Source organism: Pseudomonas atagonensis (genome assembly GCF_011369485.1).
GTDB classification, from domain to species: domain Bacteria; phylum Pseudomonadota; class Gammaproteobacteria; order Pseudomonadales; family Pseudomonadaceae; genus Aquipseudomonas; species Aquipseudomonas atagonensis.
This window is the reverse complement of sequence record NZ_VXCA01000025.1, coordinates 56,628-167,854: the sequence shown is the minus strand read 5'-3', so window position 1 is coordinate 167,854 and position 111,227 is coordinate 56,628. Positions and strand designations below refer to the sequence as shown.

Here is a 111,227-nt window from a genome sequence, read left to right as displayed (position 1 = left end):
CCTCGAAGCGATGCATGACGCCATCGGCGAGCTGCGTGGCTTGCGCCTGTTGTGGCAGCGCGAATTCAACAATCCGCAATTCAGCGTGCCGCAACCGACGATGAACTTCGGCTGCATCCATGGCGGCGACAACCCCAACCGCATCTGCGGCCAGTGTTCGCTGGAGTTCGACTTGCGGCCGTTGCCGGGCATGGACCCGAAAGTCCTGCGTGCGGAAATTCTGCGCAAGCTCAACCCGGTTGCCGAGCGGCATCAGGTGAAGATTGACTACAAACCGTTGTTCCCGGAAGTGCCGCCGTTCGAGCAGGCCGAAGACGCCGAACTGGTGCGTATTGCCGAAAAGCTCACCGGACATGTGGCCGAAGCAGTAGCGTTCGGCACCGAAGCGCCTTATCTTCAGCGCCTTGGCTGCGAAACCATCGTGCTCGGCCCAGGCGACATTGCCTGTGCGCATCAACCCGGCGAATACCTTGAAATGTCACGTTTGCAGCCTACCGTGCATCTATTACGGCAACTGATTGAACATTACTGCCTGAGCCCGGACAAACCTTCCGAGGCTGGACGCTGACCCCATGTGGGAGGGGGCTTGCTCGCGAAGACGTCGTGTCAGTCGGCTTCAATGTTTCTGGCACACCGTATTCGCGAGCAAGCCCGCTCCCACAGGGGTATGTGTTTTGTTCGATCAAACGCTGTAAATTGCCTGCATCCCAACCCGTATTCATGAGGAGAGCGCGCGTGTCGCCAAGCCTGTTCCGACGATAACCATCAGCCCGCTGTGCGTTTTCCGTTTCGCCCTTTTTTCCGGCTGCTATTTATTACAGGCCCAGGTTCATGCCCGAATACGTCAATTGGCTTCGCCACGCGTCTCCTTATATCAATGCCCACCGCGACTGCACCTTCGTCGTCATGCTGCCCGGCGACGGCGTGGAGCATCCGAACTTCGGCAACATCGTCCACGACATCGTCTTGCTGCACAGCCTTGGCGTGCGCCTGGTGCTGGTGCACGGTTCCCGCCCACAGATTGAAACCCGCCTCGCCGCTCGCGGCCTGACGCCGCATTACCACCACGGCATGCGCATCACTGATGCCGCGACGCTTGAGTGCGTGATCGACGCCGTTGGCCAGTTGCGCATTGCCATCGAGGCACGGCTGTCGATGGACATGGCTTCTTCGCCGATGCAGGGCTCGCGTCTGCGGGTGGCCAGCGGCAACCTCGTCACTGCGCGGCCGATCGGTGTGCTCGAAGGCGTCGATTATCACCACACCGGCGAAGTGCGTCGGGTCGACCGCAAAGGCATCAACCGTCTGCTCGACGAGCGCTCCATCGTGCTGCTGTCGCCGCTGGGCTACTCGCCGACCGGTGAAATCTTCAACCTCGCTTGCGAAGACGTCGCCACCCGAGCCGCCATTGATCTGGGCGCCGACAAGCTGCTGCTGTTCGGTGCCGACCTCGGCCTGATCGATGAAAACGGCAGACTGGTGCGCGAACTGCGTCCGCAACAAGTGCCGGCGCACCTGCAGCGTCTGGGCAGCAACTATCAGGCGGAGCTGCTGGATGCCGCTGCCGAGGCTTGCCGTGGTGGCGTGGCGCGTAGCCACATCGTCAGTTATGCCGAGGATGGCGCGTTGCTGACCGAGCTGTTCACCCGTGACGGTGGCGGTACGCTGGTGGCCCAGGAGCAATTCGAGTTGGTGCGTGAGGCGGCGATTGAAGACGTCGGCGGCTTGCTCGACCTGATCAGTCCGCTGGAAGAGCAGGGGATTCTGGTGCGCCGTTCGCGCGAAGTGCTGGAGCGTGAGATCGAGCAGTTCAGCGTGGTCGAACGTGAAGGCATGATCATCGCCTGTGCGGCGCTGTATCAGATTGCCGATTCGGATGCCGGAGAATTGGCTTGCCTGGCGGTGAACCCGGAGTATCGCCACGGCGGTCGCGGTGATGAACTGCTGGAGCGTATCGAGACTCGTGCCCGGGCTCAGGGTTTGAAAACTCTGTTCGTACTCACCACCCGCACCGCGCACTGGTTCCGCGAGCGCGGTTTCGAGCCGAGCAGCGTCGAGCGTCTGCCAGCGGCACGGGCGTCGCTGTACAACTATCAGCGCAACTCGAAGATCTTCGAAAAGACCCTCTGAAGACAGGTGAGGTGCTTTTGTGGCAAGGGGATAAATCCCCTCGCCACAGGTTTTCATTCCGCCAGTGATGAATTTCGCAGTTATTCGGTGATGAATTTCGCGCTGACGTACGGCGAATAATCCGGCAGCACCGTTTCAACCTTGCCCTGTTCCTTCAAAAACTTCGCCGTCTCACCAATCGCCTTCGCCGTGCCGCCATCCAGCAGCGCGGTGGTTTGTTGTGCTTTGGCATCCGGGAATGCCGAACCGGCCAGTAATTCCGGTACATCGGCTGCATTGGCACCGGTCAGTTTGGCGATTTTTTGTACGGGCGCCGAGTCCGCGGTCCAGCTGTCTTTATGGCTGGCGTAATCGGCGAACGCGTCCAGCGTGACCTTGGCAAATTTGGCCACGACGTCAGGATGCTTCTCGGCAAAGTCCTTGCGGGCGACCCAGACTTCAAAGGTCGGCGCGCCCCATTGGCCGACCTGTGCGGCGTCGGTCAGGGTCTTGCCAGTCTTGCGGATTTCGCCCAGGGCCGGCGACCAGACAAACGCCCCGTCAATGTCGCCACGCTTCCACGCCGCCGCGATTTCCGCCGGTTGCAGGTTCACCACTTTGACATTCGAGGTGTCCAGGCCCCAGTGCTTGAGGGCGCCGAGCAGACTGTAGTGGGAGGTGGAGACGAACGGCGTGGCGATGGTTTTGCCGATCAGGTCTTCGGGCTTGTTGATACCGCTGCCGTTGCGCACGACCAGCGCTTCGGCGGCATTGATCTGCGCCGAGACGATGAAGGCAACAATCGGCAGATTGCGCGAGGCGGCAGCCGCCAACGGGCTGGAGCCTAGGTTACCGATCTGTACGTCGCCGGAAGCGATGGCTGTCACAACTTCCGGGCCGCTGTTGAAACGGCGCCAGTCGATTTTCTCGCCGATGGTTTTCTCGTAGAGACCCTCGGCCTGCGGGACTTTGCTGGGGTCGATGCCCGTCTGATAGCCCACTGTGAGGTTGGCGGCGTGGGCGGAAAAAGAAATCAGCGCTGATACACAAACTGTAACAAATTGACTAGATAGTGCGCGTTTGGCCATCATGGCGTCGCCTTTTCGATAGGGTTTGACGATTTGGGGTAGCGCCAAAGCTAATCGATCTAAAAAAAGGCTAACAAATACCATTTAGGAATGAGCTTAGTCGCCGATACGCTGTATCGCGGTGCAGATGGCCACTTAATGGCCATATTCCCGAATGGTATGAAAAAGAATGAATAAATTCTTTTTGGGTTTATCAGGAAATCTTTACTCTGCACGGACCAAATCACTGCGATTAGACCTTGGTCGTAGACACACAAAGTTACGATTGACTTGTCAGTCACGAACTGGCGCTAATCGCGCATCTTAGGATCCAGGCATTCGACCCGGACCAGGAATACAAGAATTAGAAACGAGAGGAGCTTTACATGAACAAGTCCACCTTGGCCCTGGCTGTGGCCGTAGGGGTTATGGCGCAGCAGGCAGGCGCCGCCGGTTTCATCGAAGACAGCAAGGCTACTTTGGGGCTGCGTAACTTCTACATCAACACTGATAACCGTAGCGGCACTGCCGAACCGAGCCGCAACGAAGAATGGGGCCAAGGCTTCGATCTGCGCTTCATTTCCGGGTACACCCAAGGCACCGTCGGTTTTGGTATCGACGCTATCGGCCTGCTGGGCGTACGTCTGGACTCGGGCGGTGGCACCAACGGTAACGTTGCGGCTAACGGCAGCCCTGGTACCGGTTACGGCGGCACTGTTTTTCCAAGCGAATCCAATGGCCAAGCGGTCGATAACTTCTCCAGCCTGGGTCTGACTGCCAAAGCCAAGATCTCCCAGACTGAACTGAAGCTGGGTACCCTGCAGCCGAAAAACCCGGTTATCGTGACCAACGACGGCCGTCTGCTGCCACAAACCTGGCAAGGTGGCCAGATCACTTCCGGCGAGATCAAGGACCTGACTCTGGTCGGTGGTCAGATCGAAGCTGTGAAAGGTCGTAACTCCAGCAACAACGAGAACCTGTCTATTAACGGCGCGGCCCCGCGTAGCGCTAATAGCAACAAGTTCATCTACGCCGGTGGTGACTACAAGATCACCAAAGACCTGACTGCCCAGTATTACTACGGCAACCTGGAAGATTTCTACAAGCAACACTTCCTGGGTCTGGTTCACAACTGGGCAATCGGCCCGGGCGTGCTGAAGTCCGACTTCCGCTACTTCAACAGCTCGGACGATGGCGCCAACTCCAACACGCCGGCTTATTACAGCACTGGTAACTACACCGGCATGCCAAGTGGTAAAGGCAAAGTCGACAACAATCTGTACAGCGGTCTGTTCCTGTACACCGTTGAAGGTCATACCTTCGGTGGCGGCTACCAGGTTTCCAACGGCAGCAGCGACTTCCCTTGGCTCAACCAAGGCGACGGTTCGTCGAACTACACCATCACCGACATGCAAATCCAGAAGTTCGGTCGTGCTGGCGAAAAAACCTGGCAGGCACGCTACTCGTATGACTTCGCCAAGGTCGGCGTACCTGGCCTGACCGCTGGCTTGGTTTACCTGCACGGTGATGACATCGATACCGTCAACGCCCGTGGTGTGCAGACCGTTAACAACGCTTCCGAGTGGGAGCGCGACCTGACCGTAGGTTATGTCGTACCGGAAGGCCCGTTGAAGAACGTCGGCTTCATGTGGAAAAACGCCACCTGGCGTACCAACATTCCGGGCGTTCGCGACCAGGATGAAAACCGTCTGATCCTCAGCTACTCGATCCCGCTGCTGTAATAGCGCTCAAGTATCTGATGTAAAAAAAGCCCCGTCCGGCATCGCGCCGGACGGGGCTTTTGCGTTTTCGAGTCAGACTCACCCCCGTAAGTCCTCCCCGAATTTCCCTCTTTGCAGCAACTCAAGGCCTTCTCGAACCTTGCGACCGATGTTCGTCGCGATGGCGCCGAGCGTCCAGTGAACAGATGTTTAATATTCTTTATAGATCTAAATATCTATTTATTTATTCTTTTTCATGATGGCAAAACCCGAGCTACAGTTGAGGTCTCCAACAACTCATCAGGAGCAGCACCATGAGCCTCAGACTCGGCGACATCGCCCCCGATTTCGAACAGGATTCCAGCGCCGGCAAGATTCGTTTCCACGAGTGGCTGGGCGATAGCTGGGGCGTGCTGTTCTCCCACCCGGCGGACTTCACCCCGGTGTGCACCACCGAGCTGGGCTTCACCGCCAAGCTCAAGGATGAGTTCAGCAAGCGCGGCGTCAAGGCCATCGCGCTGTCGGTCGACCCGGTGGATTCGCACCACAAGTGGATCGAAGACATCAACGAAACCCAGAGCACAATCGTCAACTTCCCGATCCTGGCCGATGCTGATCGTAAAGTCTCGGATTTGTACGACCTGATCCACCCGAACGCCAACGACACACTGACCGTGCGTTCTTTGTTCGTGATCGATCCGAACAAAAAAATCCGCCTGACCATCACCTACCCGGCGAGCACCGGGCGCAATTTCCACGAGATTCTGCGGGTGATCGATTCGCTGCAGCTCACCGACAACTACAAAGTGGCCACCCCGGCCAACTGGCAGGACGGTGACGAGGTGGTGATCGTGCCGTCGCTCAAGGACGAAGACGAAATCAAGCAACGCTTTCCGAAGGGCTACCGCGCAGTGAAGCCTTATCTGCGCCTCACCCCACAGCCGAACAAGTGAATCCGTAAATTTTGCGGTGTAGTCACCACCGCTTTCGCGAGCAAGCCCGCTCCCACATTCTGGAATGCGTTCCCCTGTGGGAGCGGGCTTGCTCGCGAAGGCGTCGGCTTGAGCGACACAGAATTCAGAACCACTAAGCAGGGGATTTCAGGCCGTTTCGACGGCCTTTTTTTCGTCCGGGAAAACGCGGCTCGCATATCTCTTAATCGTATAACCAAATGAATAAATATGATTTATGGATATATAAATCAGCTGGTAAGGTCACTCCCATCGAAGCGAGATCGCAACCCGCGAATCGCCTGTAACGCTTAAGGAATTGTCTGAATGTTGGTCGTCTCACTCGGTGGCAGTCCCAGCCTGCGCTCCCGTTCCGGGGTGCTGCTGGAGCGCTCGCAACGCTGGTTGCAGGCGCAAGGAGTGGAAGTGGTGAGTTATCAGGTGCGGGACTTCCCGGCCGAGGATCTACTCCACGCCCGCTTCGACAGCCCGAAAGTGCTCGACCTGCTGCAACAGATCGAAAACGCCGACGGCCTGCTGATCGCCACGCCGGTTTACAAAGCGTCGTTCTCCGGCGCCCTGAAGACCTTGCTGGATCTGCTGCCCGAGCGCGCCCTGAACCACAAGATTGTCTTGCCGATGGCTACTGGTGGAAGCATCGCCCACATGCTGGTAGTCGATTACGCGCTCAAGCCAGTGTTGTCGGCGTTGAAGGCTCAGGAAATGCTCCAGGGGATTTTTGCCGAGGACAGCCAGATCGCTTACGGCGAAGGCAGTGCCGCCGCGCAACTGGCGCCGGCACTGGAGCAGCGTCTGCACGAAGCGCTGGATCAGTTTGTCGGCGCGATGGCCCGTCGGCCGAAACCGCTGGAACCGGGCTTGTTGAATGAACGTTTGTTGAGTGCTCGCTGGAGCATTTAAGTCTCACCGAAACTTGAAGTACTGGCCTTACTCGCCCGCCAACGGGCAAGCAGGTGCAGCCAAAACCCAACAGCAAAAAGGAGAGCGCTATGCGCACTGTATTTTTGCGTCGTGGTCTGGTCGCTCTGTTTGCTGCGGCTGTCACCTTCGGCGCCATCACTCAAGCTCAAGCCGAGACATTGCGGATCGGTTATCAGAAATACGGCACGCTGGTGCTGCTCAAAGCCAAAGGGACGTTGGAAAAACGTCTGGCCGCCCAAGGCGTGGACGTGCAATGGACTGAATTCCCCGGCGGCCCGCAACTGCTGGAAGGCCTGAACGTCGGCTCGATCGACTTCGGCGTTACCGGCGAAACCCCACCAGTCTTCGCTCAGGCGGCCGGTGCCGATCTGCTCTACGTGGCCTACGAGCCGCCAGCGCCGAACAGCGAAGCGATCCTCGTGCCGAAAGATTCGCCGATCAAATCGGTGGCGGATCTCAAGGGCAAGAAAGTCGCGCTGAACAAGGGCTCCAACGTCCACTACCTGCTGGTGCGTGCGCTGGAAGACGCCGGCCTCAAGTACTCCGACATTCAAACCGTATTCCTGCCGCCGGCCGATGCCCGCGCCGCGTTCGAACGTGGCAGCGTCGATGCCTGGGTCATCTGGGATCCGTACCAGGCGGCCGCCGAGCAACAACTGCAAGCGCACACCCTGCGTGACGGCAAAGGCATCGTCGACAACCACCAGTTCTATCTCGCGACCAAGCCTTACGCACAGAAAAATCCCGAGGTCATCAAGACCCTTGTCGAGGAAGTGCGCGCGGTGGGTGAGTGGTCGAAAGCCAATCCTGAAGATGTGACTCAACAAGTTGCGCCACTGCTCGGCCTGCCGGCGGACATCACGCTGACCTCGGTGAAACGCCAGGGTTACGGCGCGCTGTTCCTGACGCCGGAAGTAGTCGCCGCACAACAGAAAATCGCTGACACGTTCTTCCAGCTCAAGCTGATTCCCAAGCCGCTGAGCATCAAGGATGTGATCTGGACACCACCGGCCGCTGTGGCTAAAGCGCAGTAATTCGAATCCCCAAGGAGACCACTCCATGAGCCTCAATATCTTCTGGTTCCTGCCTACCCACGGCGACGGCCATTACCTTGGCACCGCCGAAGGCGCCCGCGCCGTTGACCACGGTTATCTGCAACAGGTCGCGCAAGCGGCGGATCGTCTGGGTTTCGGTGGTGTGCTGATTCCTACCGGCCGCTCCTGCGAAGACTCGTGGCTGGTCGCGGCATCACTGATCCCGGTGACCCAGCGGCTGAAATTCCTTGTCGCCCTACGCCCCGGGATCATTTCCCCGACGGTGGCGGCGCGACAGGCAGCCACGCTGGATCGTCTGTCTGGCGGTCGTGCACTGTTCAATCTGGTGACCGGTGGTGATCCTGAAGAATTGGCCGGTGACGGTCTGTTCCTCAGCCACGAAGAACGCTATCAGGCCTCGGTGGAATTCACCCGCATCTGGCGTCGTGTGCTGGAAGGCGAAACCGTTGATTACGACGGTCAGCACATCAGCGTGAAGGGCGCCAAATTGCTCTATCCGCCGATCCAGCAACCGCGTCCGCCGCTGTACTTCGGTGGCTCATCGGAAGCGGCGCAGGATCTGGCGGCCGAACAAGTGGAAATGGTCCTGACCTGGGGCGAGCCGCCAGCGGCGGTGGCGGAGAAGATCGAACAGGTGCGCGCCAAAGCCGCCAAGCTCGGTCGCACCGTGCGCTTCGGCATCCGTCTGCATGTGATCGTCCGTGAAACCAACGCCGAAGCCTGGCAAGCGGCGGATCGCCTGATCTCGCATCTGGATGACGACACCATCAAGCGTGCGCAAGCCTCGCTGGCGCGTTTCGATTCGGTCGGCCAGCAACGCATGGCCGCACTGCACGGTGGCAGCCGCGACAACCTCGAAGTCAGCCCGAACCTCTGGGCCGGCGTTGGTCTGGTGCGCGGCGGTGCCGGGACGGCGCTGGTCGGCGATGGCCCGACCGTGGCGGCGCGCGTCAAGGAATACGCCGATCTGGGCATCGACACCTTCATCTTTTCCGGTTATCCACACCTCGAAGAGTCGTATCGCGTCGCTGAACTGCTGTTCCCGCACCTCGATATCGAACGCCCGGAACTGCCGAAAAGCGCCGGTTATGTCAGCCCGTTCGGCGAGATGGTCGCCAACGACATTCTTCCCAAAGCCGCGTCGCAGAGCTGAGGCGCGCCATGAAGAAGATTATCCACAGCCTCGCGCCCTGGGCGTTGCCGGTGTTGTTGCTGGCGGTGTGGCAGTTGTCGGTGTCGGCGGGTTGGTTGTCGACGCGGATTCTGCCGGCGCCGGTGGCGGTGATCGAGGCCGGCGTAAGCCTGGTGCGCAGCGGTGAAATCTGGACGCACCTGGCGATCAGCGGCTGGCGCGCGGCGCTGGGCTTCACCATCGGTGGCAGCATTGGTCTGGCGCTGGGTTTCATCACTGGCCTGTCGAAGTGGGGCGAGCGCCTGCTCGACAGCTCGGTGCAGATGATCCGCAACGTGCCGCATCTGGCGCTGATCCCGCTGGTGATTCTGTGGTTCGGCATCGACGAGTCGGCGAAGATTTTTCTGGTGGCGCTGGGGACGTTGTTCCCGATCTACCTCAACACTTATCACGGCATTCGCAACGTCGACCCGGCGCTGGTGGAGATGGCGCGCAGTTATGGTTTGAGCGGTTTCAGCCTGTTCTGGCAGGTGATTCTGCCGGGTGCGCTGCCTTCGATTCTGGTCGGCGTGCGCTTCGCACTGGGCTTTATGTGGCTGACGCTGATCGTCGCGGAAACCATCTCGGCCAGTTCCGGCATCGGCTACCTGGCGATGAACGCCCGGGAGTTTTTGCAGACCGACGTGGTGGTGCTGGCGATCCTGCTTTATGCGGTGTTGGGCAAGCTCGCTGACCTCGCGGCTCGCGGACTTGAACGCGTGTGGTTGCGCTGGCATCCGGCCTATCAGGTTGCCAAAGGAGGTGCGGCATGACCGCTCAACAACCTCCACGTCTGCTACGCGGGATTCCGCTGGCGGTGCGCAATCTGCAGAAAACCTTCGGCGCGCGGCAAGTGCTGCGCGATATCGATCTGCACATTCCGGCGGGGCAGTTCGTCGCCGTGGTCGGGCGCAGTGGCTGCGGCAAAAGTACATTGCTGCGCTTGCTTGCCGGCCTCGACCAGCCGACTGGCGGCGACTTGCTGGCCGGCGCCGCGCCGCTCAGCGATGCGCGGGAAGACACCCGATTGATGTTCCAGGAAGCGCGGCTGCTGCCGTGGAAAAGGATCATCGACAACGTCGGTCTCGGCCTCAAGGGCAACTGGCGTCCGCAAGCACTGGACGCATTGGAAGCGGTCGGTCTGGCCGACCGCGCCAATGAATGGCCGGCGGCGTTGTCCGGCGGTCAAAAGCAGCGTGTCGCGCTGGCCCGGGCGTTGATCCATCAGCCGCGTCTGCTGTTGCTCGACGAACCGCTCGGCGCACTGGATGCGCTGACCCGCATTGAAATGCAGCAACTGATCGAACGTCTTTGGCAGCAACACGGTTTCACCGTGCTGCTGGTGACCCACGACGTCAGCGAAGCGGTGGCGATTGCCGACCGGGTGATTCTGATCGAGGACGGCGAAGTCGGTCTCGATCTGCCTGTGGAGCTGCCACGCCCGCGAGTACGCGGATCGCACCGGCTGGCGGCGCTGGAAACCGAAGTGCTCAACCGTGTTTTGTCCCTGCCTGGCGAACCGCCGGAGCCGGAACCTGTTTCACCCCTGCCTACGCAACTGCGTTGGGCGCAATAACTCAAGTTCTATCAACGACAGGAATCAATGCCATGACTATCAAAGCCATCAACGTGCGCAACCAGTTCAAAGGCTCGATCAAGGAAATCGTCCTCGGCGACGTGCTGTCGGAAATCGACGTGCAGACCGCTTCGGGCATCGTCACTTCGGTGATCACCACCCGTTCGGTCAAGGAGCTGGAACTGGTGGTCGGCAGCGAAGTGATCGCCTTTGTGAAATCCACCGAGGTATCGATCGCCAAGTTGTAATCGATGCGGTACACAGGGCCCCGGACGGCTTTAACCCTCCGGGGTTTTTTCATGCGTGCTTTTCAATGGATATTCAGGCGCACGGTTGTTGGTTTGGAGGCGCCGGGCAGATCTGCTATGTTCCGGCTTTTGTCAGGGCGCCTACAGGAAGATTATGACGACTAAGCAGAATGCCGCAGGGCATTCGCCCGCTCACCGCGAGTACCGGGAATTCACTCGCGAGCAATGGTCTGCCTTCCGGGACGATGCGGCGCAGAGCCTTTCGTCTGCGCAAATGAATGCGCTGATCAGTCCGACACAGCCCATCACGCGAGAGGAAGTAGAAACCATTCTGCTGCCTCTGGCGCGCCTGTTGAATCTGCACGCAGCCGCGGCGCGGTCGCTGGGTCAGGTGCACAGTGAATTTCTGGGCGAGCCTGCGCACAAACCACCCTTTGTCATTGGCATCTCCGGCAGTGTCGCGGTAGGTAAAAGCAGTTTTGCCCGGGTCTTGTCGGCGCTTTTGTCGTCGTGGCCGGGCTCGCCGGATGTGCAGTTGGTGACCACCGACTCGTTCCTGTTTCCGCTGGCGACCCTCGAAAAGAACAACCTATTGCATCGCAAAGGCTTTCCCGAGTCCTACGACCGGGCGCTTCTTCTCGACTTTTTGCACGCCGTGCGCAACGAAGGCAACCCGGTGCAGATTCCGGTCTACTCGCACGTTCAGTACGACATTCTTGCCGATGAGACGCAGACCATTCAGTCGCCCGATATCATCGTTCTGGAAGGTTTGAATGTGCTGCAAGAGGACAAGCGCGACAGTTTGAACGTCCTCGATTTCGTCGACTTTTCGATCTACGTCGATGCCGCGCAAGAAGACATCAAGAAGTGGTACCTCGAACGCTTTGTGTACTTGAAGAACACCGCATTTCAGTCCGACGAGTCTTACTTCAACAAGTACAAGAGCCTGTCGAATGACGAGGCGCTGTCAGTGGCGTCCGGTACTTGGGATCGGGTCAACTTGAAAAACCTCGTTGAGAACATCCTGCCGACCCGCGACAAGGCCAGTCTGATACTCAACAAGTCGGCCGATCATTCCATCGACAGGATTCTGCTGCGGGCAATCTGAACAGACGGCCTTGTAAGGCGCGGCTGCCGGTCAGACGGCAGTCGTTCGCTTGGGCAGGTAAAGCGGCAGGTACAAACCCAGGTAAGCATCGAATACGCGCATGCCTTCCTCCGCCATGCGCGGCGTGATTTGCCCGTGCTGCTGGACTGATCGGGCGTAGACGCGGTCGCCCAATTCCATCGCCAGCGCAAACACGTCGACATCGCTCGGCAGTCTCGGCAGTTCGAAGTGATGGTCGAACAACTTGTGCATCAGGTCGCCCAATTCAATGTCGTGCTGACGGTCAGCCTGCGTCACTTCGGTGAGTCCGTGCTGGGCGAGGATCAACTGGCGGGCGGCGGCGTCTTCGTCGTAGATTTCCAGCATCCGCCGTTCAACCAGACGCGAAAGATCACGCCAGTCGCACAGAGCCTCGTGATCAATCGGCGCTTGCAGGCAAGCGCGAAACGCGGCGTGCACGTCAGCGGTGAGTGCTTCGAGCAACGCCGGGACGCTGGCGAAGAAGTGGTAAACGGAGGAGGGCGGAATCTGCGCGCGCTCGGCCACGCTGTAGATCGACAGACTGGCCACACCCTCGGCGGCCAGCAGCGTGCGCGCGGCGTCGAGTATCGAATCGATCCGCGCCTGACTGCGGGCACGGGGTTTGCGAACGGGGGCGGGTCGCGTCATGAAAGTCTCCTGCGGGGCAGCGGGCATTGTACGAGCCGGGTTCGATGTTGTCTTGTCGGCCGTCTTCGGGAGCAAGCCCCCTCCCACAGTTGATTTTCTGTGTACTCAAAATGCCTGCTCACGGGATATCCCCTGTGGGAGGGGGCTTGCTCCCGAACCGCCGAAGGCGGCCATTCCCCTTCTATTGTGTCGGCCATAAAAAAACGCCGCAGGCTGAATCAGCCCACGGCGTTTTTTGCAGCTGCAATCCGCTTAAACGGTATGCAGATACCAGTTGTACTCAAGGTCGGAGATGGAGTGTTCGAACTCCTCCAGCTCGCTTTCCTTACAGGCCACAAAGATATCGATGTATTTCGGATCGATGTACTTGGCCATGACCTCGCTGTCGTCCAGCTCACGCAATGCATCGCGCAGGTTGTTCGGCAGGCTTTGCTCGTTCTGCTCGTAGCTGTTGCCTTCGACAGGCGCGCCCGGTTCGATCTTGTTGGTCAGACCGTGGTGCACACCAGCCAGTACCGAAGCCATCAGCAGGTACGGGTTGGCATCGGCGCCGGCCACGCGGTGTTCGATACGTACGGCATCGGATGAGCCGGTCGGTACGCGAATCGCCACGGTACGGTTGTCCAGACCCCAGCACGGCGAGTTCGGCACATAGAACTGTGCGCCGAAACGACGGTACGAGTTGACGTTCGGGCAGAGGAAAGCCATCTGCGCCGGCAGGGTCTCGAGCACACCGCCGATCGCGTGACGCAGTGCGGCGTTCTGCTCGGGATCCTCGCTGGCAAAAATGTTTTTGCCATCTTTGTCGAGTACCGAAATGTGGACGTGCAGACCATTGCCAGCCTGACCCGGGTAAGGCTTGGCCATGAAGGTGGTGTCCATTTCATGGTCGTAGGCGATGTTCTTGATAAGGCGCTTGAGCAGTACCGCGTAGTCGCACGCCTTGATCGGGTCGGCGACGTGGTGCAGGTTCACTTCGAACTGCGCCGGGGCACTTTCCTTGACGATGGCGTCGGCCGGGATGCCTTGCTCTTTGGCACCTTCCAGAATGTCCTGGAGGCAGTCGACGTATTCGTCGAGGTCGTCGATCAGGTAAACCTGAGTCGAGTGCGGGCGTTTGCCGGAGATCGGCGAGCGTGGTGGCTGTGGACGGCCGTTCACGTTTTCCTGGTCGATCAGGTAGAACTCGAGTTCGAATGCGGCGCAGATGGTCAAGCCAAGCTCGTCAAACTTTGCAACAACTTGACGGAGCACTTCGCGCGGATCGGCGAAGAAAGGATCGCCTTCGAGTTCGTGCATGGTCATCAACAGTTGCGCGGTTGGGCGCTTCTGCCATGGCTCATTGCACAGGGTGTCGGGGATTGGATAGCAGATACGGTCGGCGTCGCCGATGTCCAGGCCCAGGCCGGTGCTTTCCACCGTTGAACCATTGATATCCAGAGCAAATAGAGAGGCCGGCAGGTTGATGCCTTTCTCGTAAACCTTGTGGAGGCTGGTGCGTTCAATGCGCTTGCCGCGCACCACACCATTCATATCCGCAATCAGAAGGTCAACGTACAGAACCTCAGGATGTTCCTTAAGGAACGCGTTCGCTTCGTTAAGCTGAACGGCACGCGGGGGTACCGACATGATGCAACACCTTTGTTGTTAAAAATATCAATCATTGATCTTTTCTGGTTTCAGTCAACCCGAACGGCCTGCCGAAGTCAAGCGAGGCCTTTTTTGCCCTAAAAAAGCGCTGTGAGGGCATTTATGGGGCACTTTTGGGCGGTTTTTAGTCCTTGAAGCGCTTGGCACCCGCGGGCTTGAGCAGGCCGTGTTGTATTTTTTACGGGGGTGTTGTGTAAAAAAATGAACAAGGCTAAGCTCGGATCAAACCCATAACAGCAATAATACCGGGGTGCTTCATGTCTCGCCTGCCGATAATCGGCGTCACCGACTGCTCGCAACAGTCCGGTCTGCATGCTCATCACATCAGTGGCGACAAATCCGTCCGTAGCGCTGCCAGTCAGGCTTGTGGCTTGCCGACGAAGGTCTCGTGCGCAATAGCCGAAACGGCAACGTCCGATATTCTGGACGCACGGGCAAGCATCCGGTTTATGGCGTCTCCTTTCAATATAGATCTCTTTCTCTTCCAAAGCCTGTGCGGCTCCTCAAGCCGTGCTCGTGATTCTGCACGCGTTGCTCGCCTCGAGTGTGCACAGGAAATGCAACGCCAGCGTAAAGGGCAGGTAAGCTCCTCTTTCATTGTCGATGCGCGGTGCCGGGCGTAAGCCGGCACTGCGCGCAAGCAAGCCCCCTTTAACGCGACGCCAAGGCGTCAAACTTGCCTGACAGACTGTCAGGAGACTCAGCCCAGAGGCATTTATGAGTAACAACCTCGACCAGCTCACCGATTGGTTGAAAGACCACAAGATCACAGAAGTCGAATGCATGATCGGCGACTTGACCGGTATCACCCGGGGCAAGATCTCGCCGACCAACAAGTTCATCGCCGAAAAAGGCATGCGCCTGCCAGAGAGCGTTCTGTTGCAGACCGTGACCGGCGACTACGTCGAAGACGACATTTATTACGAACTGCTCGACCCGGCCGACATCGACATGATCTGCCGCCCCGACCAGAACGCCGTGTACCTGGTGCCATGGGCCATCGAGCCAACGGCTCAGGTGATCCACGACACCTACGACAAGCAAGGCAACCCGATCGAGCTGTCGCCGCGCAACGTGCTCAAGAAAGTCCTCAAGCTCTACGCCGATAAAGGCTGGCAGCCAATCGTGGCGCCGGAGATGGAGTTCTACCTGACCAAGCGCAGTGACGACCCTGACTATCCGTTGCAGCCGCCGATCGGTCGCTCGGGGCGTCCGGAAATCGGCCGTCAGTCGTTCTCCATTGAAGCAGCGAACGAATTCGACCCGTTGTTTGAAGACGTCTACGACTGGTGCGAGCTGCAGGAACTGGATCTCGACACGCTGATCCACGAAGACGGCACGGCGCAGATGGAAATCAACTTCCGTCACGGCGACGCGCTGTCGCTGGCCGATCAGATTCTGGTGTTCAAACGCACCATGCGCGAAGCCGCGCTCAAGCATGACGTGGCTGCGACCTTCATGGCCAAGCCGATGACCGGCGAGCCGGGCAGTGCGATGCACTTGCACCAGAGCATCATCGACATCGAAACCGGCAAGAACGTCTTCTCCAATGAAGACGGAACCATGAGCCAGTTGTTCCTGCACCACATCGGTGGCTTGCAGAAACTGATTCCGGAATTGCTGCCGCTGTTCGCGCCGAACGTCAACTCGTTCCGCCGCTTCCTGCCGGACACTTCGGCACCGGTGAACGTGGAGTGGGGCGAAGAGAACCGTACCGTGGGTCTGCGCGTGCCGGATGCCGGCCCGCAGAATCGTCGGGTGGAAAACCGTCTGCCGGGCGCCGACGCCAACCCGTACCTGGCGATTGCCGCGAGCCTGCTCTGCGGTTACATCGGCATGGTTGAAGGTCTGAACCCAAGCGCACCGGTCGTCGGTCGTGGTTACGAGCGACGCAACCTGCGCCTGCCGCTGACCATCGAAGATGCACTGGAACGCATGGAAAACAGCGCGACCATCGAGAAATACCTGGGCAAAACTTTCATCACTGGCTACGTCGCGGTCAAGCGGGCCGAGCATGAAAACTTCAAGCGCGTGATCAGTTCGTGGGAGCGTGAGTACCTGCTCTTCGCCGTCTGATACGCCGGGCGCGGTGCTCAGGTGCCGCGCCTTCACCGATAACAAGGAGAATTGGCATGACCAGCAACAACCCGCAAACCCGCGAGTGGCAAGCACTCAGCAATGATCACCACCTGGCCCCGTTCAGCGACTTCAAGCAGCTGAAAGAGAAAGGCCCGCGGATCATCACCAACGCCAAGGGCGTTTACCTGTGGGACAGCGAAGGCAACAAGATCCTCGACGGCATGGCCGGTCTGTGGTGCGTGGCCATCGGTTACGGTCGTGATGAATTGGCCGACGCTGCCGCCAAACAGATGCGCGAATTGCCTTACTACAACCTGTTCTTCCAGACCGCCCACCCGCCGGCGCTGGAACTGGCCAAGGCTATCGCTGACGTCGCACCGCAAGGCATGAACCACGTGTTTTTCACCGGTTCCGGCTCCGAAGGCAACGACACCATGTTGCGCATGGTTCGCCACTACTGGGCGATCAAGGGCCAGCCGAACAAGAAAGTCATTATCAGCCGCAAGAACGGTTATCACGGTTCGACCGTGGCCGGCGCCAGCCTCGGTGGCATGACCTATATGCACGAGCAGGGCGACTTGCCGATCCCGGGCATCGTCCACATCGCCCAGCCGTACTGGTTCGCTGAAGGCGGCGACATGTCGCCGGAAGAGTTCGGCATCTGGGCGGCCAATCAGCTGGAAGAAAAGATTCTCGAAGTCGGCGTCGACAACGTCGGTGCCTTTATTGCCGAGCCGATCCAGGGCGCCGGCGGCGTGATCATCCCGCCAGACACCTACTGGCCGCGCATCAAGGAAATCCTCGCCAAGTACGACATCCTCTTCGTCGCCGACGAAGTGATCTGCGGTTTCGGCCGTACCGGCCAGTGGTTCGGCAGCGATTTCTACGACCTCAAACCCGACATGATGACCATCGCCAAAGGCCTGACCTCTGGTTACATCCCGATGGGTGGCCTGATCGTGCGCGACGAAGTGGTGAAGGTGCTCAACGAAGGCGGCGACTTCAACCACGGCTTCACCTACTCCGGTCACCCGGTGGCAGCAGCGGTGGGCCTGGAAAATATCCGCATTCTGCGCGACGAGAAAATTATCGAGAACGCGCACAACGAAACGGCACCGTATTTGCAGAAACGTCTGCGCGAGCTGAACGATCACCCGTTGGTGGGGGAAGTGCGCGGAGTCGGTCTGCTGGGGGCCATCGAGCTGGTGCAGGACAAGGCCACTCGCAAGCGTTACGAAGGCAAGGGCGTCGGCATGATCTGCCGCCAGTTCTGCTTCGACAACGGGCTGATCATGCGCGCCGTGGGCGACACCATGATCATCGCGCCGCCGCTGGTCATCAGCAAAGCGGAGATCGATGAACTGGTGACAAAGGCACGCAAGTGTCTGGACCTGACCCTCAGTGCGTTGCAGGGCTAAGTGCTAGGCTTTGGGCGGGGGAGCTGCGGCGCACTCGCTCAAAGCTGTCAGAAAGGCTGGTCTTTTCTTGAAAGACCGCCTCGGATCTTGCCAGACTAGCCGCGGTTCCAGTTGTCCGGGTTCGGCCGCTGAACAATGTGGTTCAAAAAAGAAAAATTTGGAGCATGACGCATGAAGGCATTAGGTAAAAAGCTTGCTGGCAAGACTCTGCTCGCCCTGTCCGTCGCGGGCATGATGGCGGGTGCGGTTCACGCGGACGACAAGGTGTTGCACGTCTACAACTGGTCTGACTACATCGCTCCGGACACCATCGCCAACTTCGAGAAAGAGTCGGGGATCAAGGTGGTCTACGACGTATTCGACAGCAACGAAACCCTGGAAGCCAAACTGCTGGCAGGCAAGTCCGGCTACGACGTGGTCGTGCCGTCCAACAACTTCCTGGCCAAGCAGATCAAGGCTGGCGTTTATCAGGAACTGGATCAGTCCAAACTGCCTAACTGGAAGAACCTGAACCAGGACCTGCTCAAGGCCGTCTCGGTCAGCGACCCGGGCAACAAGCACGCCTTCCCGTACATGTGGGGTTCGATCGGCATCGGTTACAACCCGGAGAAGGTCAAGGCTGCACTGGGCGTCGACACCATCGACTCGTGGGACGTGCTGCTCAAGCCGGAGAACATCGCCAAGCTCAAGGGCTGCGGTGTGAGCTTCCTCGATTCGCCGACCGAAATGCTCCCGGTCGCGCTGCACTACTTGGGCCTGCCAACCGACAGCCAGAAGAAAGAAGACATCAAGAAAGCCGAGGAACTGTTCCTCAAGATTCGTCCTTCGATCACCTACTTCCACTCCTCCAAGTACATCTCGGACCTGGCCAACGGCAACATCTGCGTAGCGGTCGGCTACTCGGGTGACGTGCAGCAGGCCAAGTCCCGTGCTGCCGAGGCCGGTGACAAGGTGAAAGTCAGCTACGCCATTCCGAAGGAAGGCGCTGGCAGCTTCTTCGACATGGTCGCCATCCCTAAAGATGCCGAAAACGTTGAAGGCGCCTACAAGTTCATGACCTTCCTGCAGAAGCCTGAAGTCATGGCCGGCATCACCAACGCCGTACGCTTCCCGAACGGTAACGCCGCTGCAACCCCTCTGGTAGAGAAAGACATCACCAGCGATCCAGGCATCTACCCGCCAGCCGACGTGCAGGCCAAGTTGTATGCGATCGCCGATCTGCCAGCGGCCACCCAGCGTGAAATGACGCGCAGCTGGACCAAAATCAAATCCGGTAAATAAACCGGTTTGACGCAGCAACCGCTGGCCGTCGCCTTCGCCGGGGCGGCCAGCGGTGTAATTAAATGACAGAAAGTTTTGCTGGAACGGTTTTTCGAGGGTAAGTTGCGCGCCGGTTTTGTTGCCGGGCAGTCATGGCTGTCATGCAGCGCGGGGCAACTTGGGCCCAACTAATTTAGAGGACCTCCACTTGCCTATTTTTTCTTCTTTGCGCAAAGCCCTGCTGGCCACTGCCGGCCTGACGATTGCTGTCGGAGCCCAGGCCGCCGGTACGGTGCATATTTATAACTGGTCGGATTACATCGGCGAGACCACCCTGGCGGACTTCCAGAAAGCCACCGGGATCAAACCGGTCTATGACGTGTTCGATTCCAACGAAACCCTGGAAGGCAAACTGCTCGCCGGGCGTACCGGTTACGACGTGGTCGTGCCGTCGAACCACTTCCTCGGCAAGCAGATCAAGGCGGGCGCGTTCCAGAAGCTCGACAAGTCGCAGCTTCCGAACTATTCCAACCTTGACCCGGTGTTGCTCAAGCGTCTGGAACAGAACGATCCGGGCAACCTTTACGCCGTTCCGTACCTGTGGGGCACCAACGGCATCGGTTACAACGTCGACAAGGTCAAGGCTGTGCTCGGTATCGACAAGATCGATTCCTGGAGCGTGCTGTTCGAGCCTGAGAACATCAAGAAGCTGCACAGCTGCGGCGTAGCGTTCCTCGATTCGGCCGATGAAATGATGCCGACCGTGCTCAACTACATGGGCCTGAACGCCAACAGTACCGATCCCAAGGATTACGCCAAGGCCACCGACAAGTTGCTCGCGGTGCGTCCTTACGTGACCTACTTCCACTCGTCCAAATACATCGGCGATCTGGCCAATGGCGACATCTGCGTGGCCATCGGTTTCTCCGGCGACATCTTCCAGGCCAAGCACCGCGCCGAGGAAGCCAAGAAGGGCGTGAACATCGCCTACTCGATCCCGAAAGAAGGCGGCGCGCTGTGGTTCGACATGCTGGCGATTCCGAAGGACTCGTCCAACGTCAAGGAAGCCCACGCCTTCATCAACTATTTGCTGAAACCTGAGGTCATCGCCCAGGTCAGTGATTACGTCGGTTACGCCAACCCCAACCCGGGTTCGGACAAGCTGATGGAGCAATCCATTCGCACCGACGAAGCGGTTTATCCACCGCAAGCAGTCCTCGACAAGACTTACGTGTCGGTCGAGTTGCCACCCAATATTCAGCGTTTGATGACCCGTAGCTGGACCAAGGTCAAGTCGGGCAAATAACGCTAAAACTATCCTGGGTTCGTCTTGCGTGGGCGAACTGCAATTTTGTTGGGAGTTTCGTAAATGGCAGTTGCCTCCGGCGCCTATAAGAAAGCCCTCGAGGGCGACCAGACACCTAAACAGGTGTTGGTCAAAATCGACCGGGTCACGAAGAAGTTCGACGAGACGATTGCCGTGGACGATGTGTCCCTGGAAATCAAGAAAGGCGAGATTTTCGCCCTGCTCGGCGGTTCGGGATCGGGCAAGTCCACTCTGCTGCGGATGCTGGCAGGGTTCGAACGGCCCACGGAGGGGCGCATTTTCCTCGACGGCGTCGACATCACCGACATGCCGCCGTACGAGCGACCGATCAACATGATGTTCCAGTCGTACGCCTTGTTCCCGCACATGACCGTGGCGCAGAACATCGCGTTCGGCCTGCAACAGGACAAGATTCCCAAAGCCGAGGTCGACGCTCGCGTGGCCGAGATGCTCAAGCTTGTGCAGATGAGCCAGTACGCCAAGCGCAAGCCGCATCAACTGTCCGGCGGTCAGCGTCAGCGTGTGGCGCTGGCCCGTTCGCTGGCCAAACGACCGAAACTGCTGCTGCTCGACGAACCGATGGGCGCACTGGACAAGAAACTGCGCTCGCAGATGCAGCTGGAACTGGTGGAAATCATCGAGCGCGTGGGTGTGACCTGCGTGATGGTGACGCACGACCAGGAAGAGGCCATGACCATGGCCGAGCGCATCGCGATCATGCACCTGGGCTGGATCGCCCAGATCGGCAGCCCGATCGACATCTACGAAACCCCGACCAGCCGCCTGGTCTGTGAATTCATCGGTAACGTGAACATCTTCGAAGGTGAAGTGATCGACGACGCCGAAGGCCACGCGACCATCACCTGCAAGGACCTCGACCGGCAGATCTACGTCGGCCACGGCATCAGCACCTCGGTGCAAGACAAGTCCGTGACCTACGCGATCCGTCCGGAGAAGCTGCTGGTCACCGCCGACCAGCCGACTTGCGAATACAACTGGTCGAGCGGCAAGGTGCACGATATTGCCTACCTCGGTGGTCACTCGGTGTTCTACGTCGAATTGCCGAGTGGCAAACTGGTGCAGTCGTTCGTGGCCAACGCCGAGCGTCGTGGCGCGCGTCCGACCTGGGGTGATCAGGTCTACGTCTGGTGGGAAGACGACAGTGGCGTGGTACTTCGCTCATGAACATGCGCAAATTCAAACGCCGCATCAACCGAATAATCCCCAATGGCCGGCAGTTGGTCATCGGGGTCCCGTTCATCTGGCTGTTCCTGTTCTTCATGTTGCCGTTCTTCATCGTCCTGAAGATCAGCTTCGCCGAAGCCGACGTGGCCATCCCGCCGTACACCGAGATTTACACGTACGCCGAGCAGAAGCTGCAATTGCTGCTGAACCTGGGCAACTACGCGATGCTCGCGGGCGACGAGTTGTACATCGCCGCTTACCTGGGCTCGCTGAAAATGGCGTTTTTCAGCACGCTGTTGTGCCTGCTGATCGGCTACCCGATGGCCTACGCCATCGCCACCGCCCGTAAAGAGCTGCAAACGGTGCTGGTGCTGCTGATCATGATGCCGACCTGGACCGCGATCCTGATCCGCGTTTACGCGTGGATGGGCATCCTCAGCAACAACGGTCTGCTCAACGGTTTCCTGATGAGCATGGGCTTCATCGACGAGCCGCTGCAGATCCTCAACACCAACCTTGCGGTGTACATCGGCGTCGTTTACTCGTACCTGCCGTTCATGATCCTGCCGCTGTACGCCAACCTGGTGAAGCACGATCACAGTCTGCTGGAAGCCGCCTCCGACCTCGGTTCGAGCACCTTCAACAGCTTCTGGAAAATCACCATTCCGCTGTCCAAGAACGGGATCATTGCCGGCTGCATGCTGGTGTTCATTCCGGTGGTGGGCGAGTTCGTGATCCCGGAACTGCTCGGCGGCCCGGAAACCCTGATGATCGGTAAAGTGCTCTGGCAAGAGTTCTTCAACAACCGTGACTGGCCGGTGGCGTCCGCCCTGGCGGTGGTGATGCTGGCGATCCTGATTGTGCCGATCATCCTGTTCAACCGCAGTCAGGCCAAGGAAATGGAGGGTAAAGAATGAAGCGCTTCCGTTTCTCCAGCCTGATGCTGGTTCTGGGTTTGTTGTTCATCTACTTGCCGATGCTGATCCTGGTGATCTACTCGTTCAACGCCTCGAAACTGGTGACGGTGTGGGGCGGCTGGTCGATCAAGTGGTACGTCGGCCTGCTCGACAACACGCAACTGATGGGCTCGGTGCTGCGTTCGCTGGAAATCGCCTGCTACACCGCGGTTGCGGCGGTGGCGCTGGGTACGCTGGCAGCGTTTGTACTGACGCGCATCACCCGTTTCAAGGGCCGCACGCTGTTCGGTGGCCTGGTGACGGCGCCGCTGGTGATGCCGGAAGTGATCACCGGTCTGTCGCTGTTGCTGCTGTTCGTGGCCATGGCGCAGATGATCGGCTGGCCGCAGGAGCGTGGCATTGTCACCATCTGGATCGCCCACACGACGTTCTGTGCGGCGTACGTGGCGGTGGTGGTGTCGGCGCGTCTGCGTGAGCTCGATCTGTCGATCGAAGAAGCGGCGATGGATCTCGGTGCACGGCCGTGGAAGGTGTTCTTTCTGATCACCATTCCGATGATCGCGCCGTCGCTGGCGGCGGGCGGCATGATGTCGTTTGCGCTGTCGCTGGACGACCTGGTACTGGCGAGCTTCGTCTCCGGCCCCGGTTCGACGACCCTGCCGATGGAAGTGTTCTCGGCGGTGCGTCTGGGCGTGAAGCCTGAGATCAACGCGGTGGCGAGTCTGATTCTGCTGGCCGTGTCGATTGTGACGTTCATGGTCTGGTTCTTCAGCCGCCGCGCTGAAGAAGCACGCAAGAAAGCAATTCAGCAGGCCATCGAAGAAAGCGCTGCCGATTCGTGGAAGCAGCCGGACGTGCGTCGCGCACCGGCACCGGAAGCAGCGTAAGCCAATAGGGTTGGCCTCAACTTTAAGGTCAACCCCAATCCGATTCTGGAATGGGCTTTTGTGGCGAAGGGATAAATCCCCTCGCCACAGGGTTCGCGGCAGTTTTGGTTTCAGGCAATCCAGGGAGATTTGCGGATGACTTCGACGAAGTTCATCGGCTTGAATCCCGGCACCTGATCCTTCAGCACATCGGTCTTCACATTGCCGAACGTCGTCTGCGGACGATGGCGCAGGCCGTCGGCGAACGCGCAGATGATGCACTCCTTGAAACCCTCCCCGCGCGGGTGCGCATGCACCACCGCTTCGCGCTGCACGGTGCTGAACGCGGCGTAATCCATGCCCAACACGTCCATTTCGACACCGGCGGTCACCAGCGCCACGGTCGGACGCAGATGCTTGGGTACGCCCGGCGTGGTGTGCAGGGCAATCGACAGCCACACTTGTTCGATGTCGTCATCGCTCAAGCCATAGGGTTTGAGAAAGTCGGCGGCGGCGTTGGCACCGTCCACTTCAAAACGCTCGTCGTCACTGCGATGACCTTCGACCAGACCGAGGTCATGGAACATCGCGCCGACGTACAACAACTCCGGGTTATAGGCGAGTTGTTGACGCTCGCCGCTCAGTGCACCGAACAGAAACACCCGGCGCGAGTGGTGATAAAGCAGGTCGGATTCGATGTCGCGGATGTATTCGGTGGTAGCCCGGGCGAGGGCGCTGTCGGGGATTTTGATACCGGCGATGGTCGTGGTCATGTTGAGCTTCCTCGTGGAAAACGCCGTCGCGGCGCTGATGGGGAAAGTCTGTTCCCGACGCTGATACCGAACAATCAACGCATGGCTGCGATCCTTGCCAATCCACCTGCAAATCGTGCCAACTGCCCTTCACAAGTTGGAATGCCATCCATTGTGGCGAGGGGATTTATCCCCGTTCGGCTTCGCAGCAGTCGTAAATCCAGCCATGAAGACTGCCTGGCACAACGAGGTGTATGGTCTTGGGGCTGCTTCGCAACCCAACGGGGATAAATCCCCTCGCCACAGGGTTACAGGGGGCTTCAAAAAACATGAACAAAACCGTCGCCATCGTGGTATTTGCTGGCGTGCAGTCGCTCGACGTCACCGGTCCCATGGATGTGTTTGCCGAGGCCAATCGTTTTCTCGCGCCCGAGGATCACTATCGGCTGGAGGTGGTCGGCGTCGAACATGGAGCGATGGCCTGTTCCAACGGCTTGATCCTCAATGCCCATCGTCATTTCAGCGAATCCATCGAAGCCTATGACCTGCTGCTGGTCGCCGGTGGCCCGCAGTTGCCGTTCATGGATTTCGGCGTGACGTTCGACGGTTGGCTGCGTGAAGCCTGCGCCCGCGCAAACCGTTTCGGTTCGATCTGCAACGGCGCTTTCATGCTGGCGCGCGCGGGGCTGCTGGAGGGCCGCACGGTCACGACTCACTGGAACGATGCCGAGGTCTTGGCACAGTTGTGCCCGACGACGAAGGTCGAAGCCGATCGCTTGTACGTCGAGGACGGTGCGCTCTACACCTCGGCCGGGGTGACGGCAGGGATCGATCTGTCGCTGTATTTGTTGGCGCGCGATCAGGGTGCCGAGGTGGCATTGAGCGTGGCCAAGCGTCTGGTGGTGTTCACTCAGCGCTCGGGCGGGCAATCGCAGTTCAGCCCGTTCCTGACGCCGCACGCGGAACCGACTTCGGCGGTGGCGCTGGTGCAACTGTATGTGCTGGCCAATCTCACCGGGGATCTGACCATCGCCGATCTGGCCAATGCGGCGAACATGAGTGCGCGCAATTTCTCCCGGGTGTTTGCCCGGGAAGCCAAGGTCACGCCGGCGGAGTTCGTCGAGCGGGCGCGGGTAGATGCGGCGCGGGTGATGCTGGAAAGCACCACGGCACCGCTTAAGACCGTGGCGTATCAGTGCGGGTTTCGCGATGCGCAACACATGCGCAGTGTGTTCAACCGCAGGCTGGGCGTGACGCCGCAGCAGTTTCGGCTGAATTTTGCGGTAATGGTTTGAGCGTAGGTTGGCTTGAGTTCGCGATCCCCTCACCCCAGCCCTCTCCCGGAGGGAGAGGGAGCCGACCGAGGTGTCTTGCGTCATACATCGACCTGCACGATCCAGTCGACTATGGATTCGGCAAAGCTCTTTCAGGTCTGCGAAATTATCGAGCAATCCCCAATTGGCTCCCTCTCCCTCCGGGAGAGGGCTGGGGTGAGGGGCGCTTCTACTGCGCCCGTGCAGGAAGCAGCTTCAACGTACTCCGCGTATTCGCCGTTACCTCTTCCTCACTGAAATGCGCCTGCACATACATCCCGTCGACATACGCCTCAGCCTGATCGTCGTAATGGCTGTCGAACGGCACACCGCTTTGGCCGACCGGATTGATCGTCAGACTGTGCGCCGGGTCGGCGAAGTCCACCAGACGCCGGGTCGACGGCCCGTAAGTCACTGGCCATGGTGCCGGGCCGATTTTCGCCGAGAGGTTGTTCGGCACTTCATGGCTACCCGGTGCCGCGAACGGCCCGACGTTGAAAATGCGATCCAGCGGCTTCTGCTGCCCGAGCGGATGCCCGTGAGTCAGCGTGTGTACCGTGCCCCATTGCCAGCCTGCGACATCGTCGCCAAGGGTCAGTTTCAGGTGCTTGATGCTCGCCTGCCACGCTGTGCGGACGATATCGGCGCGGGTCTCCCTGGCCGGCGTGTTGCGGTTGTCCCACCATGCTGAATCGGCATTTGCCGCCAAGCGGGGCAGTGCTGAATCAATCACCCTTGTCGACAGCAGCGTGTCGAAAAAGTCATTGCCCAACTCATCGCGCATCGCCGCATCGGCCAGGTCGTAGAGGAACTGGTTGAACAGCGTCGCACTGACCGAATCCAGCGGATAGTCGCCTGGCCACTGCGCGAGTTGCTCGACCAGTTTCAGTTGCGCCGGGTCACTGACCGCTTCACGCAATACCGGCAGCAACGGCGCCAACAGGCGTGGGCCGTAGCCAGTAGCGGTGCCCAGTTGCAGCTTTTGGTTGGCTTCGTTGGTCCACTTCACGCTCTTGTCGCTGAGCTGTCGATTGAGCTGCTGACCGCGATCCGCGAGGTTGTAGTAACCGGGAATCTCCATGCCGGTCGGCGAAACCGGCTGAAAGTTGGCCGAGACGATGTAACCACGCGCCGGGTTTTCTTCCTGCGGGTTGGCGCTGAACGGGTAATAACCGTCCTTGTCCGCCTGATCGGTGCTGCCGTCGAGAATGAAGCCCGGCTTCACTCCGGCCGGGCGCTTGGGCAACAGCGCCGAAGCCCACCAGGCGATATCGCCCTTGGCGTTGGCGTAAACCAGGTTCAGCCCCGGCGCCTGCACTTTGGCCGCAGCGGCGCGGGCCTTGGCCAGTGTGTCGGCGCGGTTGAGCTGATAGAAACCTTCGAGGATCGGGTTCGGTGTTTCGAGAAACGCCCACCACATCGCAATCGGCGTCTTGCCGGCGGCGCTGCCGAGGGCATCGTTGACGATCGGCCCGTGCGGCGACTGGCGCAGGGTGATCGTCACCGGCGCCTGGCCCTTCACGTTGATTTGCTGTTCGGTGCTGACCATGTCGGTCCACTGGCCGCGATACCAGACCTGATTCGGGTTGTCCGGGTTGACCTTTTCGGCGATCAGATCCAGATCGTCGTTCTGGAACATGGTCAGGCTCCAGCCGAAATCCAGGTTGTGCCCCAGAAACGCGAACGGCACCAGCGCCTGATGATGGCCGTAGAGTTCAAACCCCGGCGCCGACAGCTGCGCCTCGTACCACACCGAAGGCACCGAAAAACGAATGTGCGGATCACCGGCCAGCAGCGGTTTGCCACTCTGGCTGCGACTGCCCGCAATGACCCAGGCGTTGCTGCCTTCGAACTGCGGCAGGCCGTTGTCGATCAACGCCTGTTCGCTGAGGCGGGCGAGGGCATTGAGGTCTTTCCAGTCGCCAGCGGCAAGCGGCGGAGTCGGGTTTGCTCGCCCCTTGGCCAGCACACCTTTGGGCTGCCAGTCGAGGTCGAAGACGTTGAGGTAATCGGCGCCGAGTTGATCGCGCACGTACGTCAGCAACGGCTCGGTGCGAAACGCGGCGGCAAAGCTGTAAGCCATGTAACCGGCAACGCTGATGCTGTCCTCGGCGGTGAACGGCCGCTTGGGGATGCCCAGCACATCGAACTCGATGGGCGCCGCGTGAGTGGCCTGATATTGGTTGATGCCATCCAGATAGGCTTGCAGACCCCTCCACGCCGGTGATTGCTTGTCGAGGCTGGCGACATAACTGGCGGCGCGCTCACGGATGCGCAGGCTGCGGAACAGTTTGTCGGTGTCGAGCAGTTTCGGCCCGAGCACTTCGGCCAGTTCGCCACGGGCGAGGCGGCGCATGGCTTCCATCTGGAACAGCCGATCCTGGGCATGCACGTAGCCGAGGGCACGGTAGAGATCGGTTTCGTTTTCGGCGCGGATGTGCGGCACGCCGCGTTCGTCGTAGCGCACGGTCACCGAACCCTGCAGGTTGCGCAGTTCGACCTGGCCCTGACGCGTCGGCTGCTTGCTGTACACATACCCGCCGATAGCGGCGAGCAGGACAACGATGAGCAAGGCAAGAACGGTGAACACGCGCTTCATGGTGACTCCTTGTGCATGCGGGATTGCCGCCCGTCGGGCTGCAAACAATTAGCACAGACCTTCTGTGCCGTGCATCGCTGTCCTTGAAAAGTCCGGAATGCCTTACGGCGTCTCCACCGGCCACGGGCAGTAACAGCCGACCGCCAGAGTGTGCGTGGCATTGACCGGGCGATCTTCGGTCAGTGCGTTGAGGATCGGTTCAATGAAGCTGTTGCTGGAGTTGCAGGTCAGGCCTTCGCTGTAAGGGCCAAAATACGCAAGCCTGCCGCTGCGATCCCAGATCGCCACGGCCGGGCTGGCGGGAATCTGTTCGGAACCGGGCAATACGGTGATGGTTTTCAGAGCGCTGAGCGTGGCGGGCAACTGGCCGTGGCTGCCGGCTCTCTGTACGGCGAAAAACTCCACGCCTTTGGAGCTGAAGTGCTCGACCATTTCGGTCAGGTGCTGTTGATTACCGACGTTGCACGGGCAGGCCGGGTCCCAGAAGTGGACGAGACGGATATTGCCGGGGCCGGCGAGGTTGTCCGGCAGGCGCAGCGGATCGCCGGAAAACACCGCGGTGTGCTCGCTGAAGGCCCGCAGGTAGCGCCCCTGAAACCAGTCGTACGCGGCCCACAGCACACCGGCACACACAAGCGCGAGCAGGCTGGCAAACAGTGCGGTGCGGTAGGGCGAACGCATGGTTTTCGATCCTCGAAAGGTCGGCTAGCTTGCCATGTCTGCCACTACAGATGAATATCGCAGGCCGATAAAGTCTGTTCACCGTTCTGGAATTGCCTCATGCCTGCCACTTTCGACCCCGATCAATTACGCGCCGGCCTCAAGCCTCTGGCCGAGTGGCAGCCGTTGTCGGACGAGGCCAAGGCCTATCAGCAGTTTTACAAAACCGATTTCCCCGAGCGCGATGTCTGGCGGGGCATGGGCCGTTTTGCAGTCGATGGCTATCAATTGGTCAGTCATTGCTGGTGGCCGGAGAAGGTCAAGGGCACGTTGTTTCTGCTGCACGGTTTCTACGACCACACCGGGCTCTATCGGCATGTGATCGAGTGGGCGCTGGATCAGGATTTTGCCGTGATCGCCTGCGACTTGCCGGGCCACGGTCTGTCGAGCGGGCCGCGCGCGAGCATTCGCGATTTCTCCGAATATCAGGACGCGTTGCAAGCCTTGTTCGCCGAAGCGAATTCGATTGCCCTGCCACAGCCGTGGCACTTGTGCGGGCAAAGTACCGGCGGGGCGATCGTGGTCGATCACGTGCTCAATCATGGCGAGAACAGTCCTGCTCAGGGCCAGTTGATTCTGCTTTCTCCGCTGGTGCGGCCACGGGCGTGGGGTTGGTCGCAGCTGAGTTACTACCTGCTCAGGCCGTTCGTGCGGGGCATCGCCCGACGCTTCAGCGAGAACTCCAACGATCCGGATTTCCTGCCGTTTCTGCTGGCCGATCCGTTGCAGCCCAAACGCTTGCCGACGGCGTGGGTCGGGGCGTTGTCACGCTGGATCAACCGCGTGGAATACGCGAAAAAAAGTCCGCGACGGCCGCTGATCATTCAGGGGCAAGCGGACATGACCGTCGACTGGCAGCACAATTTGCAGGTGTTGAAGTGGAAGTTCGACCGGCCGCAGATCCTGCTGTTGCCGCAGGCGCGGCATCATCTGGCCAATGAAACGGCGGAGATGCGCGAAGAGTATTTCGAGTTTCTGAGCAAGCGGATCAGGGGCAGAAATCTCTAGCGTCTGTGAGGGCCTCTTCGCGAGCAAACCCGCTCCCTCATGGAAATGCATTCCAATGCGGGCTTGCTCGCGAAGGCGGCCGGCCAGGCGATAAAAATTACTGGCTGAGGTTGGAAGTGCTTTGGCCGACTGCCAAACCGGCACGGATCGCCGCCAGCGCCGCCTGGTAATAAGCTTTACCCTCGGTCGATTCGGCAAACGTCGCGAACTCTTCCAGCTCTTCATCCGACAGATCGCGATAAACGTAGAGCAGCGTGTTGTTCATGTCAGCGCCGATCTGATCCATCAAGCGCTGACGCTGACCGTTCAACATGCCCTGTGCCTGACCGCCGCCGAGCAGGCCGGGGATCATCGAACTCAAACTGTCCGCCGCCACGCCGGCAATCGCCAGACTGACTTCAGCGCCGGCCTCGCGGGCAGGCAAGGCCTGGGCGAGGTGGCCGATGATCAGCAGGCGGCTGTCGCTGGCCGGCATCTTCGGCAGACCTTTGGCATTTTTTGCCAGTTGATCGCGGCGGGTCGCGAGTAATTCAGCAGCGACGATTTTCTTGCCCAGCGGCGATTGAAAGAACGCCAGGGCCGGTTTCGGATCGGCGAGGTTTTGCCGCAACTGGGCTTCGGCGCGTTGATCCATGGCCTGTGGGGCGAAGCGCTGATTGCTGTTGTTCACCAGCGCTTGAAACACGGCGGGCGGCAGGCTGCTCTGATAGCGCTGCTGCGCGGCACTCAGGGCGTCATTGAAATGCGCGCGTTGATCTGGCCAGCCGGCGACCTTGTACAACTGGTCGTGGCCGTCCGCCCAGGCGGGCAAAACGCAGATCATCAGCAGTGAAAAAAGCAAACGGCGCATAGGGACTCCTGTCAGCAGCGGACTATTCTCCGTGCGGTGCCGGTACTTGTCGAGAATTCGTATCAAGCCGCCGCGTGGCTCTGTCGGATTTCTTGCCGCCGACATACTATGCGCGCCATGCAAATATCCTCTGAACACCCGCTGCTGTTACGCATTGTCGACGACCTGGCCGAACACGGCTGGTCGCAGCAGAACATTTTCCTGCCCGCCGGTTTGACCCGCGAGCTGGCGGCCGAGTGCCGCAAACGTGAGGCCGAGGGCGAACTGGCACCGGCGGGGGTTGGCCGTGGGCCGTTTTCAGAGATTCGCGAGGGGATTCGCGGCGACCATATCCAGTGGATCGATCCGGGTCAGGCCGAGGCCAGCGACCGTTATCTGAACCTGATGGAGAGCCTGCGTGAGGCACTTAACCGGGGTCTGTTCCTCGGCCTTGAAGACTTTGAATGCCATTTCGCCCTGTACCCGCCGGGTGCGTTTTATCGCAGGCATGTCGACCGTTTTCGCGACGATGACAAGCGCATGGTCTCGGTGGTGGTCTACCTCAACGAGGCCTGGCTGCCGGAGGATGGCGGTCAGTTGCGCATGTACCTGAACGATGAGCGCGTGCATGACGTGCAACCTGCCGGCGGTTGTCTGGTGGTGTTTCTCTCGGGCGAAGTGCCTCACGAAGTGCTGCCGGCGAATCGCGAGCGCTTGTCGCTGACCGGCTGGTTCCGCCGTCGTGGCAACGAGCCGTTCTGATCATGCAGAAGATTCTGGTCAGTCGCTGCCTGTTGGGCCACCGCGTGCGTTATGACGGTGGTGCCAGCGGGCCGTTCGATTTGCTCGAGCAGTGGATTGTCGAGGGGCGGGTGGTGCCGTTGTGTCCGGAAGTCGCGGGCGGTTTGCCGACTCCAAGGGCGGCGGCGGAGATTCCAGGCGGGCAGGGCAGTGAAGTGCTTGATGGCATCGCAGCAGTGATTACCACCGAGGGCGAGGATGTCAGCGCGCAGTTTCTGGATGGCGCGCGGCAGGCGTTGGCCTTGGTGCAAAAGCACGGGATCCGCGTGGCTGTGTTGAAAGCCAACAGCCCATCGTGCGGCAATCTGCTGACCTATGACGGCACGTTCAGCGGCGTCAAAATCTCCGGCGAAGGAGTGACGGCCGCGCTGCTCAAACGCCATGGCGTGCAGGTTTTCAGTGAGCTTGAACTGCAGCAGGCTGCAACAGCCCTGACACAACTGGACTAAAAGCAAATCGCATATCCCATGTAGGAGTGAGCCTGCTCGCGATAGCGGTGTATCAGTTAACAATTATGTCGACTGACCTGACGCCTTCGGGAGCAAGCCCTCTCCCACAGGGTTTTGTGTTCACTCGGGTTTGGGGAACCATTTCGCCGACAGCGCCGCCAGGCGTCCATCCGCCTTGATCCGCTGCATCGCGCTCGCAAGACTGGCCTGAAACGCCGGATTACCCTTCTGAAACGGAATCGCCAACTCCACCGGGGCACTCACCGACGGCTTCTCCTCCGTCAACGCCTGCACCAGCACCATCGGCCGTGGTTGTTCGTCCTTTTTCGCCAGCAACTGCGAATCAACCTTGCCGTAAGGCTCGCTGAAGTCGAAACGATCCTTGAGTTCGGGTGTCAGTGCTATGTGGTTGAGCGCAACGTCGTACTTGCCGCTTTCAACGCCCTGGAGCAAATCGCCCTCGTCGGTGACGATGAAGTCCGCGCGCACATCCAGCTCGTTGGCCAGCAGTTGCCCCAGCTCGACCTCGAACCCCGTGAGTGTGTCGCCATCCTTGAAGTTGAAGGGCGGTGTATTAGCCTCAAGGGCTATACGCAACTCGCCACGGTCGTTGACGTCATCAATCAGTTCGGCGTGAGCCAGAGGGCTCAAAAGGGGTAGCAGGCAGATCAGGCCAGGCAGAAAACGCATGGTCACTCCTTTGAAATCATTATCGCGATGCTCTGATTCAGGCTCGCTTTGCTATGGTTGTCGAGTGCCTTCGACAACGAATGGTCATGAAGTTGTCATGACCGTGCGGATTTTACGGAAAAACTGGAGAAGAAAATGAAAAGCTTTATGTCACGTGCAGCGTTGGCCGGTGTGCTGATGGGTGTTTCGGTGCTGGCCAGTGCGGCCACCCCGGCCCCGAAAGGCGCCGAAGTGTTCATCGTTTCTCCCGAGGACGGGGCCACGGTTTCCCAGGAGTTCAAAGTCAAATTCGGCGTCAAGGACATCGCATTGGCACCGGCCGGTGACGTCACCAAAAACACCGGGCATCACCACCTGCTGATCGATGTCGACAAACTGCCTGCCGCTGGCGCGCCGATTCCGAATGATCCGAACCACATGCATTTCGGTAAAGCGCAGACCGAGGCGACGATCAAACTGGCTCCGGGCAAACATACCCTGCAGCTGGAACTCGGTGACAGCGGCCACATGCCGTTCGATCCGCCAATTGTCTCGAAGAAAATCACTGTCAACGTCGAATAAAGTTTTCGGCAAGCATGAAAAAGGGAGCCTGAAGGCTCCCTTTTTGTCGCTTGACGCGGGATCAGAACAGAACGCGACTACGGATGGTGCCGTTGACGTGTTGCAGCTTCTCTTGCGCCAGCTCCGAGTACTCGGCATCGACGTCGATCACCACGTAGCCGACTTTCTCGTTGGTCTGCAGGAACTGACCGGAGATGTTGATGCCGTTTTCGGCGAAGACCTTGTTGATCTCGCTCATCACACCCGGGATGTTCTCGTGGATGTGCAGCAGGCGGTGCTTGCCAGGGTGAGCCGGCAGGGCCACTTCCGGGAAGTTCACCGACGAAACGGACGTACCGTTGTCGCTGTACTTGACCAGTTTTTCCGCCACTTCCAGACCGATGTTGGCTTGCGCTTCGGCGGTCGAACCACCGATGTGCGGGGTCAGGATCACGTTGTCGAGGCCACGCAGCGGGCTTTCGAACTCTTCGTCGTTGGAGCGTGGCTCCACCGGGAACACGTCGATGGCCGCGCCGATCAGGTGCTTGTCCTTGATCGCGTCCGCCAGGGCGTCCAACTCGACCACGGTGCCGCGTGCAGCGTTGATCAGGATCCCGCCCTTCTTGATGGCGCGGATTTCCTTCTCGCCGATCATCCACTGGGTCGCAGCGGTTTCCGGAACGTGCAGGGTGACGATGTCGGACATGCCCAGCAGTTCGTGCAGGTTGCCGACCTGAGTGGCGTTGCCCAGCGGCAGCTTGGTCACGGTGTCGTAAAAGAACACCTGCATGCCCAGACCTTCAGCCAGTACTGACAGCTGAGTACCGATCGAGCCGTAGCCGACGATGCCCAGTTTCTTGCCACGGATCTCGAAGGAGTTGGCTGCGGACTTGATCCAGCCGCCACGGTGGCAGGAGGCGTTTTTCTCAGGGATGCCGCGCAGCAGCAGGATCGCCTCGGCCAGCACCAGTTCGGCAACGGAACGGGTGTTGGAGTATGGTGCGTTGAACACGGCAATACCGCGCTCACGGGCAGCACTCAGGTCAACCTGGTTGGTGCCGATGCAGAAACAGCCGACCGCTACCAGCTTCTTCGCGTGATCGAAGATCTCTTCGGTCAGTTGGGTGCGCGAACGAATACCGATGAAGTGAGCGTCAGCAATCTTTTCCTTGAGCTGGGCTTCCGGCAAGGAACCTGTCAGGTATTCAATGCTGGTGTAGCCCGCCGCCTTGAGGACGTCGACAGCCGATTGGTGGACGCCTTCGAGAAGAAGGAACTTGATCTTGCTCTTATCGAGAGAAGTCTTGCTCATCTGCGTAAACCTGTATCCCGGAGAAAAATGGCAGGGAGGGGAGCAGCCTGGAGCTGACCCAAACGGCAGGAAAGCCGTTACCGCAGAACTGGCCTTGGGCACTGGCCTGCGGGGTCGGTATGCTAGCATAGCCGCCCCGCTAATCACTCATTCCTGCGACGTGAAGCGTTCTCAGGATGACCATGAATTGTTCGAGAGTTCTGTCGATGACCAATCCTGCCCTGATTGATGAACTGAAGACCCTGGTCGAGCCTGGCAAGGTTCTGACCGACGCCGACTCCCTGAACGCTTACGGCAAGGATTGGACCAAGCATTTCGCCCCGGCGCCGAGCGCCATCGTATTTCCCAAGACCATTGAGCAGGTGCAGGCCGTTGTCCGTTGGGCCAACACCCACAAGGTCGCGCTGGTGCCATCGGGCGGGCGCACCGGGCTTTCCGCCGCGGCGGTGGCCGCCAACGGTGAAGTGGTGGTCTCGTTCGACTACATGAACCAGATTCTCGACGTGAACCTCACCGACCGCACCGCCGTGTGTCAGCCGGGCGTAGTCACCGAGCATTTGCAGAACGTCGCCGAAGAAAAGGGTTTGTACTACCCGGTAGACTTCGCTTCGGCCGGTTCCAGCCAGATTGGCGGCAATATCGGCACCAATGCCGGCGGAATCAAGGTCATTCGCTACGGCATGACTCGCAACTGGGTGGCCGGCATAAAAGTGGTCACCGGCAAGGGCGATGTGCTGGAACTGAACAAAGACCTGATCAAGAACGCCACCGGTTATGACCTGCGTCAGCTGTTCATCGGCGCTGAAGGCACCCTCGGTTTCGTCGTCGAAGCGACCATGCGTCTGGATCGCGCGCCGAAAAACCTCACCGCGATGGTCCTTGGCACTGCCGATTTCGACTCGATCATGCCGGTGCTCCACGCTTTCCAGGGCAAACTCGACCTGACCGCATTCGAATTCTTCTCCGACAAAGCCCTGGCCAAGGTCATGGGGCGCGGCGACGTACCAGCGCCGTTCGAAACCGACTGCCCGTTCTACGCCTTGCTGGAATTCGAAGCGACCACCGAAGAAGTGGCCAACAGCGCCCTGGAAACCTTCGAGCACTGCGTCGAGCAGGGCTGGGTGCTGGACGGCGTGATGAGCCAGAGCGAAACGCAGCTACAGAACCTGTGGAAACTGCGCGAGTACATCTCCGAGACCATTTCGCACTGGACGCCGTACAAGAACGACATCTCGGTCACTGTGTCGAAAGTGCCGGCATTTCTGCAGGAAATCGACGCCATCGTCGGCAAACACTATCCGGATTTCGAAATTGTCTGGTTCGGCCACATTGGCGACGGCAACCTGCACCTGAACATCCTCAAGCCGGATAACCTGAGCAAGGACGAGTTCTTCGCCAAGTGTGCGACCGTCAACAAGTGGGTGTTCGAAACCGTCGAGAAGTACAACGGTTCGATCTCCGCTGAACACGGCGTGGGTATGACCAAGCGTGATTACTTGACCTACAGTCGCTCGCCGGTCGAGATCGAATACATGAAAGCAGTCAAAGCAGTGTTTGATCCGAACGGCATCATGAACCCGGGCAAGATCTTCGCGGTTTGATTGGCAATCCTTGATGAATCAATGAAGGCAGGAGTCGGTAAATGAGCTATCAGCACCAGTACGTCGACGGTACGCGGATTCATTTTCCGCTGGGGAAAGTGGTGTGCATCGGCCGTAATTACGCCGAACACGCTAAGGAACTGGACAACCCGGTGCCTACCGAGCCGTTGCTGTTCATCAAGCCGGGCAGTTGTGTGGTGCCGCTGGAAGGTGGTTTCAGCATTCCGACCGAGCGCGGTTCAGTGCACTACGAAGCGGAAATTGCCGTGTTGATCGGCAAGCCGCTGTCGACCAAACCGAGCCGTGAAGAAGTGCTCGACGCGATTTCCGGTTTCGCCCCTGCGCTGGATCTGACCCTGCGCGACAAGCAGGCCGAGCTGAAAGCCAAGGGCTTGCCGTGGGAAATCGCCAAGTCGTTCGACGGCGCGGCGGTGATTGCACCGTTCGTGGTCGGCAGCACCTTCGCTGACCTCACCGACATCGGCATACGCCTGACCATCAACGGCGAAGTCCGTCAGGACGGCAACAGCAGTGCGATGCTCAACCCGATTGTGCCGATGATTCAGCACATGGCCGGTTGCTTCTCGCTGCAGGCCGGGGACGTGATCCTGACCGGCACGCCGGTCGGCGTAGGCCCGCTGAATGTCGGCGACGACATCGTTCTAGAACTGGTTGGCGCCAGCAGCTTTACCAGCAGCGTGCGCTAATCCCACCACCCTTCCTATGGGTGGTGTCTTTGTGGCGAGGGGATTTATCCCCGTTGGACTGCGCAGCAGACCCAGAATTTTTGCGGTCGCTGCGCGACCCAACGGGGATAAATCCCCTCGCCACAGGAGCCCGGCCGGGATTTTTGTGTCGTGGCCCACAAACTTCAGGGCAATCCCGCCATTTGCCGTTTTTTTCACATCTTGTACGGATAATTCCTCTCATTCTGGCGTCCTAGCCGGCCTCTTTGTGCTATTACCCATAGCCTGAATTTTCGGAAAGCGTCCGTCGATGTCCTCTCAAACTCAGCTCAAACCTGCTCGCCATTCTCGTTTCGCCCTGCGCTGGTATGCCTGGCTGTTGCTGGCACTGGCGGCTGCTTACGCGCTGGCGTTTGCCATGCATTGGGATGATCGCGCAGTGCTGTGGTTGCAGGAGCGCTTCGAAAGCCAGGCCGAACAGAAAGAAAGCATCTGGCTGCCGGATTACCGCGTGGTGATCGACGCCAAGCCGTTAACCGGAATGGAAAAGGACGAGGCCTCGGATCTGGCCTACAACCCGAAAACCAAAACCCTGTTCTCGGTGATGGGCAAGAACCCGTTCCTTGCCGAACTGACGCTGCAAGGCGATGTGCTGCGCAAAATGCCGCTGGTGGGCTGGAGCAATCCTGAAGGCGTTACCGTCATGGAAAACGGCCTGATGGCCATTGTCGATGAGCGCCAACACACGCTGACCATCGTCAAGGTCGATGCCGACACCCGCGAACTCAACATCGCCAATTTCCCCCAATACGATCTCGGCCCGTCGAAAGACCAGAACAAGGCTTTCGAGGCGATCACCTGGGATGCGCGCAATCAGCAACTGCTGCTGGGCGAAGAGCGCCCGCCGGCGCTGTTCACCTGGAAAAGCGACGGCAGCCAGACCCTCAACGGCGACAAGCAGAAACTGGCCAGTGATGAGCTGGATATCCGCAATCTCTCGGCGCTGGCAATCGACCCGCGCACCGGCCACATGCTGGTGTTGTCTGCCGATTCGCATCTGTTGCTGGAGCTGGACGAGAAGGGTGACCAGGTCAGCTTCATGACCTTGCTCGGCGGTTTCAACGGCCTCAAGAAAACCATCCCGCGCGCCGAAGGCGTGACCATGGACGAGGCGGGCACGCTGTATATGGTCAGCGAGCCGAACCTGTTCTACCGATTCGAGAAGCAGAAGTAATTTTTCCTCGCGGCAATTTCAGATAAGTCTGATTGTCGTCAGAAGCAAGTGGCCATTAAGCTTCAGTTCAGACGGGCGTGATATTTCATCCGCCCTGTTTGCTACCGAGCCCTCCCGAATGCGTCGACTTGCCCGTCCCAAACCGCTCTTTATTTTCTTCTCGGTGATTGCCGTGGTCGCGTTAATCGCGATTGGCCAATACCTGCGCCTGTTCGAGCGCGCGTGGTTCAACCTGCAAACGCTGTGGCGACCGCTGAGCACCGAAGCCATTGGTCTGGATCAATATCGGGTGGCAATCGAGGCGCGGGTCATTGAAGGGCTGGATGACGACGTTTCGGCGCTGACATTCGATCCGGTGCGCAAAAGCCTGTTCACCGTCACCAACAAGAATTCCGAGCTGGTCGAGCTGTCGCTGGAAGGCAAGATTCTGCGGCGCATTGCCTTGGTCGGCTTCGGTGATGCAGAGGCGGTGGAGTTCATCAATGCGGACACCTACGTGATCACCGACGAGCGCCAACAGCGATTGATCAAGATTCATCTGGAAGAGGGCACGACCTTCCTCGATGCGGCCGATGCCGAACAAATGACCCTTGGCGTTCATATGGCGGGCAACAAGGGGTTTGAGGGTTTGGCGTATGACTCGGTGGGCAAGCGCCTGTTTGTCGCGAAAGAGCGCGATCCGATGCTGATCTATGAAGTGCATGGTTTTCCACACTTCAATCCGGAAAAGTCCTACGCAGTGCACGTGATCAACAACCCCAAGCGTGATGCCGGAATGTTCGTGCGCGATCTGTCGAGCCTGCAATACGACGAGCGCAGCGGGCATCTACTGGCGCTGTCGGATGAGTCGCGGTTGATTCTGGAGCTGGATGTGGATGGACGTCCGTTGAGCACGATGTCCATCAGCGGCGGTCGCCAGGGTTTGCAGAAAAACGTGCCGCAGGCGGAGGGGATTGCGATGGATGACGACGGGACGTTGTATCTGGTGAGTGAGCCGAACCTGTTTTACGTCTTCAAAAAACCAGCACAGCCCTGACAAACACCACAAAACCATTGTAGGAGTGAGCTTGCTCGCGATAGCGGTGTGTCAGTCGACATCTATATCAACTGATACAACGCTTTCGCGAGCAGGCTCACTCCTACAGGGGAATTTCATAAATTTCGGGCAATCTTGGCTTACTCAGCCTTCAGGGTTTTCACGCCTTCGCTGGTGCCCAGCAACAACAGATCCGCAGGACGCGCCGCGAACAAGCCGTTGGTGACCACGCCGACAATCGCATTGATCTGCGCTTCCAGCTCCACCGGATTGGTGATCTGCAGGTTGAACACGTCGAGGATGATGTTGCCGTTGTCGGTCAACACGCCTTCGCGGTACACCGGGTCGCCGCCCAGTTTCACCAGTTGGCGGGCCACGTGGCTGCGGGCCATCGGGATCACTTCGACCGGCAGCGGGAACTCACCGAGTACCGGCACCAGTTTGCTGGCGTCGGCGATGCAGATGAAGGTCTTGGCCACGGCCGCGACGATCTTCTCGCGAGTCAAAGCTGCACCGCCGCCCTTGATCAGGTTCAGGTGCTCGTCGCTTTCGTCGGCGCCGTCTACATAGAACTCCAGATCGCTGACGGTGTTCAGCTCATACACCGGAATGCCGTGGCCCTTCAGGCGCGCGGCGGTGGCTTCGGAGCTGGCGACCGCGCCGTCGAACGCGCCCTTGTGCTGGGCCAGGGCGTCGATGAAGCAGTTGGCGGTGGAGCCGGTGCCGACCCCGACGATGCTCTTGTCGTCGAGTTTCGGAAGGATGAAGTCGACGGCGGCCTGAGCCACTGCCTGTTTGAGTTGATCCTGGGTCATGCGGGCTCCGGAAGCGGGCAAAGGGAGAACGGAAAGACCGACATTATATCCCCATCCCCGGCGAAAACTCCTGTGGCGAGGGGATTTAGCGAAACGTCGCACCGCCCCGTTCGGCGGCGTAGCCGTCGTAAAACCTGAGAACGCGGTATATCTGGAAGAATGCCGGGGAGCGCTTCGCACTCCAGCGGGGATAAATCCCCTCGCCACAATAATGCTCGCTCAAGAATAGATTTCCAGGCCGTAAAACCACCTGTTTAGTGTGGTCGCCCAAGTAAAAGCCGGGTTAGACTCCTTGGCCCTGCCCAACCCGCTCAGTGATGCTTTCCGATGCTCGAACAGTACGTCAAGAAGATCCTCACCTCGCGCGTTTATGACGTTGCCGTAGAAACCCCGCTGCAGAACGCTCGCCAGCTCTCCGAGCGGCTGGGCAACGACATCTGGCTCAAGCGCGAAGACTTGCAGCCGGTGTTCTCGTTCAAGATTCGCGGTGCCTACAACAAGTTGACCCAACTGACCGACGAAGAGCGCGCCCGTGGCGTCGTCACCGCGTCGGCGGGTAACCATGCGCAAGGTCTGGCCCTGGCGGCGAAAGTGCTCGGCGTCAAAGCCACCATCGTCATGCCCAAGACCACCCCGGAGATCAAGGTCGAAGGCGTGCGCTCGCGCGGCGGCAAAGTAGTGCTGCACGGTGATTCGTTCCCGGAAGCTTTGGCCTACTCGCTGAAACTGGTCGATGAAAAAGGCTATGTCTACATTCACCCGTACGATGATCCGCACACCATTGCCGGGCAGGGCACCGTGGCCATGGAAATCCTGCGTCAGCATCCGCAGCCACTGGACGCGATTTTCGTTCCGGTCGGTGGCGGCGGACTGATTGCCGGCATCGCTGCGTACGTGAAATACCTGCGTCCGGACATCAAGGTCATCGGTGTTGAACCGGACGACTCCAATTGCCTGCAAGCCGCTATGGCGGCGGGCGAGCGCGTTGTTCTGCCGACCGTGGGCATCTTCGCCGACGGCGTGGCCGTGGCGCAGATCGGCCAGCACACCTTCGACATCTGCAAAGACTATGTCGATGAAGTGATCACCGTCAGCACCGATGAAATCTGCGCAGCAATCAAGGATATCTACGACGATACCCGCTCGATCACCGAACCTGCCGGTGCCTTGGGCGTGGCCGGGATCAAGAAATACGTCGAGCAGCGTGGCGTCAGCGGCCAGACCTTCGTCGCCATCGACTCCGGGGCCAACGTCAACTTTGACCGCCTGCGCCACGTTGCCGAACGTGCCGAGCTGGGCGAGGGCCGCGAAGCGATCATCGCCGTGACCATTCCCGAGAAGGCCGGCAGCTTCAAGGCATTCTGCGAAGCCATCGGCAAACGCCAGATCACCGAATTCAACTACCGCTACAACACCGGCAGCGAAGCGCACATCTTCGTTGGCGTGCAGACTCACCCGGAAAACGACCCGCGCAGCGCCTTGCTGGCGAGCCTGACCGAGCAGGGTTTCCCGGTCATCGACCTGACCGACAACGAACTGGCCAAACTGCACATCCGCCACATGGTCGGCGGTCGCGCGGCGCAGGTGGTCGATGAAGTGGTGCTGCGTTTCGAATTCCCGGAGCGTCCGGGTGCGCTGTTCAACTTCCTCAACAAGCTCGGTGGGCGCTGGAACATCTCGATGTTCCACTACCGCAACCACGGCGCGGCGGATGGTCGGGTGGTAGCCGGTCTGCAAGTGCCTCACGACGAGCGTCATCTGGTGCCGGCCGCGCTGGCTGAGATTGGTTATCCGTACTGGGACGAAAGTGACAACCCGGCCTATCAGCTGTTTCTTGGCTGAGCGGCTACGCTGATGGGCAGGCCATAAGGAAATCTGACAATGGAAACGTTAACTGCCCTGAAAACGGCACACATGGTCGCGACCGTGGTGTTGCTGGCGGGTGCGCTGGGGCTGGGAGTCTGGGTTTTTCTGGCGCGGCGCAAAGGTGATGCGACGGCGGGCAGCCGTACATTGCAGCGACCACGGGTGTTTGTCTGGCTGTTGATGGCGCTGGCCTTGCTGAGCTTGCCGTTCACTGGCTGGTGGATGGTGCATCTGGTGGGCTGGCCGCTGGGGCAGACGTGGATTCTGGCGTCGAGCGTGCTTTACACCGTGGCGGCGCTGGCGTGGTTCTGGCTGCTGGTGCGCTTGAACCGCTTGCGCAAGGCGCCGAGTGGCGTTGGCAAATTCAGTTTTGCCTTGGCGTTGTTCAGTTTTGTGTGTTTTGTGGCGATTGCCGGTTTGATGGGGGCCAAGCCTGTTTAAGGCCTGAGACTGAGTCGACCCCATTCGGGAGCAAGCCCCTCCCACAGGGGATTTGTGAACGACACAGATCCAATGCGGGAGCGGGCTTGCTCGCGAAGGCGATATCAGCCGCGCAACGAAATCACCGGCCAGCCACGCTTGTCGGCTTCGGCGCGCAGATTCGGGTCCGGATCGACAGCGACCGGGTTCGCCACTTGCTCAAGCAATGGCAAATCATTCATCGAGTCGCTATAGAAATAGCTGTCGTCCAGCGAATAACCGGTTTCTTCCAGCCAACGATTCAGGCGCGTCACCTTACCCTCACGGAAGCACGGAATGTCGGTGCTGCGCCCGCTGTAGCGGCCGTCGACCATTTCGCACTCGGTGGCAATCAGGGTTTCGACGCCCAAACGAACGGCAATCGGTGCGGTGACGAAGCGATTGGTCGCGGTGATGATCACGAGTTTGTCGCCGGCGTCGCGGTGCTTTTTCAGCAGCGCCAGAGCCTTGGGCAACACAATCGGTTCGATGCAGTCGCGCATGTAATCGCTGTGCCATTGATCGAGTACGGCCATTTCCGTGCGACCAAGGATCTCCAGGCAGAAATTCAGGTACGCGGCGTTATCCAGTTTGCCGGCCAGGTAATCCTGATAGAACTCGTCATTGCGCGCCTTGTAGGCGATCGGATCGAGGAAGCCGCGTTCACACAGATAGTCGCCCCAGGCGTGATCGCTGTCGCCGCCCAGAAGGGTGTTGTCCAAATCGAATAGAGCCAGGCGCATTGCAGTTACCCGCTGAAAAGTCTGTAAAAAGGCGACAAGAATACGGTCTTTTCACAAGAGTGCACATAAGGTAGGAAGCTTCGTTGCTGCCTTATCAATCTTTGTGGAACAATGCGGCGACATGCGTTTGCGAGGTTGTTGCCGTGATCGACCCCGATGGTTTCCGCCCCAATGTCGGGATCATTCTGACGAATGACGCCGGCCAGGTGCTATGGGCTCGCCGTATCAATCAAGATGCCTGGCAGTTTCCGCAAGGGGGAATCAACCCTGAAGAGACGCCGGAAGACGCCTTGTACCGCGAGCTGAACGAAGAAGTTGGCCTGGAACGTGAAGATGTTGAAATACTGGCCTGCACCAGAGGCTGGTTGCGCTATCGTTTGCCGCAACGTCTGGTGCGTACCCACAGCCAACCGCTGTGCATCGGCCAGAAACAGAAATGGTTTCTCCTGCGCCTGATCTCCAACGAGCAGCGGGTGCGGATGGATTTGACCGGTAAACCGGAGTTCGATGGCTGGCGCTGGGTCAGCTATTGGTATCCGTTGGGCCAGGTGGTGACATTCAAGCGCGAGGTGTATCGCCGCGCCCTCAAAGAGCTTGCCCCGCGCCTTTTAGCGCGCGACTGACGACGGAGTTCGACCCCGAGCCATGCTCAATACGCTGCGCAAGATCGTCCAGGAAGTTAACTCCGCCAAGGATCTCAAGGCGGCGTTGGGGATTATTGTGTTGCGCGTCAAAGAGGCCATGGGCAGCCAGGTCTGCTCGGTCTACCTGCTTGATCCCGAGACCAACCGCTTCGTCCTGATGGCCACCGAGGGCTTGAACAAGCGCTCGATCGGCAAGGTCAGCATGGCACCCAACGAAGGTCTGGTCGGTCTGGTCGGCACGCGTGAAGAACCCCTGAACCTCGAAAACGCTGCGGATCACCCGCGCTACCGCTACTTCGCCGAAACCGGTGAAGAGCGTTACGCCTCGTTCCTCGGTGCACCGATCATTCACCACCGCCGCGTCGTCGGCGTGTTGGTCATTCAGCAAAAAGAACGTCGCCAGTTCGATGAGGGTGAAGAAGCCTTCCTCGTGACCATGAGCGCGCAGCTCGCCGGCGTAATTGCTCACGCCGAGGCCACCGGTTCGATCCGCGGTCTGGGCCGTCAGGGCAAGGGTATTCAAGAAGCCAAGTTCGTCGGCGTACCGGGTTCTCCGGGCGCGGCGGTCGGTACCGCGGTGGTCATGTTGCCGCCGGCGGATCTGGATGTAGTGCCGGACAAAACCATCACCGACATTGACGCCGAGCTGGCGCTGTTCAAAACAGCCATCGAAGGCGTGCGCGCCGACATGCGCGCGTTGTCCGCCAAGCTCGCGACCCAGTTGCGCCCGGAAGAGCGCGCGCTGTTCGATGTTTACCTGATGATGCTCGACGATGCTTCGCTGGGCAGCGAAATCACCACGGTGATCAAGACCGGCCAGTGGGCCCAGGGCGCCCTGCGTCAGGTGGTCACCGAGCACGTCAACCGTTTCGAACTGATGGACGACGCCTACCTGCGCGAGCGCGCCTCGGACGTTAAAGACCTCGGCCGCCGTCTGCTCGCCTATTTGCAGGAAGAGCGTCAGCAGAACCTGGTCTACCCGGAAAAAACCATTCTGGTCAGTGAAGAACTGACCCCGGCAATGCTCGGCGAAGTGCCGGAAGGAACGCTGGTCGGTCTGGTCTCGGTACTCGGTTCGGGTAACTCCCACGTCGCCATCCTTGCCCGGGCCATGGGCATTCCGACGGTAATGGGCCTGGTCGACCTGCCGTACGCCAAGGTCGACGGCATCGAAATGATCGTCGACGGCACGCGCGGCGAGGTCTACACCAACCCCAGCGATGTGCTGCGCAAGCAGTTCGCCGAAGTCGTCGAAGAAGAGAAACAACTGGCGCTGGGGCTCGATACCCTGCGCGACCTGCCGTGTGTGACCCTCGATGGCCACCGCATGCCGCTGTGGGTCAACACCGGTTTGCTGGCAGACGTGGCGCGGGCGCAGAAGCGTGGCGCCGAAGGTGTCGGCCTGTATCGCACCGAAGTGCCGTTCATGATCAACCAGCGTTTCCCGAGCGAGAAGGAACAACTGGCGATCTACCGCGAACAGCTCGCCGCATTCCACCCGCAACCGGTGACCATGCGTAGCCTCGACATCGGCGGTGACAAGTCGCTGTCGTACTTCCCGATCAAGGAAGACAACCCGTTCCTCGGCTGGCGCGGCATTCGCGTCACGCTCGATCATCCGGAAATCTTCCTGGTGCAGACCCGCGCGATGCTCAAGGCCAGCGAAGGCCTGAACAACCTGCGGATTCTGCTGCCGATGATCTCCGGCACTCACGAACTCGAAGAAGCCTTGCACCTGATCCACCGCGCTTGGGGCGAAGTGCGCGACGAAGGCACCGACGTGCCGATGCCGCCGATTGGCGTGATGATCGAGATTCCGGCGGCGGTCTACCAGACCAAGGAACTGGCGCGGCAGGTGGACTTCCTTTCGGTTGGCTCCAACGACTTGACCCAATACCTGTTGGCGGTCGACCGCAACAACCCGCGTGTCGCCGATCTCTACGACTACCTGCACCCGGCGGTGTTGCAAGCCTTGCAAACGGTGGTGCGTGATGCGCATGCCGAGGGCAAACCGGTGAGCATCTGCGGTGAAATGGCCGGTGATCCGGCGGCCGCGGTGTTGCTGATGGCGATGGGTTTCGACAGCCTGTCGATGAACGCCACCAACTTGCCGAAGGTGAAATGGATGTTGCGTCAGGTCAACCTGAGCAAGGCCAAGGAACTGCTGGCCGAGCTGATGACCATCGACAATCCGCAAGTTATCCACAGTTCATTGCAACTGGCGCTGAAGAACCTCGGGTTGTCGAAGATCAATCCGCCGGCGGCCATCAAGACCCTCTGAAGATCAAAAGCCCCTCACCCTAACCCTCTCCCAGAGGGAGAGGGGACTGATTGGGGGATGCTGCAGAACTACGCCGACCTGAAAGTGCTTTGCTGAATCCATAATCGAATCACACCGACCCGAAGGTGCTGTGCGAATCCATAATCGACTCGGTCTTTCAGGTCGATGTACAACTCAAGACACCACGGTCGGCCCCCTCTCCCTTTGGGAGAGGGCTGGGGTGAGGGTTTGCTCTTAGACGCAAAGCTCAACTTCCCCAAGATGCCCGCCATACGGCCCAAAACTGCGCTCCACCATCCGCCGCGTCCCGTCCGCCTGCACAACCAACGCCGTACTCGCCCGCGTCCCGTAACTCTGACTGGCAATAAACACACTCGACAACAGAGACTCAGTCGCCAGCCCCACGCCGGTGTCCGGCAATTCGGCAAATGGCGCGGTCTGCGCATCGCCCAGCAATTCCAGCAACCGCGCAGGCTGCGGATCATCCAGCACTGCGCTCAACGCCGCCCTGGCCTTGAGCAATTTGGGCCACGGCGTATCCAGCCCGGCATTGGATAACCCGTAGACACCGGGCTCAAGCATCACCGGTTCGGACATCCGCGCATTGAAGTGCCAAAGTTCATGGCTATTGCCGAGCAGCAGATTGAACCCGGCATATTCCGGCGCACGCGCGACCACATCGCTCAAATAATCATCAATCGACGCATCACCGGTCAGAAATCGCGCCACCAACTCGCCCCGCGATTTGCGCGCTGGCGGCTGGTGCGGATCGCGAATATTGGTCAGTGCGGCGAATCGGCCATTGGCGCCAATGCCGAGCCAGGTTCCCCCGGCCTCAAGGTCGCGCCCGGCATGTACGTGCGGCGCATCGGCCCATTGCGCCAGCGGCAGGCTGGGCCGGGCATAGAACTCGTCACGGTTGGCCGCGACGATCAGCGGCTGGGCATGGCCCGGGCGCCAAGCGAAAACTATCAGGCACATAAGGTGGTCCTTGTGTGTTTTTTGCCCACTCTACGCATCCCGCGTCCGTGCATCCATCGCAAGTGGAGCCGAAGGCCATCCATCCGTTACCATGCCGCTCCGGTTTTGCGGATGCGGTCTGGGAGACGGTCATGGAATTTCTGCTCTATCTGGCGCTGGGCGCCTGTGCGGGCGTGCTGGCCGGGCTGTTTGGCGTGGGCGGCGGGATCATCATTGTCCCGGTGCTGGTGTTCAGTTTCACCTTGCAGGGCTTCGATCAGTCGATCCTCACCCATTTGGCAGTCGGGACGTCGCTGGCGACGATCATCTTCACCTCGGTCAACGCCGTGAGGGAACATCACCGTCGAGGCGCGGTGCGCTGGCCGATCTTCATGTGGATGACTGTCGGTATTCTGCTTGGCGCCGGTTTTGGCGCGCTGACGGCCGAAGCGATTTCCGGGCCGAACCTGCAAAAAATCATCGGCGTGTTTGCGCTGGTGATCGCGGTACAACTGGCGCTGGACGTCAAACCGAAGGCCAGCCGAACGGTGCCGGGGAAACTCGGTCTGACCGTGGCCGGCAGCGTGATTGGCTGGGCTTCGGCGATATTCGGCATCGGTGGCGGCTCGTTGACCGTGCCGTTTCTGACCTGGCGCAGTGTGCCGATGCAGCAAGCCGTGGCGACATCATCGGCGTGCGGTTTGCCGATTGCCCTGGCCAGTGCTTTAAGTTTCATGATTCTGGGCTGGCACGATCCGTTATTGCCGCCGCATAGTCTCGGTTTTGTTTACTTGCCTGCATTGTTGGGCATAGCCCTGACCAGCATGGTGTTCGCCCGTCTCGGCGCGCGTCTGGCGCACCGGTTGTCGCCGCGCTTGCTGAAAAGGCTGTTCGCCGCTTTGCTGTTCTGCGTAGGTTTGAGCTTTCTGCTTTAGCCGCGTCGCAATCCTGGCTTAATCCTGAGGTGGCAGCGTCGCCCGGGAATTTTGGTTTCAACTCTAACGAGGAGTCGCAATGCTGCCTTACCCGCAGATCGACCCGGTGGCCCTGGCCATCGGTCCGCTGAAAATCCATTGGTACGGCCTGATGTACCTGATCGGCATCGGCGGTGCGTGGCTGCTGGCGTCGCGCCGGCTCAACCGTTTCGACCCGACCTGGACCAAGGAGAAACTCTCCGACATGGTCTTCTGGATGTCGATGGGGGTGATCGTTGGCGGCCGCCTCGGTTACGTGCTGTTCTACGATCTGAGCGCCTATCTGGCCAATCCGACGTTGATTTTCGAAGTGTGGAAGGGCGGCATGTCGTTCCACGGCGGCTTCATCGGCGTGATGCTCGCAGCGTTGTGGTTCGGCAAGCGCAACGGCAAGTCGTTCTTCCAGTTGATGGACTTTGTTGCGCCAATGGTGCCGATCGGCCTGGGCGCCGGGCGCATCGGCAACTTCATCAATGCTGAATTGTGGGGCAAGCCGACCGACGTGCCATGGGCGATGATCTTCCCGCCGTTCAGCGATCCCGCGCAGTTGCCGCGTCACCCGTCGCAGCTGTATCAGTTCGCCCTCGAAGGCGTGGCGCTGTTCCTGATCCTCTGGCTGTTCTCGCGTAAACCGCGTCCGACCATGGCCGTTTCCGGCATGTTCGCGCTGTTTTACGGCATCTTCCGTTTCATCGTCGAATTCGTCCGCGTGCCAGACGCGCAATTGGGCTATCTGGCCTGGAACTGGCTGACCATGGGTCAGGTGCTGTGCGTACCGATGATTCTCGGCGGTCTGTTCCTGATCTGGCTGGCCTATCGTCGCGCGCCGGCGGCACCGCTCGCTCCGACGGCTTAAACTACGAACCCCGGCGCGCGACGCCGGGGCTCAAAGGACACAGGTAACTCATGAAGCAATATCTCGAACTGGTCTCGCACGTCATCCAGAACGGCACCAAACAGGCCAACCGCACCGGCATCAACACCATCAGCTTCCCGGGTGCGATGCTGCGTTTCGATCTGCAGGAAGGCTTTCCGGCGATCACCACGCGCAAAATGGCCTTCAAATCGGCCATCGGCGAGATGTGCGGTTTTCTCCGTGGCGTGAACAATGCCGCTGAATTTCGTGCGTTGGGCTGCAAGGTCTGGGATCAGAACGCCAACGAAAACGCGCAGTGGCTGGCCAACCCGTTCCGTCAGGGCGATGACGACCTCGGCGAGATCTACGGCGTGCAATGGCGAAAATGGCCGGCGTACAAGCAGATCCCGCTGAGCAACACCGCCGCCATCGAGCAAAGCCTGAGCAACGGCTACAAGCAAATCGCTCAAGGCGAAGAAGACGGTCAGGCCTACGTGGTGTTGTACAAAGCCATCGACCAGGTGCGTCAGTGCGTCGACACGATCATCAACGATCCGGGCAGCCGCCGCATCCTGTTCCACGGCTGGAACGTCGCTCAGCTGGATGAAATGGCCCTGCCGCCATGCCACCTGCTGTACCAGTTCCACCCGAATGTCGAGACCAAAGAGATTTCTCTGACGCTTTACATCCGCTCCAACGATCTGGGTCTGGGCACGCCGTTCAACCTCACCGAGGGCGCCGCACTGCTGAGCCTGATCGGTCGCCTGACCGGTTACACGCCGCGCTGGTTCACCTATTTCATCGGTGACGCGCACGTCTACGAGAACCACCTGGACATGCTCAACGAACAGCTCAAGCGCGAGCCGTTTGCCATGCCGAAACTGAAAATCTCTGACCGCGTGCCGGAGTTTGCCAAGACCGGTGTGTATCAGCCGGAGTGGCTGGAGCTGGTGGAACCGAGCGACTTCTCGCTGGAAGGCTACGAGCACCATGCGCCGATGACCGCGCCGATGGCGGTCTGACAAGCAATACGCAATACCCTGTGGGAGCGGGCTTGCTCGCGAAAGCGGTGAATCAGTCACCCTCTACGTCGACTGACACCACCCCTTCGCGAGCAAGCTCGCTCCCACATTTGTTTTAGGGTGATCTTAATGGCCGTGGCTGCGGCCTACGTGCGAGTGTTCGACTTCCGTCGCGACAACCCCGCCACTCACCTCCAATCGCTGCAAAATTCCGCATTGATCGGCCATCGGCCCTTCGCCGCAACGCTGGCGCAGGTCGAGCAGTTGTGTCTGCAACGCCAACAATCCATCAATCCGTGCCTTCACATGCTGGATGTGCTCGTCGATCAGCGCATTGACGTTCTCGCACTGATCCTGCGGGCTGTCGCGCAAGGCCAGCAGGCTGCGAATTTCTTCGAGGGTCATGTCGAGGGTGCGGCAGTTGCGGATGAAGGTCAGGCGTTCGGCGTGGGCCTGGGTGTAGACGCGGTAGTTGCCGTCGCTGCGGGCCGGCTCTGGCAGCAGGTTTTCGCGTTCGTAGTAACGGATGGTTTCCACGGCGCAGTCGGTCAGTCTGGCCAGTTCTCCGATCTTCATGACGGCAATCTCCAAAAGGGTGCTTGACCCTATAGTGGCTACAGGGTCTTTACTTGGCAACAGGCACCTTCATGGACGCGACCAATGAGCGATTCCCAGCACACCCATAAGCCCGGCGACGGGCACGACCACAGTCATAAATTGCAGCCTGTGCATAAGCATTCCCACGGTGGCGATTCCTGCTGCTCGTCGAAAGCCGCCGCGCCTGCGCTGGTGCAACTGAGCGAGGCAAAAAGCGCCGACGCCCGGTTGAGCAGTTTCCGCATCGAGGCGATGGATTGCCCGACCGAGCAGACGCTGATCCAGAACAAACTCGGCAAACTGGCTGGCGTCGAGCAGCTGGAATTCAACCTGATCAACCGCGTGCTCGGCGTTACCCATACGTTGCCGAACACCGCGCCGATCACCGAGGCGATCAAATCCCTGGGCATGCACGCAGAGCCATTGGAGGCGGGCGTCGACGCGCCAGCACCCGCGCCAGTGAAAAAGCACTGGTGGCCGCTGGCGCTGTCCGGCGTCGGTGCGCTTGCCGCCGAGGTGATCCACTTCACCAGCGCCGCACCGACCTGGGTGGTGGCGATCATTGCGCTGGTGTCGATCCTCAGCGGCGGCCTGACCACCTATAAAAAGGGCTGGATCGCCCTGAAGAACCGCAACCTCAACATCAACGCGCTGATGAGCATCGCGGTGACCGGTGCGGTACTGATCGGGCAATGGCCGGAAGCGGCAATGGTGATGTTCCTGTTCACCGTGGCCGAGCTGATCGAGGCGCGCTCGCTGGACCGTGCGCGCAACGCGATCAGCGGCCTGATGCAGATGACCCCGGAACAAGCCACCGTGCAGCAAGCCGACGGTAACTGGATCGAACAAGAGGTTAAAAGCGTCGAGCTGGGCGCTCGCGTGCGGGTAAAACCCGGTGAGCGCATTGCGCTGGACGGCGAAGTCGTCAGCGGCAGCTCGACCATCGATCAGGCGCCGATCACCGGTGAAAGCCTGCCAGTGGAAAAAGCCGTGGGTGACAAAGTCTTCGCCGGCACCATCAACCAGGCCGGTTCGCTGGAATACACGGTCACCGCAGCGGCGAACAACTCAACTCTGGCCCGGATCATCCACGCCGTCGAGCAAGCCCAAGGTGCACGGGCGCCAACCCAACGCTTCGTCGATCAGTTCTCGAAAATCTACACCCCCGTGGTGTTTGTGTTCGCGTTGGCTGTAGCGATCATCCCGCCACTGTTCATGGGCGCGGCGTGGTTCGACTGGATCTACCGCGCACTGGTGCTGCTGGTGGTGGCTTGCCCGTGTGCACTGGTGATTTCCACCCCGGTGACCATCGTCAGCGGCCTCGCGGCGGCGGCGCGCAAAGGCATTCTGGTCAAGGGCGGCGTGTACCTGGAGGGCGGTTTCAAGCTCGACTATCTGGCCCTCGACAAGACCGGCACCATCACCCACGGCAAACCGGTACAGACCGACTACCTGTCCCTCGACCCGACGGCCGACGCCACCGCTCCAGCGATTGCCGCTGCACTGGCCGGGCGTTCCGATCACCCGGTGTCGCTGGCCATCGCCAACGCCGCTGTGGATAAAAACTTCGCCGCGCTGGTTGTGGATAACTTCGAAGCGCTGGGCGGTCGCGGCGTCAAAGGTGAAATCAACGGCCAGACCTATCACTTGGGCAACCATCGGTTGGTCGAAGAATTGGGTCTGTGCTCGCCGCAACTGGAAGAAAAGCTGTTTGCGCTGGAAAAGCAGGGCAAATCCGTGGTGTTGCTGCTCGACAAGTCCGGCCCGCTGGCACTGTTCGCCGTGGCCGACACCGTCAAGGAAACCAGCCGCGAAGCGATCCGTCAGTTGCATGCACTGGGCGTGAAAACCCTGATGCTTACCGGCGACAACGTCCACACCGCGCAGGCGATTGCCGCTCAGGTCGGTATCGATCAGGCCAAGGGCGATTTGCTGCCGACCGATAAGCTGCAAGCCATCGAAGACCTGTACAAACAGGGCCATCGGGTCGGCATGGTCGGCGACGGCATCAACGATGCGCCGGCACTGGCCCGCGCCGAGATCGGTTTTGCCATGGCCGCAGCAGGCACCGACACCGCGATTGAAACCGCCGATGTCGCCCTGATGGACGATGATTTGCGCAAGATTCCGGCCTTCATCAGCCTGTCCCGCAACACAGCCAGCATCCTGAAGCAGAACATTGCGTTGGCATTGGTGATCAAGGCTATCTTTCTTGGGGTAACCTTCGCCGGGCTCGCCACCATGTGGATGGCGGTGTTCGCCGACATGGGCGTGAGCTTGTTGGTGGTGTTCAACGGTTTGCGCCTGTTGCGCAAATAGAGGAAGAGGGACGGGTGTGCTGAGTGCCGAGCTGAAAGCGTTTTACATGGTCGCCCGCCTGGGCAGCATCACGCTGGCGGCGAAAAAGCTTGGCCTCAGCCAACCGACCGTGACCACGCAGATCCGCAATCTGGAAAGCCAGTATTCGGTGGAGCTGTTCTACCGTGGCGGCCGGCGTCTAAGTGTCAGCGACGAAGGCGCGCGGCTGTTACCGATGGTCAAGGCGCTGTTGCAGCAGGAGGCCGATATCGAGTTCTTCCTGCGCAACAGCGGTCAGGTGCAGGGCACGCTGCGCATCGCCGCCACTGCGCCGTATTACATCCTCGATCTGGTAAAGACCTTCCGCGAGCGGTTGCCGCAGGTGGAAGTGTCTGTGGAAATCGGCAATTCGCAGCAGGTGCTCGAAGCGCTGGAGGATTACAGGGTGGATGTCGCGGCATCGTCGCAGTTGCTCGACGATGCACGGCTGATCCGTCGGGTGCTGGGCAGCGATCCGTTGGTGCTGGCGGTGCATCGCAATCATCCACTGGCGGCGCACGACCACGTAGCGCTGAGCGCATTGGCCGGGCACACGTTGTTGATGCGTGAGTCCGGTTCGACGACGCGGCGACTGACTGAGGAGTTGCTGGCCAGCGCGGGCGTGAGTTTCGGGCCGCTGCTGGAGATTGGCAGCCGCGAGTCGATCCGTGAGGCGGTGCTGCGCAACATCGGCATCAGCATCATTGCCCGCCAGGAAGTGCCGCATGATCCGCAGTTGCGCGTGCTGACCATCGAGAATGCGCCGCAGATTCCTGAGTATTTGTATTGCCTGAAGGAGCGCAAGGGCGCGCGGTTGCCGGCGGCATTTCTTGGCCTGGCCCAAGAAATGTCTCCGGCCTAGCAGATGATCGTTCCCACGCTCTGCGTGGGAATGCCTCTACGGACGCTCCGCGTTCGGCTTTGGGACGCAGAGCGTCCCGGGCTGCATTCCCACGCGGAGCGTGGGAACGATCTTTGGTCAACCAAAATCCCTGAATACCACTATCGGCCGTTTTTGCCTCACTGCCACATGACGGACGCATTACAACTCTAGGATTGGCCCCATCTGCTTGATGAGGTCTGTCCATGAACCCTGCCATCGCAACTGCCCTGACCAACCCCGGCGCACCGATGAAAGTGCGCGGCGTGCAGAAACGCTTCGGCGCGTTCACCGCACTGGATAACGTCTCCCTCGACGTCGCCGCCGGTGAACTGGTCTGCCTGCTCGGCCCTTCGGGCTGCGGCAAGACCACGTTGCTGCGCTGCATCGCCGGTCTGGAAAAGCAGGACAGCGGCGAGTTGTACCTCGGTGACCGCGACGTCTCGCACCTTGCCCCGCAGGCCCGCGACTACGGGATTCTGTTCCAGTCCTACGCGTTGTTCCCCAATCTGACGGTCGAAGCGAACATTGCCTACGGCCTCGCCGGCAGCGGTCGTGATGAAGTGCGCCGCCGCGTCGGGCAGATGCTCGAACTGGTCGGCCTCACCGGCAGCGAGAAAAAGTACCCGGGCCAGTTATCCGGTGGCCAACAGCAGCGCGTTGCGCTAGCTCGAGCCTTGGCACCGGCACCATCACTGCTGCTACTCGACGAACCGATGTCGGCCCTCGACGCCCGAGTGCGCGAGCATCTGTGCACCGAGCTGCGCCAACTGCAGCGCAACCTCGGCATCACCACCCTGATGGTCACGCACAATCAGGACGAAGCCATGCTGATGGCCGACCGCATCGCCGTGATGAACAACGGCCGCGTCGAGCAGTACGCCACCCCGCAGGAAATCTACAACCGCCCAGCCACGCCGTTCGTGGCCGAGTTCGTCGGTCAGGGTAACTGGCTGCCTTTCCAGCGCAGCAGCGACAGTCATGCTCAGGTCGGCGGGATGAACCTGCGCCTGAGCGACGGCAGTGTTCAGCGAGCCTCGGGCCGTTTGTTCTGTCGCCCGGAAGCGATCAACGTCAATCCGCTGGTGCATGAGGAAAACCTGTTTCCGGCCAAAGTCCGCGAGATCACTTTCCTCGGCAACCGGTGCCGCATGAGCTTCGAACTTGATCAACTGCCGGGCCACGCACTGCTCGCCGAACTGGCACCGGAAGCCATGCCGCGCCTCGGCGCCCAGCAAATCATGGTCGCCTTGCCGCCACGCAGCCTGCAGGTGTTTGCCTGATGAACAGCAACCTCGCGCTGCCGCTACCGCACAAGCGAGTGCAGCAGACTTCCCGTGCCGAGATCGGTGACCGCATTTTTGTGGTCGGCGGCAAAGTCCTCTTGCTGGTGTTACTCGGTGTCGCGGTGTTGCTGCCGCTGCTGGCGATCTTCTGGCGCGGCTTCAGCAGCGAGGCCGGGCAGGGCGGTGGCTGGGTCGCCGCCAAGGAGCTGGTGAGCAGCGAGAATTTCCACTGGCTGCTCGGCAACAGCCTGAAAGTTTCCCTCAGCGTCGCGGCCATCGTTGTACCGCTGGCCTACCTGTTTGCTTACGCGCTGCAACGCACGCTGATTCCGGCGAAGGGTATCTGGCGCGGGATTTCCCTGTTGCCGCTGATGGCGCCGTCGATGCTGCCGGGCATTGCGCTGGTCTATCTGTTTGGCAATCAGGGCATGTTGCGCGGGTTGCTCTCGGACAACATCTATGGCTTCTGGGGCATTGTGCTGGGCGAGGTGATTTACACCTTTCCCCACGCGTTGATGATTTTGCTCTCGGCGCTGTCGTTGGCGGATGCACGTCTTTTCGATGCGGCGTCGAGCATGGGCGCGAGCCCGGCGAAGGCCTTTCGCAGCATCACCTGGCCGGCAACCCGCCAGGCTGTATTTGCCGCGTTCTGCCTGGTGTTCACCCTGACGATCACTGATTTCGGCGTACCGGTGGTGGTCGGTGGCGACTATCAAGTGCTGGCGCTGGAAGCCTACAAAGCCGTGGTCGGCCAACAGCAATTCGGTCGTGGTGCGTTGATCGGCATGGTTCTGCTGCTGCCGGCACTGTTCAGTTTTGGTGTCGATGCCTGGCTGCGTCGCCGTCACGGCGATTCCATGAGCGGCCGTGCCCAAGTGTTCAAACCGGCGCCGTCGAAGAAGCGCGACGCCTGTTATCTGGCCATCGTCCTGCTGATCAGCGCGGCGTTGCTGCTGGTGTTCGGCATGGCCGTGTTCTCGTCGCTGGTGAAGTTCTGGCCGTACAACCTGTCGCTGTCGCTCAACCACTATCAGTTCAACGAGACCGCCGGCGGTGGCTGGCTGGCCTACGGCAACAGTCTGAAGATGGCGCTGGGTACGGCGTTGATCGGCAGCGTGCTGATCTTCACCGGCGCCTACCTGATGGAAAAGACCCGCAGCCAGCGCGGGCTGAATCTGACGCTGCGCATGCTCAGTTTCGTACCGATGGCGGTGCCGGGGCTGGTGCTCGGTCTGGGTTACGTCTTCTTCTTCAATCTCACCGGCAACCCGCTGCACGTGCTCTACGGGACGATGACCCTGCTGATCGTCTGCACTATTGCTCACTATTTGACCACCGCGCAGATGACCGCGACCACCGCGCTGCGCCAACTCGACGCCGAGTTCGAAGCTGCTGCTCTGTCGCTCAAGGCGCCGCTTTACCGGCATTACCTGCGCGTCACCGTGCCGATCTGCCTGCCGGCACTGCTCGATATCGTGCGCTACCTGTTCGTCTCGGCGATGACCACGGTGTCCGCAGCGATCTTCCTCTACAGCCCCGACACCATCCTCGCGGCGGTGGCGGTGCTGAACATGGATGACGCTGGCAACGTCGGCGGTGCTGCGGCGATGTCGACCCTGATTCTGTTCACCTCGGCGGGCGTGTCCTTGCTGCTGGCATGGGCTTCGCGCGGCTTGCTGCGCCGTTCCCAGGCCTGGCGACAAACCGCGCCCGGTCACTGATTCACACCTGCCAACCTCAACTCACCTACAGGAAAACGATCATGTTCAAGCCTATGGCTCTGGCCGCTGCTGTGCTCGCTACTTTCAGCCTGAATGCCTTCGCGGCAAAAACCGAGTTGACGGTGTACACCGCCCTCGAAGCCGAGCAGTTGAAGTCCTACAAAGAAGCCTTCGAAAAGGCCAACCCGGACGTCGAGATCAAGTGGGTGCGCGATTCCACCGGGATCATCACCGCCAAACTGCTCGCCGAAAAGGCTCGCCCGCAGGCTGACGCGGTGTGGGGCCTGGCCGCCTCGAGCCTGGCGATCCTCGATCAGCAAGGCATGCTGCAAAGCTATGCGCCGAAGGACCTGGGCAAGATCGGTGCGAACTACCGCGACGCCGCCAACCCGCCAGCCTGGGTCGGCATGGACGTCTGGGCTGCAACCATTTGCTTCAACACCGTCGAGGCCGAGAAACAAGGCCTGACCAAACCGGTGAGCTGGCAGAACCTGACCAAGCCTGAGTACAAAGGCAAGATCGTGATGCCGAACCCGGCCTCGTCCGGCACCGGTTTCCTCGACGTCAGCGCCTGGCTGCAAACCTTCGGCGAGAAGCAGGGCTGGGCTTACATGGACGGTCTGCACCAGAACATCGGCCAGTACGTTCACTCCGGTTCCAAGCCTTGCAAACTGGCGGCGGCGGGCGAATTCCCGATCGGGATTTCCTTCGAATACCCGGCCGTTCAACTGAAGCGTCAGGGCGCGCCGCTGGACATCATCCTGCCGAAGGAGGGTCTGGGCTGGGAGATCGAAGCAACCGCCGTGATCAAAGGCACGCCGCACGAAGAAGCGGCGAAGAAACTGGCTGACTTCTCCGCCAGCGCCGAGGCGATGGATCTGTACAAAGAGAACTTCGCCGTCCTCGCGCAACCGGGCATCGCCAAGCCGCAGACCGAACTGCCGGCGGACTACGAGCAGCGCCTGATCAAGAACGACTTTGCCTGGGCTTCGAAGAACCGTGACGAGATCCTCACCGAGTGGCGCAAGCGCTATGACGGCAAGTCCGAGAAAGTTGCTGCCAAGTAAGAATTTCATCGACTGACAGAGCCTCTTCTCGAGCAAGCCCGCTCCCACGTTGGATCGCCAGTGAACACAAAATCTGTGCACACCTGATCCACCTGTGGGAGCAGGCTTGCTCGCGAAGACGGTCTCCCATTCAGGGCAAATCTCCATGACACAACACAAAGACCTGCTCATCGTTGGCGCCGGCATCCTCGGCCTGTCCCATGCCTACGCCGCGGCCAAACGTGGCCTCAAGGTCGCCGTCTTCGAACGCACCGCCACACCCCTCGGTGCTTCGGTGCGCAACTTCGGCCAGGCGCTGGTCACTGGCCAACCGCCGGGCCAAATGCTCGCTCTGGCCAAGGCCAGCCGCGACATCTGGGGCGACTGGGCGCAACTCGCCGGGCTGAAAACCAAACGCAACGGCTCGTACCTGTTCGCCCGCACTGAAGCCGAAGAGCATCTGCTCGAAAGCTTCTGCGCCGGTCGCGCCATCGAGCATGGCTACAACGTAGACTTGCTGCGAGGCGCTGCCCTGCGTGATCTGTACAACGGCCAGTTCAGCCATCACCGCGCGGCACTTCACGGCAGGGACGATCAACAGTTGTACTCGCGTGAAGCGATCCCGGCGTTGATCGACTACCTGCGCCGCGACCTCAGCGTCGAGTTTCACTTTTCGACGCTGGTGCGCGACGTTGAACCGGGACGCCTGAAAAGCACCGCCGGCAGCTTTTCCGCGAAGCAGATCATCGTCTGCTCCGGCCACGATTATCAGACCTTGCTGGCCGAGCCGATCGCCGTGCTCGATCCGCAGATCTGCCGGTTGCAAATGCTCCGCGCCAAGCCGCAAGTCCAACTGAATCTGCAGCACGCCTTGCTCACCGGCCTGAGTTGTGTGCACTACGGCGCCTTCGCCGATCTGCCGGAAGCGGCTGCGGTGCAGGCGCAAATTCTGCGCGAACAGCCGCACCTGCAGGAAAACGGCATTCATCTGCTGATCAGCCCGACACCTTATGGCGAGTTGATCATTGGCGATTCGCACCATTACGGCAGCGATCCGTCGCCGTTCAATGCCGAACAAGTCGACGACTGGATGATCGCGCTGGCCGAGCAGACATTGGGCTGCACAGTGCAAGTGGTCGAGCGCTGGCAGGGCGTCTATGGTTCCCGTGGGCCGGGGCCGTTTTCGTTCCTGCGCCCGGCAGCGGGGTTGAGTGTGGCGCTGATGCACAGCGGCGTCGGCATGAGCGTCGGCCCGGCAATGGCCGAGCGCAACGTGGCACAGTTGCTGGAGGAGTTCTGATGGCAAATCACCAACAAGTCGTTGCCCGGGTATTCGGGCTGTACGAACGCTTCGGCGCCAGCGACTACATCGGCGAACCGGTGTCGCAGATCGAGCACATGTCTCAGGCAGCCGAATTGGCGCTGGCTGAAGGTTTCGATGACGAAGTGGTGCTCGCAGCGTTCTTCCACGACATCGGCCATTTGTGCGCCGAGGGCGCAGAGAACATGGGTGGCTACGGCGTGGTCAGCCACGAACGGCTCGGTGCCGATTACCTGCGTGAGGCCGGGTTCAGCGAGCGTCTGGCGCGGCTGGTGGAATATCACGTGCAGGCCAAGCGGTATCTGACGTTGCGCGAGCCTGGGTACTTTGACCGGTTGAGTGAAGCTAGCCGACGCACGCTTGATTATCAGGGCGGGGTGATGACGGAGGCCGAGGCGGACGCTTTTGAGCGCGACCCGTTGTGTGCGGTCAGTTTGCGGATGCGGCAGTGGGATGAGCTGGCGAAAAAGAAGGCAGTGCCATTGTTGAAACTTGAAGCATTGAAACGGATCGCGCTCAGCCTGTTGTCCCGCGAAGCGAAAGGTCAACTTTGCTGAAACGCCCTACAAAAAAAACTGATTGATCGCGCAGAGAGTTTGATCAGAACGGACTAGTTTGACCGTTCCCGAATTCATGAGATGGACCTGCATGCGATATTTGAAAGTAACGGCTCAAGACCGAAGTGCCAATGGCTGGCCTGACACCGTACTCCTGCATTTTTACGAGGAAACCACTGGTGCCCGAGATGCATTGACTCACCGTGCGTATGCTCTGGATATAACAGCTGATGGCAAAGTCGACTTTCAGGCAGGTGACGCCAACAATGATGGCAAGGAGAACACCAAGGACGAGCGTCTGCTCAAATCCTTCGCGAACGCCTTTTTGCAAATCGACTGGTTCAATCGTGGGCTTGACCGGGCTCGCTCCCTGAAGATTTTTACCGAGGACTTTGCCGGGGATGGTTCGCCCGACACGGTGCGCCTGCATTTTTATGAGGGGCTGGAAAAAACACCGGAATGGAGCATCGCGCATACCGCGTCAAGCTACGACAGCGATAATGACGGCAAGCTCGACTGGGTCGTCAGCTACGACATGAACAACAGTGGCGAGCGAGAGTCGCGTAATCAGAAGCTGGTTTCAATGCTGAGCGCACTCTATTTGAAATTCGAGTGGCGCTGACCTTCGTCATTCAAAGCTGTTGCGCCAGTTGTTCTATCTGCTCCATGCGTTCAGCCTGATTCAACTTCGCCTGTGGATTCAGCGAGGACCACTGCGGGTGCGCCCGCGCCTTGCTCAGCGCCTCGGGCAATTTGCCCTCGCGCCAGGTCTTGTCCTGTGGCGTTGCCACCTGAACCGCGTCCATCGCCGCATGCCCACGCTGATCCAGCGCCAGCAACAACTGCCGCTGGCGCAACGCCAACAACCGCAGTACCCCATTATCCACCGTCAGCTCGCGCTGACCTTTGATCTTGCCGAGCAAGCGACTGCCATAACTGCGCGCCGTTTGCAGCGCGCCGCCAGCAATCGCCCCAGCCAGCGCTGCCGCACCGAGGGTGATGCCGCCGACCAGCAAGTCCACACCAGCCCCGGCTGCCGCGCCGGCGGCGATTCCGCCACCGACGCGCACGCCGAGTTGTTTGAGGGTTTCCGGGTTGAACAGGTCATCGCCCCAACGGCCATCCAGCAACGGCAAGTCACTCGCTGCGGCATCTTGCGGGCGAAACGCGTAGAGCTTGAGCAGCGCCTCGACACATTTCTGCTCGCGCTGACGCACGGCTTTGCGCAGTTCGCTGATGGCTTGCTGTTCCTGCTCGGCATCACTGACCACGCTGCGTCGACACGCGGCGCAGTCGATCAACAATTCAGCGATCAATCGTGCCGCACTTTGCTGGCGGGCGAGGCGCTGAGCTTGTTGATCGGCGATCAACCGCTCCAGTTGTGGTCGCGCTGTTTCCAGCAACAACGCCAGACTTTCGTACAGCCGCCGCTCGCCATCTTCCGGCGGCGCGACGCTGTCAAAACGCACCAGCGCATGCAAGCCGAGGCGCGCCAACGCTTCGCGCCAGTCCGGCTCGAGATGGTTGGCGCTGCTGACGAAATTCAGCACCGGCAGCAGCGGTTTGCCGCAACTGGCGAGCACTTCAAGTTCGTCGCGGTACTTGGCCAGCACCGGCTCGCGGGCATCGATTACATACAAACCGGCATCGGAGGCGAGCAATTGCCGCAGCACCTTGGCTTCCTGTTCGAAACGCTGACGCGCCTCGCTGCCGTCGAGAAACCGCGCCAGCCGCGCCGGGCCGTCGAGCCGCTCGCCGGGGCGCTCCAGGCGTTCGAGAAAATCCAGCAGGGCGATGGCGTCTTCCAGTCCAGGCGTGTCGTAGAGGTCGAGCAAGGGTTCGCCGTCCACCGATAACCGCGCGCCTTCGACGTGGCGGGTAGTGCTCGGGCGATGAGAGACTTCACCAAAGCCTACGTCGCGGGTCAGCGTGCGCAGCAGCGAGGTCTTGCCGACATTGGTGTGGCCGACCACCGCGAGTTTCAGCGGCGCTTTCCAGGTATCAGTCATGACCCGTCTCCAGCCAGTTCAACGGTGCGCAATCGGCGAACGGTAGTTCAAGCTGTTGCAACGCGATGTGCCAGTCGCCGAGGCGCTCGGCGTCCAGCGCTTCACCGGCTGGCGCTTGCAGCAGCCAGACACGGGTTTCGCCTGCGCTGCGCGCCAGTTCGGCGATCAAGGCGAGGCTGCCACGATCCGGCGAGCGCCGTGGATCGCAGGCGATGGCCAGACGCGCCGGCGGGAAGCGGCTCAGTTGTTCGAGGAGTTTGTGGCGTGATTCACGGCTGTCGAGGATGCCGGCGTTGCTGACATTTTTCGGCAGCGCCGGCGGCCATGGGCGTTGTTCATCGAGTTCGATGGCGACCAGCAGCGCACCTTCACTGGCGAGTTCGCCAACGCCACTTTCGACTCGATGCATCTGCGCCGGCTCCGGATCGTTGACACCGAGACGTTCGCTGGTCTGCATCAGGCGTTCGCGCAATTGCGCGTAACCGGGCAGGTTCAAATCCAGACGCAGTGCGGCTTTGCCGGCATTCCAGCGCCACAGGCAAAACAGCGCGAGCAACAACCGCGGTACGACGCCGTAGACCACCAGCACGCCGACCAGCCATGTCGCCCAGGCCTGGCGGGCGCTTTCGATGTCGAGTGCGCCGTCGCCGCTGGCGCGGATCATCTCCACGGTCGGCACATTGAAACCGAGCAGCGACGGCAGATAGCCGAGTGCCTGAGTGACGTGGATAAAGGTGTCGGCGCTGAGGATCGTGGTTTCCCAGACAAAGCCGTAGCGCCGGGTCGCCATCAGCGTCAGCAACAGAATCAGGGCGCTGAGCATCGCCAATAACCACAAGCCGTTGACCAGTGCACCGAGCGCCCAGCGATTGAGTTTCTGGCGCTGGAGCATTAGCAACAGGGCCGGGGCCAGCTGCGCGGCTTTGGCGTCGCGGGCGAATTTTTCGCTGAGCCACAACCACAAGCGGCCCAACGTGGCGCCGTGTTCGCCGGCAAAAATCAGCCCCAGCGCCCAGCTCAGCAACAGAATCAGATTCAACCCGAGCAGACTGCCCAAGGCCCAGAACACGTTGACCGGTGTTTGTCCGAGCGCGGCGAAGGCCAGACCTGCGCCGCTCAGCATCGCGAAAATGGCCAGCAGCACCAGCGCCAGACGCGCGCCTTGCAGCCAGTGTTTGAGTGCAGAAGTCAGCCCATCGCGTTCGGCCAGCCACAGCGCCCGGCGCTGAATGCGGCTCGGCAGATCGCCGCCGGCCGTGCGGGCCAGACGATTGGCTTCCAGATCGTCCAGCGGGCCTGCGTGTTCTTCGCGCAGGCGCACGGTTTCGGTCAGCCAGAGGTTTTGCAGTGGAGTCAGTTCGGTCACGCGCCATCCCGTCGCTCAATTGAGCTGAGAGCATAACCGCTGTGGCGCTTATCGGGGTAAGCGCGGCTCTGGTATCCTCGCCGGCATGACTAAATCAATCCCCCTCAGCCTGATCGCAGCCCTCGGTGAAAACCGCGTGATCGGCGTCGACAACAGCATGCCCTGGCACCTGCCGGGGGACTTCAAATACTTCAAGGCCACGACGCTCGGCAAGCCTATCATCATGGGGCGCAAGACCTGGGATTCGCTGGGTCGGCCGCTGCCGGGGCGCCTGAACATCGTGGTCAGCCGTCAGGCCGGTCTGGTGCTTGAAGGTGCCGAGGTCTATCCGTCGCTCGAAGCCGCCGTGGTTCGCGCCGAGGAATGGGCGAAAGAGCAGGGCGTTGATGAGCTGATGCTGATTGGCGGCGCGCAGTTGTATGCGCAAGGGCTGGCTGATGCGGATCGCTTGTATTTGACCCGTGTCGCGCTGAGCCCGGAGGGTGATGCGTGGTTTCCGGAGTTCGATTTGAACCAGTGGAAGCTGGTGTCGAACGTGCCGAATCCGGCTGAAGGCGACAAACCCGCCTACAGCTTTGAAGTCTGGGAAAAAGCCTAAATTGTGGCGAGGGGATTTATCCCCGTTGGGCTGCGCAGCAGCCCCTGAATAATGGGGTCGCTTCGCGACCTAACGGGGATAAATCCCCTCGCCACAAGTATGTGTTGCAGTTAAGCCTGCGCCAACTCCGCATGCTCATCTGCATCCAGCAGTTCTTTATCGGTCTGCTGCATCACTTGACTGGTGATCGCGCCAGCGGTGATCGAACCGCTCACGTTCAACGCCGTACGACCCATATCAATCAGCGGCTCGACCGAAATCAGCAACGCCACCAGCGAAACCGGCAAGCCCATTGCCGGCAGCACGATCAGTGCCGCGAACGTCGCACCGCCACCCACGCCCGCCACACCGGCCGAACTCAGGGTCACAATCGCCACCAAGGTCGCGATCCACAGCGGATCCAGCGGGTTGATGCCAACCGTTGGCGCAACCATCACCGCCAACATCGCCGGGTACAGACCTGCGCAACCGTTCTGGCCAATAGTCGCGCCGAACGATGCGGCAAAACTGGCCACCGATTGCGGAATCCCCAGACGACGAGTCTGCGCTTCAATGCTCAGCGGAATGCTGGCGGCACTGGAACGGCTGGTGAACGCGAACGTCAGCACCGGCCAGATCTTGCGGAAGAAACGCAGCGGGTTGATCCCGGCCGCTGACACCAGCAAACCGTGCACCACGAACATCAGACCCAGACCGAGGTACGAGACCACAACAAAGCTGCCGAGCTTGATGATGTCTTGCAGGTTGGAACCGGCGACCACTTTGGTCATCAGCGCCAGCACGCCGTACGGGGTCAGTTTCATGACCAGACGCACCAGACGCATCACCCAGGCTTGCAGGGTGTCGATGGCGTTGATCACTTTCTGACCTTTCTCGACGTCGTCCTTGAGCAGTTGCAGCGCGGCAACCCCAAGGAACGCGGCGAAGATCACCACACTGATAATCGAGGTCGGCTTGGCCCGGGCCAGGTCGGCGAACGGGTTCTGCGGGATGAAGGACAACAGCAGTTGCGGCACATTCAGGTCGGCAACCTTGCCGGCATAGTCGCTCTGAATGGTTTGCAGACGGGCCATTTCCTGCGTGCCAGCGACCAGACCTTCAGCAGTCAGGCCGAACAGGTTGGTCAGGCCGATACCGATCAGCGCGGCAATCGCCGTGGTGAACAGCAGGGTGCCGATGGTCAGGAAGCTGATCTTGCCCAGCGAAGACGCGTTGTGCAGGCGCGCCACGGCGCTGAGGATCGAGGCGAACACCAACGGGATGACGATCATTTGCAGCAACTGCACGTAACCGTTGCCAACCAGATCGAACCAGCCTATCGAGGCTTTCAATACCGGGTTGCCGGCACCGTAAACGGTGTGCAGCGCCACGCCGAACGCCACGCCCAACACCAGCGCGAGCAGAACTTTTTTCGCCAGGCTCCACGAGGTGTGACGGGTTTGCGCCAGACCGAAGAGCAGGGCGAGGAACACCAGCAAGTTGAGAATCAGCGGTAGATTCATGAGAACTCCAGGAAAGACTTTGCCAACAGCCTTCCGGGGCTGCTGCGAACCGGCAAGCCTAACAGTTTGATTTCTAATGATTTAATACCGAAATTGAAGGTCGTCCGTCGTTTTTGGAATAAGCGTGTGTCGCTCTCGGCAATGTTTCTGGCGCGATGGGGACGTGAGCGGTCGCTGACAGACGAGGACTGTCACACTTATTTGTTAGCGTCGATGTCTTTAGCTCAGGGAGAAAGCATCGATGAAGTTCGCACCGAAGTTTCTGGCTGTCGCACTGTCTTTAGGCCTGGGCCTGGCGGGTCAGGCATTCGCCACCGACCTCAAGCATTGGCCGGCCGATCAGGCCAAGGCACTGGACGCGATGATCGCGGCCAACGCCAACAAAGGTAACTACGCGGTGTTCGACATGGACAACACCAGTTACCGCTACGACCTCGAAGAGTCCTTGCTGCCGTTCATGGAAAACAAGGGTCTGATCACCCGCGACAAGCTCGATCCTTCGCTGAAACTGATGCCGTTCAAAGACACCGCCGACCACAAGGAAAGCCTGTTCAGTTACTACTATCGCCTCTGCGAAGTCGACGACATGGTTTGCTACCCGTGGGTGGCGCAGGTGTTCTCCGGTTTCACCCTCAAGGAACTCAAAGGCTACGTCGATGAGCTGATGGCGTCGGGCAAACCGGTGCCGGCGACTTATTACGAAGGCGATGTGGTGAAGACGCTCGACGTCAATCCGCCGAAAATCTTCACTGGCCAGGTCGAGCTGTACAACAAGCTGATGGAGAACGGCATCGAGGTCTACGTGATGACCGCCGCTTCTGAAGAGCTGGTGCGCATGGTCGCTGCCGATCCGAAGTACGGCTACAACGTCAAACCGCAGAACGTCATCGGTGTGACCACGCTGCTGAAAAACCGTGAGACCAACGAACTGACCACCGCGCGCAAGCAGATCACCGCCGGCAAATATGACGAGAAGGCCAACCTCGGTCTGGAGCTGACGCCGTACCTGTGGACACCGGCAACCTGGATGGCCGGCAAGCATGCGGCAATCCTCACTTACATTGACGAGTGGAAAAAACCGGTATTGGTCGGCGGCGATACCCCGACCAGCGATGGTTATATGCTGTTCCACGATGTAGATGTGGCCAAGGGTGGCATACACTTGTGGGTCAACCGCAAGGACAAGTACATGACTCAACTCAGCGGCATGATGGCCAAACACGCGGCGGCCCAGGCGAAAGAAGGTTTGCCGGTGACGGCAGACAAGAACTGGGTGATCGTCAAGCCAGAGGAAATCCAGTAAGCCTCAAGGCAAAAAAATGCCCCGCACTTGGCGGGGCATTTTTATTCGGCGGCTAAAACTTACAGGCCGTCGAGCATTGCCTTGTTACGTACCGCACCCTTGTCGGCGCTGGTTGCCAGCAGGGCGTAGGCCTTGAGGGCGGTGGTCACTTTACGCGGACGCACTTCCACCGGCTTCCAGCCTTTCTTGTCCTGCTCGACCCGGCGTGCCGCCAGTTCTTCATCGCTGACCAACAGGTTGATCGAACGGTTCGGAATGTCGATCAGCACTTTGTCGCCGTCCTGCACCAGACCGATTGCGCCACCGGCCGCAGCCTCTGGCGAAGCGTGGCCGATGGACAGGCCCGACGTACCGCCGGAGAAACGGCCGTCGGTGAGCAGCGCACAGGCTTTGCCCAGGCCTTTGGATTTCAGGTACGACGTAGGGTAGAGCATTTCCTGCATGCCCGGGCCGCCCTTCGGACCTTCGTAGCGAATGATGACGATGTCACCTTCTTTCACTTCATCGGCGAGGATGCCGCGCACGGCGCTGTCCTGGCTTTCGAAGATCTTCGCGTTGCCTTCGAAAACATGGATCGACTCGTCGACACCGGCGGTTTTCACTACGCAGCCATCGAGCGCGATGTTGCCGTACAGCACGGCCAGGCCGCCCTCTTGCGAGTAGGCATGTTCGAAGCTGCGGATGCAGCCGTTTTCACGGTCGTCGTCGAGGGTTTCCCAACGGGTCGACTGGCTGAATGCAGTCTGGGTCGGGATACCGGCAGGACCGGCCTTGAAGAAGTGGTGAACCGCTTCGTCGCTGGTTTGGGTGATGTCCCACTTGGCGATGGCTTCTTCCATGCTGCGGCTGTGCACGGTCGGCAGGTCGGTGTGCAGCAGACCGCCACGGGCCAGCGAACCGAGGATGCTGAAAATGCCACCGGCGCGGTGCACGTCTTCCATGTGGTACTTCTGGATATTCGGCGCGACTTTGCACAGCTGTGGAACGCTGCGCGAGAGACGGTCGATGTCACGCAGGTCGAAATCGATCTCGGCTTCCTGAGCCGCCGCCAGCAAGTGCAGGATGGTGTTGGTCGAACCGCCCATGGCGATGTCGAGCATCATTGCGTTTTCGAACGCCTTGAAGTTGGCGATGTTGCGCGGCAGCACGGATTCGTCGTTCTCGCCGTAGTAACGCTTGCACAGCTCGACGATGGTACGACCGGCCTGCAGGAACAACTGCTCGCGATCGCTGTGTGTGGCGAGGGTCGAACCGTTGCCTGGCAATGCCAGGCCGAGGGCTTCGGTCAGGCAGTTCATCGAGTTGGCGGTGAACATGCCGGAGCAGGAACCGCAAGTCGGGCAGGCGCTGCGCTCGTATTCAGCGACTTTCTCGTCAGAAGCGCTGGCGTCGGCGGCGATCACCATGGCATCGACAAGGTCGAGGCCGTGGGAAGCGAGTTTGGTCTTGCCAGCTTCCATCGGGCCGCCGGAAACGAAGATCACCGGAATGTTCAGGCGCAAGGCAGCCATCAGCATGCCCGGGGTGATCTTGTCGCAATTGGAAATGCAGACGATGGCGTCGGCGCAGTGGGCGTTGACCATGTACTCGACGGAGTCGGCGATGATCTCGCGGCTCGGCAGCGAATACAGCATGCCGTCGTGGCCCATGGCGATGCCGTCGTCCACGGCGATGGTGTTGAATTCTTTCGCTACACCGCCGGCGCGTTCGATTTCGCGGGCGACCAGTTGACCCAGATCCTTGAGGTGGACGTGGCCCGGTACGAACTGGGTGAAGGAGTTGGCAATCGCGATGATCGGCTTTTTGAAGTCGTCATCTTTCATCCCGGTGGCGCGCCACAGTGCGCGGGCGCCGGCCATGTTGCGGCCGTGGGTGGATGTTTTCGAACGGTAATCTGGCATGGAGCACTCCGGGCGGCTAATCAGGTATCAAAGGGGAGTGAGCTTCTATTGACGTCTGGAACACTCAGAAATGGCCGTGTGTCCGGAAGTTGCCGATGACGTTGCGGGATCGCCGCTGGTCTCAGCCTGAGCTCATAAACCCGCCGGGGATGAATGGCGATGAATCTGGCGATTCTACACCGCTGGCGTCTGGAGGGAATGGCGCAAAGTGTTGTTGCAGGGCCGACGGTGTATTCGGGATGACGACCGGCAGGCTAATCACTGCCAATGACATCGGCACCGAGGATTCTGGCGCGATAACTGATGCGGCGGTTAAGCCCCAACGCCACACAACTGAGCAGAATAAAGCTGTAGCCCAGCGTGGCTTGCAGGTTGGCGGTGCTCAAGCTGACCAGAGCGCTGATCAGCCCGCCGCAAATGAAGATGAGGGTGCTGCCCGCTGAAGCGGACGTGCCGGCCATTTCCGGAAACCGGCTCATGGCTCGTGAAGTGGCTGCGGGGCGGGCTATGGTGGTGCCAGCGGTGCAGATCAGCATCGGGATCAGCACCGTGGCTGGCGCCAGTGCGAAGTTCGCCGACAGATACAGCATTGCCAGACCCGCAAGCAGGATCAGGCTCAGGCCCACGATGATTTGTCGCCCGGGCGTGATGCGTCGACTCAGCACGGTGGCAACGATGCCACCGACCACGTACGCAACACCATAAATCAGCAGGATCAGCGAGAAGTCGTAGGCGGTCAGTTGCAGTTGCTCCATGAAGATCAGCGGAGAAATGACGATGAACGAAAAATGGCAGGCGAAGGCAAACGCCGAAATCAGCCAGAAGCCAACGAACTCGAAATCCCCCGCTACCCGTCGATAACCTTGAAAGAAGCCCAGGCGCACGCCGCTGTGGGCCGGGCGACTGTTGTCGAGCAATCGCCAGGCCTTGATCAGCACCACGGCCGACAGTGCGGTGAACACCCAGAAACTGCCGCGCCAGCCGAGGGTGGCCTGCAAAAAGGTCCCGACCAGGGGCGACACCGAGATGAAAATTCCGGAGGCGGTCACCATCAAAATACGCAGACGATCACGTTGCTCGCCTTCGAACAGATCCTGCACCAAGGCTTGCGACAGCACGAAACAGCCGCAGCCCAGCGCCTGTATCACCCGGAATATCAGGAACAGTGTGTAATCGCTGGTCATCACGCATCCGAGCGCGCCGAGCATCGAAACCGTCATGCCCGCGAGGAGCAACCCCTTGCGCCCGATCACGTCTGACAGCGGCCCGATCAACAGTTGCGCAAAGGCGATACCCACGGCGAACAGACTGATCGACAGTGCAATGTCCGACGGGGTGCTGAGAAAGTGTGCGGCAAGTGCCGGAAACGAAGGCAGCAACACGTCCAGTGGAAAAACCCCCAACAGCACCATCGTCATCAGCAAACTGATCGCACCACGTTGCTGGCGAGTGGTTACTGCTGATTTTCCTTCATCCATCGATTAATCCTGCCTTGGCGAAAAGTTTCTGGTGGTTGGGCGTGGCGAAGAAACCGGCCGTTTTCAGTGCATCGAGCGTAGCGGTTGCCCCGGCTCGCGCTCGCTTACGGTTGGCCTCGGCGGTGACCAGACCGCCGAGAATCTCATTGATGGCGCCCTCGGCAATGCCGGCGCGGCGCAGACTCTGTTGCAGCCAGCGCTCGTCGACTTCAAAAAAAATCCCGATGACTTCCAGCAATACTCTGGCGCTGAACGTGCGCTGGCGGCTGTTCAACGTGATCCACAAGTAGTGGAATACTTCGGCGAAGTAGCGACTGTGGCGGGCCTCGTCAGCGAGGTGATCGCGCAGCATTTCACTCACGCAGCTCACCAGGCTGTCGCGGCAGATGTCGAGGAGTTCCCGGGCAATGATCGTTTCCGAGACAAACCCAAGCAGAAACCACGCCAGCGCACGCTTGCTTTCCGGTGTGCGGGCGATCAGGGCATTCAGCCGTGTGATCCGCAGCGGCATCACGGGTCGTCCCGCAATGCCATGCAGGCTGGCGATCTGTTCGGCCAGTTGGTTGGAGAACAGCGCGTGGTAACCCTCGTCGGTATATAACTGCAGGGCGGCGTTTTTCATGCGTGCCGGAATGTAGGCGGGCAGTTCACCGTGGATGATGGTTTCGACGGCGCGGTTGACGATGCGGTGTTCGAGCAGCGTGGTGTAGTCGAGGAAATGCACCAGATGATTGGCCGCCAGTCGATGGGTGATCGCGCTGCCCGCAGCGGCAATCGACGGATGCGACAGGTAAGGCAGAAACGCCGGTGGAAACCAGTGGCGGGTTTGCAATTGCTGCGTGAGATCTTCCGGCAGTTTGTAATCGTGTTGGCTGGTGCGAACCGAAGCACGGTGGTTCCAGTCGCCCAGGGTGAACTTTAGAGGCCAGGACACGGTTGCTTCCGCGGGATCGACAGTCAGTGCGCTCATGCCTGCACCTCCCGCAAAAGATCCTGCATTTCCCGACACATCGCCTGACCGTCGCTGGCGCCGCAACCGACGAAGAACAGCGGTTGCTCCGGGCTGCCCTCAATCTTCAGCAAAGCTTCGACGCGATCATCGGCGAATGCGCCGGTCAGCCAGGTGCCAAACCCCAATGCGGTGGCCACTAACTGGAAGGACTGCGAGAGGTGGCCCGCTTCGACGAACGCCATGCGGTAGGCCCGTGAGTGTTCGTATTTCCACCAGAGCCGGTCGAACCGCGCGGTGATGAACAGGCCAAGCGGAAGGTTGTTGATGAAGTGTTGGCCACCGAGCAGATCACCCAGCGCCGATTCCGGCAGCGGGTTGGTCAGGCTCAAGGCATGCTCAGCCGGATGGTAGGCATAGAGGCCGGGTTCCAGGCCGCAGACGTTGCGGGCAAGAACAAAACCCTCGCAGGCATTCAGTCCACCGCCCGAAGGACTGCTTCGACGCGCATGTAGTCCGTGGGCAATGCAGTCGTCGCGACTGTTTTCGCGTTCGTGCAGAAAACCGAAAGACAGGTAAAGCAGGGTGGCAACGTCTCGCAGCGGGATGGCTTCACCGGTAAACGAGCGGCAGGTCTTGCGTTGACGCAATGCGTTGCCGAGGCTGTCATCCGTCAGCCCGCATGGGGCGGGCAGCGCAATGCGTTGTCCCGTATTCAGCGCGGGGCGTTGTTGCGCCGGTGCCGGTTTGTTGAGTACTTCAGTGCAGTGGTCCAGATATTGTCTGGACCACTCATGGATATTCTGTGGTGTTCGCGCGCAGGGAATATTCTGCGTGCCGATATGATAAATCTTCGACAGTTCATCCCAGCCCCATTGCGGACTGTCTATTTTTGCAATGGTTAGTATTTCTGCTTTTAATAGTTGTACGTCTATTATGTTTTGCCGGTCAAACAAATTGGGGTTGTCGATAAGTCTGGCAAGGCGCGAAGTGTAGTTGAGGTCAAGTTCATGTTGTGTGTGGTTCTTATAGTTCCAGACAATTTGTCCGGGCGTGCGCGGCAATATGAATAAATACGGGTTGATATGCATGTTCAATGCTTCACTCTGGAATGGTCGTGTGGACGCTGGGGTGCCGGCACTCCCCAGCGTCCTGACTTACTTAACGGGTTTTAGGAGCAACCAGAAAAGCCAGGTTTGCGATTTTGCGGGTTTCCAGAGTAATTGCTTTCATAATGTGAACTCCTTGTTCATCAAGATTGAATGCCACCTCGTGGTGACAACTCAATCATAGTTTGTAATCAGTTATTGGCAAGTGAATATTAAGTAGGAAATTTCCAGTAATTTTGTCGGAGTGATCTTGCCCTGTTAGCAGGTTTGTAAGTTATAAGTACGAATATTAGATGAGTGCGGAAAATTCCTGCGCTGTTACAGGAAAGTAATTGTAGGAACTGAAAGTCTGAAGTCCGGATTGACGGCATTGCACCGCCACACAGCAAAACGGGGAGCCCTTGGGCTCCCCGTTTTCCACCCATCAGCTGTTAGGCAGCAGGCGGCAGGTGATGCTCTTGATGTAGCGGGTTTCGGCGATGGCCGGGTGCACCGGGTGATCCGGGCCCTGACCGCCACGCTCAAGCAGCTGGATGTTGCGATCCAGGTGACGGGCGCTGGTCAGCAGGATGTTCTGAAGGTCATCTTCCGGCAGGTGCATCGAGCACGAAGCGCTGACCAGGATGCCGTCCTTGTTGAGCAGGCGCATGGCTTGCTCGTTCAAGCGGCGATAGGCGCCTTCACCGTTTTTCATGTCTTTCTTGCGTTTGATGAACGCCGGCGGGTCGGCAACGATCACGTCGAAGCGCTCTTCGCTGGCTTTCAGTTCTTTCAGTGCTTCGAAAACGTCGCCTTCGATGCAGGTCATCTTGTCGGCGAAGCCGTTCAGCGCAGCGTTGCGTTCAACGCCGTCGAGGGCGAACGCCGAGGCATCGACGCAGAACACTTCGCTGGCGCCAAACGCGGCAGCTTGCACGCCCCAGCCGCCGATGTAGCTATAAAGGTCGAGAACGCGTTTGCCTTTGGCATACGGTGCCAGGCGTGCGCGGTTCATGCGGTGGTCGTAGAACCAGCCGGTTTTCTGGCCCTGAATGACCGGGGCTTCGAATTTCACGCCGTTCTCTTCCAGCGCAACCCACTCCGGCACCAGACCGAACACGGTTTCGACGTAACGGTTGAGGCCTTCGGCATCACGCGCAGCGGAGTCGTTCTTGAACAGAATGCCGCTTGGCTTGAGCACTTGGGTCAGCGCGGCGATCACGTCGTCTTTGTGCGCTTCCATGGTCGCCGACGCGATCTGCACGACGAGGATGTCGCCGAAACGGTCGACAACCAGACCCGGCAGCAGATCGGAATCACCGTAGACCAGGCGATAAAACGGCTTGTCGAACAGACGCTCGCGCAGGGACAGGGCGACGTTCAGGCGATGCACCAGCAGGGACTTGTCCAGCGCAACTTTGGTGTCGCGCGACAGCAGGCGGGCGCAGATCAGGTTGTTCGGACTCATCGCGACGATGCCCAGCGGCTTGCCGCCGGCGGCTTCGAGGATGGCTTGATCGCCGGCATTGAAGCCGTGCAGTGGCGTGGCGGCTACATCGATTTCGTTGCTGTAGACCCACAGGTGACCGGCGCGCAGGCGACGGTCGGCGTTGGCTTTGAGGCGCAAGCTAGGCAGGGACATGACGTCGCTCCGGAAAAAAGAGCGGGAGTATACCGTGTTGAGTCCGGTGCCGGGTTTGATGAGCGATGAAACGCTGACGACATATTCATGATGGTGCAATGATTCGATCTGCTCGGTTTGTCGCAGATCAAGCTGTGGGAGTGGGCTTGCTTACGAAGGGGCCGGCACACTCAACTTTATCGTTGCCTGACATTCCGTCTTCGGGAGCAAGCCCCTCCCACACTGGATTTTGGGATGACCGCAGAATTTTCGGTCTGTCGCAGCGTGAGCGATCGGCAATGCTAAGCGGATAAAGCGTCGATCAACTCTCGACTGAACGCCGGAACAGGATATCGACCTGCGCACCGGACTGTTCCAGCGCCTGCTTGGGACCTGTCAATTCAACTTGTTCGAAACCATCGGTTACCAAAAAAGCGACACGCTTGCTGTTGAGGGAAATGGCCATCGATAAGCTCCTGAGTCTGTGGGAATTTGCCGCCCCATAGGGTCGAAACGATCCGTCGGGTGTTACAGAGCCCGAAGCCGTGGCTTGAATGAAAGTTCCTGACAATTGCCCACTGGTGTGTCGTCCTGCGGTTTTTAGGGGTTAGAATCGCCGCCTGTCCCAGAGTGTGTACTTATGTCCCAAGAGCTGACCACCGAACAGATTCAACAATCCCTGCAGGGCATCAGCGTGCCCGCGCAGCCGCAGATCATGGTGGATCTGCAAATGGAGCAGTACATGCCCGACCCGGACCTGGAGGTGATCGCCAAGCTGATCTCCCAGGATCCCGGCCTGTCCGGTTCGTTGCTGAAAATCGTCAATTCGCCGTATTACGGCCTGAGCAACAAGATCACCTCGATCCAGCGCGCGGTGAATCTGCTGGGCAGCCGTTCGATCATCAATCTGATCAACGCGCAGTCGATCAAGGGCGAGATGAACGACGACACCATCGTCACCCTCAACCGTTTCTGGGACACCGCCCAGGACGTGGCGATGACTTGCCTGACCCTGGCCAAGCGCATCGGCACTCAGGCCGGTGACGAGGCTTACGCTTTGGGCCTGTTCCACGATTGTGGCGTGCCGTTGATGCTGCAACGCTTCCCCAACTACATGTCGGTGCTGGAAAAGGCTTACGCCAATGCCAGCGCCGAGTGCCGCGTGGTGGACACCGAAAACGCCGAGTTCAACACCAACCATGCCGTGGTCGGTTATTACACCGCCAAGTCCTGGCGCCTGCCGGAACATGTCAGCGCAGCCATCGCCAATCACCACAATGCGCTGGCGATTTTCAGTGACGAGTCATCACGCAACAGTCAGTTGAAAAACCTGTTGGCGATTCTCAAGATGGCCGAGCACATCTGCGCCTCCTATCGCGTGCTGGGCAACCAGACCGAAGATTTCGAATGGAACGCGATCGGCCCACTGGTGCTTGATTACGTCGGCCTGTCGGATTACGACTTTGAAACCCTCAAACAAACGATCCGCGACCTCGGCGCGCATTGATCCGAGGACACCATGCCTGAATTGCCGGAAGTCGAAACCACCCGCCGGGGCATTGCCCCGCATCTGGAAGGCCAGCGCGTCAGCCGGGTGATCGTGCGTGACCGGCGGCTGCGCTGGCCGATCCCTGAAGACCTCGATGTGCGCCTGTCCGGGCAGCGCATCGTGCTGGTCGAGCGGCGCGCCAAGTACCTGTTGATCAACGCCGAAGTCGGCACGCTGATCAGTCATTTGGGCATGTCGGGGAACTTGCGTCTGGTCGAGGTCGGACTGCCGGCGCTCAAGCATGAGCATGTCGATATCGAGCTGGAGTCGGGCCTGGCCTTGCGCTACACCGACCCGCGCCGCTTCGGCGCGATGCTCTGGAGCAACGATCCGCTCAATCACGAGCTGCTGATTCGTCTGGGGCCCGAGCCGTTGACCGATCTGTTCGACGGTGAGCGCTTGTTCCAGTTGTCGCGCGGGCGTTCGATGGCGGTCAAGCCGTTCATCATGGACAACGCGGTGGTGGTCGGGGTCGGCAATATCTATGCGACCGAAGCGCTGTTTGCTGCGGGAATCGACCCGCGCCGCGAGGCCGGGGGCATTTCCCGGGCGCGCTATCTGAAACTGGCGATCGAGATCAAACGCATCCTCGCCGCTGCCATTGAGCGTGGCGGCACCACGCTGCGGGATTTCATCGGTGGCGACGGGCAGCCGGGGTATTTCCAGCAGGAGCTGTTCGTCTATGGCCGTGGCGGCGAGCACTGCAAGGTCTGCGGCACCGGTTTGCGCGAAGTGAAACTGGGTCAGCGCGCCAGCGTGTTCTGCCCGCGTTGCCAGAGCTGAGGCGCTCTTAAGTCACGGCAGGCCCGAAAAAGTCCTACGGTCTATAGTGAGTTGTCTCACTGTTCAGCTCGAAGGATCGTGCCATGAAATCCTTGCAAGTCCTCTTCGCGACACTGCTGCTGTGTTTCTGCCTGGCCGCTCAGGCCACGGAAAACGGCAGCGGTGACCCGCGCTACACCATCCAGAACCCTCCGGCCTACGCGATGATTGGCGATTTGCTGATTGCCCGACCTTTGCTGGTGGTGGCGACGGTGCTGGGGGCGGGGGTGTTTGTGGTGTCGCTGCCATTTACCGCGCTGGGCGGCGGCATTGGTGATGCGGGTCAGGCGCTGGTCGTGGATCCGGCAAAAGCGGCGTTTGTGCGGTGTCTGGGGTGTACGGGGGATGGGTTTGAGCAGCGCGAGTGAGCTGATCGCGATGTTGCGGTGTTGCTGATGGCCCTTTCGCGAGCAAGCCCGCTCCCACACTGGATCTGTGTCGTGCACAAATCCCCTGTGGGAGCGGGCTTGCTCGCAAATAGGCCCGAATAAACGCTACAAAACTGTCAGGTCAGGCCTTGCCGGTAATCTTGCGGTACTTCTCCATCAACTGTTCTTCAGTCTCCGGATGCGCCTCGTCCAGCGGAATGCAATCGACCGGGCAAACCTGCTGGCACTGTGGTTCGTCGTAGTGGCCGACGCATTGCGTGCACAGGTTCGGGTCGATCACGTAGATCTCTTCGCCTTGGGAGATGGCGGCGTTTGGGCACTCGGGTTCGCAGACGTCGCAGTTGATGCAATCGTCGGTGATGATCAGGGACATGCTAACTCCAGCCGGGGCGGCAGGCCCGGGCGCAATAAATCAATGCGCGCAATTGTGCCGCATTGGCGCCCGCAGTGCACGCGGGCGCCGTTTGAACGGTCGTTACTTCTTGAAGCGCAGGGTCAGCGCGTCGGCCACGGCCGGGTGGACGAACTTGCTGATATCGCCGCCCAGCGCGGCAATTTCCCGCACCAGTGTCGAAGAAATGAACGAATAACGCTCGGACGGCGTGAGAAACAGGCTCTCTACATCCGGCGCCAACTGGCGGTTCATGTTGGCCAGCTGGAATTCGTATTCGAAGTCCGACACCGCGCGCAGGCCACGCAGGAACACGTTGGCGTTCTGCTCTTTGGCGAAATGCGCGAGCAGTGTCGAGAAACCGACTACTTCCACGTTCGGCAGGTGTTTGGTGACCTCGCGAGCCAGTTCAACCCGTTGTTCCAGCGGGAACAGCGGGTTTTTCTTCGGGCTAGCGGCGACGGCAATGATCACGTGGTCGAACAGGCGCGAGGCGCGTTCGACCAGATCGCCATGGCCCTTGGTAATAGGGTCGAAGGTACCTGGGTACAACACTCGGTTCATCGCGTCGTCCTGGCGGGAGTCCGTTGGGGAGTCGGATGGTATCGCAGCCGTCCCGGTCGGCCAAGTCGCCTTTTGGCTAAGAAAGCACGACAGGTGCCAGCACTTATCCGGTTTTTCACGGGTTTCTCAGCCGTTCGGCGAGGGAGGTCGCCAGTTGTGCGGTGAGGCCATACACCGACAATTGCGGGTTGGCGCCGATGCTCGTGGGGAACAGCGAACCGTCATGAATCGACAGATTGCTCAAATGATGATGGCGGCCAAGGCTGTCGGTGACCGCAGTTTCAGGCTCTTCGCCCATCGCGCAGCCGCCCATTACGTGAGCGCTGCCCAGCCGCGTGCGGTACAGCTCCAGGCTCAAGCCATCGATCAGCGTGCGGGCCTCGGCCAGGGTTTTCACGTAACGGGCGTCGGCGTGCATCGGCATGACGGCTTTGGCACCGCCGGCGAACTGGATTTCTGCCATGACCTGAAAGGCGCGGCGCAAACCTTCCCAGGCGTAAGGTGAGACTTGATAGTCGAGCACCGGCGAGCCGTCGCCGCGCAACTCAACGCTGCCGCCTGGGCTGTCGGGGTGAAAGCCGTCACGCAGCAATGCCAGCATCGCGTGGGTGTGCGGCAGGTCGGCCATGTGCTGCGCGTTTTCCTGGCCAAATCCACCGAGCAGCGTGGCGGCGAGCGCCGGGTGCAACGGCGGTACTTCGAGCTTGAATGCCATGGGGCCGGTGGTGCCGTCCTTCCACTGAAAGTGGTCGGAGTAGATCGACTGCGGCGCGCCGTAAAACGGATTGATGACCTCGTCGAAGCGCCCGGCAGACATGTTCACCGGGTGCAGAAACGTGCGTTTGCCAAGGGTTTTGTGCGGATCCGGCGCATCTGAGCGCAAGAGTAACGCCGGGCTGTTGATGCCTCCGCCGGCCAACACATAATGCCGTGCCTTGACCGTGATGGTGCGTCCGGTCGGCGCGACGCAGCGCTCATCCATCGCCACGCAGTGCAGGCCGGACACCTTGTCGCCGCTGATCAGCAGTTTCTCCGCGCGAGCCAGATAGAGCAGTTCACCGCCCTTTTCCAGCGTGGCCGGAATGGTCGTGACCATCATCGATTGTTTGGCGTTGGTCGGGCAGCCCATGCCGCAATAACCGAGGTTCCAGCAGCCGCGCACGTTGCGCGGGATGACATGCCAGCTGTAACCGAGTTGTTCGCAGCCTTTGCGGATCACGTCGTTGTTGGCATTGGGCGGCACCATCCATGGCGCGACGCCGAGACGCTGTTCCATTTTTTCGAACCATGGCGCCATCTCGGCAGGGCTGTGGCCTTTGACGTTGTGTTCTTTGGCCCAGTGTTCGAGGGTCGGTTCCGGTGTGCGGAAGCTGGATGTCCAGTTGATCAATGTAGTGCCACCGACTGCGCGGCCCTGAAGGATGGTGATCGCACCGTCCTTGCTCATACGGCCGATGCCTTCCTGATAGAGCGCGCTGTAGGCCTTGTCTTCGAGCATCTTGAAGTCGGAGCTGGTCTTCAACGGGCCTTCTTCGATCAGCAGGACTTTGTAGCCGGCGGCGCTGAGGATTTCTGCCGTGGTGCCGCCACCGGCGCCACTGCCAATGATTGCAACGTCGGTTTCAAGGCTGAGGTCGTCGGTCAGTTGCGCGCCGTTGTAGGTTTTCCAGCCACGGGCGAGGCCTTCGCGGAACGGGTCGGGTACGGGCATGTTCAGGCTCTCTTATAGTTATCTGGTCGAGATGTGTTGTTTTCGCTGGCCCCTTCGCGAGCAAGCCCGCTCCCACAGGGGAATGCATTTCAAATGTGGGAGCGGGCTTGCTCGCGAAGGGCGCGCCTCGGTTTCAGACCGTGGGCGGGCCGGGATAGCCGCAATGGCCCCAGGACTCGGCGCGGGTGTACCAGGCCATCATCACCATTTGCTGCAAGGAGCTGTGCCCCATGCGCAGCAGGCTCAGCGAGCTGTTTTCCCAGCGATCAAGGAAGTGGCGCATCGCTTCAGGACTGGCGTTTTCCCAGCTGCCCCAGATCCCGGTCAGTGGCCCGCGCGTCACGGCCATGCCCAGCACATCGAACAATTGGCGGGTGAGCTTGAGCATTTCCGGCGACAGGTGATCGAGGCTGTAGTCCAGCGATTTGAGAGTGCCGTCGACGGCGCCGGGCATTTTTTCTGTCGCCACTGCGCCGTCGAGCATCACTGGAACCAGTGCGCGCAAAAACAGCAGGTCGCCGTCGCGCAGTGAAGTGAAACCGTTGGCCGCGAAGCTCGACGAGCAGCCGCTGAGGCTGGCGCCGAGGCCGGCGGTGGCAAGGAATGCTGTGGCACCGAGGCTGAATTTCAGCAGGCCACGGCGCGTCAGTGCAGGTGTTTCGGTCAGGCTTGGGTGCATTATTTTTATTACCCGGCGGTGACAAGCGTTTAGCGGATGAACAATTTCTGGATCAGTTTCTGAATCGATTTGCCGTATGGCGGATAGATCAGTCTGGCCGCGTTGAAGCGCTGTTTAACCAGCACGCCTTTGGCCTTGCTGAAGGTCAGGAAACCCTCGTGACCGTGGTAATGGCCCATGCCCGAAGCACCGATGCCGCCGAACGGCATATCGTCCTGCGCCACATGCAGCAGGGTGTCGTTCAGGCACACGCCACCGGAGTGGGTTTCGTGCAGCACGCGGTTTTGCTCGCGTTTGTCGTAGCCGAAGTAGTAAAGAGCCAGAGGACGTGGGCGCTGATTGATGTAAGCAAATGCCTGCTGCAGATCCTGGTACGGCACGATCGGCAGCAACGGGCCAAAGATCTCGTCCTGCATCACGGTCATCTCGTCGCTGACATTCAGCAAAACACTGTGCGGCATGCGTCGACCCTGACCCTGCTCGAACAGCGGAATCAGCAGCGCGCCCTTGCTCGTCGCATCGCTGACGTATCCATTGAGCCGGGCCAGTTGGCGTTCGTTGATGATCGCGGTGTAGTCCGGATTGTCGGCCAGCGTCGGATAAAACCCCTGAACGGCCTGGCGATAGGCTTCGACGAAAGCGCCGACCCGGTCCTCCGGCACCAGCACGTAATCGGGTGCGACGCAGGTCTGTCCGGCGTTCAGGGTTTTGCCAAAGGCGATGCGTTCGGCGGCGTCCTTGAGCGGCACGTCGTGCGAGACGATGGCCGGGGATTTGCCGCCCAGTTCCAGTGTCACCGGCGTGAGGTTTTCGGCGGCGGCGCGCATCACGTGTTTGCCGATGCTGGTGGCCCCGGTGAACAGCAGGTGATCGAAACGCAGGCGCGAAAACGCCACGCCGATATCGGCCTCGCCAAGCACTACGCAGACCAGGTCTTCGGGGAAAATCCGCGCCAGCAATTCCTTGAGCAACAGCCCGGTGGCCGGGGTCGATTCGCTGAGTTTGAGCATCACCCGGTTGCCCGCCGACAAGGCGCCGACCAGCGGGCCGACGGCCAGAAACAACGGGTAATTCCACGGAACGATGACGCCGACCACGCCGAGTGGCTGGTAAACAACCTTCGCCGAGGCGGGCTGAAACGCCACGCCGACCTTGCGCCGTGACGGCTTCATCCAGCCGCCGAGATGACGGCTGGCGTAGTGAATGCCCTGCAGGCTCGGCATCAGCTCGGCGAGCAGGGTTTCATCGGCACTGCGATGGCTGAAATCCGAGCTGATCGCCTCGATCAGCGCCTGACGTTCATTGCTCAGCAAGTCGCGCAAAGCCTTGAGCCACTGCTGGCGCTGGGCGGCGGGCGGCATCGGGTTGGCGGCGTACGCGGCACGCTGTGCGGCGAACAGTCGGTCGAGCTCTTCCAGCGGCTGTTGCAGCGTTTGCAGGTAAGCAATGTCGGCAGTCATTGTCGGCTCCGGATTTATTGTAGTGAGGAACTTTTTAGAGTCTATGCTCTATAAAGTCAAATGACTTGCTGGCACAGCAGTGTTTTAACCAATTCCGGATAGGTCGTAAGATGCCGGTCACCGCACTCTGAATTAAAGCTCAAGCCATGGCCCCACGAATAAAAACCAGCGAGCGCATCGTGCAGAACAGCCTCGAGCTGTTCAATCAGCAGGGCGAGCGCAGCATCAGCACCAACCACATTGCCGCCCACATGGAGATTTCTCCGGGCAACCTGTACTACCACTTCCCCAACAAGCAGGCGATTATCGCCGTGTTGTTCAGTGAGTACGAAAGCCTGGTGGACAGCTTCCTGCGTCCGCCCCAGGGACGTGCCGCGACGGTCGAGGACAAGCGTTTCTATCTCAAGGAATTGCTTTCGGCGATGTGGCGCTATCGCTTTTTGCACCGCGATCTCGAGCATCTGCTCGACAGCGACCCGGATCTGGCCGGACGTTATCGGCGCTTTTCCCAGCGTTGCGTGATCCAGGGTGCAGCGATCTACGAAGGCTTTGTCGCCGCCGGGATCCTCAACATGGATCGGGTGCAGATCGAATCCCTGACCCTCAACGCCTGGATCATCCTGACCTCCTGGGTACGCTTTCTGTGCACCACCCGGGAAAACTCCAATCACCTCAGCGAACAGGCCATTAAACGTGGCGTGTATCAGGTGTTGGTGCTGGAAGCCGGGTTCGTCACCGAGCAGGCGCGCGAGCAGGTCAATGCGCTGTTCGAAGAGTTCTACGTCCCGCTGGCCCAGGCCCTCGAAGACGTGAATAAACAGTCCCGTTGAAATCCCACAGGAGCCCGTTATGCCGATTGCGCAACTGATCAGCCCTCAAGCACTGGACGCCCGCAAGGAGCAGCCAGGGCTGGTGATTCTCGATTGTCGTTTTGCCCTCGAAGACCCGGACTACGGGCAGCGCAGTTACGCCGAAGGGCACATTGCCGGGGCGAGCTTCGCCGATCTTGAGCGCGATCTCAGCGGCAAAGTGGTCAAAGGCGTTACCGGGCGCCATCCGCTGCCTGAGCCGGCGGCGTTGCTCGAGCGCCTGCAAGCGTGGGGCGTCAATGCCGACAGCGACGTGGTTTTGTACGACGACGGCCCCGGCGCTTATGCGGCGCGGGCGTGGTGGTTGCTGGCGTGGCTGGGCAAGCGCGACGGCGTATTCATCCTCGATGGCGGGCTGAAGGCGTGGCATGCGGCGGGCCTGCCGCTAAGCCTTGATCCGCCGACGATCACGCGCGGCACCTTCACCGGGCAAGCCAACATGGGCCTTTTGCTTAGTGCCGAACAATTGCAACAACGCCTCGGCCAGCCGGCCCTGACCCTGCTCGATGCCCGTGCGTTGCCGCGTTTCAAAGGTGAAGTCGAGCCGATCGACCCGATTGCCGGGCACATTCCCGGCGCGCAGTGTGCGGCGTTTACCGACAACCTCGGCAGCGATGGACGCTTCCTGCCGGCGGATCAGCTCAAACTGCGCTTTGCCGCGAAGCTGGGCAATCGCTCACCAGCGGATCTGGTGGCGTATTGCGGCTCCGGCGTGACGGCGTGTCACAACCTGTTTGCATTGTGTCTGGCGGGGTATCCGCTGGGTTCGCTGTACGCCGGTTCGTGGAGCGAGTGGATCAACGAACCGTCACGCGGTATCGCTACTGGCGAGTAAGTGCGTTCAAGGGGCTAACCGGGCACTTCGATATGCCGCCGGCCCCACGCCGTAAACCTGTTTGAATTGTCGACTCAGATGGCTCTGGTCGGCGAACCCCAACTGCATCGCGACTTCCACGGGCAGGCAGCCACTCTGTAACAACCCGCGGGCCGTGGCGATGCGTTGTTGCATCAGCCACGTATGCGGCGGCATACCGGTGGCCTGACGGAATACCCGGGCGAAGTGGAAGGGCGACAGGTTGACTGCCGCCGCCAGTTCTTCCAGCGAAGGAGGGGCCGCCAGTTGCGCGTGCAGCAATTCCTTGGCCAGCAGCACCGCACGGTGTTCCTTGCCCGGTTTGCCGTTGACTTGCACTGCCGCGTGTCGTTGCAACAGCAGCATCATCATCTCGCGCCACACGGTTTGCTGTTGCAGTGCAGTGGCCGGGCTTTCCAGCAAGCGGTGCAACTGACAGAAACCGTTGACCAGATCCGGGTCGCGGTACAGCGTCGCGCCAAAGGCTGGCATTGGCGCGGTGGGCAATTCCAGTTCGTCCAGCAGCGCCATGATTTTGCCGGTGTCGGGATAAAACGCCCGGTACAGCCAACCGTCGTCCGTGCCTTTGTGGCCGGTGTGCAATTCGTCCGGGTTGATCAGTACCAGAGTGCCGCTGCCGGCCAGGTGTTCGGCGCCGCGATAGCGGTAACGCTGGGCGCCGGCCATGATCATGCCGATCACGTAGCCGTCGTGTACATGAGGGGCGAAGCGTTGATCGATGTAGCGCGCCGAGAGCAGTTCGACCCCGGCCAGCGGCGCGGTTTGCCAGAAACGGATCGACTCGCCCTGATCGCTCATGGACTTACTCACGCCCCACGGCGGTCAGCCATTGAGGAATTCGCCGTTCGAGGTAATACCCCGGATGGCGCAGGTTGCCGTCGACGAATCCGACGTGACCGCCCCTGGCCTGCAGTTCGAAAGCCGTGGACGCCGACAGCTCGCTAGCCTGCGGCAAGCTGTGCGGGAACACGAACGGATCGTCCGCCGCCTGAATGATCAGGGTCGGCGTGCGGATCTCGCCGAGAAAGTAGCGACTCGACGCGCGGCGATAATAGTCCTCGGCATCGTTGAAACCGTGCAGCGGCGCGGTGACCCGGCCGTCAAAATCCCAGAACGTGCGCATGTTTTCCAGCGAACCGAGCGCTGCCAGCGCGGCGACACCGTCCTCACGACCGTCGTGTTGAAACTGACGCTGCTTGTTCTTGATGTACGCGACCATTTCGCGCATGAAGTGCGCCTGATAGACCTTCGAGAAACCCTGGCCGATACGGTCGGCGCATTGATCGAGCCGAAACGGTACCGACACCGCGACGGCGCCGAGCACGCCGCTGGCACTGCCGGTTTCCCCCAGATGTTTGAGTAGTACGTTGCCGCCCAGGGAATAACCGACGGCATACAACGGTGCCAACGGCCGTTTGGCGCGCAAGTGTCTGATGGTTTCGGCGAGGTCTTCGCTGGCCCCGGAGTGATAGCTGCGCGGCAACAGGTTCGGCTCGCCCGAGCAGCCGCGCCAGTTCAGCGCGACACTGGCCCAGCCTTGCGCGGCCAGCGCTTTCTGGATGCCAGCGACATAGGGTGAATTGGAGGAGCCGGTCAGCCCGTGCAATACCAGCACCAACGGCGCTTCGGCACTGTGCGGGCCGTGCCAGTCGAGGTCGAGAAAGTCGCCGTCCTCAAGCCACAGGCGCTCGCGCTCACGCTCGATGTGCACGGTTTTGCGCCACAGCGGCCCCCACAACGTTTGCAGGTGTGGATTGCCGAGGCCGAAGGCGGGGGAGAAGCGTTCTGACGAAAGGGACACGATGATTCTCGATGCAGCGCGGCGGGCCTCATTAGAGGCGCGCCGCTTGTTCAGGCCGGTCGGTTAACCGGCGATCTCTGCCGTACGTTGCCACAACGCGTAGTAAACCCGTCCGGATTTCTGCTCGCGGTGCAGGCGCCAGTTGCCCGGCAGGCCGAGGATCGATGGCGCGGTTTCGCTTTCAGTGTAGATCCACGCATCGGCAGCCAGCCACTGACGCTCCTCGAGCAGGGTGCACACCGCTGGCAACAGGTTCTGATTGAACGGCGGATCGAGGAACACCAGGTCGAACGCACTCGCGGTCTGGGTTTCCAGATAACGCAGGGCGTCGGCGGTCTGTACCTGACCGTTGGTGCAACGCAGAGTGCCGAGGTGTTCTTTCAGGCTGGATACCGCGACGTTGCTGGCGTCCAGCGCCTGACCCATGGCCGCGCCACGGGACAGCGCTTCGAGAAACAGCGCGCCACTGCCAGCGAACGGGTCAAGCACCTTGGCGCCTTCGACATACGGCGCGAGCCAGTTGAACAGGGTTTCACGCACACGATCCGGCGTCGGGCGCAGGCCCGGCGCGTCGGGGAAGCTCAGTTTGCGGCTGCGCCATTCGCCGCCAATGATGCGCAGCTGGTTCACGCCGTTGTGCACGTTGTGTGCAGGTTTTTTCGGTGCTCGAGTAGCCATTAATGCTCCGGAACCCCGAGCGGTTGCTCGGCAGGTTTATCAGATGGGGCCGGTAACGGCTTTTGCGGCACGGTCGGGCCAGCGCTGACGATGACCATTTTGTCCGTGCTCAAGTGTTTGTTCAGGGCATCGCGGACTTGTTCCACGGTCAGGCTCTGCGACTGACGCATGAAGTCGTCGAGATAACTCAGTGGCAGATTATAGAAGCCCATCGCACCCAATTGGCCGACGATATCGGCATTGCTCGCGGTGGACAGTGGGAAGCTGCCGGCCAGTTCGCGCTTGGCGTCGTCGAGTTCTTTCTGGGTCGGGCCGGTCTTCAGGTAGTCGGCGAGTACGTCTTGCACCAGTTTCAGCGTGCCTTCGCTCATTTCCGCGCGGGTCTGCAGATTGATCATGAACGGGCCGCGAGCCTGCATCGGGCTGAAACCCGAGTACACGCCGTAAGTCAGGCCACGTTTCTCGCGCACTTCACTCATCAGGCGCGTGCCGAAACCACCGCCACCGAGGATCTGGTTGCCCATCGACAGCGCGGCATAATCCGGGTCGTCACGGTCAATGCCCAATTGCGCGAGCATCAGATTGGTCTGTTTCGACGGGAATTCGATGTGGCCGATGCTGGCTTTCGGTTCCTGCGGCTGGGCGATCTTCGCCAGCGCCGGGCCTTTGGGCAGTGCAGCGGAAACCTGATTGGCAATCGTCTCGGCTTCTGCGCGAGACAGGTCGCCGACCAGCGCGATCACCACGTTGCCGGCTGCGTAAGCCTTGGCGTGGAATTCACGCAACTGCGCGAGGGTGATCTTCGGGGCACTTTGCGCGTTACCGTCGCTGGAATGCGCGTACGGGTGATCGCCATACAGACGCTTCATCAGCTCAAGGGTGGCGAGTTTGCCAGGGTTCTGTTTCTGGTATTCGAAACCGGCAAGCATCTGGTTCTTGATGCGCGCGAAAGAGTCCGCCGGGAAGGTCGGTTTGCCGACCACTTCCGAGAACAGCTTCAACGCCGGTTCACGTTTGTCGGCAGCACTCAGGCTGCGCAGCGAAGCCAGCGCCATGTCCTTGAAAGCACCGTTGCCGAAGTCGGCGCCGAGGCCTTCGAAGCCTTGAGCAATCGCACCGACATCTTTGCCGGCAACGCCTTCGTTGAGCATCGCGTTAGTCAGCACCGCCAGACCCGAGGCGCTGCCGTCCTGGCTGCTGCCGGCGGCGAAGATCAGGCGCATGTCGAACATCGGCAGTTCATGGGCCTCGACGAACAGCACCTTGGCGCCTTCGGCGGTGGTCCAGGTCTGCACATCAAGCTTGCGGCTGGCCGGGGCCTTGCCGTCGAGTTCGGCCAGCGATTGCAGCTTCTGCTGGGTTTTGGCGTTATCCAGCGCTTCGCTGGCCTTGCTGTCAGTGCCTGGCATCAGATAGAACGCGGCAGAGCCGATCACCGCGATGGCGATCAGGCCGAGCAGCAGGCGTGGGGATTTGCGCTCACTCATGAGTCGTCTCCAGTGGCAGGACGTGGGCGACGCTGAGACGTTCGCGGGTGAAATACAGCTTGGCGGCGTTCTGGATGTCTTGCGGGGTGACGCTTTCCAGATCGGCGAGTTCGGTGTCCATCAGTTTCCACGACAGACCGACGGTCTCGAGCTGGCCGATGGCAGTGGCCTGGCTGGTGATCGAGTCACGTTCGAAGACCAGACCGGCGATCACTTGCGCACGCACACGCTCCAGTTCTTCGGCGGACGGCGCGGTGGTTTTCAGCTGTTCGAGCAGTTTCCACAGACCGGCCTCGGCTTGGGCCATGGTCTTTTTCTTCTGCGTATTCGGCGTGGCCGACAAGGTGAACAGGCTGTCGCCCCGGGTGTAGGCGTCGTAGTTCGACGAACCGCCGGAGACCAGTTCTTCACCGCGCTCCAGTTGCGTCGGGATACGACCGCTGTAACCGCCATCCAGCAAGGCCGAGATCAGGCGCAAGGCGTTGACCGAACGCTTGTCTTCAGCCGTGGCGATGCTGGGCACGTTGAAGCCGAGCATCAGGCTGGGCAGTTGCGTTTGTACATGCAGGGTGATCTGGCGCTCGCCGGGTTCGGCCAGCTCCAGCGGTTTCTTTGCGGGTGGCACGTCGCGCTTGGCAATCGGGCCGAAATAGCGCTGGGCGAGGGTCTTCACTTCGTCGGGGGTAACGTCGCCGACCACCACCAGCGTGGCGTTGTTCGGCACGTACCAGGATTGGTACCAGTGGCGCAGCTCTTCGACCTTCATGCGGTCGAGGTCAGCCATCCAGCCGATGGTCGGCGTGTGGTAGCCGCTGGCCGGGTAGGCCATGGCCTTGTAACGCTCGTAAGCCTTGGACATCGGCTTGTCATCGGTGCGCAGGCGGCGCTCTTCCTTGATGACTTCGATTTCCTTGGCGAACTCGTCGGCCGGCAGGCGCAGGTTGGCCATGCGGTCGGCTTCCAGCTCAAAAGCCACGCCCAGACGGTCGCGCGCCAGCACCTGGTAATAGGCGGTGAAGTCATCGCTGGTGAACGCATTCTCTTCGGCGCCGAGGTCGCGCAGGATCAGCGAGGCTTCGCCGGGGCCGACTTTTTCGCTGCCCTTGAACATCATGTGCTCAAGTGCGTGGGACAGACCGGTCTGGCCCGGGGTTTCGTAGCTGGAACCGACCTTGTACCAGACCTGCGACACTACCACCGGCGCGCGATGGTCTTCGCGCACGACAACTTTCAGACCGTTGTCGAGGGTGAATTCGTGAGTCGGTTGCGGGTCGGCCGCCAGGGCCGACAGGGGCAGGCAGACTGTGCTGAGTAGCAGGCCTGCGGCGCGGCGGGCTAGAGCATTCATTCGTTTTTTAACCTGTTGGGCTGCCCGCTTGGTCTTAGCGTCGGCGGGCGAGAGGGTGCTAGGATACTGATCCGTTTTACTGGCGGCCACGCCTATCAAGCCACTGATCGGTAGATAGATTGTATGGGTTCCCGGCAGAAGCTTTGAGTTTGTCAGCTAAACTCTGCGTTTTCGCCGAAGATGCCGTTCCAGTCCTTCGTATTAATCGACCTTTGGGGTGCCGCTGGCGCCTCGACAAAATGTTGCGCGTGAACAAGCTGGATGAAACACAGTCTGTTCTGCATCGAATATTTATTTGCCGGGGCGCCCTTATGGCGCGTCGCTACCGTGAGATAGCCGTCCTCCATGTTTGGTTCCAACGACGACAAGAAGACCCCAGCTGCGGCTGGCGAGAAGAAAAGCCTGTTCGGATGGCTGCGTAAAAAACCGCAGGAACCCGTCGTCGAACAGCCACCTGCGAATGCCGAGCCCGTTGCGGCGCCTGCTCCGGTAATAGAAGAAGCGCCGGATCCGATTGTTCTGCCGATTGCCGAGCCGGTGTTGCAACCGGTTGAGCCTGAAAGCGAGCCAGCAACGCCAGTGGCGGCTGAACTGCCGCTGACGCCGGCGGCCGAGCCGTGGCTGACCTTGCCGGTAGCGGAAGAGCCGGTGGCGTTGGTTGAAGATGCTGCGCCACACGTCACGCCAGTGATTCCAGCGCCTGTGGTTGAGCCGATTGTCGAACCTGCGCCGGTTGTTGAGGCCGTTGCTCCGGTGTTTGTTGCCCCGGTTGCTCCTGTCGTTCAACAGCCCGAGCCTGCACCTGCACCTGCACCTGCACCTGCACCTGCACCTGCACCTGCACCTGTTGCCGCTGCGCCAGTTCTACCGGTTGAAGTGGTGGCTGAAACCCCGGTAGAAGCCCCGCGCACCGAAGAAGCCAAAGCCGGCTTCTTCGCCCGCCTCAAGCAAGGTCTGTCGAAAACCAGCGCGAGCATCGGCGAAGGCATGGCCAGCCTGTTTCTCGGCCGCAAAACCATCGACGATGATCTGCTCGATGACCTCGAAACCCGTCTGCTGACCGCCGACGTGGGCGTCGAAGCCACTACGCAGATTATCCAGCGCCTGACTCAGAAGGTTGCGCGCAAAGAACTGGCTGACGCTGACGCGCTGTACAAATCCTTGCAGGCTGAACTCGCCGCGATGCTCAAACCGGTCGAGCAGCCGCTGAAAGTCGCCTCGCAGAACAAGCCATTCGTGATTCTGGTGGTCGGCGTCAACGGCGCCGGCAAAACCACCACCATCGGCAAACTGGCGAAGAAGCTGCAACTGGAAGGCAAGAAAGTCATGCTCGCCGCCGGTGACACCTTCCGTGCCGCCGCCGTGGAGCAATTGCAGGTCTGGGGCGAGCGCAACAAGATTCCGGTAATCGCCCAGCACACCGGTGCCGACTCGGCTTCGGTGATCTTCGACGCCGTGCAGGCCGCCAAGGCCCGTGGCATCGACGTGCTGATCGCCGACACCGCCGGTCGTCTGCACACCAAAGATAACCTGATGGAAGAACTGAAAAAGGTTCGCCGGGTGATCGGCAAGCTCGACGCCGATGCGCCGCACGAAGTGCTGCTGGTGCTCGACGCCGGTACTGGCCAGAACGCCATCAACCAGGCCAAGCAATTCAACCAGACCGTCGAACTGACCGGTCTGGCGCTGACCAAGCTCGACGGCACCGCCAAGGGCGGGGTGATTTTCGCCCTGGCCAAGCAGTTTGGCCTGCCGATTCGCTACATCGGCGTCGGTGAAGGCATCGACGATTTGCGTACCTTTGAAGCAGAACCCTTTGTCCAGGCACTGTTTGCCGAGCGGGAGCGTTCATGATTCGTTTCGAACAGGTCGGTAAACGCTACCCGAACGGTCACGTCGGCTTGCATGAGCTGAGCTTTCGAGTCCGTCGTGGCGAGTTCTTGTTTGTGACCGGCCACTCCGGTGCCGGTAAATCCACTTTGTTGCGCCTGCTGCTGGCGATGGAGCGTCCGACCAGCGGCAAGCTGCTGCTCGCCGGGCAGGACCTGAGCACCATCAGTAACGCGCAGATTCCGTACCTGCGCCGGCAGATCGGCGTGGTGTTCCAGAATCACCAGTTGCTGTTCGATCGCACGGTGTTCAACAACGTCGCACTGCCGTTGCAGATTCTCGGGCTGTCCAAGGCTGAAATCGCCAAGCGTGTCGATTCGGCACTGGAGCGCGTGGCGCTGTCGGACAAGACCGATCTGTACCCGGGCGACCTGTCCACCGGTCAGCAACAACGCGTCGGCATTGCCCGCGCTATCGTTCACCGCCCGGCCTTGCTGCTGGCGGACGAACCGACCGGTAACCTCGACCCGCGTCTGGCGGCCGAAATCATGGGCGTGTTCGAAGACATCAACCGTCTGGGTACCAGCGTGTTGATCGCCAGTCACGACCTGGCGCTGATCGCGCGCATGCGTCACCGCATGCTGACCCTGCAGCGTGGCCGATTGATTGGCGACGGGGAGGCCGGGGTATGAGTGCGACCCGCAGTCCCAAGGTTTCCGAGCGCGTGGCCCCGAAAGCCGCCGATCCGCAGCCGCCAAAAAAGAAAAAACACGACGAAGATGACGGCCCGGATTTCGCTACGCTGTTCCGCGCCTGGATCGAAAGCCATCGCGCCAGCCTGCTCGACAGCCTGCGCCGCCTCGGCAAGCAGCCGATCGGCAGTTTCTTCACCTGCATGGTGATGGCGGTTGCCCTGAGTCTGCCGATGGGGTTGTCGCTGCTGCTGAGCAACGTCGAGCGTCTGGGTGGATCGTGGCAGCGTGCGGCGCAGATTTCGCTGTACCTGCAACTCGATGCAAGCCCGGAGCAGGGCGAGTCGTTGCGCGAGCAGATCAAAGGCATGCCCGGCGTAGCGGATGCCGAATATGTTGGCCGCGATCAGGCGCTGGAAGAATTCCAGCAGCAGAGCGGACTGGGCGAAGCCCTGCGTGAGCTGCCTGAGAACCCGCTGCCGGGCGTGGTGCTGGTCACCCCGAACGAAGTCGACAAGCCGACGCTGGAAGCATTAAGACAAAAACTTTCCGAGCTGCCCAAGGTACAACAGGCGCAACTTGATCTAGTCTGGGTCGAGCGTCTGGCCGCCATCCTCAAGCTTGGCGATCGTTTTGTCTTCGGTCTGACCGTGCTGCTGGTTTCTGCATTACTTTTGGTGATAGGCAATACCATTCGTCTTCATATTGAAAACCGCCGCACAGAGATAGAAGTGATTAAACTCGTCGGCGGCACTGACAGCTATGTGCGACGTCCCTTTCTGTACATGGGCGCGTTGTATGGCTTTGGTGCAGGGCTGTTGTCCTGGGGTGTGTTGGCGTTCGGCCTGAACTGGCTGAACGACGCAGTGGTTGGATTGGCCGGCTTGTACGGCAGTGATTTCGCGCTGGCCGGAGTGCCAGTTGCCGACGGTCTGTCGCTCTTGCTTGGCGCGGTACTGTTGGGTTATATCGGTGCATGGATTGCAGTCGCACGTCATCTCAGGGAGCTGGCGCCGAAGTAGAATCTTTTTTGCGCGTGATTGACCTTACGGTTTTAAAGGGAACTTCTACTTGAGTTCCCGGTCAATTTTTCGCAGTGCTGAAAGGCACGAGTATGTAAGTCGGAGGTTTTTTCGCATGACCAATTCTTTGCAACCTGCGTACGCGTTGGTTCCGGGTGCGAACCTGGAAGCCTATGTGCACACCGTGAACAGCATTCCATTGCTGACGCCGGAGCAGGAGCGTGAACTGGCCGAGAGTCTCTACTATGAGCAGGATTTGGGGGCGGCTCGGCAGATGGTGCTCGCCCACCTGCGTTTTGTCGTACACATTGCCCGTAGCTATTCCGGCTACGGTCTGGCTCAGGCTGACCTGATCCAGGAAGGTAACGTCGGTCTGATGAAGGCGGTCAAACGCTTCAACCCGGAAATGGGTGTGCGTCTGGTGTCGTTCGCCGTGCACTGGATCAAGGCGGAAATTCACGAGTTCATCCTGCGCAACTGGCGCATTGTGAAGGTCGCGACTACCAAGGCCCAGCGCAAGCTGTTCTTCAACCTGCGCAGTCAGAAGAAGCGTCTGGCCTGGCTGAACAACGAGGAAGTCCACCGTGTGGCGGAAAGCCTCGGCGTCGAGCCACGTGAAGTGCGCGAGATGGAAAGTCGCCTGACCGGTCACGACATGGCCTTCGACCCGGCTGCGGAAGCGGACGACGACAGTGCCTTCCAGTCGCCGGCCAACTATCTGGAAGACCACCGGTACGATCCGGCGCGTCAACTGGAAGATGCCGACTGGAGCGACAACTCCAACAGCAACCTGCACGAAGCACTGGAAGTGCTGGACGAACGCAGCCGTGACATCCTCTACCAGCGTTGGCTGGCAGAAGAAAAAGCCACGCTGCACGACCTGGCACAGAAGTACAACGTGTCGGCCGAGCGGATCCGTCAGCTCGAGAAGAGCGCGATGAACAAGCTCAAGTTGTCGATTGCCGCATAAATGGTGAGCAGGCAATAAAAAACGCCCCGATCAGTGATGATCGGGGCGTTTTTGTTTGGGACTGCGATTACGCGCAATTATTGCGCCCAAGGCGCCCGCCGCGAATCATTCAGCCCCAGCAGATAACTCGTTCCACCCAACTGGCTCATTTGCTGTCGAATCCACCCGGCCCGGCGCGACACATAAGCCGTCGGATGACTGGCGCTCCACACTCGTGGGTTGGGCAATACCGCTGCCAGATAACTGGCCTGCTGCCGGGACAGTGACTTGGCGCTCACGCCAAAGTGATGGCGGGCGGCAGCTTCTGCGCCAAACACACCGTCATCCCACTCGACGCTGTTCAGGTACACCTCAAGAATCCGCTGCTTGGGCCAGAAGACTTCGATCAGCGCGGTGAACCATGCCTCCAGACCTTTGCGCAGATAACTGCGGCCGGACCACAGAAACAGGTTCTTCGACACCTGCTGGCTCAGCGTACTGGCGCCACGGATCGAGCCGCCCAGTTCGTTGTGCGCCAGCGCAGCCTGGATCGCGCCGAAATCAAAACCCCAATGCTCGGGAAACTTCTGATCTTCGCCGGCCATGACCGCCACTTTGAGGTCATCGGAGATCTCGTCCCACGGTTTCCACGTGCGCTGCAGGTCGATTGGTTCGCCGTCGACCCAGGATTCAATCTTGCGTTCGACCATCAGTGCCGTTCCTGGCGGGGGCACAAACCTGAACAGCAAGACCAGCAATACGCTGCCACCCGCGAACCAGAGCAGGGCCTTCGTGAGGCGACGAAAAATTGAACGCAGCATAGAGATGGCTTGGCCGAACCGGTGGAGCGGGCCATTATACAGACCCTGCCGATTGCGTCTGACTGGAGTTCTTCATGCTGCGTGGCTTTTTGATGCTGGCCGCTTTCTTCGGTTTTACCGGTGTTGCCTTGGGCGCGTTTGCCGCCCACGGCCTGAAAAACCGTCTCACGCCCGAGTATCTGGCGATTTTCCACACCGGCGTCACCTATCAGTTGGTGCACACACTGGCGCTGTTCGGCGTCGCATTGCTCGCCACGCAGATTCAGGGGCGACTGGTGACCTGGGCTGGCGTTTCATTCTCCGTCGGCATCCTGCTGTTCTCCGGCAGCCTTTACTTGCTGACCACCACCGGTATCAGCAAGCTCGGCATCATCACCCCGTTCGGTGGTCTGGCGTTTCTGATCGGCTGGCTATGCCTGGGGCTCGCCGCCTGGCGCTTGCAGCTAACCGCTTGACGCTTGGTGCTGACCTTTAGGTCATGATCGGGCTAGAATGCCAGCCCCTAAAAATGATGGCGGCGTTACGCATGCGCATTCAGTTGAACGGCGAATCCCTTGAACTGCCCGACGGTGAAACCGTTGCGGCCCTGCTGACCCGTCTGGAACTGACCGGACGCCGGGTAGCGGTCGAACTCAATCTGGATATAGTCCCGCGCAGCCAGCATGCCGACACCACCCTGAACGACGGCGACAACGTCGAAGTCGTGCACGCCATCGGCGGCGGCTAGTCGCCCGGCTGCAAGGGCACAGAATTCTGCAAGACCCTCACCCCTCAAGAGGATTCCCCATGAGCATCGTTCGTAGCGACAAGCCTTTCGTTCTGGCCGGTCGTACTTACCAGTCGCGTTTGCTGGTCGGTACCGGCAAGTACCGTGACATGGAAGAAACCCGTCAGGCCATCGAAGCCTCGGGTGCCGAGATCGTCACCTTCGCCGTGCGCCGTACCAACCTTGGCCAGATCGAAGGCGAACCGAACCTGCTCGACGTGCTGTCGCCGGATCGCTACACCTTCCTGCCGAACACCGCCGGTTGCTACGACGCCATCGAAGCCGTGCGCACCTGCCGTCTGGCCCGTGAGCTGCTCGACGGCCACAACCTGGTGAAGCTGGAAGTGCTGGCCGACCAGAAAACCCTTTTCCCCAACGTGATCGAAACCCTCAAGGCCGCCGAAACGCTGGTCAAGGAAGGCTTCGACGTGATGGTTTACACCAGTGATGACCCGATCATCGCCCGGCAACTGGCGGAAATCGGCTGCATCGCGGTCATGCCGCTGGCCGGTCTGATCGGTTCCGGTCTGGGCATCTGCAATCCGTACAACCTGCAGATCATCCTCGAAGAAGCGAAAATCCCGGTGCTGGTGGACGCTGGTGTCGGTACCGCTTCCGACGCCACCATTGCCATGGAACTGGGCTGTGACGCGGTGCTGATGAACTCGGCCATCGCCCACGCCGGTAACCCGGTGATGATGGCGCAAGCCATGCAACACGCGATCGTCGCGGGCCGTCTGGCCTACCTCGCCGGCCGCATGCCGAAAAAACTCTATGCCAGCGCCTCTTCGCCGCTGGATGGTCTGATCAAGTAAGAGCCATTGATGACTGAATCGAACGACACGCCTATCCAGACGGAAGAGGGCGACGAGCGCCAACACCGCCGCATCAAGAGTTTCGTGATGCGCGCCGGGCGCATGACCGAAGGCCAGCAACGCGGTCTGGATCAGGGCGCGCCGCTGTACGTGCTGCCGCTGGCCGATGCGCCGGTGGATTACGACCAGGTTTTCGGCCGTTCGGCACCGCGCTCGCTGGAGATCGGTTTCGGCATGGGTCACTCGCTGCTGGAAATGGCCGCGGCGGCGCCGGATCAGGATTTCATCGGCGTTGAAGTTCACCGTCCGGGTGTCGGCGCGCTGCTCAATGGCGTGCTGACTCAGGGCCTGACCAACCTGCGGGTCTACGATTGCGACGCGATCGAAGTGCTCAACCGCTGCATCGCCGACAACAGCCTCGACCGCCTGATGCTTTTCTTCCCGGATCCGTGGCACAAGAGCCGTCACCACAAGCGTCGTATCGTTCAGGCTTCATTCGCCGAACTGGTGCGCAGCAAGTTGAAGGTTGGCGGCATTCTGCACATGGCCACCGACTGGGAACCGTACGCCGAATACATGCTGGAAGTGATGAACGTCGCCCCGGGCTACCGTAACCTCGCCGAAGACGGCAAGTGCGTTCCGCGTCCGGCGGAACGCCCGATCACCAAGTTCGAACGCCGCGGCGAACGTCTTGGGCATGGCGTATGGGATCTGAAGTTCGAGAAACTCGCTTAAGCACACGCAAAACCCAATGTGGGAGCGGGCTTGCTCGCGAAGGCGTCGGATCAGTCAACATCAACGTTGCATGATCTCTAGCTTTCGCGAGCAAGCCCGCTCCCACAGTTGTTTTTTGGGGTGGCCGAAAGATCAGCGGCGATCCGCGACCACGCCAATCAGCACCAGCACCACCACCAGCACCGGCGCCAGGCTGTAGTTGTTGAACTGGCTCAGCCCCTTGATCACCCACGGCGTGGCGTAGATCAACGCAGCGCCGCTGCCGACCAGGCACAGCAGGGCCATCAGTGGCACGCGCAAGGCGCCGGCGATACTGCCCAAGCGTTGTTCGACCCAGCCTTTGAAGTCAGCGCCGAACAGCACCAGCAGGCAGCCCACCAGGGCTAATGCGATTTCCGAGAGGTTGCTGCGGCTCCAGCGGGAGACGGTGGCGAGCAGGTCGAGTATCAAATCCATGCGGTTTCCTTAAGAGCGGGTCAGCTCAGAAATTTCTGCAGCAAGTCGTTGAGGAACAGCTGTCCGCGCTCGGTGGCCGCCAGACGTGACGGTTCGACCTGCAACAGACCGCTTTGTTCGGCCTCGCGCCGGCCTTCGGCAAGGGTGTCCAGCGACAGGCCGGTGCGCTCCGGATACAGGCGCGATTCCACGCCCGCCGTCAGGCGCAAAGCGTTCATCAGGAATTCGAACGGCATCTCGTCGTTGGTCAGCGATTTTTCGCCGGCCTGGAAGCTTTTCGCCGGATTCAGATAGTCCTTCGGCAGTCGCGTCTTCCACGTACGCACGATGCGTCCGTCCGGATGGCTGAGTTTGCCGTGGGCACCGGCGCCGATGCCGATGAAGTCGCCGAAACTCCAATAATTGAGGTTATGCCGCGCCGGGCGTCCAGCCTGGGCATACGCCGATACTTCGTACTGCGCGTAACCGTGTTCGGCCAGCAGCGCTTGCCCGGCCTCTTGAATGTCCCACAGCGTGTCGTCTTCCGGCAGTACCGGCGGCTGGTTCCAGAACACCGTGTTCGGCTCCAGCGTCAGTTGGTACCAGGAAATGTGCGTCGGCTTCAGTTCGATGGCCTGGCGCAAATCGCTCAAGGCGTCATCCAGCGACTGATCCGGCAAGCCGTGCATCAAGTCGAGGTTGAAGTTATCGAACCCCGCCTGACGGGCCATGCCCGCTGCGCGCACCGCTTCGTCGCCGTTGTGGATGCGTCCGAGGGCTTTAAGCTTTTCCTGCTGAAAGCTCTGGATGCCGATCGACAGGCGATTGATCCCCAGTTTGCGGTAGGCGACGAACTTCTCTTGCTCGAACGTACCGGGATTCGCTTCCAGGGTGATCTCGATGTCGTGAGCGAACGGAATGCGCTGCTCGACGCCTTTGAGCAAACGCCCGAGGGCTTCGGCGCTGAACAGGCTTGGCGTGCCGCCACCGAAGAAGATCGAGCTGATTTCGCGGCCGTAAACCGCGTGCAGATCCGCATCGAGGTCGGCCAGCAGCGCGTCGACGTATTCTTCTTCCGGCAGGACAGGGCTGGCAGTGTGCGAGTTGAAGTCGCAATACGGGCATTTACGCACACACCACGGGATGTGGATGTACAGCGCCAGGGGCGGCAGTGTCGGCAACGGCGCCCGACGCGAGACGGCGGCGCCGCCGATAATCAGCGACGACGCGGAGGAACTATCGGTCATTTCAAGCCCAGACGCTGGCGCAGCAGATCCATTGCACGGGCGCGGTGGCTGATCTGGTTTTTGTCGGCCGGGCTCAGCTCGGCGCTGGACACGTCGCGCTCCGGCACCCAGAACAGTGGGTCATAACCGAAGCCATGCTCGCCACTGGCAGCAGTCAGAATTCGTCCGTGCCAAAGGCCTTCGCAGAGGATTGGCAATGGATCGTCAGCGTGACGCACCAGCGCCAATACGCAGACGAACTGCGCGCCGCGCTCGGCTTCAGGCACATCTTTCAGTGCATCGAGCAGCTTGGCGTTGTTCGCTGCATCGCCCTTGCCGTCGGCATAACGTGCCGAATAGATGCCTGGCGCACCGCCGAGGAAGTCCACCGCCAGACCGGAATCGTCGGCCAACGCCGGCAGCCCGGAAATGCGTGCGGCATTGCGCGCCTTGAGGATCGCGTTCTCGACGAACGACAGGCCGGTTTCTTCCGGCTCGACCTTGCTCCATTCGCCAATCGAGCGAAGTTGCACCGAGTCGCCAAGCATGGCCTGGAGTTCTTTGAGTTTGCCGGCGTTATGGCTGGCCAGTACGAGCTGCTTGAGGTTCATCATTCGCCGGGAAAGAGTTCTTGGTTGAAATTGATGGTGTTGATCTTGTCACCGTTCTGCACCTTGATTTCGAAGGTGCGGGTTTCCTGCTGCTCCACCGGGTACTGGGCGATGTAATAGATCGCACCCTGTTCGGTGATCTGGCGGAAATGCAGCGGCACGCTCTGGCTGGTCAGGTCTTTGACCGTGCCGGTGACGCTGACGATCAACGGTTTACCGTCCTTGATCACCGAGACATTGATCACGCCTTGATTCTTGCTGCGGATCAGCTCGGCAGCCTTGGCAATGTCCGGTTGCAGGTACGTGGAGTTGAAGGTGTTGTAGTGCACCGTCACGTCGCCGAAGGTTTCCTGACGCTCGCCCTTGATGACGTCGGCCGCCAGGGCGCTGGCGCTCAGGCAGGCAGTCAATAACAACAACGCTAAACGACCCATGATCGTGCTCCTCGAAATGGCGTGGCTCAGACCGCGACCTTGTGATCTGCAAGCTGTGGGCTGCTGACGCGGTAGATACCAATCTCACCTAACAGATTAGGCCATAGCTTACTGGCCCACCCGTGCCGGTGCTGTTGATCCACGGCAAGCCGATCAATGACCTTCGCATCACGTTCGCGACAAAGTTCTTCAAAGTCTTCGAAGGTGCAGAAGTGGATGTTCGGCGTGTTGTACCAGGTGTACGGCAGGAATTCGGACACGGGCATGCGGCCCTTGCTCGCCAGGTACCAGCGGCAGCGCCAGTGGCCGAAGTTCGGGAAGGTGATGATGCACTGACGGCCGACCCGCAGCATTTCGTCGAGGATCTTGTCCGGGTAATGCACGGCTTGCAGGGCCTGGGTCATGACGACGACGTCGAAACTGTTGCTGGCGAAGTTGCCCAGCCCCTTGTCCAGATCCTGCTCGATGACGTTGATGCCCTTGGCCACGCACTCGGCGATGTTGTCGGCGTCGTTTTCCAGGCCATACCCGGTGACGTTCTTGTGGTCGCGCAGCCAGGTCAGCAGTTCGCCGTCACCGCAACCGAGGTCGAGGACGCGGCTGCCGGCGGGGATCCATTCCTGGATGATTTCCAGATCAGCTCTCATGGCTTTCTCACAACGTGATTCGGTTCATGTAGTTGCCGAACGCCTGCAGGTAGCGAGGGATCGGAATCAGGAAGGCGTCGTGGCCCTGCGGCGCGTCGATTTCCAGATAGCTGACATCTTTGCGCGCCGCCATCAGTGCATCGACCAGTTCGCGCGAACGGGCCGGGGAGAAGCGCCAGTCGGTGGTGAACGACATCACGCAGAACTTCGCTGTGGCGTTTTCGAAGGTCTTGGCCAGGTTATCGTCGAAGTTCGCCGCCGGATCGAAGTAATCCAGCGCCTTGGTCATCAACAGATAAGTGTTGGCATCGAAGCGCCCGGAGAACTCTTCGCCCTGATAACGCAGGTAGCTCTCGACCTGGAACTCGACGCTGTGGAAATCGTAGTTGAGCTTTTCGCTCTTCAGGCCACGGCCGAATTTTTCGCCCATGGAGTCGTCGGACAGGTAGGTGATGTGTCCGACCATGCGCGCCAGCATCAGGCCGCGCTTGGGGATCACCCCCGCTTCCTGGAACGATCCGCCGTGAAATTCCGGGTCGGTGAGGATCGCCTGGCGCGCCACTTCGTTGAAGGCGATGTTCTGTGCCGACAGCTTCGGTGCCGAGGCGATGGCCAGGCAGTGACGGACGCGATCCGGGTAAGTGATGGTCCACTGCAATGCCTGCATGCCGCCGAGGCTGCCGCCAATCACCGCGGCCCACTGGCCGATGCCGAGGAGGTCGGCCAGACGCGCCTGACTGTGCACCCAGTCTTCCACGGTGAGCACCGGGAAGTCGGCGCCGAACGGCTTGCCGGTTTCCGGGTTGATGCTGCTCGGGCCGGTGGAGCCGTTGCAGCCGCCCAGATTATTCAGGCTGACCACGAAGAACTTGTTGGTGTCGATAGGCTTGCCGGGGCCGATGCAGCTATCCCACCAACCGGGTTTGCGGTCGTCGGGGCTGTGATAGCCGGCGGCGTGGTGATGGCCGGACAAGGCGTGGCAGATCAGCACGGCGTTGCTCGCCTGTGCGTTCAGCGCGCCGTAGGTTTCGTAGATCAGGTCATAAGCGGGCAGCGAACGGCCACAGGCCAAAGCCAGCGGTTCGCTGAAGTGCGCCGTTTGCGGCGTCACCAGACCAACAGAATCGGGGGGAAAGGCAGCTGGCATCGACCCTGCTCTCGTTGAAATGAGGCGTAAGTCTAAAGACCGGGGGGGTTAGCGGCAAGCAGCCCTCACCCTAACCCTCTCCCAGAGGTAGAGGGGACCGACCGAGGTGTTCTTTTGAACTACGCCGACCTGATATGTCCGGGGTGAACTCAGGTTTCGAATACACCATAGATCGGCTCCCTCTCCAGGGGGAGAGGGCTGGGGTGAGGGGTACAGACACCGCAAAATTCAAGACGGGCGCCGAACCAAACCCGGCAAATCCGGCAGCTTCTTCGGCGAACAGATTTTCACCCGCTTCTGCCGGTTCAGCTCACCGCTGAGCAAACTGACCTGGCTTTTCGAAACCCCAAAAGCCTTGGCCAGAAAGCCCATCAGATACGCATTGGCCTTGCCCTCGACCGGTGGCGCGGTCAGGCGGATCTTCAAGCGATCACCGTGCAGCCCGCAGAAATCATCGCTGCGGGCTGCCGGTTGCAGATGACACTCGAGGATCAAGTCGTCACCGTCCCAGCGAAACCAGCTCACATCAGCAGGCGAAGGATTTCCGGCATCATCGTCATCGCCGCGAGATTGTTGATCACCAGCATGTCGATCAGCTTCAGTGCGAGGAAAGCGAAGATCGGCGACAGGTCGAGACCGCCCATGCTCGGCAGAAAGCGGCGGAACGGCGCCAGGGCCGGTTCACAGATCTGGTTGACCAGTTCAGCTCCCGGGTTGTGGCTGCCCGGGGCGACCCACGACAGAATCACGCTAATGATCAAGGCGAAGAAGAAAATCTTCAGGAACAGCGCGGTCACGCCGATGATCGACCAGATAAACAGTTGCAGCGGGTTGCCGGTGGTGCCGTAAGTCAGCAGCAGGGTCAGCGCCATCAGCGCCAGTTGCACCAGAATCGCCAGTACCAGCGACGACATATCGAGGCCGAACAGGCTCGGGATGATCCGGCGCAGTGGCTTGAGCAGCGGCTGCGTAGCCTTGACGATGAATTGGCACAGCGGGTTGTAGAAGTTGGCCCGTACCAGTTGCAGGACGAAGCGCAGCAGCACGATCAGCAGGTAAAGACTGCCAAGGGTTTGCAGCACATAAACCGCTGCGGTGTTCAATCCAATCATGTAAGGCTCCTTATTTGCCCAGTTGTTCGGCCATTTCGGCCGAGCGGTGCGCGGCGGCGCCGAGTGCGGTTTCGACCAGGGCTTCGAAGCCATTGGCCTGGAATGATTTGATGGCAGCTTCAGTGGTGCCGTTTGGCGAGGTCACGCGGCGGCGCAGTTCGGCGGCATCGACGTCACTGGAAACCGCCATGTGCGCGGCGCCGAGGGCGGTTTGCAGGGTCAGTTTTTCAGCGATGTCTTTCGGCAGGCCAAGTTTTACGCCAGCCACGGTCATGGCTTCGATCAGCAGGAAGAAATACGCCGGGCCGGAGCCGGAGACCGCCGTCACGGCGTCCAGTTGCTGTTCTTCGTTCAGCCACAGCGCGATGCCGACGGCGGACAGCAGCTCTTCGGCTTGCTGACGCTGCTCGGCGGTCACTTCGCTGGTGGCGTAGAGGCCGCTGACGCCTTGGCGCAGGAGTGCCGGGGTGTTCGGCATGCAGCGTACGATCGGCTGCTCGCCAAGCCACGCAGTCATGCTGGCGCAGGTGATGCCGGCGGCAATCGAGACCACCAGTTGATTGGCTTTCAGGCTCGGGCGCAGGGCTTCGCACACGGCTTTCATCGCCTGTGGCTTGACCGCCAGCACGATGACGTCAACGCCGTCGATGGCCTGAGCGTTATCGGCAAAGGTTTCGATGCCGTGTTCAGCACTTACTTTGTTGCGGGTCTCTTCGCCCGGATCGCTGGCGCGAATCTGCGAAGCTTCCAGACCTTTGGCGCGCAGGCCGCCGATCAGGCTGGCCGCCATGTTGCCCGCACCGATAAACGCAATACGTGTGTTGCTCATGTGTGGTCCTTATCTGGAAACGTTCAAGACTGGGAATAATCTCTGGCGCCAAACAGGGCCGTACCGATACGAACCCAGGTGGCGCCTTGGGCAATGGCCGACTCGAGGTCGTGGCTCATGCCCATGGACAGTGTGTCGAGCGGCAGATCGAGGCTGACCTGCAACTTCTGCACGGCAGCAAATGCGGCGTCCTGTTCGGCGCGATCTTCAGTTGGCTCGGGAATCGCCATTAACCCGCGCAACTTCAGGCGTGGCAGGACGCTGATGGCGGCGGCCAGTGCCGGCAGATCGGCGGGGGTGCAGCCGGATTTGCTGGCTTCGCCGCTGACATTGACCTGAATGCAGATGTTCAGCGGCGGCAGGTCGGCCGGGCGTTGTTCGGACAGGCGTTGGGCAATTTTCAGGCGATCCACGGAGTGCACCCAGTCGAAATGCTCGGCAATGGCTCGAGTCTTGTTCGATTGAATGGGGCCGATGAAGTGCCAGATCAAGGGCAGGTCGGCCAGTTCGAGCTGTTTGCCCAAGGCTTCCTGCAGGTAGTTCTCGCCAAAGTCGCGCAGGCCGGCGGCATACGCCTCGCGCAGGGCCTCGGCGGGTTTGGTCTTGCTCACGGCGAGCAACTGGACGCTGTTTTCAGGACGGTGTGCGGCTTGGGTCGCGGTCTGGATGCGCGAACCAACCTGGAGAATGTTGTCTGCTATCGTGGACATCAAGAGGCGCCGGCGGTCTGAAGGTTCGCGGCATTCTACTGGAATTGAGGAGCGCTATGGATATCACTGAACTGCTGGCCTTCAGCGCCAAACAAGGCGCTTCCGACCTGCACCTGTCGGCCGGCCTGCCGCCGATGATTCGCGTCGATGGCGATGTGCGGCGGATCAATCTGCCGGCGCTGGATCACAAGCAAGTGCACGAATTGATCTACGACATCATGAACGACACCCAGCGGGTCGACTTCGAGAAACACCTGGAAACGGATTTCTCCTTCGAAGTCCCCGGTGTGGCACGTTTCCGGGTGAACGCTTTCAACCAGAACCGTGGCGCTGGCGCCGTGTTCCGCACCATTCCGTCGAAAGTGCTAAGCATGGACGACCTCGGCATGGGTGATGTTTTCCGCAAGATCACTGACGCGCCGCGTGGGCTGGTGCTGGTCACCGGCCCGACCGGCTCGGGCAAGTCGACCACGCTGGCGGCGATGATCGATTACCTCAACAATCATCGTCATCACCACATCCTGACGATCGAAGATCCGATAGAGTTTGTGCACGAATCGCGCAAATGCCTGATCAATCAGCGTGAAGTCCACCGCGATACCCGCAGTTTCGCCACGGCGTTGCGTTCGGCACTGCGCGAAGACCCGGATGTGATTCTGGTGGGCGAGATGCGCGATCTGGAAACCATTCGCCTGGCGCTCACCGCCGCCGAGACCGGCCACCTGGTGTTCGGCACACTGCACACCACGTCGGCGGCGAAAACCATTGACCGTGTGGTCGACGTGTTTCCCGGTGACGAGAAGTCGATGGTGCGTTCGATGTTGTCGGAGTCGTTGCTGGCGGTGGTGTCGCAGACGCTGATCAAGAAGATTGGCGGCGGGCGGGTCGCGGCCCACGAAATCATGCTCGGCACCTCGGCGATCCGTAACCTGATCCGCGAGGACAAGGTGGCGCAGATGTACTCGGCGATTCAGACCGGCGGGTCGTTGGGGATGCAGACACTCGACATGTGCCTGAAGGATCTGGTGACCAAGGGCTTGATCAGCCGTGAACATGCGCGGGAGAAAGCGCGTACGCCGGATAACTTCTGAGGGAGATTTTTGCTGCTTTTGCCGGCCCCTTCGCGAGCAAGCCCGCTCCCACATTGGATCTGTGTCGTTCACAAATCAAATGCGGGAGCGGGCTTGCTCGCGAAGAGGCCAGAACTGGTGAAGCAGATTCCGGGTCAGTCAGCTCAGCGCTGAACCACGCGCATCTGCTTGTCGGCCGGCTCTTTCGGCAGCACACGCTTGGCCACCACGTAATGCTGTTCCCAGTACGGCTTGTTCAGCGTGTCGATGCTCACCGCTTTGCCACGGCGCGGGGCGTGGATGAAGCGGTCGTTGCCCAGGTAGATGGCAACGTGATTGACCCGACGGCTCTTGATGTTGAAGAAAATCAGATCGCCCGGCTTCAAGTCCTTGCGCTCGACCTTCTCGCCGTGACCGCTGGCCATGGCATTGGAGGTGCGTGGCAGGTCGAACGTGGCGTCATTGAACGCGTATTTCACCAGACCGCTGCAATCGAAGCCTTTACTTGGGCTGCTGCCGCCCCAACGATAAGGTGTACCGAGGACGTTGACGGCACGGCTCAGCACATTACTGCTTTCCTTGCTCGCCATCGGTGGCACCAGTTTGCTGTGGCTCTTGCTGCTCAGCGTGGTGGTTTTGCTTTTGCTGCTTTTGCTCGAAGGAGCGGAAGCATGGGATTTGGGGGTGAAACCGTTAACGTTGGGAAGACGTTGCTCACGATTGGTGGCGTGGGCGGCCAGTGGCATTAATAGGCAGATGGTTAGCCATGTCTTGAAAAATGGTCGCATTAGGCGTGGCTCTTATGTGTTAGCGCGCAACTTTATAACAGCTTTTTTGTCCCTTCCGAGGCCGTTGGTCGATTCAACCCGGTGGTCAATTTCGCCCAACAAGCGGCAATCTGGCGCAATTGTCGGACAGAACCCAAGCCCCACAAGGCTTTGCGCAGGGTGTAACGATGAAGAGCCACTTGTCGGCTCGACACAAAAAAGTCACAGAAAGTCAGAAAAAATTTATCTATCGACGCAAATGAGGCCATTCATGAACCGCTATCAGCAGGTTGCTCAACCCCAGGATACGCACAGCAAAGTGATCGGCTATTTGCTGTGGATTTTCGGTTTTACCGGCGCTCACCGCTTCTATTACGGAAAACCGGTGACCGGAACGATCTGGTTCTTCACTTTCGGTTTGCTGGGGATTGGCTGGCTGATCGACGTGTTCCTGATCCCGGCAATGGATCGTGAGGCCGATCTGCGCTTTACCGCAGGGCCGATCGAGTACAACGTGGCGTGGATTCTGCTGACGTTCCTGGGCGTATTCGGCGTGCACCGGATGTACCAGGGAAAATGGATCAGCGGCTTGCTGTACCTGCTGACCGGCGGGTTGTTCTTTATTGGCGTGCTGTATGACTTCTGGACACTGAACGATCAGGTCTCGGTGCGTAACGCGCAGAACAGAGGCGCCTTCCAGTAAGTTGTGGTGAGGGGGCAAGCCCCCTCACCACAATGTTATGCCTGGTGGCTGATCCGTCCATCGACCAAGGTATAGCGAACCACGCCCGGCAGACTGTGGCCAATGAACGGGCAGTTCTCGCCCTTCGACAACCAGCCTTCACCGGCCACCGTCGAAGCCTTCGGATCGAACAGCACGATATCCGCTGCGCCACCCACCGCCAGTTTACCGGCCGGCAGGCGCAGTGCCTCGGCAGGGCCCGCGCTCAGACGATCCAGCAGGGTCGGCAGGTCGAGCAAACCATCCTCCACCAGCGTCATCGCCAGCGGCAGCAGCAGCTCAACACTGCTGATGCCCGGCTCGGTCGCGCCGAACGGTGCCAGTTTGGCATCACGCTCGTGCGGCTGGTGATGGCTGGAAATTGCCGAGACCACACCGGACTTCACTGCTTCACGCAGGCCATCGCGATCGGCGCGGGTGCGCAGCGGCGGCTGGACGTGATAAAGGCTGCTGAAGTCGATCAGCGCTTCATCGGTCAGGATCAGCTGATACAGCGCGACATCCGCCGTCACTTTCAAGCCACGAGCCTGCGCCTGAGCGATCAGGGCCACGCCGCGAGCGCTGGTCAGCTGGCTGAAGTGCGCGCGCACACCGGTCTGCTCGACCAGCAGCAGATCCCGGGCCAAGGCCACGGTTTCAGCGGTTTCCGGAATCCCCGGCAGGCCGAGGAAACTGGCGACGGCGCCTTCGTGGGCCAGACCACCTTCAGCCAGATCGTGATCCTGCGAGTTGAAAATTACCGTCAGGTCGAAGGTCGCCGCGTATTCCAGCGCCCGGCACAGGGTGCGGGTATTGCGAAAGCTTTCCAGGCCATTGCCGAAGGCCACGCAACCGGCGTCGCGCAACGCCACCAGTTCGGCGAGCTGTTCGCCGTCGAGACCTTTGCTCAGTGCGCCAATGGGGAACACCTTGGTGTTGCCAGCCTCGCGGGCGCGGTCGAGGATCAACTCGGCCACGGCCGATGTGTCGAGCACCGGTCTGGTTTTCGGTGGGCAGCACAGGCTGGTCACACCGCCAGCGGCGGCGGCCCGGGTTTCGCTGACAATCGAACCTTTACGGCTGTAACCCGGCTCGCGCAGGGCGACGTTCAGATCCACCAGGCCTGGAGCTGCAACAAGACCGCTGGCGTCGATGGTTTCTACTGCGCTGAAACCGGCCGGTGCTGCGCCGAGGGCGACGATCTTGCAGGCTTCAACGTGGATATCGGTGATTTGATCCAGGCCGCTGCTTGGATCGATGACGCGTGCGCCGAGAATGCTGAGCTTCACTGGGCGTTCTCCTGCTCGAATTGGCGCTGGGCTGTTTGCCCGCTCATGGCCATGGACAGCACGGCCATACGAATCGCGATGCCGTAGGTCACCTGATTGAGGATCACCGAGTGCGGGCCGTCGGCCACCGCCGACTCGATCTCCACGCCACGGTTGATTGGCCCCGGGTGCATGACGATGCAATCGGGTTTGGCCCCGGCCAGGCGCGCGGTGGTCAGGCCGAACAGGCGGTAGAACTCGCCTTCGCTCGGCAGCAGGCCGCCGGTCATGCGTTCACGCTGCAGGCGCAGCATGATCACCACGTCGACGTCTTTCAGGCCTTCGGTCATGTCGGTGTAGACCTTCACGCCGTACTGTTCGATGCCGATCGGCAGCAGGGTTTTCGGCGCGATCACGCGGATATCCGGGCAGCCGAGGGTCTTCAGGGCGAGCATGTTCGAGCGCGCCACTCGCGAGTGCAGGATGTCGCCGACGATGGCCACCGAAAGGTTTTCGAAACTGCCCTTGTGCCGACGGATGGTGAGCATGTCGAGCATACCCTGGGTCGGGTGGGCGTGACGGCCGTCGCCGCCGTTGATGATCGCCACTTGCGGGCAGACATGCTCGGCGATGAAGTGTGCGGCGCCGGAATCACCGTGGCGCACGACGAACATGTCGGCAGCCATGGCTTCAAGGTTGCGCAGGGTGTCGAGCAGGGTTTCGCCTTTACTCGCCGACGAGGTCGACACGTTCAGGGTGATCACGTCCGCCGACAGCCGTTGGGCCGCCAGTTCGAACGTGGTGCGGGTTCGCGTGGAGTTTTCGAAGAACACGTTGCACACGGTCTTGCCGCGCAGCAACGGGACTTTCTTCACGGCCCGGGCACCGACTTCGAGGAACGAGTCGGCAGTGTCGAGGATTTCCGTCAGCAACTCGCGGCGCAGGCCGTCGAGCGAGAGGAAGTGGCGCAGCTGGCCCTGATCATTGAGCTGCAGCGGGCGCTTGGTATCTAGAGGCGTCATCGCGAGGGGGACTCTCAATAGGGCGGATTAAGGGTTCAAGTCTTGCAGTTCGAGCGTCAGCGGCTCGGGGCCGGACAACTTCACCCGCTCGTGGGCAGCCAGCGACAGGGTCGCGCCAACCACGTTCGGGCGGATCGGCAGCTCGCCGGCGTCCAGATCCAGCAGGCAGACCAGCGTCACGCTGGCCGGGCGGCCGTAGTCGAACAATTCATTCATCGCAGCGCGGATGGTGCGGCCGCTCATCAGCACGTCGTCGATCAGCACCAGATGCTGGCCTTCGATTTCGAAGGGCAGGGCGGATGGACGCACTTGCGGGTGCAGGCCGTTCTGGCTGAAGTCGTCGCGGTAGAAGGAAACATCCAGCGTACCCAATGGCGCGTCGCTGCCCAGCTCCTTGAGCACAGCCTGCGCGACCCAGATGCCGCCGGTGCGAATGCCGATGTAGCGCGGTTCGCTGATGCCACGCTGGGCAAGGTGCGCCTTGAGGCGTGTCGCCATCTGGCTGATGAGATCGGCGGGATTGGGCAGACTCATGGTTGCTCCTTCTTTGACCCGAGCCGCGTCCTGCCGGACGTGGCTGGGGATTTTAGCCAAAAGAAAAGCGCCGAAGCGCTTGTCAGGATTCAAATAGTGCGGTGTTTTCATCGAGCCAGCCCTGCAACAGCAGAGCGGCGGCGATGGCATCGACCGGGTTGTCGCGGTAACTGCCTTTTTGCCCGCCACGCACCAGACGCTCGCCCTTCGCTTCGAAGGTCGTGAGGCGTTCGTCGTGGGTATAGAACGGCACATTGAAGCGGCCATTGAGGCGTCGGGCGAATTTCTCGGCGCGCAGGCACATTTCGCTCGGCGTGCCATCCATGTTCAGCGGCAGGCCGACGACGACGGCGTCGGGTTTCCATTCCTTGAACAGGGCTTCGACCTGGCTCCAGTCCGGCACGCCGTTCTGTGCTTTCAACGTGCACAGTTCGCGGGCCTGGCCAGTGATCACCTGACCGACGGCAACGCCGATCTGTTTGGTGCCGTAGTCGAAGCCGAGAATCAGGCGCAGGGCCATCAGGCGTGCCCTGCCTGGCTGGTCAGCAGGCTGAGGTTGATCCCCAGGTGTTTGGCTGCTGCTTCAAGACGCAATTCGCTGCTGGTGTTGAACAGGATGTCGGCGTCGTACGGGCAGGTCAGCCAGGCGTTGTCGGCCATTTCCGCTTCAAGTTGCCCGGCTTCCCAACCGGCGTAGCCGAGGGCAATCAGGCTTTTCGCCGGGCCGACACCGTCCGCGATGGCAAACAGCACGTCCTGCGAGGTCGACAACGCCAGATCGCCGTCCAGTTGCGCGGTGGCCTGGAAGGTCTTGCCCGCCGGGTGCAGGACAAACCCGCGATCGGTCTGCACCGGGCCGCCAATGAAAATCGGCACATGCTGGCAGAGGGCCGGCGGATCGATGTCCGGGCGCAGTTGCTCAAGAATGTCTGCCAGATTCAGCTCTTGCGGTCGATTGACCACCAGCCCCATGGCGCCATTGGCCGTGTGCTCGACGATATAGGTCAAGGTGTGGGCAAAGTTCGGGTCGGCCATGTGCGGCATGGCGATCAGGAATTGATGCTTGAGGTAGCTGGGGCTGACGTTTTTCATGTGCGCTAGTGTGGCGTTCGGGGGGCGAACTGACAAGCTGGAGATGCTGACAACAACACAGATCCCTTGTTGGAACATGGCATTTGTGGCGAGGGGATTTATCCCCGTTGGGGCGCGAAGCGGCCCTGATGCCGTTGACAGGGTCTGCCTGACACTCCGTGGATGATGGTTTTGCGACTGCTGCGCAGCCGAGCGGGGATAAATCCCCTCGCCACAGGAATATTCAGTTGCTTGAAAGTTTGTCGCCCCGGGCGAATTTCCAGGTGCGGATGATTTCCAGGCGGTCGATGTCCGACAAGTCCCCGGTAAACGGGGCAAACGGCGCCGCCAGACGGACGATGCGCTGCGCTGCCTGATCGAGCAGCGGCTGGCCGGACGATTCCAGCACCAGCACTTCGTACAGCGAGCCGTCGCGGTTGATCGAGACCATCAGCCGCAGGTTGCCGTAGATCTGCTTGCGTCGCGCTTCCTCGGGGTAGTTGAGGTTGCCGATGCGCTCGACTTTCTTGCGCCAGTCATCCTTGTACCAGGCACCCTTGTCGCGCATGGTCGACGCCGCGCTCAAGCGGTGAATGCGCGGGCGCTTGGCATACAACTGTTGTTCCTTGGCCAGTTCCGCTTCGAGACTGGCAATATCGCTGGACAACTGTGAGCTGTCGAACTCCGGTGCGTCGACTGTCGGTTTGACCTCGGTCTTGGCTTCTTCTTTCTTGGTTGGCGCCTTTTTCGGTTTAGGCGCCACGGTGGTCACGGCGGCTTTGGGTGCGGCCTCCTGCACTTCGGGCTTGGCGGCCGGTGGCGGCGTGACTTTTTTGACCTGATTGTCCTGGAATGGCGCGACCTCGGTGGTCTTCGGGATCGCCTTCTTGTCCAGCGTGCCGCTGCCTTCCTGATGTTCCTGGGCGAGGAAGTCAGCCTTCTCGGGCTTCTTTTCGCTCTTGAAGGTGGCGAGGGTGATTTCCAGGGTTTTGCTGATTTGCTTGGGCTCGACCATGGTGAAGCCGACGCCCAGTAGCAGCGCCAAGTGAATCAGCGCCGCAAGAAACAGGGTAAATCCGAGGCGATCGGCCGGGCGCACGCCACGGTGGGCGAGTTCTGCGGGCAGATCGGACGGGAGGGTCATGACAAGAAAACCAACATCGCGTTTTTCAGAGGCTGTGCATGATAACGCAATGTCGGTTTCACGCCTTGGGCTTCACGCTTCAAGCGACAGGCTGCATGTGACGCACGTCAAGCTTGCGGCTTTTTGCCGGCGGCTTGCAGCTTCTTGTCGATCGCATCCATGAGCATGCCGCCGATGTCAGTGCCAAAGGCATTGTCGATTTCGCGGATACAGGTCGGGCTGGTGACGTTGATTTCGGTGAGGTTCTCGCCGATCACGTCGAGACCGACGAACAACAGACCCTTTTCACGCAGGGTCGGGCCGACCTGAGCGGCGATCCAGCGATCCTTGTCGGTCAGCGGCCGGGCTTCACCACGGCCACCGGCGGCGAGGTTGCCACGGGTTTCGCCCTGCGCCGGGATCCGCGCCAGGCAGTAATCCACAGGCTCGCCGTCGATCATCAGAATGCGCTTGTCGCCGTCCTTGATTGCCGGCAAGTAAGCCTGGCCCATGATCTGTTGGCCGCCGAGGGCGGTCAGGGTTTCGAGAATCACCGACAGGTTCGGATCACCGGCACGATGACGGAAAATCGACGTGCCGCCCATGCCGTCCAGCGGCTTGAGAATCACGTCGCCGTGTTTCGCGGCGAACTCACGCAGCACATCGGCGCGACGGCTGACGATGGTCGGCGGTGTGCACTGCGGGAACAGCGTGGCGAACAGTTTTTCGTTGCAGTCGCGCAGGCTCTGCGGCTTGTTGACCACCAGCACACCAGCGGTTTCAGCCTGTTCGAGCAGGTAGGTGGAGTAGACGAACTCCATGTCGAACGGCGGATCCTTGCGCATCAGGATCACGTCCAGATCGCTCAGCAGGTTGTCCTGTTCGGCGTCCAGTTCGAACCATTTTTCCGGATTGGCGAAGACTTTCAGCGGTTTCATCCGCGCCCGCGCCTGACCTTCGGCCTGATACAGGTCGCGCTGCTCCATATAGAACAGTTCCCAGCCGCGCTTCTGCGCCGCCAGCAGCATGGCCAGCGAGCTATCCTTTTTATAGGAGATGCTGGCGATAGGGTCCATGACAATCCCGACGCGAACGCTCATTGGGTTTTCCTCGAAAATTGGCTACCGGATCGGTATGAAAAAAGTGCCGCCAGAGTGGCGCCGGGCGGGTTTTCGGTCAA

110 protein-coding genes and 1 pseudogene (1 of these 111 only partly in view) are annotated in these 111,227 nt (G+C 60.3%); 59 read left to right on the top strand and 52 right to left on the bottom strand.

Features of this window, described 5'->3' with window-relative positions:
• A protein-coding gene (gene argE, locus F2P67_RS16320; RefSeq protein WP_166221660.1) for an acetylornithine deacetylase crosses the window boundary here: on the top strand, positions 1 to 568 show its 3' end. Its footprint begins 602 nt before the window's first position; 568 of the gene's 1,170 nt are visible here — the last part of the coding sequence; its start codon lies beyond the left edge, outside the window; the stop codon is at positions 566 to 568.
• Between the two features lie 263 nt (positions 569 to 831).
• Complete coding sequence (argA, locus tag F2P67_RS16315; protein ID WP_166221659.1) at positions 832 to 2,130, top strand: amino-acid N-acetyltransferase; 1,299 nt, start codon at positions 832 to 834, stop codon at positions 2,128 to 2,130.
• An 80-nt stretch (positions 2,131 to 2,210) separates the two neighbouring features.
• On the opposite strand, the gene tauA is transcribed toward argA, so the two are convergent.
• A complete protein-coding gene (tauA, locus tag F2P67_RS16310; RefSeq protein WP_425511026.1) occupies positions 2,211 to 3,200 on the bottom strand; it encodes a taurine ABC transporter substrate-binding protein in 990 nt (329 codons plus the stop codon).
• Between the two features lie 362 nt (positions 3,201 to 3,562).
• Between tauA and F2P67_RS16305 the strand changes: the two genes are divergently transcribed.
• The 9 genes from F2P67_RS16305 (at position 3,563) to coaA (ending at position 11,947) form a co-directional block, all read left to right on the top strand.
• The gene (locus tag F2P67_RS16305) at positions 3,563 to 4,918 is read left to right on the top strand and encodes an OprD family porin (RefSeq protein ID WP_166221657.1); all 1,356 of its coding nucleotides are present in this window, start codon (positions 3,563 to 3,565) and stop codon (positions 4,916 to 4,918) included.
• Positions 4,919 to 5,211: 293 nt separating this feature from the next.
• Positions 5,212 to 5,850: a peroxiredoxin gene (locus F2P67_RS16300; RefSeq protein ID WP_166221655.1), complete on the top strand. Its 639-nt coding sequence runs from the start codon at positions 5,212 to 5,214 to the stop codon at positions 5,848 to 5,850.
• A 324-nt stretch (positions 5,851 to 6,174) separates the two neighbouring features.
• On the top strand, positions 6,175 to 6,768 hold the full coding sequence (gene ssuE / locus F2P67_RS16295) for an NADPH-dependent FMN reductase (RefSeq protein ID WP_007913832.1): 594 nt from the start codon (positions 6,175 to 6,177) through the stop codon (positions 6,766 to 6,768).
• 89 nt (positions 6,769 to 6,857) lie between these two features.
• Positions 6,858 to 7,823 carry a sulfonate ABC transporter substrate-binding protein gene (locus F2P67_RS16290; protein ID WP_166221653.1) on the top strand — a complete coding sequence of 322 codons (966 nt, stop codon included), beginning with the start codon at positions 6,858 to 6,860 and terminating at the stop codon, positions 7,821 to 7,823.
• A 25-nt stretch (positions 7,824 to 7,848) separates the two neighbouring features.
• Positions 7,849 to 8,997: an FMNH2-dependent alkanesulfonate monooxygenase gene (gene ssuD, locus F2P67_RS16285; RefSeq protein ID WP_064589716.1), complete on the top strand. Its 1,149-nt coding sequence runs from the start codon at positions 7,849 to 7,851 to the stop codon at positions 8,995 to 8,997.
• An 8-nt stretch (positions 8,998 to 9,005) separates the two neighbouring features.
• Positions 9,006 to 9,788, top strand: coding sequence for an aliphatic sulfonate ABC transporter permease SsuC (gene ssuC / locus F2P67_RS16280; RefSeq protein WP_093429771.1), 783 nt, complete (start codon positions 9,006 to 9,008; stop codon positions 9,786 to 9,788).
• Entirely contained in the window at positions 9,785 to 10,591 is an 807-nt protein-coding gene (gene ssuB, locus F2P67_RS16275) for an aliphatic sulfonates ABC transporter ATP-binding protein (protein ID WP_166221651.1), read from the top strand. Before ssuC ends, ssuB begins: the two co-directional genes overlap by 4 nt.
• Positions 10,592 to 10,623: 32 nt before the next feature.
• Positions 10,624 to 10,839: a TOBE domain-containing protein gene (locus F2P67_RS16270; protein ID WP_003229256.1), complete on the top strand. Its 216-nt coding sequence runs from the start codon at positions 10,624 to 10,626 to the stop codon at positions 10,837 to 10,839.
• Positions 10,840 to 10,993: 154 nt separating this feature from the next.
• Entirely contained in the window at positions 10,994 to 11,947 is a 954-nt protein-coding gene (gene coaA / locus F2P67_RS16265; protein WP_166221649.1) for a type I pantothenate kinase, read from the top strand.
• Positions 11,948 to 11,977: 30 nt separating this feature from the next.
• On the opposite strand, the gene F2P67_RS16260 is transcribed toward coaA, so the two are convergent.
• On the bottom strand, positions 11,978 to 12,616 hold the full coding sequence (locus tag F2P67_RS16260) for a TetR/AcrR family transcriptional regulator (protein WP_166221647.1): 639 nt from the start codon (positions 12,614 to 12,616) through the stop codon (positions 11,978 to 11,980).
• 252 nt (positions 12,617 to 12,868) lie between these two features.
• Positions 12,869 to 14,245, bottom strand: a complete 1,377-nt coding sequence (locus F2P67_RS16255) for a glutamine synthetase family protein (protein ID WP_166221645.1) — start codon at positions 14,243 to 14,245, stop codon at positions 12,869 to 12,871.
• Positions 14,246 to 14,983: 738 nt separating this feature from the next.
• Here F2P67_RS16255 and F2P67_RS16250 point away from each other — a divergent pair.
• From F2P67_RS16250 to F2P67_RS16220, 7 genes are all read left to right on the top strand, one after another.
• Positions 14,984 to 16,342: a glutamine synthetase family protein gene (locus F2P67_RS16250; RefSeq protein ID WP_007967993.1), complete on the top strand. Its 1,359-nt coding sequence runs from the start codon at positions 14,984 to 14,986 to the stop codon at positions 16,340 to 16,342.
• A gap of 56 nt (positions 16,343 to 16,398) precedes the next feature.
• The gene (locus F2P67_RS16245; protein WP_166221643.1) at positions 16,399 to 17,763 is read left to right on the top strand and encodes an aspartate aminotransferase family protein; all 1,365 of its coding nucleotides are present in this window, start codon (positions 16,399 to 16,401) and stop codon (positions 17,761 to 17,763) included.
• 171 nt (positions 17,764 to 17,934) lie between these two features.
• Positions 17,935 to 19,044: a polyamine ABC transporter substrate-binding protein gene (locus F2P67_RS16240; protein ID WP_166221641.1), complete on the top strand. Its 1,110-nt coding sequence runs from the start codon at positions 17,935 to 17,937 to the stop codon at positions 19,042 to 19,044.
• Positions 19,045 to 19,231: 187 nt separating this feature from the next.
• Complete coding sequence (locus F2P67_RS16235) at positions 19,232 to 20,329, top strand: polyamine ABC transporter substrate-binding protein (protein WP_166221639.1); 1,098 nt, start codon at positions 19,232 to 19,234, stop codon at positions 20,327 to 20,329.
• Positions 20,330 to 20,392: 63 nt separating this feature from the next.
• Positions 20,393 to 21,535 (top strand): ABC transporter ATP-binding protein, encoded by a 1,143-nt coding sequence (locus F2P67_RS16230; protein WP_034151965.1) that lies wholly within the window; start codon positions 20,393 to 20,395, stop codon positions 21,533 to 21,535.
• Between the two features lie 35 nt (positions 21,536 to 21,570).
• On the top strand, positions 21,571 to 22,452 hold the full coding sequence (locus F2P67_RS16225; RefSeq protein WP_178120938.1) for an ABC transporter permease subunit: 882 nt from the start codon (positions 21,571 to 21,573) through the stop codon (positions 22,450 to 22,452).
• A complete protein-coding gene (locus F2P67_RS16220; protein ID WP_093429780.1) occupies positions 22,449 to 23,339 on the top strand; it encodes an ABC transporter permease subunit in 891 nt (296 codons plus the stop codon). The genes F2P67_RS16225 and F2P67_RS16220 overlap by 4 nt, the downstream gene beginning before the upstream one ends.
• 110 nt (positions 23,340 to 23,449) lie before the next feature.
• Here the strand turns inward: F2P67_RS16220 and F2P67_RS16215 are convergent, their stop codons facing one another.
• Entirely contained in the window at positions 23,450 to 24,091 is a 642-nt protein-coding gene (locus F2P67_RS16215; RefSeq protein ID WP_166221635.1) for an HD domain-containing protein, read from the bottom strand.
• A 308-nt stretch (positions 24,092 to 24,399) separates the two neighbouring features.
• On the opposite strand from F2P67_RS16215, the gene F2P67_RS16210 reads away from it, so the two are divergent.
• Positions 24,400 to 25,365 carry a GlxA family transcriptional regulator gene (locus F2P67_RS16210; protein ID WP_166221633.1) on the top strand — a complete coding sequence of 322 codons (966 nt, stop codon included), beginning with the start codon at positions 24,400 to 24,402 and terminating at the stop codon, positions 25,363 to 25,365.
• Between the two features lie 208 nt (positions 25,366 to 25,573).
• Here the strand turns inward: F2P67_RS16210 and F2P67_RS16205 are convergent, their stop codons facing one another.
• Both F2P67_RS16205 and F2P67_RS16200 read right to left on the bottom strand, forming a co-directional pair.
• Complete coding sequence (locus F2P67_RS16205) at positions 25,574 to 27,982, bottom strand: penicillin acylase family protein (RefSeq protein WP_166221631.1); 2,409 nt, start codon at positions 27,980 to 27,982, stop codon at positions 25,574 to 25,576.
• 102 nt (positions 27,983 to 28,084) lie between these two features.
• A complete protein-coding gene (locus tag F2P67_RS16200) occupies positions 28,085 to 28,663 on the bottom strand; it encodes a DUF6436 domain-containing protein (RefSeq protein ID WP_166221629.1) in 579 nt (192 codons plus the stop codon).
• Positions 28,664 to 28,762: 99 nt separating this feature from the next.
• Here F2P67_RS16200 and bipL point away from each other — a divergent pair, with 99 nt between their 5' ends.
• Positions 28,763 to 29,710, top strand: coding sequence for a phospholipase BipL (bipL, locus tag F2P67_RS16195; protein ID WP_166221627.1), 948 nt, complete (start codon positions 28,763 to 28,765; stop codon positions 29,708 to 29,710).
• Between the two features lie 97 nt (positions 29,711 to 29,807).
• Here the strand turns inward: bipL and F2P67_RS16190 are convergent, their stop codons facing one another.
• A complete protein-coding gene (locus F2P67_RS16190) occupies positions 29,808 to 30,560 on the bottom strand; it encodes a DUF2059 domain-containing protein (RefSeq protein WP_166221625.1) in 753 nt (250 codons plus the stop codon).
• 108 nt (positions 30,561 to 30,668) lie between these two features.
• On the opposite strand from F2P67_RS16190, the gene F2P67_RS16185 reads away from it, so the two are divergent.
• Positions 30,669 to 31,301: a 2OG-Fe(II) oxygenase gene (locus F2P67_RS16185; protein ID WP_166221624.1), complete on the top strand. Its 633-nt coding sequence runs from the start codon at positions 30,669 to 30,671 to the stop codon at positions 31,299 to 31,301.
• A 2-nt stretch (positions 31,302 to 31,303) separates the two neighbouring features.
• A complete protein-coding gene (locus F2P67_RS16180) occupies positions 31,304 to 31,789 on the top strand; it encodes a 2-thiouracil desulfurase family protein (RefSeq protein WP_166221622.1) in 486 nt (161 codons plus the stop codon).
• 120 nt (positions 31,790 to 31,909) lie between these two features.
• On the opposite strand, the gene F2P67_RS16175 is transcribed toward F2P67_RS16180, so the two are convergent.
• Entirely contained in the window at positions 31,910 to 32,479 is a 570-nt protein-coding gene (locus F2P67_RS16175; RefSeq protein ID WP_166221620.1) for a transporter substrate-binding domain-containing protein, read from the bottom strand.
• 135 nt (positions 32,480 to 32,614) lie between these two features.
• Between F2P67_RS16175 and F2P67_RS16170 the strand changes: the two genes are divergently transcribed.
• Positions 32,615 to 33,040 (top strand): DUF4399 domain-containing protein, encoded by a 426-nt coding sequence (locus F2P67_RS16170; protein WP_166221618.1) that lies wholly within the window; start codon positions 32,615 to 32,617, stop codon positions 33,038 to 33,040.
• A 61-nt stretch (positions 33,041 to 33,101) separates the two neighbouring features.
• On the opposite strand, the gene serA is transcribed toward F2P67_RS16170, so the two are convergent.
• Positions 33,102 to 34,331, bottom strand: coding sequence for a phosphoglycerate dehydrogenase (gene serA, locus F2P67_RS16165; RefSeq protein WP_025112046.1), 1,230 nt, complete (start codon positions 34,329 to 34,331; stop codon positions 33,102 to 33,104).
• Between the two features lie 206 nt (positions 34,332 to 34,537).
• On the opposite strand from serA, the gene F2P67_RS16160 reads away from it, so the two are divergent.
• From F2P67_RS16160 to F2P67_RS16145, 4 genes are all read left to right on the top strand, one after another.
• Entirely contained in the window at positions 34,538 to 35,932 is a 1,395-nt protein-coding gene (locus F2P67_RS16160; protein ID WP_166221616.1) for an FAD-binding oxidoreductase, read from the top strand.
• Between the two features lie 41 nt (positions 35,933 to 35,973).
• Complete coding sequence (locus tag F2P67_RS16155; RefSeq protein WP_166221614.1) at positions 35,974 to 36,639, top strand: fumarylacetoacetate hydrolase family protein; 666 nt, start codon at positions 35,974 to 35,976, stop codon at positions 36,637 to 36,639.
• Between the two features lie 289 nt (positions 36,640 to 36,928).
• Complete coding sequence (locus F2P67_RS16150) at positions 36,929 to 37,852, top strand: SdiA-regulated domain-containing protein (RefSeq protein ID WP_166221612.1); 924 nt, start codon at positions 36,929 to 36,931, stop codon at positions 37,850 to 37,852.
• A 118-nt stretch (positions 37,853 to 37,970) separates the two neighbouring features.
• On the top strand, positions 37,971 to 38,888 hold the full coding sequence (locus F2P67_RS16145; protein ID WP_166221610.1) for an SdiA-regulated domain-containing protein: 918 nt from the start codon (positions 37,971 to 37,973) through the stop codon (positions 38,886 to 38,888).
• A 140-nt stretch (positions 38,889 to 39,028) separates the two neighbouring features.
• Here the strand turns inward: F2P67_RS16145 and rpiA are convergent, their stop codons facing one another.
• Entirely contained in the window at positions 39,029 to 39,703 is a 675-nt protein-coding gene (rpiA, locus tag F2P67_RS16140) for a ribose-5-phosphate isomerase RpiA (protein WP_166221608.1), read from the bottom strand.
• Between the two features lie 327 nt (positions 39,704 to 40,030).
• On the opposite strand from rpiA, the gene ilvA reads away from it, so the two are divergent.
• Positions 40,031 to 41,545 (top strand): threonine ammonia-lyase, biosynthetic, encoded by a 1,515-nt coding sequence (ilvA, locus tag F2P67_RS16135; protein WP_166221606.1) that lies wholly within the window; start codon positions 40,031 to 40,033, stop codon positions 41,543 to 41,545.
• 39 nt (positions 41,546 to 41,584) lie between these two features.
• Positions 41,585 to 42,010 carry a DUF2269 domain-containing protein gene (locus tag F2P67_RS16130; protein ID WP_166221604.1) on the top strand — a complete coding sequence of 142 codons (426 nt, stop codon included), beginning with the start codon at positions 41,585 to 41,587 and terminating at the stop codon, positions 42,008 to 42,010.
• Between the two features lie 104 nt (positions 42,011 to 42,114).
• Here the strand turns inward: F2P67_RS16130 and F2P67_RS16125 are convergent, their stop codons facing one another.
• Positions 42,115 to 42,771 (bottom strand): histidinol-phosphatase, encoded by a 657-nt coding sequence (locus F2P67_RS16125; RefSeq protein ID WP_166221602.1) that lies wholly within the window; start codon positions 42,769 to 42,771, stop codon positions 42,115 to 42,117.
• 143 nt (positions 42,772 to 42,914) lie between these two features.
• On the opposite strand from F2P67_RS16125, the gene F2P67_RS16120 reads away from it, so the two are divergent.
• Positions 42,915 to 43,394, top strand: a complete 480-nt coding sequence (locus tag F2P67_RS16120; protein WP_003229203.1) for an RNA pyrophosphohydrolase — start codon at positions 42,915 to 42,917, stop codon at positions 43,392 to 43,394.
• A 22-nt stretch (positions 43,395 to 43,416) separates the two neighbouring features.
• A complete protein-coding gene (ptsP, locus tag F2P67_RS16115; protein WP_166221600.1) occupies positions 43,417 to 45,696 on the top strand; it encodes a phosphoenolpyruvate--protein phosphotransferase in 2,280 nt (759 codons plus the stop codon).
• Between the two features lie 234 nt (positions 45,697 to 45,930).
• Here ptsP and F2P67_RS16110 read toward each other — a convergent pair whose 3' ends face one another.
• Positions 45,931 to 46,677 (bottom strand): NRDE family protein, encoded by a 747-nt coding sequence (locus F2P67_RS16110; protein ID WP_166221598.1) that lies wholly within the window; start codon positions 46,675 to 46,677, stop codon positions 45,931 to 45,933.
• Between the two features lie 131 nt (positions 46,678 to 46,808).
• On the opposite strand from F2P67_RS16110, the gene F2P67_RS16105 reads away from it, so the two are divergent.
• From F2P67_RS16105 to F2P67_RS16095, 3 genes are all read left to right on the top strand, one after another.
• Entirely contained in the window at positions 46,809 to 47,591 is a 783-nt protein-coding gene (locus F2P67_RS16105) for a sulfite exporter TauE/SafE family protein (protein WP_166221596.1), read from the top strand.
• A 79-nt stretch (positions 47,592 to 47,670) separates the two neighbouring features.
• Complete coding sequence (gene lgt, locus F2P67_RS16100) at positions 47,671 to 48,486, top strand: prolipoprotein diacylglyceryl transferase (RefSeq protein ID WP_166221594.1); 816 nt, start codon at positions 47,671 to 47,673, stop codon at positions 48,484 to 48,486.
• A gap of 50 nt (positions 48,487 to 48,536) precedes the next feature.
• Complete coding sequence (locus F2P67_RS16095) at positions 48,537 to 49,508, top strand: thymidylate synthase (RefSeq protein WP_166221592.1); 972 nt, start codon at positions 48,537 to 48,539, stop codon at positions 49,506 to 49,508.
• A gap of 126 nt (positions 49,509 to 49,634) precedes the next feature.
• Here the strand turns inward: F2P67_RS16095 and cadR are convergent, their stop codons facing one another.
• Positions 49,635 to 50,084 carry a Cd(II)/Pb(II)-responsive transcriptional regulator gene (gene cadR, locus F2P67_RS16090; protein WP_166221590.1) on the bottom strand — a complete coding sequence of 150 codons (450 nt, stop codon included), beginning with the start codon at positions 50,082 to 50,084 and terminating at the stop codon, positions 49,635 to 49,637.
• Between the two features lie 84 nt (positions 50,085 to 50,168).
• On the opposite strand from cadR, the gene F2P67_RS16085 reads away from it, so the two are divergent.
• The 8 genes from F2P67_RS16085 (at position 50,169) to F2P67_RS16050 (ending at position 59,875) form a co-directional block, all read left to right on the top strand.
• On the top strand, positions 50,169 to 52,424 hold the full coding sequence (locus F2P67_RS16085) for a heavy metal translocating P-type ATPase (protein ID WP_166221588.1): 2,256 nt from the start codon (positions 50,169 to 50,171) through the stop codon (positions 52,422 to 52,424).
• A gap of 16 nt (positions 52,425 to 52,440) precedes the next feature.
• Complete coding sequence (locus tag F2P67_RS16080; RefSeq protein ID WP_166221587.1) at positions 52,441 to 53,304, top strand: LysR substrate-binding domain-containing protein; 864 nt, start codon at positions 52,441 to 52,443, stop codon at positions 53,302 to 53,304.
• Between the two features lie 224 nt (positions 53,305 to 53,528).
• Positions 53,529 to 54,605, top strand: coding sequence for a putative 2-aminoethylphosphonate ABC transporter ATP-binding protein (locus F2P67_RS16075; protein WP_166221586.1), 1,077 nt, complete (start codon positions 53,529 to 53,531; stop codon positions 54,603 to 54,605).
• The gene (locus tag F2P67_RS16070; protein ID WP_166221585.1) at positions 54,605 to 56,329 is read left to right on the top strand and encodes a putative 2-aminoethylphosphonate ABC transporter permease subunit; all 1,725 of its coding nucleotides are present in this window, start codon (positions 54,605 to 54,607) and stop codon (positions 56,327 to 56,329) included. Before F2P67_RS16075 ends, F2P67_RS16070 begins: the two co-directional genes overlap by 1 nt.
• A 41-nt stretch (positions 56,330 to 56,370) precedes the next feature.
• Positions 56,371 to 57,396, top strand: a complete 1,026-nt coding sequence (locus F2P67_RS16065; protein WP_166221584.1) for a putative 2-aminoethylphosphonate ABC transporter substrate-binding protein — start codon at positions 56,371 to 56,373, stop codon at positions 57,394 to 57,396.
• A 145-nt stretch (positions 57,397 to 57,541) separates the two neighbouring features.
• The gene (locus tag F2P67_RS16060; protein ID WP_166221583.1) at positions 57,542 to 58,675 is read left to right on the top strand and encodes a TIGR03364 family FAD-dependent oxidoreductase; all 1,134 of its coding nucleotides are present in this window, start codon (positions 57,542 to 57,544) and stop codon (positions 58,673 to 58,675) included.
• Positions 58,675 to 59,253, top strand: coding sequence for a phosphonate degradation HD-domain oxygenase (locus tag F2P67_RS16055; RefSeq protein WP_166221582.1), 579 nt, complete (start codon positions 58,675 to 58,677; stop codon positions 59,251 to 59,253). The genes F2P67_RS16060 and F2P67_RS16055 overlap by 1 nt, the downstream gene beginning before the upstream one ends.
• Before the next feature lie 91 nt (positions 59,254 to 59,344).
• Positions 59,345 to 59,875: a hypothetical protein gene (locus tag F2P67_RS16050; RefSeq protein WP_166221581.1), complete on the top strand. Its 531-nt coding sequence runs from the start codon at positions 59,345 to 59,347 to the stop codon at positions 59,873 to 59,875.
• Positions 59,876 to 59,885: 10 nt separating this feature from the next.
• On the opposite strand, the gene F2P67_RS16045 is transcribed toward F2P67_RS16050, so the two are convergent.
• Positions 59,886 to 61,262 (bottom strand): GTPase/DUF3482 domain-containing protein, encoded by a 1,377-nt coding sequence (locus F2P67_RS16045; protein ID WP_166221579.1) that lies wholly within the window; start codon positions 61,260 to 61,262, stop codon positions 59,886 to 59,888.
• Positions 61,255 to 62,628, bottom strand: coding sequence for a DUF2868 domain-containing protein (locus tag F2P67_RS16040; protein WP_166221577.1), 1,374 nt, complete (start codon positions 62,626 to 62,628; stop codon positions 61,255 to 61,257). Before F2P67_RS16040 ends, F2P67_RS16045 begins: the two co-directional genes overlap by 8 nt.
• An 85-nt stretch (positions 62,629 to 62,713) precedes the next feature.
• Here F2P67_RS16040 and F2P67_RS16035 point away from each other — a divergent pair, with 85 nt between their 5' ends.
• Positions 62,714 to 63,226 carry a dihydrofolate reductase gene (locus F2P67_RS16035; protein ID WP_166221575.1) on the top strand — a complete coding sequence of 171 codons (513 nt, stop codon included), beginning with the start codon at positions 62,714 to 62,716 and terminating at the stop codon, positions 63,224 to 63,226.
• Positions 63,227 to 63,336: 110 nt separating this feature from the next.
• On the opposite strand, the gene F2P67_RS16030 is transcribed toward F2P67_RS16035, so the two are convergent.
• The gene (locus F2P67_RS16030) at positions 63,337 to 64,728 is read right to left on the bottom strand and encodes an L-cystine transporter (protein ID WP_166221573.1); all 1,392 of its coding nucleotides are present in this window, start codon (positions 64,726 to 64,728) and stop codon (positions 63,337 to 63,339) included.
• A gap of 241 nt (positions 64,729 to 64,969) precedes the next feature.
• On the opposite strand from F2P67_RS16030, the gene F2P67_RS16025 reads away from it, so the two are divergent.
• The gene (locus tag F2P67_RS16025) at positions 64,970 to 66,031 is read left to right on the top strand and encodes an HAD family hydrolase (protein WP_166221571.1); all 1,062 of its coding nucleotides are present in this window, start codon (positions 64,970 to 64,972) and stop codon (positions 66,029 to 66,031) included.
• A gap of 59 nt (positions 66,032 to 66,090) precedes the next feature.
• Here F2P67_RS16025 and ilvD read toward each other — a convergent pair whose 3' ends face one another.
• From ilvD to F2P67_RS15995, 6 genes and pseudogenes are all read right to left on the bottom strand, one after another.
• Positions 66,091 to 67,932: a dihydroxy-acid dehydratase gene (gene ilvD / locus F2P67_RS16020; RefSeq protein WP_166221569.1), complete on the bottom strand. Its 1,842-nt coding sequence runs from the start codon at positions 67,930 to 67,932 to the stop codon at positions 66,091 to 66,093.
• A gap of 254 nt (positions 67,933 to 68,186) precedes the next feature.
• Positions 68,187 to 69,410: an MFS transporter gene (locus tag F2P67_RS16015; RefSeq protein ID WP_166221567.1), complete on the bottom strand. Its 1,224-nt coding sequence runs from the start codon at positions 69,408 to 69,410 to the stop codon at positions 68,187 to 68,189.
• A complete protein-coding gene (locus F2P67_RS16010) occupies positions 69,403 to 70,380 on the bottom strand; it encodes a diiron oxygenase (RefSeq protein ID WP_166221565.1) in 978 nt (325 codons plus the stop codon). Before F2P67_RS16010 ends, F2P67_RS16015 begins: the two co-directional genes overlap by 8 nt.
• Entirely contained in the window at positions 70,377 to 71,450 is a 1,074-nt protein-coding gene (locus F2P67_RS16005; RefSeq protein WP_166221563.1) for a SagB family peptide dehydrogenase, read from the bottom strand. Before F2P67_RS16005 ends, F2P67_RS16010 begins: the two co-directional genes overlap by 4 nt.
• A 442-nt stretch (positions 71,451 to 71,892) precedes the next feature.
• Positions 71,893 to 73,089, bottom strand: a complete 1,197-nt coding sequence (locus F2P67_RS16000) for a class I SAM-dependent rRNA methyltransferase (protein WP_007913577.1) — start codon at positions 73,087 to 73,089, stop codon at positions 71,893 to 71,895.
• A 325-nt stretch (positions 73,090 to 73,414) separates the two neighbouring features.
• A pseudogene (locus F2P67_RS15995) lies at positions 73,415 to 73,534 on the bottom strand (protease); the annotation flags it as partial.
• Between the two features lie 228 nt (positions 73,535 to 73,762).
• Here F2P67_RS15995 and F2P67_RS15990 point away from each other — a divergent pair.
• From F2P67_RS15990 to F2P67_RS15980, 3 genes are all read left to right on the top strand, one after another.
• Positions 73,763 to 74,575 (top strand): HDOD domain-containing protein, encoded by an 813-nt coding sequence (locus F2P67_RS15990; protein WP_178120937.1) that lies wholly within the window; start codon positions 73,763 to 73,765, stop codon positions 74,573 to 74,575.
• Between the two features lie 12 nt (positions 74,576 to 74,587).
• Positions 74,588 to 75,400 carry a bifunctional DNA-formamidopyrimidine glycosylase/DNA-(apurinic or apyrimidinic site) lyase gene (gene mutM, locus F2P67_RS15985; protein WP_166221559.1) on the top strand — a complete coding sequence of 271 codons (813 nt, stop codon included), beginning with the start codon at positions 74,588 to 74,590 and terminating at the stop codon, positions 75,398 to 75,400.
• An 83-nt stretch (positions 75,401 to 75,483) separates the two neighbouring features.
• Positions 75,484 to 75,807, top strand: coding sequence for a multidrug transporter (locus F2P67_RS15980; RefSeq protein WP_166221557.1), 324 nt, complete (start codon positions 75,484 to 75,486; stop codon positions 75,805 to 75,807).
• Between the two features lie 142 nt (positions 75,808 to 75,949).
• Here F2P67_RS15980 and F2P67_RS15975 read toward each other — a convergent pair whose 3' ends face one another.
• The 5 genes from F2P67_RS15975 to F2P67_RS15955 form a co-directional block, all read right to left on the bottom strand.
• Positions 75,950 to 76,201 (bottom strand): YfhL family 4Fe-4S dicluster ferredoxin, encoded by a 252-nt coding sequence (locus F2P67_RS15975; protein ID WP_003195146.1) that lies wholly within the window; start codon positions 76,199 to 76,201, stop codon positions 75,950 to 75,952.
• Positions 76,202 to 76,303: 102 nt separating this feature from the next.
• Positions 76,304 to 76,783, bottom strand: coding sequence for a pantetheine-phosphate adenylyltransferase (gene coaD / locus F2P67_RS15970; RefSeq protein ID WP_003229157.1), 480 nt, complete (start codon positions 76,781 to 76,783; stop codon positions 76,304 to 76,306).
• A gap of 115 nt (positions 76,784 to 76,898) precedes the next feature.
• Positions 76,899 to 78,494 (bottom strand): GMC family oxidoreductase, encoded by a 1,596-nt coding sequence (locus tag F2P67_RS15965; RefSeq protein ID WP_166221555.1) that lies wholly within the window; start codon positions 78,492 to 78,494, stop codon positions 76,899 to 76,901.
• A gap of 133 nt (positions 78,495 to 78,627) precedes the next feature.
• Positions 78,628 to 79,173 (bottom strand): twin-arginine translocation pathway signal protein, encoded by a 546-nt coding sequence (locus F2P67_RS15960; protein WP_166221553.1) that lies wholly within the window; start codon positions 79,171 to 79,173, stop codon positions 78,628 to 78,630.
• A gap of 29 nt (positions 79,174 to 79,202) precedes the next feature.
• Complete coding sequence (locus tag F2P67_RS15955) at positions 79,203 to 80,633, bottom strand: coniferyl aldehyde dehydrogenase (RefSeq protein WP_166221551.1); 1,431 nt, start codon at positions 80,631 to 80,633, stop codon at positions 79,203 to 79,205.
• Positions 80,634 to 80,779: 146 nt separating this feature from the next.
• Here F2P67_RS15955 and F2P67_RS15950 point away from each other — a divergent pair, with 146 nt between their 5' ends.
• Both F2P67_RS15950 and F2P67_RS15945 read left to right on the top strand, forming a co-directional pair.
• The gene (locus tag F2P67_RS15950) at positions 80,780 to 81,463 is read left to right on the top strand and encodes a TetR/AcrR family transcriptional regulator (RefSeq protein ID WP_166221549.1); all 684 of its coding nucleotides are present in this window, start codon (positions 80,780 to 80,782) and stop codon (positions 81,461 to 81,463) included.
• Positions 81,464 to 81,482: 19 nt separating this feature from the next.
• On the top strand, positions 81,483 to 82,337 hold the full coding sequence (locus tag F2P67_RS15945; RefSeq protein ID WP_166221547.1) for a sulfurtransferase: 855 nt from the start codon (positions 81,483 to 81,485) through the stop codon (positions 82,335 to 82,337).
• Positions 82,338 to 82,343: 6 nt separating this feature from the next.
• Here F2P67_RS15945 and F2P67_RS15940 read toward each other — a convergent pair whose 3' ends face one another.
• The 6 genes from F2P67_RS15940 to F2P67_RS15915 all read right to left on the bottom strand — a co-directional run bounded on the left by F2P67_RS15940 (position 82,344) and on the right by F2P67_RS15915 (position 88,037).
• Positions 82,344 to 83,174, bottom strand: a complete 831-nt coding sequence (locus F2P67_RS15940) for an AraC family transcriptional regulator (RefSeq protein WP_166221546.1) — start codon at positions 83,172 to 83,174, stop codon at positions 82,344 to 82,346.
• 4 nt (positions 83,175 to 83,178) lie between these two features.
• Complete coding sequence (locus F2P67_RS15935) at positions 83,179 to 84,177, bottom strand: hydrolase (RefSeq protein ID WP_166221544.1); 999 nt, start codon at positions 84,175 to 84,177, stop codon at positions 83,179 to 83,181.
• A gap of 63 nt (positions 84,178 to 84,240) precedes the next feature.
• Entirely contained in the window at positions 84,241 to 84,855 is a 615-nt protein-coding gene (gene rsmD, locus F2P67_RS15930; protein ID WP_166221542.1) for a 16S rRNA (guanine(966)-N(2))-methyltransferase RsmD, read from the bottom strand.
• Entirely contained in the window at positions 84,855 to 86,342 is a 1,488-nt protein-coding gene (locus F2P67_RS15925) for a M16 family metallopeptidase (RefSeq protein WP_166221540.1), read from the bottom strand. The genes rsmD and F2P67_RS15925 overlap by 1 nt, the downstream gene beginning before the upstream one ends.
• Positions 86,335 to 87,690, bottom strand: coding sequence for a M16 family metallopeptidase (locus tag F2P67_RS15920; RefSeq protein WP_008077830.1), 1,356 nt, complete (start codon positions 87,688 to 87,690; stop codon positions 86,335 to 86,337). The genes F2P67_RS15925 and F2P67_RS15920 overlap by 8 nt, the downstream gene beginning before the upstream one ends.
• A 152-nt stretch (positions 87,691 to 87,842) precedes the next feature.
• Positions 87,843 to 88,037: a hypothetical protein gene (locus tag F2P67_RS15915; RefSeq protein ID WP_166221538.1), complete on the bottom strand. Its 195-nt coding sequence runs from the start codon at positions 88,035 to 88,037 to the stop codon at positions 87,843 to 87,845.
• On the opposite strand from F2P67_RS15915, the gene ftsY reads away from it, so the two are divergent.
• The 4 genes from ftsY (at position 88,036) to rpoH (ending at position 92,204) form a co-directional block, all read left to right on the top strand.
• Positions 88,036 to 89,544 (top strand): signal recognition particle-docking protein FtsY, encoded by a 1,509-nt coding sequence (gene ftsY / locus F2P67_RS15910; protein WP_166221536.1) that lies wholly within the window; start codon positions 88,036 to 88,038, stop codon positions 89,542 to 89,544. The genes F2P67_RS15915 and ftsY overlap by 2 nt on opposite strands.
• Positions 89,541 to 90,212 (top strand): cell division ATP-binding protein FtsE, encoded by a 672-nt coding sequence (gene ftsE / locus F2P67_RS15905; RefSeq protein WP_166221534.1) that lies wholly within the window; start codon positions 89,541 to 89,543, stop codon positions 90,210 to 90,212. Before ftsY ends, ftsE begins: the two co-directional genes overlap by 4 nt.
• The gene (gene ftsX / locus F2P67_RS15900; protein ID WP_166221532.1) at positions 90,209 to 91,234 is read left to right on the top strand and encodes a permease-like cell division protein FtsX; all 1,026 of its coding nucleotides are present in this window, start codon (positions 90,209 to 90,211) and stop codon (positions 91,232 to 91,234) included. Before ftsE ends, ftsX begins: the two co-directional genes overlap by 4 nt.
• 115 nt (positions 91,235 to 91,349) lie before the next feature.
• Positions 91,350 to 92,204: an RNA polymerase sigma factor RpoH gene (gene rpoH / locus F2P67_RS15895; protein WP_007913617.1), complete on the top strand. Its 855-nt coding sequence runs from the start codon at positions 91,350 to 91,352 to the stop codon at positions 92,202 to 92,204.
• A gap of 77 nt (positions 92,205 to 92,281) precedes the next feature.
• On the opposite strand, the gene mtgA is transcribed toward rpoH, so the two are convergent.
• Positions 92,282 to 93,004 carry a monofunctional biosynthetic peptidoglycan transglycosylase gene (mtgA, locus tag F2P67_RS15890; protein WP_166221530.1) on the bottom strand — a complete coding sequence of 241 codons (723 nt, stop codon included), beginning with the start codon at positions 93,002 to 93,004 and terminating at the stop codon, positions 92,282 to 92,284.
• A 74-nt stretch (positions 93,005 to 93,078) separates the two neighbouring features.
• Here mtgA and F2P67_RS15885 point away from each other — a divergent pair, with 74 nt between their 5' ends.
• From F2P67_RS15885 to trmB, 4 genes are all read left to right on the top strand, one after another.
• Positions 93,079 to 93,459 (top strand): DUF423 domain-containing protein, encoded by a 381-nt coding sequence (locus F2P67_RS15885; RefSeq protein ID WP_166221528.1) that lies wholly within the window; start codon positions 93,079 to 93,081, stop codon positions 93,457 to 93,459.
• A 71-nt stretch (positions 93,460 to 93,530) separates the two neighbouring features.
• Positions 93,531 to 93,731 carry a sulfur carrier protein ThiS gene (gene thiS / locus F2P67_RS15880; RefSeq protein ID WP_165557463.1) on the top strand — a complete coding sequence of 67 codons (201 nt, stop codon included), beginning with the start codon at positions 93,531 to 93,533 and terminating at the stop codon, positions 93,729 to 93,731.
• Between the two features lie 59 nt (positions 93,732 to 93,790).
• Entirely contained in the window at positions 93,791 to 94,585 is a 795-nt protein-coding gene (locus F2P67_RS15875) for a thiazole synthase (RefSeq protein WP_166221526.1), read from the top strand.
• Positions 94,586 to 94,594: 9 nt separating this feature from the next.
• Positions 94,595 to 95,320, top strand: coding sequence for a tRNA (guanosine(46)-N7)-methyltransferase TrmB (gene trmB / locus F2P67_RS15870; RefSeq protein WP_110718034.1), 726 nt, complete (start codon positions 94,595 to 94,597; stop codon positions 95,318 to 95,320).
• A 132-nt stretch (positions 95,321 to 95,452) separates the two neighbouring features.
• Here the strand turns inward: trmB and F2P67_RS15865 are convergent, their stop codons facing one another.
• From F2P67_RS15865 to F2P67_RS15820, 10 genes are all read right to left on the bottom strand, one after another.
• Positions 95,453 to 95,776 carry a DUF3392 domain-containing protein gene (locus tag F2P67_RS15865; RefSeq protein WP_166221524.1) on the bottom strand — a complete coding sequence of 108 codons (324 nt, stop codon included), beginning with the start codon at positions 95,774 to 95,776 and terminating at the stop codon, positions 95,453 to 95,455.
• 20 nt (positions 95,777 to 95,796) lie between these two features.
• Complete coding sequence (hemW, locus tag F2P67_RS15860) at positions 95,797 to 97,002, bottom strand: radical SAM family heme chaperone HemW (protein ID WP_246226511.1); 1,206 nt, start codon at positions 97,000 to 97,002, stop codon at positions 95,797 to 95,799.
• Entirely contained in the window at positions 96,999 to 97,595 is a 597-nt protein-coding gene (gene rdgB, locus F2P67_RS15855; protein WP_095186987.1) for an RdgB/HAM1 family non-canonical purine NTP pyrophosphatase, read from the bottom strand. Before rdgB ends, hemW begins: the two co-directional genes overlap by 4 nt.
• Positions 97,592 to 98,026, bottom strand: coding sequence for a DUF4426 domain-containing protein (locus F2P67_RS15850; RefSeq protein WP_166221522.1), 435 nt, complete (start codon positions 98,024 to 98,026; stop codon positions 97,592 to 97,594). The genes rdgB and F2P67_RS15850 overlap by 4 nt, the downstream gene beginning before the upstream one ends.
• Positions 98,027 to 98,052: 26 nt before the next feature.
• Positions 98,053 to 98,673 (bottom strand): methionine biosynthesis protein MetW, encoded by a 621-nt coding sequence (metW, locus tag F2P67_RS15845; protein WP_166221520.1) that lies wholly within the window; start codon positions 98,671 to 98,673, stop codon positions 98,053 to 98,055.
• Positions 98,674 to 98,680: 7 nt separating this feature from the next.
• Positions 98,681 to 99,820, bottom strand: coding sequence for a homoserine O-succinyltransferase MetX (gene metX, locus F2P67_RS15840; RefSeq protein WP_166221518.1), 1,140 nt, complete (start codon positions 99,818 to 99,820; stop codon positions 98,681 to 98,683).
• A gap of 228 nt (positions 99,821 to 100,048) precedes the next feature.
• The gene (locus F2P67_RS15835) at positions 100,049 to 100,345 is read right to left on the bottom strand and encodes a DUF167 family protein (protein ID WP_166221516.1); all 297 of its coding nucleotides are present in this window, start codon (positions 100,343 to 100,345) and stop codon (positions 100,049 to 100,051) included.
• Entirely contained in the window at positions 100,342 to 100,932 is a 591-nt protein-coding gene (locus F2P67_RS15830; RefSeq protein ID WP_166221515.1) for a YggT family protein, read from the bottom strand. The genes F2P67_RS15835 and F2P67_RS15830 overlap by 4 nt, the downstream gene beginning before the upstream one ends.
• A gap of 10 nt (positions 100,933 to 100,942) precedes the next feature.
• A complete protein-coding gene (proC, locus tag F2P67_RS15825) occupies positions 100,943 to 101,761 on the bottom strand; it encodes a pyrroline-5-carboxylate reductase (protein ID WP_166221513.1) in 819 nt (272 codons plus the stop codon).
• A 23-nt stretch (positions 101,762 to 101,784) separates the two neighbouring features.
• Entirely contained in the window at positions 101,785 to 102,471 is a 687-nt protein-coding gene (locus F2P67_RS15820) for a YggS family pyridoxal phosphate-dependent enzyme (protein ID WP_166221511.1), read from the bottom strand.
• Positions 102,472 to 102,527: 56 nt separating this feature from the next.
• Here F2P67_RS15820 and F2P67_RS15815 point away from each other — a divergent pair, with 56 nt between their 5' ends.
• Positions 102,528 to 103,562, top strand: a complete 1,035-nt coding sequence (locus F2P67_RS15815) for a type IV pilus twitching motility protein PilT (protein WP_166221509.1) — start codon at positions 102,528 to 102,530, stop codon at positions 103,560 to 103,562.
• A gap of 143 nt (positions 103,563 to 103,705) precedes the next feature.
• On the opposite strand, the gene F2P67_RS15810 is transcribed toward F2P67_RS15815, so the two are convergent.
• Entirely contained in the window at positions 103,706 to 104,329 is a 624-nt protein-coding gene (locus tag F2P67_RS15810; RefSeq protein ID WP_166221507.1) for a C40 family peptidase, read from the bottom strand.
• 250 nt (positions 104,330 to 104,579) lie between these two features.
• Here F2P67_RS15810 and F2P67_RS15805 point away from each other — a divergent pair, with 250 nt between their 5' ends.
• Positions 104,580 to 105,011, top strand: coding sequence for an NINE protein (locus F2P67_RS15805; protein WP_166221505.1), 432 nt, complete (start codon positions 104,580 to 104,582; stop codon positions 105,009 to 105,011).
• A gap of 35 nt (positions 105,012 to 105,046) precedes the next feature.
• On the opposite strand, the gene F2P67_RS15800 is transcribed toward F2P67_RS15805, so the two are convergent.
• The 7 genes from F2P67_RS15800 to gshB all read right to left on the bottom strand — a co-directional run bounded on the left by F2P67_RS15800 (position 105,047) and on the right by gshB (position 111,147).
• A complete protein-coding gene (locus tag F2P67_RS15800) occupies positions 105,047 to 106,318 on the bottom strand; it encodes a dihydroorotase (protein ID WP_166221503.1) in 1,272 nt (423 codons plus the stop codon).
• Positions 106,315 to 107,319, bottom strand: a complete 1,005-nt coding sequence (locus tag F2P67_RS15795) for an aspartate carbamoyltransferase catalytic subunit (RefSeq protein ID WP_095164512.1) — start codon at positions 107,317 to 107,319, stop codon at positions 106,315 to 106,317. The genes F2P67_RS15800 and F2P67_RS15795 overlap by 4 nt, the downstream gene beginning before the upstream one ends.
• A gap of 27 nt (positions 107,320 to 107,346) precedes the next feature.
• Positions 107,347 to 107,853 carry a bifunctional pyr operon transcriptional regulator/uracil phosphoribosyltransferase PyrR gene (pyrR, locus tag F2P67_RS15790; RefSeq protein WP_166221501.1) on the bottom strand — a complete coding sequence of 169 codons (507 nt, stop codon included), beginning with the start codon at positions 107,851 to 107,853 and terminating at the stop codon, positions 107,347 to 107,349.
• 82 nt (positions 107,854 to 107,935) lie between these two features.
• Positions 107,936 to 108,373 (bottom strand): Holliday junction resolvase RuvX, encoded by a 438-nt coding sequence (ruvX, locus tag F2P67_RS15785; protein WP_166221499.1) that lies wholly within the window; start codon positions 108,371 to 108,373, stop codon positions 107,936 to 107,938.
• The gene (locus tag F2P67_RS15780; protein ID WP_166221497.1) at positions 108,373 to 108,945 is read right to left on the bottom strand and encodes a YqgE/AlgH family protein; all 573 of its coding nucleotides are present in this window, start codon (positions 108,943 to 108,945) and stop codon (positions 108,373 to 108,375) included. Before F2P67_RS15780 ends, ruvX begins: the two co-directional genes overlap by 1 nt.
• Positions 108,946 to 109,168: 223 nt before the next feature.
• A complete protein-coding gene (locus F2P67_RS15775; RefSeq protein WP_166221495.1) occupies positions 109,169 to 110,068 on the bottom strand; it encodes an energy transducer TonB in 900 nt (299 codons plus the stop codon).
• 107 nt (positions 110,069 to 110,175) lie between these two features.
• On the bottom strand, positions 110,176 to 111,147 hold the full coding sequence (gene gshB, locus F2P67_RS15770; protein WP_064589631.1) for a glutathione synthase: 972 nt from the start codon (positions 111,145 to 111,147) through the stop codon (positions 110,176 to 110,178).
• Positions 111,148 to 111,227: the final 80 nt, after the last annotated feature.

What these genes read in the sequence shown, in the direction of transcription:
- F2P67_RS16045 (WP_166221579.1), bottom strand. Translation starts at nt 61,262, where the DNA reads ATGACTGATACCTGGAAAGCGCCGCTGAAACTCGCGGTGGTCGGCCAC.
- argA (WP_166221659.1), top strand. Translation starts at nt 832, where the DNA reads ATGCCCGAATACGTCAATTGGCTTCGCCACGCGTCTCCTTATATCAAT.
- ftsE (WP_166221534.1), top strand. Translation starts at nt 89,541, where the DNA reads ATGATTCGTTTCGAACAGGTCGGTAAACGCTACCCGAACGGTCACGTC.
- F2P67_RS15820 (WP_166221511.1), bottom strand. Translation starts at nt 102,471, where the DNA reads ATGTCCACGATAGCAGACAACATTCTCCAGGTTGGTTCGCGCATCCAG.
- rsmD (WP_166221542.1), bottom strand. Translation starts at nt 84,855, where the DNA reads ATGGCTACTCGAGCACCGAAAAAACCTGCACACAACGTGCACAACGGC.
- F2P67_RS16105 (WP_166221596.1), top strand. Translation starts at nt 46,809, where the DNA reads ATGGAATTTCTGCTCTATCTGGCGCTGGGCGCCTGTGCGGGCGTGCTG.
- F2P67_RS16260 (WP_166221647.1), bottom strand. Translation starts at nt 12,616, where the DNA reads ATGACGCGACCCGCCCCCGTTCGCAAACCCCGTGCCCGCAGTCAGGCG.
- tauA (WP_425511026.1), bottom strand. Translation starts at nt 3,200, where the DNA reads ATGATGGCCAAACGCGCACTATCTAGTCAATTTGTTACAGTTTGTGTA.
- F2P67_RS16190 (WP_166221625.1), bottom strand. Translation starts at nt 30,560, where the DNA reads ATGCGCCGTTTGCTTTTTTCACTGCTGATGATCTGCGTTTTGCCCGCC.
- coaA (WP_166221649.1), top strand. Translation starts at nt 10,994, where the DNA reads ATGACGACTAAGCAGAATGCCGCAGGGCATTCGCCCGCTCACCGCGAG.
- F2P67_RS16305 (WP_166221657.1), top strand. Translation starts at nt 3,563, where the DNA reads ATGAACAAGTCCACCTTGGCCCTGGCTGTGGCCGTAGGGGTTATGGCG.
- F2P67_RS16110 (WP_166221598.1), bottom strand. Translation starts at nt 46,677, where the DNA reads ATGTGCCTGATAGTTTTCGCTTGGCGCCCGGGCCATGCCCAGCCGCTG.
- F2P67_RS16000 (WP_007913577.1), bottom strand. Translation starts at nt 73,089, where the DNA reads ATGTCCCTGCCTAGCTTGCGCCTCAAAGCCAACGCCGACCGTCGCCTG.
- metW (WP_166221520.1), bottom strand. Translation starts at nt 98,673, where the DNA reads ATGAGAGCTGATCTGGAAATCATCCAGGAATGGATCCCCGCCGGCAGC.
- F2P67_RS15815 (WP_166221509.1), top strand. Translation starts at nt 102,528, where the DNA reads ATGGATATCACTGAACTGCTGGCCTTCAGCGCCAAACAAGGCGCTTCC.
- F2P67_RS16175 (WP_166221620.1), bottom strand. Translation starts at nt 32,479, where the DNA reads ATGCGTTTTCTGCCTGGCCTGATCTGCCTGCTACCCCTTTTGAGCCCT.
- F2P67_RS15865 (WP_166221524.1), bottom strand. Translation starts at nt 95,776, where the DNA reads ATGGATTTGATACTCGACCTGCTCGCCACCGTCTCCCGCTGGAGCCGC.
- F2P67_RS16030 (WP_166221573.1), bottom strand. Translation starts at nt 64,728, where the DNA reads ATGAATCTACCGCTGATTCTCAACTTGCTGGTGTTCCTCGCCCTGCTC.
- mtgA (WP_166221530.1), bottom strand. Translation starts at nt 93,004, where the DNA reads ATGCTGCGTTCAATTTTTCGTCGCCTCACGAAGGCCCTGCTCTGGTTC.
- bipL (WP_166221627.1), top strand. Translation starts at nt 28,763, where the DNA reads ATGCCTGCCACTTTCGACCCCGATCAATTACGCGCCGGCCTCAAGCCT.
- F2P67_RS16070 (WP_166221585.1), top strand. Translation starts at nt 54,605, where the DNA reads ATGAACAGCAACCTCGCGCTGCCGCTACCGCACAAGCGAGTGCAGCAG.
- ilvD (WP_166221569.1), bottom strand. Translation starts at nt 67,932, where the DNA reads ATGCCAGATTACCGTTCGAAAACATCCACCCACGGCCGCAACATGGCC.
- F2P67_RS16245 (WP_166221643.1), top strand. Translation starts at nt 16,399, where the DNA reads ATGACCAGCAACAACCCGCAAACCCGCGAGTGGCAAGCACTCAGCAAT.
- hemW (WP_246226511.1), bottom strand. Translation starts at nt 97,002, where the DNA reads ATGACCGATAGTTCCTCCGCGTCGTCGCTGATTATCGGCGGCGCCGCC.
- F2P67_RS15875 (WP_166221526.1), top strand. Translation starts at nt 93,791, where the DNA reads ATGAGCATCGTTCGTAGCGACAAGCCTTTCGTTCTGGCCGGTCGTACT.
- pyrR (WP_166221501.1), bottom strand. Translation starts at nt 107,853, where the DNA reads ATGAGTCTGCCCAATCCCGCCGATCTCATCAGCCAGATGGCGACACGC.
- F2P67_RS16210 (WP_166221633.1), top strand. Translation starts at nt 24,400, where the DNA reads ATGAACAAAACCGTCGCCATCGTGGTATTTGCTGGCGTGCAGTCGCTC.
- F2P67_RS15965 (WP_166221555.1), bottom strand. Translation starts at nt 78,494, where the DNA reads ATGCCCGTACCCGACCCGTTCCGCGAAGGCCTCGCCCGTGGCTGGAAA.
- ssuB (WP_166221651.1), top strand. Translation starts at nt 9,785, where the DNA reads ATGACCGCTCAACAACCTCCACGTCTGCTACGCGGGATTCCGCTGGCG.
- F2P67_RS15915 (WP_166221538.1), bottom strand. Translation starts at nt 88,037, where the DNA reads ATGGAGGACGGCTATCTCACGGTAGCGACGCGCCATAAGGGCGCCCCG.
- lgt (WP_166221594.1), top strand. Translation starts at nt 47,671, where the DNA reads ATGCTGCCTTACCCGCAGATCGACCCGGTGGCCCTGGCCATCGGTCCG.
- F2P67_RS16015 (WP_166221567.1), bottom strand. Translation starts at nt 69,410, where the DNA reads ATGGATGAAGGAAAATCAGCAGTAACCACTCGCCAGCAACGTGGTGCG.
- F2P67_RS15885 (WP_166221528.1), top strand. Translation starts at nt 93,079, where the DNA reads ATGCTGCGTGGCTTTTTGATGCTGGCCGCTTTCTTCGGTTTTACCGGT.
- F2P67_RS16230 (WP_034151965.1), top strand. Translation starts at nt 20,393, where the DNA reads ATGGCAGTTGCCTCCGGCGCCTATAAGAAAGCCCTCGAGGGCGACCAG.
- F2P67_RS16035 (WP_166221575.1), top strand. Translation starts at nt 62,714, where the DNA reads ATGACTAAATCAATCCCCCTCAGCCTGATCGCAGCCCTCGGTGAAAAC.
- thiS (WP_165557463.1), top strand. Translation starts at nt 93,531, where the DNA reads ATGCGCATTCAGTTGAACGGCGAATCCCTTGAACTGCCCGACGGTGAA.
- F2P67_RS16255 (WP_166221645.1), bottom strand. Translation starts at nt 14,245, where the DNA reads ATGTCGGTACCCCCGCGTGCCGTTCAGCTTAACGAAGCGAACGCGTTC.
- F2P67_RS15795 (WP_095164512.1), bottom strand. Translation starts at nt 107,319, where the DNA reads ATGACGCCTCTAGATACCAAGCGCCCGCTGCAGCTCAATGATCAGGGC.
- F2P67_RS16200 (WP_166221629.1), bottom strand. Translation starts at nt 28,663, where the DNA reads ATGCGTTCGCCCTACCGCACCGCACTGTTTGCCAGCCTGCTCGCGCTT.
- F2P67_RS16160 (WP_166221616.1), top strand. Translation starts at nt 34,538, where the DNA reads ATGACCAATCCTGCCCTGATTGATGAACTGAAGACCCTGGTCGAGCCT.
- F2P67_RS16215 (WP_166221635.1), bottom strand. Translation starts at nt 24,091, where the DNA reads ATGACCACGACCATCGCCGGTATCAAAATCCCCGACAGCGCCCTCGCC.
- F2P67_RS16085 (WP_166221588.1), top strand. Translation starts at nt 50,169, where the DNA reads ATGAGCGATTCCCAGCACACCCATAAGCCCGGCGACGGGCACGACCAC.
- ssuE (WP_007913832.1), top strand. Translation starts at nt 6,175, where the DNA reads ATGTTGGTCGTCTCACTCGGTGGCAGTCCCAGCCTGCGCTCCCGTTCC.
- serA (WP_025112046.1), bottom strand. Translation starts at nt 34,331, where the DNA reads ATGAGCAAGACTTCTCTCGATAAGAGCAAGATCAAGTTCCTTCTTCTC.
- F2P67_RS15975 (WP_003195146.1), bottom strand. Translation starts at nt 76,201, where the DNA reads ATGTCCCTGATCATCACCGACGATTGCATCAACTGCGACGTCTGCGAA.
- rpoH (WP_007913617.1), top strand. Translation starts at nt 91,350, where the DNA reads ATGACCAATTCTTTGCAACCTGCGTACGCGTTGGTTCCGGGTGCGAAC.
- F2P67_RS16010 (WP_166221565.1), bottom strand. Translation starts at nt 70,380, where the DNA reads ATGAGCGCACTGACTGTCGATCCCGCGGAAGCAACCGTGTCCTGGCCT.
- F2P67_RS15980 (WP_166221557.1), top strand. Translation starts at nt 75,484, where the DNA reads ATGAAATCCTTGCAAGTCCTCTTCGCGACACTGCTGCTGTGTTTCTGC.
- F2P67_RS16185 (WP_166221624.1), top strand. Translation starts at nt 30,669, where the DNA reads ATGCGCGCCATGCAAATATCCTCTGAACACCCGCTGCTGTTACGCATT.
- coaD (WP_003229157.1), bottom strand. Translation starts at nt 76,783, where the DNA reads ATGAACCGAGTGTTGTACCCAGGTACCTTCGACCCTATTACCAAGGGC.
- F2P67_RS15810 (WP_166221507.1), bottom strand. Translation starts at nt 104,329, where the DNA reads ATGCGACCATTTTTCAAGACATGGCTAACCATCTGCCTATTAATGCCA.
- F2P67_RS16130 (WP_166221604.1), top strand. Translation starts at nt 41,585, where the DNA reads ATGGAAACGTTAACTGCCCTGAAAACGGCACACATGGTCGCGACCGTG.
- cadR (WP_166221590.1), bottom strand. Translation starts at nt 50,084, where the DNA reads ATGAAGATCGGAGAACTGGCCAGACTGACCGACTGCGCCGTGGAAACC.
- F2P67_RS16220 (WP_093429780.1), top strand. Translation starts at nt 22,449, where the DNA reads ATGAAGCGCTTCCGTTTCTCCAGCCTGATGCTGGTTCTGGGTTTGTTG.
- F2P67_RS16125 (WP_166221602.1), bottom strand. Translation starts at nt 42,771, where the DNA reads ATGCGCCTGGCTCTATTCGATTTGGACAACACCCTTCTGGGCGGCGAC.
- ruvX (WP_166221499.1), bottom strand. Translation starts at nt 108,373, where the DNA reads ATGGCCCTGCGCCTGATTCTCGGCTTCGACTACGGCACCAAACAGATC.
- F2P67_RS16205 (WP_166221631.1), bottom strand. Translation starts at nt 27,982, where the DNA reads ATGAAGCGCGTGTTCACCGTTCTTGCCTTGCTCATCGTTGTCCTGCTC.
- gshB (WP_064589631.1), bottom strand. Translation starts at nt 111,147, where the DNA reads ATGAGCGTTCGCGTCGGGATTGTCATGGACCCTATCGCCAGCATCTCC.
- F2P67_RS15830 (WP_166221515.1), bottom strand. Translation starts at nt 100,932, where the DNA reads ATGATTGGATTGAACACCGCAGCGGTTTATGTGCTGCAAACCCTTGGC.
- F2P67_RS16180 (WP_166221622.1), top strand. Translation starts at nt 31,304, where the DNA reads ATGCAGAAGATTCTGGTCAGTCGCTGCCTGTTGGGCCACCGCGTGCGT.
- F2P67_RS16170 (WP_166221618.1), top strand. Translation starts at nt 32,615, where the DNA reads ATGAAAAGCTTTATGTCACGTGCAGCGTTGGCCGGTGTGCTGATGGGT.
- ftsX (WP_166221532.1), top strand. Translation starts at nt 90,209, where the DNA reads ATGAGTGCGACCCGCAGTCCCAAGGTTTCCGAGCGCGTGGCCCCGAAA.
- F2P67_RS15920 (WP_008077830.1), bottom strand. Translation starts at nt 87,690, where the DNA reads ATGAATGCTCTAGCCCGCCGCGCCGCAGGCCTGCTACTCAGCACAGTC.
- F2P67_RS15950 (WP_166221549.1), top strand. Translation starts at nt 80,780, where the DNA reads ATGGCCCCACGAATAAAAACCAGCGAGCGCATCGTGCAGAACAGCCTC.
- F2P67_RS16095 (WP_166221592.1), top strand. Translation starts at nt 48,537, where the DNA reads ATGAAGCAATATCTCGAACTGGTCTCGCACGTCATCCAGAACGGCACC.
- F2P67_RS16240 (WP_166221641.1), top strand. Translation starts at nt 17,935, where the DNA reads ATGAAGGCATTAGGTAAAAAGCTTGCTGGCAAGACTCTGCTCGCCCTG.
- F2P67_RS16290 (WP_166221653.1), top strand. Translation starts at nt 6,858, where the DNA reads ATGCGCACTGTATTTTTGCGTCGTGGTCTGGTCGCTCTGTTTGCTGCG.
- F2P67_RS16005 (WP_166221563.1), bottom strand. Translation starts at nt 71,450, where the DNA reads ATGCATATCAACCCGTATTTATTCATATTGCCGCGCACGCCCGGACAA.
- ilvA (WP_166221606.1), top strand. Translation starts at nt 40,031, where the DNA reads ATGCTCGAACAGTACGTCAAGAAGATCCTCACCTCGCGCGTTTATGAC.
- F2P67_RS16065 (WP_166221584.1), top strand. Translation starts at nt 56,371, where the DNA reads ATGTTCAAGCCTATGGCTCTGGCCGCTGCTGTGCTCGCTACTTTCAGC.
- F2P67_RS15775 (WP_166221495.1), bottom strand. Translation starts at nt 110,068, where the DNA reads ATGACCCTCCCGTCCGATCTGCCCGCAGAACTCGCCCACCGTGGCGTG.
- F2P67_RS15945 (WP_166221547.1), top strand. Translation starts at nt 81,483, where the DNA reads ATGCCGATTGCGCAACTGATCAGCCCTCAAGCACTGGACGCCCGCAAG.
- rpiA (WP_166221608.1), bottom strand. Translation starts at nt 39,703, where the DNA reads ATGACCCAGGATCAACTCAAACAGGCAGTGGCTCAGGCCGCCGTCGAC.
- ftsY (WP_166221536.1), top strand. Translation starts at nt 88,036, where the DNA reads ATGTTTGGTTCCAACGACGACAAGAAGACCCCAGCTGCGGCTGGCGAG.
- F2P67_RS15925 (WP_166221540.1), bottom strand. Translation starts at nt 86,342, where the DNA reads ATGAGTGAGCGCAAATCCCCACGCCTGCTGCTCGGCCTGATCGCCATC.
- F2P67_RS16050 (WP_166221581.1), top strand. Translation starts at nt 59,345, where the DNA reads ATGCGATATTTGAAAGTAACGGCTCAAGACCGAAGTGCCAATGGCTGG.
- F2P67_RS15955 (WP_166221551.1), bottom strand. Translation starts at nt 80,633, where the DNA reads ATGACTGCCGACATTGCTTACCTGCAAACGCTGCAACAGCCGCTGGAA.
- trmB (WP_110718034.1), top strand. Translation starts at nt 94,595, where the DNA reads ATGACTGAATCGAACGACACGCCTATCCAGACGGAAGAGGGCGACGAG.
- F2P67_RS15805 (WP_166221505.1), top strand. Translation starts at nt 104,580, where the DNA reads ATGAACCGCTATCAGCAGGTTGCTCAACCCCAGGATACGCACAGCAAA.
- F2P67_RS16155 (WP_166221614.1), top strand. Translation starts at nt 35,974, where the DNA reads ATGAGCTATCAGCACCAGTACGTCGACGGTACGCGGATTCATTTTCCG.
- F2P67_RS16055 (WP_166221582.1), top strand. Translation starts at nt 58,675, where the DNA reads ATGGCAAATCACCAACAAGTCGTTGCCCGGGTATTCGGGCTGTACGAA.
- F2P67_RS16060 (WP_166221583.1), top strand. Translation starts at nt 57,542, where the DNA reads ATGACACAACACAAAGACCTGCTCATCGTTGGCGCCGGCATCCTCGGC.
- rdgB (WP_095186987.1), bottom strand. Translation starts at nt 97,595, where the DNA reads ATGATGAACCTCAAGCAGCTCGTACTGGCCAGCCATAACGCCGGCAAA.
- F2P67_RS16145 (WP_166221610.1), top strand. Translation starts at nt 37,971, where the DNA reads ATGCGTCGACTTGCCCGTCCCAAACCGCTCTTTATTTTCTTCTCGGTG.
- F2P67_RS15940 (WP_166221546.1), bottom strand. Translation starts at nt 83,174, where the DNA reads ATGAGCGATCAGGGCGAGTCGATCCGTTTCTGGCAAACCGCGCCGCTG.
- F2P67_RS16300 (WP_166221655.1), top strand. Translation starts at nt 5,212, where the DNA reads ATGAGCCTCAGACTCGGCGACATCGCCCCCGATTTCGAACAGGATTCC.
- F2P67_RS16270 (WP_003229256.1), top strand. Translation starts at nt 10,624, where the DNA reads ATGACTATCAAAGCCATCAACGTGCGCAACCAGTTCAAAGGCTCGATC.
- F2P67_RS16150 (WP_166221612.1), top strand. Translation starts at nt 36,929, where the DNA reads ATGTCCTCTCAAACTCAGCTCAAACCTGCTCGCCATTCTCGTTTCGCC.
- F2P67_RS16025 (WP_166221571.1), top strand. Translation starts at nt 64,970, where the DNA reads ATGAAGTTCGCACCGAAGTTTCTGGCTGTCGCACTGTCTTTAGGCCTG.
- metX (WP_166221518.1), bottom strand. Translation starts at nt 99,820, where the DNA reads ATGCCAGCTGCCTTTCCCCCCGATTCTGTTGGTCTGGTGACGCCGCAA.
- F2P67_RS15960 (WP_166221553.1), bottom strand. Translation starts at nt 79,173, where the DNA reads ATGCACCCAAGCCTGACCGAAACACCTGCACTGACGCGCCGTGGCCTG.
- proC (WP_166221513.1), bottom strand. Translation starts at nt 101,761, where the DNA reads ATGAGCAACACACGTATTGCGTTTATCGGTGCGGGCAACATGGCGGCC.
- ssuD (WP_064589716.1), top strand. Translation starts at nt 7,849, where the DNA reads ATGAGCCTCAATATCTTCTGGTTCCTGCCTACCCACGGCGACGGCCAT.
- F2P67_RS15780 (WP_166221497.1), bottom strand. Translation starts at nt 108,945, where the DNA reads ATGAAAAACGTCAGCCCCAGCTACCTCAAGCATCAATTCCTGATCGCC.
- F2P67_RS16250 (WP_007967993.1), top strand. Translation starts at nt 14,984, where the DNA reads ATGAGTAACAACCTCGACCAGCTCACCGATTGGTTGAAAGACCACAAG.
- F2P67_RS16075 (WP_166221586.1), top strand. Translation starts at nt 53,529, where the DNA reads ATGAACCCTGCCATCGCAACTGCCCTGACCAACCCCGGCGCACCGATG.
- ssuC (WP_093429771.1), top strand. Translation starts at nt 9,006, where the DNA reads ATGAAGAAGATTATCCACAGCCTCGCGCCCTGGGCGTTGCCGGTGTTG.
- ptsP (WP_166221600.1), top strand. Translation starts at nt 43,417, where the DNA reads ATGCTCAATACGCTGCGCAAGATCGTCCAGGAAGTTAACTCCGCCAAG.
- F2P67_RS15850 (WP_166221522.1), bottom strand. Translation starts at nt 98,026, where the DNA reads ATGGGTCGTTTAGCGTTGTTGTTATTGACTGCCTGCCTGAGCGCCAGC.
- mutM (WP_166221559.1), top strand. Translation starts at nt 74,588, where the DNA reads ATGCCTGAATTGCCGGAAGTCGAAACCACCCGCCGGGGCATTGCCCCG.